Annotated in this window: 100 protein-coding genes, 2 tRNA genes and 1 riboswitch; of the genes, 55 read left to right on the top strand and 47 right to left on the bottom strand. The window is 71.2% G+C overall.

The features are described from left to right. Window positions 1-118: 118 nt before the first annotated feature. A complete protein-coding gene (locus ACZ6KY_RS06440; RefSeq protein WP_469309179.1) occupies window positions 119-661 on the bottom strand; it encodes a PPA1309 family protein in 543 nt (180 codons plus the stop codon). Between the two features lie 163 nt (window positions 662-824). On the opposite strand from ACZ6KY_RS06440, the gene ACZ6KY_RS06445 reads away from it, so the two are divergent. The 4 genes from ACZ6KY_RS06445 (at window position 825) to ACZ6KY_RS06460 (ending at window position 6,204) form a co-directional block, all read left to right on the top strand. Continuing rightward, window positions 825-3,806 carry a UPF0182 family membrane protein gene (locus tag ACZ6KY_RS06445; RefSeq protein ID WP_469309394.1) on the top strand — a complete coding sequence of 994 codons (2,982 nt, stop codon included), beginning with the start codon at window positions 825-827 and terminating at the stop codon, window positions 3,804-3,806. A gap of 43 nt (window positions 3,807-3,849) precedes the next feature. Beyond that, window positions 3,850-3,923, top strand: a tRNA-Met gene (locus ACZ6KY_RS06450). Window positions 3,924-4,152: 229 nt separating this feature from the next. After that, window positions 4,153-6,003: a TPR domain-containing protein gene (locus ACZ6KY_RS06455; RefSeq protein ID WP_469309180.1), complete on the top strand. Its 1,851-nt coding sequence runs from the start codon at window positions 4,153-4,155 to the stop codon at window positions 6,001-6,003. A 127-nt stretch (window positions 6,004-6,130) separates the two neighbouring features. Beyond that, a tRNA-Met gene (locus tag ACZ6KY_RS06460) sits at window positions 6,131-6,204 on the top strand. Between the two features lie 210 nt (window positions 6,205-6,414). Here ACZ6KY_RS06460 and ACZ6KY_RS06465 read toward each other — a convergent pair. The 3 genes from ACZ6KY_RS06465 to hisN all read right to left on the bottom strand — a co-directional run bounded on the left by ACZ6KY_RS06465 (window position 6,415) and on the right by hisN (window position 8,425). Then, window positions 6,415-6,837, bottom strand: a complete 423-nt coding sequence (locus tag ACZ6KY_RS06465) for a Fur family transcriptional regulator (protein WP_328553550.1) — start codon at window positions 6,835-6,837, stop codon at window positions 6,415-6,417. A 188-nt stretch (window positions 6,838-7,025) separates the two neighbouring features. Continuing rightward, on the bottom strand, window positions 7,026-7,418 hold the full coding sequence (locus tag ACZ6KY_RS06470; RefSeq protein WP_405916164.1) for a CBS domain-containing protein: 393 nt from the start codon (window positions 7,416-7,418) through the stop codon (window positions 7,026-7,028). Window positions 7,419-7,624: 206 nt separating this feature from the next. Beyond that, on the bottom strand, window positions 7,625-8,425 hold the full coding sequence (gene hisN / locus ACZ6KY_RS06475) for a histidinol-phosphatase (RefSeq protein WP_469309181.1): 801 nt from the start codon (window positions 8,423-8,425) through the stop codon (window positions 7,625-7,627). 205 nt (window positions 8,426-8,630) lie between these two features. Between hisN and ACZ6KY_RS06480 the strand changes: the two genes are divergently transcribed. After that, window positions 8,631-9,239, top strand: coding sequence for a TetR/AcrR family transcriptional regulator (locus tag ACZ6KY_RS06480; protein ID WP_469309182.1), 609 nt, complete (start codon window positions 8,631-8,633; stop codon window positions 9,237-9,239). Window positions 9,240-9,353: 114 nt separating this feature from the next. On the opposite strand, the gene ACZ6KY_RS06485 is transcribed toward ACZ6KY_RS06480, so the two are convergent. From ACZ6KY_RS06485 to ACZ6KY_RS06500, 4 genes are all read right to left on the bottom strand, one after another. Next, window positions 9,354-9,677: a DMT family transporter gene (locus ACZ6KY_RS06485; protein ID WP_469309183.1), complete on the bottom strand. Its 324-nt coding sequence runs from the start codon at window positions 9,675-9,677 to the stop codon at window positions 9,354-9,356. A gap of 123 nt (window positions 9,678-9,800) precedes the next feature. Further along, window positions 9,801-10,814: a ribosome small subunit-dependent GTPase A gene (gene rsgA / locus ACZ6KY_RS06490; RefSeq protein ID WP_469309184.1), complete on the bottom strand. Its 1,014-nt coding sequence runs from the start codon at window positions 10,812-10,814 to the stop codon at window positions 9,801-9,803. 16 nt (window positions 10,815-10,830) lie between these two features. Next, entirely contained in the window at window positions 10,831-12,171 is a 1,341-nt protein-coding gene (gene aroA, locus ACZ6KY_RS06495) for a 3-phosphoshikimate 1-carboxyvinyltransferase (protein WP_469309185.1), read from the bottom strand. A gap of 148 nt (window positions 12,172-12,319) precedes the next feature. Beyond that, window positions 12,320-13,051 (bottom strand): M50 family metallopeptidase, encoded by a 732-nt coding sequence (locus ACZ6KY_RS06500; protein ID WP_469309186.1) that lies wholly within the window; start codon window positions 13,049-13,051, stop codon window positions 12,320-12,322. A gap of 50 nt (window positions 13,052-13,101) precedes the next feature. Here ACZ6KY_RS06500 and ACZ6KY_RS06505 point away from each other — a divergent pair, with 50 nt between their 5' ends. The 10 genes from ACZ6KY_RS06505 to ACZ6KY_RS06550 all read left to right on the top strand — a co-directional run bounded on the left by ACZ6KY_RS06505 (window position 13,102) and on the right by ACZ6KY_RS06550 (window position 23,316). Next, a complete protein-coding gene (locus ACZ6KY_RS06505) occupies window positions 13,102-13,923 on the top strand; it encodes an SOS response-associated peptidase (protein ID WP_469309187.1) in 822 nt (273 codons plus the stop codon). A gap of 1 nt (window position 13,924) precedes the next feature. After that, window positions 13,925-14,569: an alpha/beta hydrolase family protein gene (locus tag ACZ6KY_RS06510; RefSeq protein ID WP_469309188.1), complete on the top strand. Its 645-nt coding sequence runs from the start codon at window positions 13,925-13,927 to the stop codon at window positions 14,567-14,569. A gap of 276 nt (window positions 14,570-14,845) precedes the next feature. Continuing rightward, window positions 14,846-15,538, top strand: coding sequence for an RNA polymerase sigma factor SigR (sigR, locus tag ACZ6KY_RS06515; protein ID WP_469309189.1), 693 nt, complete (start codon window positions 14,846-14,848; stop codon window positions 15,536-15,538). Then, window positions 15,535-15,837, top strand: coding sequence for a mycothiol system anti-sigma-R factor (gene rsrA, locus ACZ6KY_RS06520; protein ID WP_326785608.1), 303 nt, complete (start codon window positions 15,535-15,537; stop codon window positions 15,835-15,837). Before sigR ends, rsrA begins: the two co-directional genes overlap by 4 nt. Before the next feature lie 193 nt (window positions 15,838-16,030). Then, the gene (locus ACZ6KY_RS06525) at window positions 16,031-17,389 is read left to right on the top strand and encodes an HD-GYP domain-containing protein (protein ID WP_469309190.1); all 1,359 of its coding nucleotides are present in this window, start codon (window positions 16,031-16,033) and stop codon (window positions 17,387-17,389) included. Beyond that, a complete protein-coding gene (locus ACZ6KY_RS06530) occupies window positions 17,386-18,684 on the top strand; it encodes an HD-GYP domain-containing protein (RefSeq protein WP_469309191.1) in 1,299 nt (432 codons plus the stop codon). Before ACZ6KY_RS06525 ends, ACZ6KY_RS06530 begins: the two co-directional genes overlap by 4 nt. Before the next feature lie 153 nt (window positions 18,685-18,837). Then, window positions 18,838-19,818: a tetratricopeptide repeat protein gene (locus ACZ6KY_RS06535; protein WP_469309192.1), complete on the top strand. Its 981-nt coding sequence runs from the start codon at window positions 18,838-18,840 to the stop codon at window positions 19,816-19,818. 59 nt (window positions 19,819-19,877) lie between these two features. After that, window positions 19,878-20,528: a peptide deformylase gene (gene def / locus ACZ6KY_RS06540; protein WP_469309193.1), complete on the top strand. Its 651-nt coding sequence runs from the start codon at window positions 19,878-19,880 to the stop codon at window positions 20,526-20,528. 341 nt (window positions 20,529-20,869) lie between these two features. After that, the gene (gene cyc1 / locus ACZ6KY_RS06545; protein ID WP_469309395.1) at window positions 20,870-21,949 is read left to right on the top strand and encodes an epi-isozizaene synthase; all 1,080 of its coding nucleotides are present in this window, start codon (window positions 20,870-20,872) and stop codon (window positions 21,947-21,949) included. Further along, window positions 21,946-23,316 (top strand): bifunctional albaflavenone monooxygenase/terpene synthase, encoded by a 1,371-nt coding sequence (locus ACZ6KY_RS06550; protein ID WP_469309194.1) that lies wholly within the window; start codon window positions 21,946-21,948, stop codon window positions 23,314-23,316. Before cyc1 ends, ACZ6KY_RS06550 begins: the two co-directional genes overlap by 4 nt. Before the next feature lie 117 nt (window positions 23,317-23,433). Here ACZ6KY_RS06550 and ACZ6KY_RS06555 read toward each other — a convergent pair whose 3' ends face one another. From ACZ6KY_RS06555 to ACZ6KY_RS06590, 8 genes are all read right to left on the bottom strand, one after another. Then, on the bottom strand, window positions 23,434-23,892 hold the full coding sequence (locus tag ACZ6KY_RS06555; RefSeq protein ID WP_469309195.1) for a hypothetical protein: 459 nt from the start codon (window positions 23,890-23,892) through the stop codon (window positions 23,434-23,436). Between the two features lie 303 nt (window positions 23,893-24,195). Beyond that, window positions 24,196-26,286, bottom strand: coding sequence for a putative Ig domain-containing protein (locus ACZ6KY_RS06560; RefSeq protein ID WP_469309196.1), 2,091 nt, complete (start codon window positions 26,284-26,286; stop codon window positions 24,196-24,198). Window positions 26,287-26,676: 390 nt separating this feature from the next. Continuing rightward, the gene (locus ACZ6KY_RS06565; RefSeq protein WP_469309197.1) at window positions 26,677-27,711 is read right to left on the bottom strand and encodes a ribonucleotide-diphosphate reductase subunit beta; all 1,035 of its coding nucleotides are present in this window, start codon (window positions 27,709-27,711) and stop codon (window positions 26,677-26,679) included. Continuing rightward, window positions 27,711-30,092, bottom strand: coding sequence for a ribonucleoside-diphosphate reductase subunit alpha (locus ACZ6KY_RS06570; protein ID WP_469309198.1), 2,382 nt, complete (start codon window positions 30,090-30,092; stop codon window positions 27,711-27,713). The genes ACZ6KY_RS06565 and ACZ6KY_RS06570 overlap by 1 nt, the downstream gene beginning before the upstream one ends. 133 nt (window positions 30,093-30,225) lie before the next feature. After that, window positions 30,226-30,374, bottom strand: a riboswitch (cobalamin riboswitch). A gap of 52 nt (window positions 30,375-30,426) precedes the next feature. Then, the gene (locus ACZ6KY_RS06575; RefSeq protein WP_469309199.1) at window positions 30,427-30,549 is read right to left on the bottom strand and encodes a hypothetical protein; all 123 of its coding nucleotides are present in this window, start codon (window positions 30,547-30,549) and stop codon (window positions 30,427-30,429) included. A 106-nt stretch (window positions 30,550-30,655) separates the two neighbouring features. Then, complete coding sequence (mctP, locus tag ACZ6KY_RS06580) at window positions 30,656-32,266, bottom strand: monocarboxylate uptake permease MctP (RefSeq protein ID WP_469309200.1); 1,611 nt, start codon at window positions 32,264-32,266, stop codon at window positions 30,656-30,658. Further along, complete coding sequence (locus ACZ6KY_RS06585; RefSeq protein ID WP_469309201.1) at window positions 32,263-32,550, bottom strand: DUF3311 domain-containing protein; 288 nt, start codon at window positions 32,548-32,550, stop codon at window positions 32,263-32,265. The genes mctP and ACZ6KY_RS06585 overlap by 4 nt, the downstream gene beginning before the upstream one ends. A gap of 253 nt (window positions 32,551-32,803) precedes the next feature. Continuing rightward, entirely contained in the window at window positions 32,804-33,568 is a 765-nt protein-coding gene (locus ACZ6KY_RS06590; protein WP_469309202.1) for a GntR family transcriptional regulator, read from the bottom strand. 473 nt (window positions 33,569-34,041) lie between these two features. Here ACZ6KY_RS06590 and ACZ6KY_RS06595 point away from each other — a divergent pair, with 473 nt between their 5' ends. The 4 genes from ACZ6KY_RS06595 to ACZ6KY_RS06610 all read left to right on the top strand — a co-directional run bounded on the left by ACZ6KY_RS06595 (window position 34,042) and on the right by ACZ6KY_RS06610 (window position 39,087). Beyond that, complete coding sequence (locus tag ACZ6KY_RS06595) at window positions 34,042-35,325, top strand: extracellular solute-binding protein (protein WP_469309203.1); 1,284 nt, start codon at window positions 34,042-34,044, stop codon at window positions 35,323-35,325. 145 nt (window positions 35,326-35,470) lie between these two features. Further along, complete coding sequence (locus ACZ6KY_RS06600; protein ID WP_469309204.1) at window positions 35,471-36,457, top strand: carbohydrate ABC transporter permease; 987 nt, start codon at window positions 35,471-35,473, stop codon at window positions 36,455-36,457. After that, window positions 36,454-37,329, top strand: a complete 876-nt coding sequence (locus ACZ6KY_RS06605; protein ID WP_469309205.1) for a carbohydrate ABC transporter permease — start codon at window positions 36,454-36,456, stop codon at window positions 37,327-37,329. The genes ACZ6KY_RS06600 and ACZ6KY_RS06605 overlap by 4 nt, the downstream gene beginning before the upstream one ends. A gap of 9 nt (window positions 37,330-37,338) precedes the next feature. Beyond that, the gene (locus tag ACZ6KY_RS06610) at window positions 37,339-39,087 is read left to right on the top strand and encodes a glycoside hydrolase family 3 protein (RefSeq protein WP_469309206.1); all 1,749 of its coding nucleotides are present in this window, start codon (window positions 37,339-37,341) and stop codon (window positions 39,085-39,087) included. 118 nt (window positions 39,088-39,205) lie between these two features. On the opposite strand, the gene nagB is transcribed toward ACZ6KY_RS06610, so the two are convergent. Then, a complete protein-coding gene (nagB, locus tag ACZ6KY_RS06615; RefSeq protein WP_469309207.1) occupies window positions 39,206-39,991 on the bottom strand; it encodes a glucosamine-6-phosphate deaminase in 786 nt (261 codons plus the stop codon). 596 nt (window positions 39,992-40,587) lie between these two features. Between nagB and ACZ6KY_RS06620 the strand changes: the two genes are divergently transcribed. Next, window positions 40,588-42,054: a sensor histidine kinase gene (locus tag ACZ6KY_RS06620; RefSeq protein ID WP_469309396.1), complete on the top strand. Its 1,467-nt coding sequence runs from the start codon at window positions 40,588-40,590 to the stop codon at window positions 42,052-42,054. 253 nt (window positions 42,055-42,307) lie between these two features. Here ACZ6KY_RS06620 and ACZ6KY_RS06625 read toward each other — a convergent pair whose 3' ends face one another. Next, on the bottom strand, window positions 42,308-42,565 hold the full coding sequence (locus ACZ6KY_RS06625) for a WhiB family transcriptional regulator (protein WP_006380970.1): 258 nt from the start codon (window positions 42,563-42,565) through the stop codon (window positions 42,308-42,310). A 317-nt stretch (window positions 42,566-42,882) separates the two neighbouring features. Continuing rightward, the gene (locus tag ACZ6KY_RS06630) at window positions 42,883-43,851 is read right to left on the bottom strand and encodes a diacylglycerol/lipid kinase family protein (protein WP_469309208.1); all 969 of its coding nucleotides are present in this window, start codon (window positions 43,849-43,851) and stop codon (window positions 42,883-42,885) included. A gap of 169 nt (window positions 43,852-44,020) precedes the next feature. Between ACZ6KY_RS06630 and ACZ6KY_RS06635 the strand changes: the two genes are divergently transcribed. Next, window positions 44,021-44,473: a hypothetical protein gene (locus tag ACZ6KY_RS06635; RefSeq protein ID WP_469309209.1), complete on the top strand. Its 453-nt coding sequence runs from the start codon at window positions 44,021-44,023 to the stop codon at window positions 44,471-44,473. A 46-nt stretch (window positions 44,474-44,519) separates the two neighbouring features. On the opposite strand, the gene ACZ6KY_RS06640 is transcribed toward ACZ6KY_RS06635, so the two are convergent. The 3 genes from ACZ6KY_RS06640 to ACZ6KY_RS06650 form a co-directional block, all read right to left on the bottom strand. Next, window positions 44,520-45,635 carry an RNA polymerase sigma factor SigF gene (locus ACZ6KY_RS06640; RefSeq protein WP_469309210.1) on the bottom strand — a complete coding sequence of 372 codons (1,116 nt, stop codon included), beginning with the start codon at window positions 45,633-45,635 and terminating at the stop codon, window positions 44,520-44,522. A 17-nt stretch (window positions 45,636-45,652) separates the two neighbouring features. Further along, window positions 45,653-46,066 (bottom strand): ATP-binding protein, encoded by a 414-nt coding sequence (locus ACZ6KY_RS06645; protein ID WP_054228129.1) that lies wholly within the window; start codon window positions 46,064-46,066, stop codon window positions 45,653-45,655. Between the two features lie 308 nt (window positions 46,067-46,374). Next, window positions 46,375-46,635, bottom strand: coding sequence for a UBP-type zinc finger domain-containing protein (locus tag ACZ6KY_RS06650; protein ID WP_469309211.1), 261 nt, complete (start codon window positions 46,633-46,635; stop codon window positions 46,375-46,377). Window positions 46,636-46,697: 62 nt separating this feature from the next. Here ACZ6KY_RS06650 and ACZ6KY_RS06655 point away from each other — a divergent pair, with 62 nt between their 5' ends. Further along, window positions 46,698-48,293, top strand: coding sequence for a Na+/H+ antiporter (locus ACZ6KY_RS06655; RefSeq protein WP_469309212.1), 1,596 nt, complete (start codon window positions 46,698-46,700; stop codon window positions 48,291-48,293). On the opposite strand, the gene ACZ6KY_RS06660 is transcribed toward ACZ6KY_RS06655, so the two are convergent. From ACZ6KY_RS06660 to ACZ6KY_RS06670, 3 genes are all read right to left on the bottom strand, one after another. After that, a complete protein-coding gene (locus ACZ6KY_RS06660; protein ID WP_469309397.1) occupies window positions 48,275-49,165 on the bottom strand; it encodes a 1-aminocyclopropane-1-carboxylate deaminase/D-cysteine desulfhydrase in 891 nt (296 codons plus the stop codon). The two genes, ACZ6KY_RS06655 and ACZ6KY_RS06660, sit on opposite strands and share 19 nt — an antisense overlap. 374 nt (window positions 49,166-49,539) lie before the next feature. Next, on the bottom strand, window positions 49,540-50,130 hold the full coding sequence (locus ACZ6KY_RS06665) for an N-acetylmuramoyl-L-alanine amidase (RefSeq protein ID WP_469309213.1): 591 nt from the start codon (window positions 50,128-50,130) through the stop codon (window positions 49,540-49,542). 164 nt (window positions 50,131-50,294) lie between these two features. Then, the gene (locus tag ACZ6KY_RS06670) at window positions 50,295-50,528 is read right to left on the bottom strand and encodes a hypothetical protein (protein WP_469309214.1); all 234 of its coding nucleotides are present in this window, start codon (window positions 50,526-50,528) and stop codon (window positions 50,295-50,297) included. A gap of 212 nt (window positions 50,529-50,740) precedes the next feature. On the opposite strand from ACZ6KY_RS06670, the gene ACZ6KY_RS06675 reads away from it, so the two are divergent. From ACZ6KY_RS06675 to ACZ6KY_RS06710, 8 genes are all read left to right on the top strand, one after another. Further along, window positions 50,741-52,147, top strand: a complete 1,407-nt coding sequence (locus ACZ6KY_RS06675) for a family 2B encapsulin nanocompartment shell protein (RefSeq protein ID WP_469309215.1) — start codon at window positions 50,741-50,743, stop codon at window positions 52,145-52,147. Between the two features lie 127 nt (window positions 52,148-52,274). Further along, window positions 52,275-53,414: a family 2 encapsulin nanocompartment cargo protein polyprenyl transferase gene (locus tag ACZ6KY_RS06680; RefSeq protein WP_469309216.1), complete on the top strand. Its 1,140-nt coding sequence runs from the start codon at window positions 52,275-52,277 to the stop codon at window positions 53,412-53,414. Window positions 53,415-53,669: 255 nt separating this feature from the next. After that, window positions 53,670-54,326 carry a GNAT family N-acetyltransferase gene (locus ACZ6KY_RS06685; RefSeq protein ID WP_469309217.1) on the top strand — a complete coding sequence of 219 codons (657 nt, stop codon included), beginning with the start codon at window positions 53,670-53,672 and terminating at the stop codon, window positions 54,324-54,326. A gap of 119 nt (window positions 54,327-54,445) precedes the next feature. Next, complete coding sequence (locus ACZ6KY_RS06690; RefSeq protein WP_469309218.1) at window positions 54,446-54,712, top strand: hypothetical protein; 267 nt, start codon at window positions 54,446-54,448, stop codon at window positions 54,710-54,712. A 136-nt stretch (window positions 54,713-54,848) separates the two neighbouring features. Next, a complete protein-coding gene (locus tag ACZ6KY_RS06695; RefSeq protein WP_469309219.1) occupies window positions 54,849-55,262 on the top strand; it encodes a YciI family protein in 414 nt (137 codons plus the stop codon). Window positions 55,263-55,267: 5 nt separating this feature from the next. Further along, window positions 55,268-56,494 (top strand): RNA polymerase sigma factor, encoded by a 1,227-nt coding sequence (locus tag ACZ6KY_RS06700; protein WP_469309220.1) that lies wholly within the window; start codon window positions 55,268-55,270, stop codon window positions 56,492-56,494. A gap of 10 nt (window positions 56,495-56,504) precedes the next feature. Further along, window positions 56,505-56,852: a DUF952 domain-containing protein gene (locus ACZ6KY_RS06705; protein ID WP_469309221.1), complete on the top strand. Its 348-nt coding sequence runs from the start codon at window positions 56,505-56,507 to the stop codon at window positions 56,850-56,852. Further along, complete coding sequence (locus tag ACZ6KY_RS06710; RefSeq protein WP_469309222.1) at window positions 56,849-57,112, top strand: hypothetical protein; 264 nt, start codon at window positions 56,849-56,851, stop codon at window positions 57,110-57,112. The genes ACZ6KY_RS06705 and ACZ6KY_RS06710 overlap by 4 nt, the downstream gene beginning before the upstream one ends. Here the strand turns inward: ACZ6KY_RS06710 and ACZ6KY_RS06715 are convergent. The 5 genes from ACZ6KY_RS06715 to ACZ6KY_RS06735 all read right to left on the bottom strand — a co-directional run bounded on the left by ACZ6KY_RS06715 (window position 57,109) and on the right by ACZ6KY_RS06735 (window position 60,528). Then, complete coding sequence (locus tag ACZ6KY_RS06715) at window positions 57,109-57,864, bottom strand: VOC family protein (protein ID WP_469309223.1); 756 nt, start codon at window positions 57,862-57,864, stop codon at window positions 57,109-57,111. The two genes, ACZ6KY_RS06710 and ACZ6KY_RS06715, sit on opposite strands and share 4 nt — an antisense overlap. Then, window positions 57,861-58,733 (bottom strand): ATP-grasp domain-containing protein, encoded by an 873-nt coding sequence (locus ACZ6KY_RS06720; RefSeq protein WP_469309398.1) that lies wholly within the window; start codon window positions 58,731-58,733, stop codon window positions 57,861-57,863. Before ACZ6KY_RS06720 ends, ACZ6KY_RS06715 begins: the two co-directional genes overlap by 4 nt. Window positions 58,734-59,045: 312 nt before the next feature. Next, window positions 59,046-59,465, bottom strand: a complete 420-nt coding sequence (locus tag ACZ6KY_RS06725) for a VOC family protein (protein ID WP_469309224.1) — start codon at window positions 59,463-59,465, stop codon at window positions 59,046-59,048. A 62-nt stretch (window positions 59,466-59,527) separates the two neighbouring features. Further along, window positions 59,528-59,908, bottom strand: a complete 381-nt coding sequence (locus ACZ6KY_RS06730; protein WP_469309399.1) for a helix-turn-helix transcriptional regulator — start codon at window positions 59,906-59,908, stop codon at window positions 59,528-59,530. Window positions 59,909-60,114: 206 nt separating this feature from the next. After that, on the bottom strand, window positions 60,115-60,528 hold the full coding sequence (locus ACZ6KY_RS06735; RefSeq protein WP_469309225.1) for an SHOCT domain-containing protein: 414 nt from the start codon (window positions 60,526-60,528) through the stop codon (window positions 60,115-60,117). A gap of 253 nt (window positions 60,529-60,781) precedes the next feature. On the opposite strand from ACZ6KY_RS06735, the gene ACZ6KY_RS06740 reads away from it, so the two are divergent. Next, on the top strand, window positions 60,782-60,919 hold the full coding sequence (locus ACZ6KY_RS06740) for a hypothetical protein (protein ID WP_469309226.1): 138 nt from the start codon (window positions 60,782-60,784) through the stop codon (window positions 60,917-60,919). 221 nt (window positions 60,920-61,140) lie between these two features. Here the strand turns inward: ACZ6KY_RS06740 and ACZ6KY_RS06745 are convergent, their stop codons facing one another. Further along, a complete protein-coding gene (locus ACZ6KY_RS06745; protein WP_469309227.1) occupies window positions 61,141-62,466 on the bottom strand; it encodes a DUF2254 family protein in 1,326 nt (441 codons plus the stop codon). Window positions 62,467-62,816: 350 nt separating this feature from the next. On the opposite strand from ACZ6KY_RS06745, the gene ACZ6KY_RS06750 reads away from it, so the two are divergent. After that, the gene (locus ACZ6KY_RS06750; RefSeq protein WP_328553504.1) at window positions 62,817-63,014 is read left to right on the top strand and encodes a hypothetical protein; all 198 of its coding nucleotides are present in this window, start codon (window positions 62,817-62,819) and stop codon (window positions 63,012-63,014) included. A gap of 185 nt (window positions 63,015-63,199) precedes the next feature. Here the strand turns inward: ACZ6KY_RS06750 and sodN are convergent, their stop codons facing one another. Then, window positions 63,200-63,595 (bottom strand): superoxide dismutase, Ni, encoded by a 396-nt coding sequence (sodN, locus tag ACZ6KY_RS06755; RefSeq protein ID WP_469309228.1) that lies wholly within the window; start codon window positions 63,593-63,595, stop codon window positions 63,200-63,202. A 145-nt stretch (window positions 63,596-63,740) separates the two neighbouring features. Between sodN and sodX the strand changes: the two genes are divergently transcribed. Beyond that, window positions 63,741-64,175 carry a nickel-type superoxide dismutase maturation protease gene (sodX, locus tag ACZ6KY_RS06760; RefSeq protein ID WP_469309229.1) on the top strand — a complete coding sequence of 145 codons (435 nt, stop codon included), beginning with the start codon at window positions 63,741-63,743 and terminating at the stop codon, window positions 64,173-64,175. On the opposite strand, the gene ACZ6KY_RS06765 is transcribed toward sodX, so the two are convergent. Then, on the bottom strand, window positions 64,079-64,708 hold the full coding sequence (locus ACZ6KY_RS06765; protein WP_469309230.1) for a CGNR zinc finger domain-containing protein: 630 nt from the start codon (window positions 64,706-64,708) through the stop codon (window positions 64,079-64,081). The genes sodX and ACZ6KY_RS06765 overlap by 97 nt on opposite strands. 100 nt (window positions 64,709-64,808) lie before the next feature. Between ACZ6KY_RS06765 and ACZ6KY_RS06770 the strand changes: the two genes are divergently transcribed. Beyond that, window positions 64,809-65,567 carry a class I SAM-dependent methyltransferase gene (locus tag ACZ6KY_RS06770; RefSeq protein ID WP_469309231.1) on the top strand — a complete coding sequence of 253 codons (759 nt, stop codon included), beginning with the start codon at window positions 64,809-64,811 and terminating at the stop codon, window positions 65,565-65,567. 188 nt (window positions 65,568-65,755) lie between these two features. Here the strand turns inward: ACZ6KY_RS06770 and ACZ6KY_RS06775 are convergent, their stop codons facing one another. Genes ACZ6KY_RS06775 through ACZ6KY_RS06785 form a run of 3 tightly spaced genes read right to left on the bottom strand, consistent with a single transcriptional unit; the run spans window position 65,756 to window position 68,455 of the window. After that, the gene (locus ACZ6KY_RS06775; protein ID WP_469309232.1) at window positions 65,756-66,517 is read right to left on the bottom strand and encodes an amino acid ABC transporter ATP-binding protein; all 762 of its coding nucleotides are present in this window, start codon (window positions 66,515-66,517) and stop codon (window positions 65,756-65,758) included. Continuing rightward, window positions 66,514-67,479 (bottom strand): amino acid ABC transporter permease, encoded by a 966-nt coding sequence (locus ACZ6KY_RS06780; RefSeq protein WP_469309233.1) that lies wholly within the window; start codon window positions 67,477-67,479, stop codon window positions 66,514-66,516. Before ACZ6KY_RS06780 ends, ACZ6KY_RS06775 begins: the two co-directional genes overlap by 4 nt. Window positions 67,480-67,507: 28 nt before the next feature. Continuing rightward, window positions 67,508-68,455, bottom strand: coding sequence for an ABC transporter substrate-binding protein (locus tag ACZ6KY_RS06785; RefSeq protein ID WP_469309234.1), 948 nt, complete (start codon window positions 68,453-68,455; stop codon window positions 67,508-67,510). A 539-nt stretch (window positions 68,456-68,994) separates the two neighbouring features. Here ACZ6KY_RS06785 and ACZ6KY_RS06790 point away from each other — a divergent pair. The 4 genes from ACZ6KY_RS06790 (at window position 68,995) to ACZ6KY_RS06805 (ending at window position 72,378) form a co-directional block, all read left to right on the top strand. Then, window positions 68,995-70,218, top strand: coding sequence for an NAD(P)-dependent malic enzyme (locus tag ACZ6KY_RS06790; RefSeq protein WP_469309235.1), 1,224 nt, complete (start codon window positions 68,995-68,997; stop codon window positions 70,216-70,218). A 284-nt stretch (window positions 70,219-70,502) separates the two neighbouring features. Further along, window positions 70,503-71,468, top strand: a complete 966-nt coding sequence (locus ACZ6KY_RS06795) for a zinc-binding dehydrogenase (RefSeq protein WP_469309236.1) — start codon at window positions 70,503-70,505, stop codon at window positions 71,466-71,468. 131 nt (window positions 71,469-71,599) lie between these two features. Further along, on the top strand, window positions 71,600-71,809 hold the full coding sequence (locus ACZ6KY_RS06800) for a helix-turn-helix domain-containing protein (RefSeq protein WP_010984411.1): 210 nt from the start codon (window positions 71,600-71,602) through the stop codon (window positions 71,807-71,809). Next, window positions 71,809-72,378, top strand: a complete 570-nt coding sequence (locus ACZ6KY_RS06805) for a Clp protease N-terminal domain-containing protein (RefSeq protein ID WP_469309237.1) — start codon at window positions 71,809-71,811, stop codon at window positions 72,376-72,378. The genes ACZ6KY_RS06800 and ACZ6KY_RS06805 overlap by 1 nt, the downstream gene beginning before the upstream one ends. Window positions 72,379-72,713: 335 nt before the next feature. Here ACZ6KY_RS06805 and ACZ6KY_RS06810 read toward each other — a convergent pair whose 3' ends face one another. Beyond that, a complete protein-coding gene (locus ACZ6KY_RS06810) occupies window positions 72,714-73,793 on the bottom strand; it encodes a PadR family transcriptional regulator (protein WP_469309238.1) in 1,080 nt (359 codons plus the stop codon). 1 nt (window position 73,794) lies between these two features. Further along, window positions 73,795-74,856: a DUF4097 family beta strand repeat-containing protein gene (locus ACZ6KY_RS06815; RefSeq protein WP_469309239.1), complete on the bottom strand. Its 1,062-nt coding sequence runs from the start codon at window positions 74,854-74,856 to the stop codon at window positions 73,795-73,797. Between the two features lie 165 nt (window positions 74,857-75,021). Between ACZ6KY_RS06815 and ACZ6KY_RS06820 the strand changes: the two genes are divergently transcribed. After that, window positions 75,022-75,861 (top strand): hypothetical protein, encoded by an 840-nt coding sequence (locus tag ACZ6KY_RS06820; RefSeq protein ID WP_469309240.1) that lies wholly within the window; start codon window positions 75,022-75,024, stop codon window positions 75,859-75,861. 204 nt (window positions 75,862-76,065) lie between these two features. On the opposite strand, the gene ACZ6KY_RS06825 is transcribed toward ACZ6KY_RS06820, so the two are convergent. After that, window positions 76,066-76,251 carry a DUF6104 family protein gene (locus tag ACZ6KY_RS06825; protein ID WP_030190019.1) on the bottom strand — a complete coding sequence of 62 codons (186 nt, stop codon included), beginning with the start codon at window positions 76,249-76,251 and terminating at the stop codon, window positions 76,066-76,068. Between the two features lie 152 nt (window positions 76,252-76,403). Between ACZ6KY_RS06825 and ACZ6KY_RS06830 the strand changes: the two genes are divergently transcribed. From ACZ6KY_RS06830 to fxsT, 8 genes are all read left to right on the top strand, one after another. Then, window positions 76,404-76,850, top strand: a complete 447-nt coding sequence (locus tag ACZ6KY_RS06830) for a CU044_2847 family protein (RefSeq protein WP_469309241.1) — start codon at window positions 76,404-76,406, stop codon at window positions 76,848-76,850. Window positions 76,851-76,918: 68 nt separating this feature from the next. Next, window positions 76,919-78,970 carry a VMAP-C domain-containing protein gene (locus tag ACZ6KY_RS06835; RefSeq protein WP_469309242.1) on the top strand — a complete coding sequence of 684 codons (2,052 nt, stop codon included), beginning with the start codon at window positions 76,919-76,921 and terminating at the stop codon, window positions 78,968-78,970. Window positions 78,971-79,127: 157 nt separating this feature from the next. After that, window positions 79,128-80,156 (top strand): AAA family ATPase, encoded by a 1,029-nt coding sequence (locus ACZ6KY_RS06840; RefSeq protein ID WP_469309243.1) that lies wholly within the window; start codon window positions 79,128-79,130, stop codon window positions 80,154-80,156. Between the two features lie 7 nt (window positions 80,157-80,163). Further along, window positions 80,164-83,478 (top strand): SAV_2336 N-terminal domain-related protein, encoded by a 3,315-nt coding sequence (locus tag ACZ6KY_RS06845; protein ID WP_469309244.1) that lies wholly within the window; start codon window positions 80,164-80,166, stop codon window positions 83,476-83,478. 54 nt (window positions 83,479-83,532) lie between these two features. Then, on the top strand, window positions 83,533-83,856 hold the full coding sequence (fxsA, locus tag ACZ6KY_RS06850) for an FxSxx-COOH cyclophane-containing RiPP peptide (RefSeq protein ID WP_469309245.1): 324 nt from the start codon (window positions 83,533-83,535) through the stop codon (window positions 83,854-83,856). 324 nt (window positions 83,857-84,180) lie between these two features. Then, entirely contained in the window at window positions 84,181-85,314 is a 1,134-nt protein-coding gene (locus ACZ6KY_RS06855; protein WP_469309400.1) for an FxsB family cyclophane-forming radical SAM/SPASM peptide maturase, read from the top strand. Next, window positions 85,311-87,014, top strand: coding sequence for an aKG-HExxH-type peptide beta-hydroxylase (locus ACZ6KY_RS06860; RefSeq protein WP_469309246.1), 1,704 nt, complete (start codon window positions 85,311-85,313; stop codon window positions 87,012-87,014). Before ACZ6KY_RS06855 ends, ACZ6KY_RS06860 begins: the two co-directional genes overlap by 4 nt. Before the next feature lie 273 nt (window positions 87,015-87,287). Continuing rightward, window positions 87,288-90,299, top strand: coding sequence for an FxSxx-COOH system tetratricopeptide repeat protein (gene fxsT, locus ACZ6KY_RS06865; RefSeq protein ID WP_469309247.1), 3,012 nt, complete (start codon window positions 87,288-87,290; stop codon window positions 90,297-90,299). Between the two features lie 109 nt (window positions 90,300-90,408). Here the strand turns inward: fxsT and ACZ6KY_RS06870 are convergent, their stop codons facing one another. From ACZ6KY_RS06870 to ACZ6KY_RS06885, 4 genes are all read right to left on the bottom strand, one after another. Next, the gene (locus ACZ6KY_RS06870; RefSeq protein ID WP_469309248.1) at window positions 90,409-94,200 is read right to left on the bottom strand and encodes a multifunctional oxoglutarate decarboxylase/oxoglutarate dehydrogenase thiamine pyrophosphate-binding subunit/dihydrolipoyllysine-residue succinyltransferase subunit; all 3,792 of its coding nucleotides are present in this window, start codon (window positions 94,198-94,200) and stop codon (window positions 90,409-90,411) included. Between the two features lie 281 nt (window positions 94,201-94,481). Next, the gene (locus ACZ6KY_RS06875) at window positions 94,482-95,621 is read right to left on the bottom strand and encodes a HAMP domain-containing sensor histidine kinase (protein WP_469309249.1); all 1,140 of its coding nucleotides are present in this window, start codon (window positions 95,619-95,621) and stop codon (window positions 94,482-94,484) included. Window positions 95,622-95,683: 62 nt separating this feature from the next. Beyond that, complete coding sequence (locus ACZ6KY_RS06880; protein ID WP_037620929.1) at window positions 95,684-96,421, bottom strand: response regulator transcription factor; 738 nt, start codon at window positions 96,419-96,421, stop codon at window positions 95,684-95,686. 113 nt (window positions 96,422-96,534) lie between these two features. After that, complete coding sequence (locus ACZ6KY_RS06885; protein ID WP_469309250.1) at window positions 96,535-97,212, bottom strand: spermine/spermidine synthase domain-containing protein; 678 nt, start codon at window positions 97,210-97,212, stop codon at window positions 96,535-96,537. 596 nt (window positions 97,213-97,808) lie between these two features. On the opposite strand from ACZ6KY_RS06885, the gene ACZ6KY_RS06890 reads away from it, so the two are divergent. Continuing rightward, window positions 97,809-98,537: a rhomboid-like protein gene (locus ACZ6KY_RS06890; RefSeq protein WP_469309251.1), complete on the top strand. Its 729-nt coding sequence runs from the start codon at window positions 97,809-97,811 to the stop codon at window positions 98,535-98,537. A 441-nt stretch (window positions 98,538-98,978) separates the two neighbouring features. Here the strand turns inward: ACZ6KY_RS06890 and ACZ6KY_RS06895 are convergent, their stop codons facing one another. Beyond that, window positions 98,979-99,257, bottom strand: coding sequence for a hypothetical protein (locus tag ACZ6KY_RS06895; protein ID WP_469309252.1), 279 nt, complete (start codon window positions 99,255-99,257; stop codon window positions 98,979-98,981). Between the two features lie 317 nt (window positions 99,258-99,574). On the opposite strand from ACZ6KY_RS06895, the gene lon reads away from it, so the two are divergent. Continuing rightward, entirely contained in the window at window positions 99,575-101,989 is a 2,415-nt protein-coding gene (lon, locus tag ACZ6KY_RS06900; RefSeq protein WP_469309253.1) for an endopeptidase La, read from the top strand. A gap of 164 nt (window positions 101,990-102,153) precedes the next feature. Here lon and ACZ6KY_RS06905 read toward each other — a convergent pair whose 3' ends face one another. Then, the gene (locus ACZ6KY_RS06905) at window positions 102,154-102,972 is read right to left on the bottom strand and encodes a lysozyme (RefSeq protein ID WP_469309254.1); all 819 of its coding nucleotides are present in this window, start codon (window positions 102,970-102,972) and stop codon (window positions 102,154-102,156) included. Between the two features lie 308 nt (window positions 102,973-103,280). Here ACZ6KY_RS06905 and ACZ6KY_RS06910 point away from each other — a divergent pair, with 308 nt between their 5' ends. After that, entirely contained in the window at window positions 103,281-103,799 is a 519-nt protein-coding gene (locus ACZ6KY_RS06910; RefSeq protein ID WP_469309255.1) for a MarR family winged helix-turn-helix transcriptional regulator, read from the top strand. A 27-nt stretch (window positions 103,800-103,826) separates the two neighbouring features. Here the strand turns inward: ACZ6KY_RS06910 and ACZ6KY_RS06915 are convergent, their stop codons facing one another. Further along, a complete protein-coding gene (locus ACZ6KY_RS06915) occupies window positions 103,827-104,615 on the bottom strand; it encodes a protein phosphatase 2C domain-containing protein (protein ID WP_469309256.1) in 789 nt (262 codons plus the stop codon). A gap of 368 nt (window positions 104,616-104,983) precedes the next feature. Here ACZ6KY_RS06915 and ACZ6KY_RS06920 point away from each other — a divergent pair, with 368 nt between their 5' ends. From ACZ6KY_RS06920 to ACZ6KY_RS06940, 5 genes are read left to right on the top strand one after another with little or no spacing between them, the layout of a single operon-like run. After that, entirely contained in the window at window positions 104,984-108,289 is a 3,306-nt protein-coding gene (locus ACZ6KY_RS06920) for a sensor histidine kinase (protein ID WP_469309257.1), read from the top strand. Then, complete coding sequence (locus ACZ6KY_RS06925; RefSeq protein ID WP_467755751.1) at window positions 108,286-108,786, top strand: roadblock/LC7 domain-containing protein; 501 nt, start codon at window positions 108,286-108,288, stop codon at window positions 108,784-108,786. Before ACZ6KY_RS06920 ends, ACZ6KY_RS06925 begins: the two co-directional genes overlap by 4 nt. Further along, the gene (locus ACZ6KY_RS06930) at window positions 108,786-109,196 is read left to right on the top strand and encodes a DUF742 domain-containing protein (protein ID WP_469309258.1); all 411 of its coding nucleotides are present in this window, start codon (window positions 108,786-108,788) and stop codon (window positions 109,194-109,196) included. Before ACZ6KY_RS06925 ends, ACZ6KY_RS06930 begins: the two co-directional genes overlap by 1 nt. Beyond that, window positions 109,177-109,815, top strand: coding sequence for a GTP-binding protein (locus tag ACZ6KY_RS06935; protein WP_469309259.1), 639 nt, complete (start codon window positions 109,177-109,179; stop codon window positions 109,813-109,815). The genes ACZ6KY_RS06930 and ACZ6KY_RS06935 overlap by 20 nt, the downstream gene beginning before the upstream one ends. A gap of 31 nt (window positions 109,816-109,846) precedes the next feature. Beyond that, entirely contained in the window at window positions 109,847-111,109 is a 1,263-nt protein-coding gene (locus ACZ6KY_RS06940; RefSeq protein ID WP_469309260.1) for a styrene monooxygenase/indole monooxygenase family protein, read from the top strand. On the opposite strand, the gene ACZ6KY_RS06945 is transcribed toward ACZ6KY_RS06940, so the two are convergent. Then, entirely contained in the window at window positions 111,073-112,230 is a 1,158-nt protein-coding gene (locus tag ACZ6KY_RS06945) for a C40 family peptidase (RefSeq protein WP_469309261.1), read from the bottom strand. The two genes, ACZ6KY_RS06940 and ACZ6KY_RS06945, sit on opposite strands and share 37 nt — an antisense overlap. Window positions 112,231-112,305: the final 75 nt, after the last annotated feature.

A 112,305-nucleotide genomic window follows, 5' to 3' on the forward strand; every position in this document is an offset into this window, starting at 1 on the left:
CTCCTCCCCCCCCCCCCCACCCCCTCCCCCCCCCACCCCCTCCCCCTCCCCCCCCCCCCCCCCTCCCCCCCCCCCCCCCCCCCCCCCCCCCCCCCCCCCCCCCACGTCCGTGCGCGGATCAGTCCGCGAAGGTCGCCGACAGCGCCTCCGCGAGGCCCGGCACCAGGCCCGCCCCCGTGAGCACCTCCGTCGCCGCGTCCTTCTCGCGCAGCCGCAGCGCCGAGTCGCGGGTGCCGTCGCGCAGGACGCCGACCGTCATGCGCACCTCCTGGCGGTCCGGGTGCGCGGCCACCCACTGGGTGAGCTTCTTGCCGCTGAGACCCTCCGGGACCGACGCCTCCGCGGAGGGAGGCAGCATCAGCCGCTCCACGGTGAGCGCGCAGCCGACGACGGCGTCCGGCCAGGCGATGGTGCCGAGGAACTCGTCCAGCGGCTTGCCGGCCGGGATCTCGTCCTGCTCGATGGGGGTGAGACCGATGGTCTCCTGGTCGTTCTCCAGGCCGAGCTGAGCGGCGAGGCCGGGTTCCTGAGCACGCAGCCGTGCGGTGTCTACGAGGGCGAAGAGGCGGGCGGGCTGGTCCCAGCCGAGGCCGGAGGTGTACTCGTCGATCTCGAGTACGGCCCGGGTGAGTGGGCTCGCTGCCATGGGAGTGTTGGACATGGTCACAATCCTGCCTCGTTCGTAACCGGAATCGGGAACCGAGTAAAGCGTGAGTAAGTTGCATAGATGAGGCTCCTCGATCACGGAGCCTTGCGGACGGTCCACCGACACGGGGGCCTGACGGATCAACAGCGACTTCGAGGTGCGCACCTTGGCTTTCCAGATGCCGGACCGCGGCGGAGGCCCGACGGGGCCACGGATCACAGTGGGCCGGCCGTCCCGGCGTGTCCGGACCCTGCTCATGACACTGGGCGTCCTGGCCGTGCTGGCCATGGCGTTCGTCATGTTCGCGGGGTTCTGGACGGACTGGCTCTGGTACCGCTCGGTCCACTACTCGTCGGTCTTCACCACCACACTGTGGACCAAGATCGGGCTCTTCTTCGTCTTCGGTCTGCTGATGGCGGCCGCGGTGGGCTTCAACATCTGGCTGGCACACCGGCTGCGCCCGCCACTGAGCGCCATGTCGATGGAGCAGCAGAGCCTCGACCGGTACCGCATGGGCATCGCGCCCTACAAGCGGTGGCTGCTGCTCGCGATCACCTCCCTGGTGGGGCTGATCGCCGGCGCGTCCGCCTCGGGCCAGTGGCGCACGTGGCTGATGTGGGTGAACGGAGTGCCCTTCCACCAGAAGGACCCCCAGTTCCATCTCGACGTCTCCTTCTACGCCTTCGACCTGCCCTGGTACCGCTTCCTGCTCGGCTTCGGCTTCGCCGCGGCCGTGCTCTCGCTGATCGCCGCCGCGCTCACGCACTACCTGTACGGCGGTCTGCGGGTCACCAGCCCGGGAGCGCGTGCCACGGCCGCGGCCACCGGCCATCTCTCGGTGCTCCTCGGCGTGTTCGTCGCGCTGAAGGCGGTCGCCTACTGGCTCGACCGGTACGGGCTCGCGGTGAAGTCCAGTGACTTCAAGGCGACCGGCAACTGGACGGGCCTCAGGTACGTCGACGCGAACGCCTATCTGCCCGCCAAGACGATCCTGTTCTGCATCGCCGTCATCTGCGCGCTGCTCTTCTTCGCGACGCTGTGGCGGCGCACCTGGCAGCTGCCCGTGATCGGCTTCGGCCTGATGGTGCTCTCGGCGATCCTCATCGGCGGGCTGTACCCGGCGATCGTCCAGAAGTTCCAGGTCGAGCCCAACGAGCAGGCCAAGGAAGCTCCGTACGTCGAGAAGAACCTCAAGGCGACCCGCGAGGCGTACGGGATCGCCGGCACCGATGTGCAGGACTATCCGGGGGCGAGCGACACCAAGGACAAGACCAAGCTCCGCGACGACGCCGACACCGTCGCGAGCATCCGGCTGATGGACCCGAACGTCGTGTCGCCGACCTTCCAGCAGCTCCAGCAGGTGCGGAACTACTACGGCTTCCCGTCGAACCTGGACGTCGACCGGTACAGCAAGAACGGCAAGGAACAGGACACCGTCCTCGGTCTGCGCGAGCTGAACCTCGCGGGCATCCCGAAGAACAACTGGATCAACGACCACTTCCGTTACACCCACGGATACGGCGTCGTCGCGGCCAAGGGCACCACGGCGGACAGCGAGGGCCGCCCGGTCTTCACCGAGTACAACCTGCCGTCCACGGGCGGCCTGGGCTCGTACCAGCAGCAGATCTACTACGGCGAGAAGACCACCCAGTACTCGATCGTCGGCGGTCCCCAGAAGGAGATCGACTACTCCGACGACAGCGGTGAGCGGACCACCAGTTACCAGGGCAAGAGCGGGGTCAGCCTCGCCAGTCCGGTCAACCGGGCCGCGTACGCCGTGGCGTTCGGCGAGCCGCAGATCCTGTACTCCGGTGCGATCGGCGAGGGTTCGCGGATTCTCTACAACCGCACGCCCAAGGAGCGGGTCGAGGCGGTGGCCCCCTGGCTGACCATCGACGGTGACGCCTATCCGGCGGTCGTCGACGGGAAGATCCAGTGGATCGTCGACGCGTACACCACCACCAACGGTTATCCGTACGCCTCGCGCACCACCCTCGGCGACACCACGGCGGACTCGCTGACGGCGGCCAACAACCAGCGCGCGGTGGTGGCCCAGCAGAACCAGGTCAACTACATCCGCAACTCGGTGAAGGCGACCGTCGACGCGTACACCGGCGCGGTCAAGCTCTACCAGTGGGACACCGAGGACCCGGTCCTGAAGACCTGGATGAAGGCGTTCCCGAACACGGTGCAGGCGAAGAAGTCGATCTCGCCCGAGCTGATGGCTCATCTGCGCTATCCGCAGGACCTGTTCAAGGTCCAGCGCGAACTGCTCACCCGCTACCACGTGAAGGACGCCCAGACGTTCCTGAGCGGCAGCGAGGTGTGGCAGGTCCCGGACGACCCGACCAACAACTCGGGCAGTGCGGTGCCGCCGTACTACCTGAGCATGAAGCTGCCGGGGGACACGTCGCAGGCGTTCTCGCTGACGACGACGATGACACCGAACGGCCGCGACAACCTGAGCGCCTTCATGTCGGTCGACGCCGAGGCGGGGACGCCCGGTTACGGCAAGATCAGCATTCTGAAACTGCCGACCGGCAGAACGGTCGACGGACCCAAGCGGGTGCAGAGCCAGTTCAACTCCGAGCCGTCCATCGCCGAGTCCATCAGGCTCCTCAAAGGCGGCGACTCGGAGGTCGAGTACGGCAACCTGCTCACCGTGCCGCTCGACGGCGGGCTGCTCTACGTGGAACCGGTCTACGTCCGCGGTGGCGACCTCAAGTACCCGCTGCTGCGCAAGGTGTTGGTGACCTACGGAGGCAGCACCGCCTTCGAGCCCACGCTCGGGGAGGCGCTCAACAAGCTCTTCGGAGCGGAGAGTTCGACCGCGCCGCCGGACCAGAGCACCACGAATCCGCCCACGTCGAGCAACCCGACGGTCCAGGCCGCGCTCGGCGACGCCCAGAAGGCCTTCGACCAGGGGCAGGAAGCCCTCAAGAAGGGCGACTGGAAGGCGTACGGCGACGCGCAGAAGAACCTCCAGGACGCGCTGCAGCGGGCCGAGGACGCGCAGGCCAAGGCGGACAAGACCGGCGGCAGCTCCGGCGCAGGCAAGACGGCCGACAAGGGCGCCGACAAGAGCGGCGGTCCCAGCGGCAGCCCGAGCAGTAGTCCCAGCAGCAGCCCGACCAGCGAAAAGAGCCCCGGAAGCGGCTGATCAGGAGCCCACCCCGCGCCGTGGTACGGTTGCAACACAACGGCGCGGGGTGGAGCAGCTCGGTAGCTCGCTGGGCTCATAACCCAGAGGTCGCAGGTTCAAATCCTGTCCCCGCTACTGAAATCGAAGGCCCGGATCCAGTTCATGGATCCGGGCCTTCGACGTGTGTGGCGCCACGCCGGGGCGTACCCGGTGACCTGGCGACTCGTGTGAAGTGCCGCGACATGCGGGGGCAGTTGGGCGATCTGTGTTTGACTTGTCTCTCTGTGGGCATGTCGACAAAACGCTGAAGTGACCTAACTGGCTGCGGTATACCAGGTGTACCCAGTTTGCAGGTGGTGCGACGATGGACGTTATGGGGGACAAGGCAACTCTGTTGGATACAGGGCGGTTTGCGCGGCATGCCGACTTTGAGCAGCCTGCGGATCTCACGCAGCCTTCCGACCGGGACGAAACCGGCGAGGCTGCCGAGGAGGCGCGCCAGTGGTCGGCCGCCGAAGCCGGCGACGTCGAGGCGATGAGCGTCCTCGGGGCCATGCTGCTGCGCCGCGGCGATCTCGCCGCGGCCGAGCCCCAGTTGCGCGCGGCCACCGCCGCCGGTGACCGTGCGGCCGCCAACAACCTGGGTGTCCTCCTCTACCAGCGCGGATACGCCGACGAGGCCGCCGGATGGTGGCGGATCGCCGCCGTCGCCGGCAGCGCGGCCGCCGCTCACGCCCTCGGCCGGCACCACCGCGAGCGAGGCGACGAGCCCGCCGCCGAGTACTGGCTGCGCCAGTCCGCCGAGCAGGGTCACGCCCTGGGCGCGTACGCCCTCGCCGACCTGCTGGAGCATCGCGGCGACGTGGGTGCCGAACAGTGGATGCGGGCCGCCGCGGAGCGAGGGCACCGCGAGGCCGCGTACCGACTGGCGCGCACGCTGGACCGCAAGGCCCTGGACTCGGGCGAGGCCGTGGGCGACAACGGTGTCATCGGTGCCGCCGGGCAGGCCGCCGAGCAGTGGTACCGGCAGGCCGCCGCGCGCGGGCACCGCCGGGCCGCGCTGCATCTCGGGGCGATCCTGGAGAAGCGGGGCGACCTCAAGGAGGCCGGGCGCTGGTATCTGACGTCCGCCAAGGACGGGGAGGCGCGTGCCGCGTGCGCCCTCGGCTTCCTGCTGCGCGACGCCGGGGACCCCGAGAGCGCCGCCGTCTGGTGGCTGCGGGCCGCACAGGACGGGGACGGGAACGCCGCCAACGCGCTGGGCGCACTGCACGCCGAGCGCGGTGAGACGCAGACCGCCGAGCGGTGGTACCGGGCCGCGATGGACGCGGGCGACGTGAACGGCGCGTACAACCTCGGACTGCTCTGTGCCGAACAAGGGCGTACCGCGCAGGCCGAGCAGTGGTACCGCAGGGCCGCGTACGCCGGTCACCGGGAGGCGGCCAACGCCCTGGCGATCCTGCTGCTCCAGGTCGGCGACGCGGCCGGAGCCGAGCCGTGGTTCTCCAAGGCCGCGGAGGCCGGGAGCGTGGACGCCGCGTTCAACCTCGGCATCCTGCACGCCGGGCGCGCCACGGACAGCGAGGACGCCGCCGCGCTGCGGTGGTACGAGCGGGCGGCCGCCGCCGGACACACCGAGGCGGCCCTCCAGGTGGGCATCGCGCGACTGCGGGAGGGCGACGAGCCGGCCGCCGAGCGGCATCTGCGGTGCGCCGCGGGAGGGGGCAGCGCCGAGGCCGCCTACCGGCTCGCCGCCGTGCTCGACGCCCGGCGGCCACCGGCGCCCGCGCACGAACTCGGCGAGCCCGCCCAGGAGAAGAGCGAGTGCGAGGAGTGGTACGAGCGGGCGGCGTCCCAGGGGCACCGGCGCGCGCAGGTGCGGGTCGGGATGCTGGCCGCGGCGCGGGGTGACGTGGTGGAGGCGGCCCGCTGGTACCGCGAGGCCGCCGAGGCCGGGTCGCGCAACGGCGCGTTCAATCTCGGGCTGCTGCTGGCCCGCGAGGGGAGCGAGCCGGAGGCGGCGCTGTGGTGGACCCGCGCGGCCGACGCGGGACACGGGCGGGCGGCGCTTCGGCTGGCGCTCGTGTACGCGCGGCGCGGGGAGCTGGCGGAGGGGCAGCGGTGGGCCGACCGGGCCGTGTCGCTGGGACCGGCGGAGGTCTCCGAGCGGGCGGCGCGGCTGCGGGACGCCCTGCGCGAGGAACTGTCCGCGTGAGGAGCCGTGCCCGTGAGGAGCCGGCCGCGTGAGGGGCGGCCCGCTCCCGACTCGGCCGGCCCGCCCGGAGCGCTGGATCAAGGGATTTGCGCGGGCCGCGGAGTTGACGTACTGTTCAGTTCATCGACGCGGGGTGGAGCAGCTCGGTAGCTCGCTGGGCTCATAACCCAGAGGTCGCAGGTTCAAATCCTGTCCCCGCTACTGAAGGCCGAGGGCCGGAATCCGAAAGGGTTCCGGCCCTCGGTCGTTCCCGAATCCGGGTCCGAGAACGCTGCTGCGAACAGCGAACAGCGAACAGCGAACAGCGAACAGCGAACAGCGAACAGGCGAGTGGTGTGCGGAAGGCCCCGGCGCGCGTCGCGTGCCGGGGCCTTCCTGTACGTGCTTCTACGGCGGTGTGGCGGCGGCCTGCTAGGCCTGTACGACCGCGCAGTTCGGGCAGACGCCCCGGTAGGTCACCTCGACGTCCGAGACCGTGAAGCCGAAGCGCTCCGAGTCGGGGAGGTCGGTGAGCGGGTTGCCGAGCGGGTGGACGTCGCGGATCGCGCCGCAGCGGGCGCAGACCAGGTGGTGGTGCGGCCGGTGCGCGTTCGGGTCGTACCGCTTGGCGCGCTTGTCCGTGGCGACTTCCAGCACCTCGCCGAGCGAGACCAGTTCACCCAGGGTGTTGTAGACGGTCGCCCGGGAGATCTCGGGCAGCTTGGCCACGGCTCGGGCGTGCACCTCGTCGGCCGTCAGATGGACGTGGTCGCCGTCGAGGACCTCGGCCACGACGCGTCGCTGTGCGGTCAGCCGCCAGCCACGTCCGCGCAGTCGTTCCAACAGGTCACTCATACAGGTCAGCGTAACAGCCACTGGACCAGTTTCCGAATGGGTGTGACTTTAGAAGATGCCTCGGTTTAGACATCATCTACGACGGGATCGGATGCGGTACTGGCCGAAGGGCCGGCCCGGTGGACCGGGGTGGACCGGGTGGCCGAAGCCCCCGGGGATGCCCCTGGGAACTCCGGCCACCCGTTCGCTCAGGCAGGTACGCGCTGCCGCACGGGTGCCCAGCAGCGGATGATGTCGCGGACCGAGACGATGCCGACCGGGCCGTTGCCGTCGAGCACGATCAGGTGCCGGAAGCCGCCGTGCGACATCGCGGAGGCGGCCTCCTCCAAGGTCCAGGTGGGTGCCGCGAAGACGACGTCGGTGGTGGTGTGGGTGCAGGCGGTCTCGTGGTCCGGGTTCTGGCCGAGGGCGAGTGAGTTGAGGATGTCGCGTTCGGTGAGGATGCCGAGGCCGGAGGAGTCCTCGTCGAGGACCACCGCCGCGCCGACGTGGCGCGCGGACATCAGGCGGGCCGCCTGCCGGAGGGTGTGTGCCGGGCCGATGGTGAGGACCACCGTGCTCATGGCGTCGCGGACGAGCATGGGCTGGAGCCACCTCCTTGGTGAGCCGCGGGCCTCCCGGCTCCAGGAGGAGCGCAAAGAGAAGCGGTTCACAAGTTCACAAGTGGGGGAGCTCTCAGAGTCGCAGTTAAAGGGAGGGTCAACAAGGGGGCGCGTGCGGCGAGTTCGGGGGCGCCCGGGGGTTGCTCAGCAGCCCCGGACCGGCCGGGGCTGCTCAGGAATCGCTCTCAGTAACGCTGATTGAGGTAGCCAAGCATCTCGTCGTGGAGGAGGCCGTTCGACGCGGCCGCGTTGCCGCTGTGCGGGCCGGGGCGCCCGTCGAGGCCGGTGAAGGAACCGCCCGCCTCGGTCACGATGATCGCGTTCGCCGCCATGTCCCAGAGCGACAGCTCGGGTTCGGCGCAGATGTCCACCGACCCCTCGGCGACCATCATGTACGGCCAGAAGTCGCCGTAACCGCGGGTGCGCCAGACCGCCTTCGTGAGGTCGAGGAAACCGTCGAGGCGGCCCTGGTCCTCCCAGCCGGACAGCGACGAGTACGCGAAGGACGCGTCGGCCATCCGCGGGACGCTGGACACCCGCAGGCGGGTCGCGGAGGACAGGCTGCGGCCGCTGAAGGCGCCGTGGCTCTTCGCCGCCCACCAGCGACGGCCGAGCGCGGGGGCGGACACGACGCCGACGACCGGCTGGTAGCCGCCCTCGCCCACCTCCATCAGGGAGATCAGCGTGGCCCAGACGGGCACACCGCGGACGTAGTTCTTGGTGCCGTCGATCGGGTCGACGACCCAGCGGCGAGGGCCCGTTCCCTCGATGCCGTACTCCTCACCGAGGATCGCGTCGCGCGGCCTGGCCCGCTGGAGGTGGCCGCGGATGAGTTCCTCGGCGGCCTTGTCCGCCTCGCTCACCGGCGTCATGTCCGGCTTGGTCTCGACCTTCAGGTCGAGCGCCTTGAACCGGTCCATCGTCGCGGCGTCGGCGGCGTCCGCCAGGACATGGGCGAGGCGCAGGTCATCGCGATAGTCGGGCATGGGTGAACCGTATCTGCCCGTGTCGTGGCGGGGCTACACAGGACGGTGCCCCACCGGTGCCGTTCCCGGGACGGCCGTGGGGGCTCGTGCCCGGCCCCGGGCGCGTGCGGGTTCGGGCGTGCGCCCTTCGGGGCCGCCGCGACCCCTTGACAGTGCTTCCGCACGCGTCAAATCTGGCTGCAGAGCCGCTCGCCCCAGGGAGGCGATGATGCCCGCAGCGCGAGAGTCCCTCTTGGACGCTGCCTATACGGCGCTCGCGCGCCGGGCGTGGTCCGCGGTACGGATGGTCGATGTGGCCGCCGTGGCCGGAGTGTCACGCCAGACGCTCTACAACGAGTTCGGGAGCAAGGAAGGACTCGCGCGCGCCCTCGTACGGCGGGAGGCCGATGCCTATCTCGCCGGGGTCGACCGGGCCCTGGCCGCTCACACGGACGCCCGGGAGCGGCTGGTCGCGACCGCCGAGTGGACCGCCTCGGCGGCGCGCAGCAACGCGCTGGTGCGGGCGATGCTGACCGGATGCTGGAGCGAGCGGCTGCCCTCGCCCGCGCTGTCCGCCGTACCCTCCTCGTCGGCGGTGCCCGCGCAGCGGCGGGCCGACGGACCGTTGCCCTCGCCCGTCGACTTCGTGGCGCTGGTCCGCGACCGCGCGGTCGCCGCGCTCGCCCTGTCCAGGGCGGACACCCCCGAGGTCACCCGGGCCTGCGAACTGGTGGCCCGGCTCGCGCTGTCGTGGGTCGTCGCGCCGCCCGCCCGGGGCGGTGTCACGGAGTTGGTCAGGACCGCGCTGGCACCGTCCCAACGGCTCGGGGTCTGAACTGCCCCCGTCGCACAAGCGGTACGACCCGTGGGTGAGTGGTCGGCAGGACCCGCGGGTGCGCGGTCCGCAGGGCTCCGGGGCGCGTACGCGGGCAGGCTCCGAGGAACGTCCTTACTGTGCCGACCCCGACAGCTGGAGCCCGATGACGCCGATGATGACCAGGCTGATCGAGACGATCTTCAGGACGGAGACCAGGTCGTCGAGGAAGATCATGCCGTAGATGGTGGTGCCCGCCGCGCCGATGCCGGTCCACACCGCGTAGGCCGGACCGACGTCGAGCTTCTTCAGGGAGAGGGTCAGCAGACCGAAGCTGCCGAGGGCGAAGACGCAGAAGGCCACGGTGGGCCAGAGTCTGGTGAAGCCGTGCGAGAGCTTCAGGCAGACGGCGAAGCCGGTTTCGAGCAGTCCCGCCACAACGACCAGCAGCCACGCCATGTCTTGTCCTCCCACATCCGCACGTCGACTGCTTCGGCTGGCCCGATCCGGCTCGGTGCGATTATGCAGTCACCGGCCCGGAGAAGCCCTTACCGACGGCGGGCGCACGCAAACACGGGGACGTCAGTCGCCCTCGTGGCGCTCGCGCGTGGCCAGCAGCCGGCGCAGCGAGTACAGCCGCTGCGGATCCGCGTGGCCGTCGGCCACCCACTGGTCGAGCGCGCAGTCCGGTTCGTCGTGGCTGCACGCGCGGGGGCAGCCCTCGGTGCCGGGTTGGAGATCGGGGAAGGCGTTGATGACCCGGGACGGATCGACGTGGTTCAGGCCGAAGGAACGGACGCCCGGGGTGTCGACGAGCCAGCCTCCGGCGCTGCCGGCCAGCGGCAGGGCAAGCGCCGAGGTGGTCGTGTGCCGGCCGCGGCCCGTGACCGCGTTGACGTGTCCGGTGGTCCGGCGCTGCTCGGGCGGCACCAGCGCGTTCACCAGGGTCGTCTTACCGACGCCCGAGTGACCGACGAAAGCCGTGATCCTGCCGTCCAGTTGTTCCCGCACCAGGTCCGCGGCGGCTTCGTTCCGCAGCTCCTCGCGGCTGGTCACCACGTACGGGATGTCCAACGCGCCGTACAGCTCCAGGAACTTGTCCGGCGGGGCCAGGTCCGATTTCGTGAGCACGAGGAGCGGCGTCAGGCCACCGTCGAAGGCCGCCACCAGACAGCGGTCGATCAGGCGGGGGCGCGGCTCGGGGTCGGCGAGGGCGGTGACGATGGCGAGCTGGTCGGCGTTGGCGACGACCACGCGCTCGTACGGATCGTCGTCGTCCGCCGTACGGCGCAGCACCGAACCGCGCGGCTCGATGCGGACGATGCGGGCGAGGGTGTCCTTCTCGCCGGACAGGTCGCCGACGATGGCGACCCGGTCGCCCACCACGGCGGCCTTGCGGCCCAGTTCGCGGGCCTTCATCGCCATCACGACGCGGTCCTCGACGAGGCAGGTCAGCCGGCCGCGGTCGACCGTGAGGACCATGCCCGAGACGGCCTCCTCGTGCTTGGGGCGGATGTTCGTACGCGGACGGTTGCCCTTGCGGTTCGGGCGCTGGCGGATGTCGTCCTCGTCGGTGTTCTTGCTGTATCGGCGCATGATCCAGGTCCGCCCGTCAGTTCCCGAGCATTCCGGTCCACAGGTCGGGGAAGTCGGGCAGGGTCTTCGCCGTCGTCGCCACGTTCTCGATCTGGACGCCCTCCACCGCCAGCCCGATGATCGCGCCGGCCGTCGCCATGCGGTGGTCGTCGTACGTGTGGAAGATGCCGCCGTGCAGCCGGCGCGGCCGGATGTGCAGGCCGTCGGCCGTCTCGGTGACATCGCCGCCGAGTTCGTTGATCTCCTTGGTGAGCGCGGCCAGCCGGTCCGTCTCGTGCAGCCGCAGATGGGCCACGCCCCGGAGCGTGGAGGGGGAGTCGGCGAGCGCCGCGACCGCCGCGATGCCGGGAGTCAGCTCCCCGACCTCGCCCAGGTCCACATCGATACCGTGAATGGCACCCGAACCGGTGAACTCAAGGCCGCTCTCGGTCAGTTCGCAGGAACCACCCATCTCGGTGAAGATCTCCCGCAGCCTGTCGCCGGGCTGGGTGGTGTGCGCCGGCCAGTCGGGGACGACGACCGTGCCGCCGGTCACCAGCGCCGCCGCCAGGAACGGCTGGGCGTTCGAGAGGTCCGGCTCGATGATCAGGTCCCGGCCGAGCAGCGCGCCCGGTGTCACCCGCCAGACGTTCGGTTCGCCGCCCGACTCCGGGGTGTCCACCTGGGCGCCGACCGCGCGGAGCATGTCCACGGTCATCCGGATGTGCGGCATGGACGGGAGCGTCGAGCCGGTGTGCCGGACCTCGACGCCCTGGTTGAAGCGCGGGGCGGAGAGCAGCAGGGCGGACACGAACTGGGAGGACGACGAGGCGTCGATCTCCACCGGGCCGCCGTCCAGGGCGCCGCCGCCGTGCACCGTCAGCGGCAGCGCGCCGCGGGCGTCGTCGTCGATCCGGGCGCCGAGCAGGCGCAGCGCGTCGATCACACCGTGCAGCGGACGCTCGTACGACCGCGGGTCGCCGTCGAAACGGATGGGGCCGTCCGCGAGCGCGGCGACCGGGGGCAGGAAGCGCATCACGGTGCCCGCGTTGCCGACGTCGACCGTGGCCGGGCCGCGCAGGCCCGAGGGGATGATCCGCCAGGCCTCGCCGGAGGCATCCGGGCCGCCCGCGACCGTCGAGCTGGAGGCGACCGTCTCCTCGATGCCCACGCCCATCGCGCGGAGCGCGCCGGCCATCAGCAGGGTGTCGCGGGAGCGCAGCGGGCGGCGCAGCCAGCCCGGCTCGGAGGCCAGCGCGGCCAGGACGAGGGCGCGGTTGGTGACCGACTTGGACCCCGGCACGTGAACCGTCGCGTCGACGGCTCCGCTTGCGTGCGGGGCTGGCCAGAGGGCGGTGTGGGCGGGGTTCACGGTCATGCGCCCCACTTTAGTGGCAGGGCGCCGGACAGCCGCGGGTCCGTCACCGCCGGTGGCACCCGGACCGGGGAGCCGGGCCTCGCGTGCTCCGGGCGCCGGCCGGACGGTCGCGGCACAGCTCAGGGGTTCTCCGGGAGGCGCCCGCCGCTCACAGCCCCAGCAGCCAGCGCCCGCCGCCCATCAGCGAGCACAGCGACACGGCGTGGAAGAGGAACAGCCACAGCCCGGCCGGTACGTGCGTCAGCCGCGAGAGCTGGTCCGCGTCCGAGTCGCCCGCGCCGCCCCGCATCCGCTTTGCCTGGAGTTCGAACGCCGGGCGGACGCCGCCGAGGAGCAGGAACCACACCACGGCGTACGCGAACGCGGCCTGCACCTGGGGTCCGGCGAGCCAGGACACCACCAGGAAGGTGCCGCCGGTGAGGATCACGGTGAGCGCGCCGTACGCGTTGCGGATCATCACCAGCATGGCTATCAGCAGGGCCGTGGCCACCCACAGCAGCAGGGTGATGTGGCCCGCGCCGAGCAGCGCGGCGCCGCCGAGGCCGAGCAGCGGCGGAGCGGTGTAGCCCGCCGCCGCCGTCAGGATCATGCCGAGGCCGGTCGGCTTGCCGCGGCTGACCGTGAGGCCGCTGGTGTCGGAGTGCAGCCGGATGCCGCTGAGGCTGCGCCCGGTGAGCAGGGCGACCAGGCCGTGGCCACCCTCGTGCGCGATGGTGATGGTGTTGCGGGAGACGCGCCAGACGCCGTGCGGGACGATCGCCGCGAGCGCCGCGACCATGGTGGCGATCACCACCCACAGGTCGGGGTCCGGCTGTGTGCCGAAGACCTGGTCCCAGAGGGAGGTGAGCGAGGCCAGCGAAGAGGATGCGGTGCTGTCCATTGTCGGCGGTGGCTCCCTTTTGTGACGCGGAATCTGGCAGTGTTGCACGTATGTGCGGACGGTATGCGGCCAGTCGTGGACCCGAGGATCTCGCAGGAGTCTTTGAGATCGAGAAGTGGGACCGGGATCCCGAGGAGACCCTGGCCCCGGACTACAACGTGGCCCCGACCAAGGAGGTCTACGTCGTCCTCGACCGCCCTGTGAAGGACGCGGACAGCCCGAGGCCGGTTCGCCAGCTCCGCAGACTCAAGTGGGGACTCGTCCCGTCCTGGGCCAAGACGCCCGAGGGCGCCGCCCGGATGATCAACGCGCGCGCGGAGACGGTCCACGAGAAGCCCTCGTACCGCCGCGCCTTCGCCACCCGGCGCTGCATCGTCCCCGCCGACGGCTACTACGAGTGGGTCACCGGCAGCGCCGAACGCGATCTGGAGGTCGAGGGCAGGAAGAAGCGGCCGCGCAAGCAGCCGTACTTCGTGACGCCGGCGGACGGCTCGGTCTTCGCGATGGCGGGACTGTACGAGTTCTGGCGGGACCGGACGCTGCCGGACGAGCATCCGCTGGCCTGGTGGGCGACCTGCTCGGTCATCACGACCGAGGCGGAGACGGCGCCGCTCGCGGCGGCCCCCGCCGAGGGCCCGCAGGCGCTGGCCGACATCCACCCCCGGATGCCCCTGATGCTCACCCCCGACCGCTGGGACAGCTGGCTCGACCCGTCCCGCACGGACCCCGGCGAACTCCGTGACCTGCTCGCGCCCCCGCCGACCGGACTCATGCGCGCGTACCCCGTCTCCACCATGGTCAGCAATGTCCGCAACAACGGAGCGGAACTGCTGAGGGAACTGGAGGGGCCCGAGGAGGGCACACTCTTCTGACGTGACCGAGATCAGCAGCGCGAGCGAGACCGTCGAGACCGACGCCGGTACGGCCCGTGTCACCTGGCACCGGGCGGCGAAGGCGCGGCTCGTCCTCGCCGTGAGCCATGGCGCGGGCGGCGGCATCGAGGCCCGGGACCTGAGGGCGCTCGCCGAGGCACTGCCCCCGCACGGGGTGAGCGTCGCGCTCGTCGAACAGCCCTGGCGGGTCGCCGGGAGGAAGGTCGCCCCGGCGCCGAAGACGCTGGACGTCGGCTGGCGGGGGGTGTGGCCGGCGCTGGCCGGGCCCGGACTGCCCGTGGTCTCCGGTGGCCGCAGCGCCGGCGCCCGTGTCGCGTGCCGGACCGCGACCGAGCTCGGGGCCGTTGCCGTCCTCGCGCTGAGCTTCCCGCTGCACCCGCCGGGAAAGCCGGAGAAGTCCCGCGCCGCCGAACTGCTCGGCGCGGGGGTGCCCACGCTCGTCGTCCAGGGCGGCAACGACCCGTTCGGGAAGCCGGAGGAGTTCCCGCCGGGCTCGTACGAACTGGTCGAAGTGCCCTACGGAGATCACGGCTTCGCCGTCCCGAAGCGGGCCCCGCTCGGCCAGGAGGAGGCGCTGGAGGTCGTCACGGACGGCGTCGTACGGTGGGCCGCGTCACTCGGGTGACACCCGGGAATGCGGAGTGACGGACTTCTGTTGTGCCGAGCAGACAGCACGGAGAGTGCTGCACCGTTCGTACGAGAGGAAGTCCGCCGCATGGGTTCGATCTTCTGCCCGAGCCGCAGCAGCCGCGCTGACCTGGACTGGACGGTGCTGCACGCGGGCAAGAACGCCCCGATTCGGGCGGCGGGCGGACAAGATGTACATCCCTCCCCGACCGAAGGTCGTCTATCCTCCGATTCCAGTGGGACCGGTCTCGGTCTCGCTACGTCGCTGGAGGAGGTGGGTCCGGTCACTGGGACCGACGCAGGGACCGAAAACGGCCAGGCGGAGCAGCCCGAGGGCCAGGGCACGAGCGACGCGACGGCGGAAACGCCCGCCGATCGCACCGCGCGCTTCGAGCGGGACGCGCTCGAATTCCTCGACCAGATGTACTCGGCCGCCCTGCGCATGACGCGCAACCCGGCCGACGCCGAGGACCTGGTGCAGGAGACGTACGCCAAGGCGTACGCGTCCTTCCACCAGTTCCGCGAGGGCACCAACCTCAAGGCGTGGCTGTACCGCATTCTCACCAACACCTTCATCAACTCGTACCGCAAGAAGCAGCGCGAACCCCAGCGCAGCGCGGCCGAGGAGATCGAGGACTGGCAGCTGGCGCGCGCCGAGTCGCACATGTCGACAGGACTGCGTTCCGCCGAGTCGCAGGCGCTCGACCACCTGCCCGACTCGGACGTCAAGGAAGCGCTGCAGGCGATCCCCGAGGAATTCCGCATCGCCGTCTATCTCGCGGACGTAGAGGGCTTTGCGTACAAGGAGATCGCGGACATCATGGGGACACCCATCGGTACGGTGATGTCCCGGCTGCACCGGGGCCGTCGCCAACTGCGCGGCATGCTGGAGGACTACGCCCGTGACCGCGGGCTGGTTCCCGCCGGCGCCGGCGAGTCGAACGAAGCGAAAGGCTCGGGCTCATGAGCTGCGGAGAGCCGCACGAGACGGATTGCAGTGAGGTACTCGATCATCTCTACGAGTTCCTCGATCATGAGATGCCGGACGCGGACTGCACCAAGTTCGAGGTCCACTTCGAAGAGTGCTCCCCGTGCCTGGAGAAGTACGGCCTCGAACAGGCCGTCAAGAAGCTCGTCAAGCGCTGCTGCGGCCACGACGACGTGCCCACCGATCTGCGGGCCAAGGTCATGGGCCGCATCGATCTGATCCGCTCCGGACAGACCGTGCCCGAGCATGATGTGACCGCCACGGTTCAGGAGTCCTGACTCCCGGCATCCTGGGCACTCCCCGGCCCTCCGGCGCGAGGGCCGGGCTCCGGCGAAGACTCTCCGTCCATCACTCGAACGTGCTAATCCGCGGGCCCCGAGCCCGCGGATTCGTTCATACCCGTCCCCGCCCCCTTCCTCCCGTCCTAGGCTCCGAGCCTGAGATCAGGGGAGGTACGGGGGAGGTACGAGGATGGGTTCGGTTCCGGCGTGGGCCCGCGCGTACGTGGCCTGTGTCGTCGTCATGGCTGTCGCCTGTCTCGCCCCACCGCCGCACCTCCGGGTCTCCTGGGGGATCGTCGCGCTGCTCGCCGTGCTGTACGCGGGCTGCGAGCGCGTCACACTGCCGCTCCGGCCGCGCGCCGCCGGCGCGCCCGGCGGCGGGACCAGCCAGGGGATGGGCACCTTCCTCCCCGTACTGCTGGCCGGGGCCTTTCTGCTGCCGCCGTCCGCCGCCGCCCTCGTCGCGCTGCCCGGCGCGCTGCTCGCCCGGGTCGAACAGCGCCCCCGCGGCCCGCGCCGGATCTGGCGCGCCGCCCAGCTCGCCGTCGCCGTCTGGGCCGCCTCCCGGGTGTACGGGGCGCTCGGCGGCCGGGACGCGCTGGTCACGCCCGACTTCCCGTACGCGCTGGTGCCCGCCGGGGCCGCGGTGCTCACCTTCTGCGCCGTGCTCACCGTCCTCGACGGCGGGATCCTGGCGCTGGCCGAGCGCGCGCCGGTGCGCGGTGCCTGGCACGGCCTCTTCGCGCGCTCGCTGGCGCCCGTCGCCGTGCACGGCCTCGCCGGACTGATGATGGCGGTGCTGTGGCGCAGCCCGTACGGGCCCGTCGCCGCGCTCCTCGTCCTGCTGCCGATGTACGTGTCCTGCTGGGTCTTCGCCCAGTACCACCGCGAACGGGCCGCCCACCAGGCCACCATCCGCGCCCTCGTCCAGGCCGTCGACATCAAGGACGGCTACACCCGCGGGCACAGCGAGCGGGTCGGCCAGGCGTCCGTGATGATCGCCCGTGAGCTGGGCATGCACGACGAGCGCGTCGAGGTGCTCCGGTTCGCCGGCATCCTGCACGACGTCGGCAAACTCGGTGTCCCCACGCGGCTGCTGCGCAAGGACGGGCCGCTGACCCCCGAGGAGCGGCGGATCATCGAACTGCATCCCGAGTACGGGCACGAGATGGTCCGCGGCATCGGCTTCCTCGGCGAGGCCCGCTCGGCGATCCTGCACCACCACGAGCGGCTGGACGGGAGCGGATATCCGTACGGGCTGACCGGGGCGCAGATCCCGGAGTTCGCCCGGGTGGTGGCCGTCGCCGACGCGTTCGACGCCATGACGTCGACCCGGTCCTACCGCAGGGCCCGCCCGGTGCCGGCGGCCCTTGAGGAGCTGGCGCGGTGCGCCGGGGCCCAGTTCGACCCCCGGATGGTGCGGGCGCTGACGCGGGCGCTCGACCGGCACGGCTGGCATCCCGCGGTGACCGCGGACCTGGCTCCGGCCGCCGTACCGGGCCTGCCGCCGGCGCACCCGTCCGACACCGTCGGGCGGAAGGCGCCATGAGCACCGCCGCCCCACGGCGCGGGGTTCCCGCCCGTTCCGCCCGTCTCCCGTCGGCCGGGAGAGTCCCGGCCGCGCTCACCGCGGTGCGCGCCGTCGCCCTGCTCGTCGCAGTCCTCGCCCTCGGCGTCACCCTCTGGGACGGAATCGACGAACGCGGTACGGCGCTGGCCTTCGGCGTTCTCATCGCCGTCGGCGAACTCGCCCGGTGGAGCGGGGCCGAGGAGCGGGAGTCCGCGCCCCTCGGAGCCGCCGGAGCCCTGGCGTACGCGCTGCTCGGCGAGAACGCCGGGCACCGCACCGGCCACGGCGTCCTCCAGGTCGTCGCCGTGGTCGTGGCGGCGGCGCTGATCGGCTGCGTTCCGCACGTGGCGCAGGGACACGGGCCGACGCCCGACCACCTCGCCCGCCGTGTCCTCACCGTCGCCTTCGCCGCCGTCTGCTTCCAACCCCTGTACGACCGGGGCAGGTTGCTGGAGTGGGGCGGCCCGGCCCAGGCGCTGCTGCTCGTCGCCCTGCTGGTCCTCACCACCCTGTGCGACGCCGTGCTCGCGGCGGCGACGGCCCGCGCGCGGACCCGCTGGCCGTTCGGGCCGCTGCTGCGCGACGAACTGCGGGCCACCCTCGGGATCGGTTCGGCGGTGTGCGCGACCGGGGCCGTCATGTCGCTGGCGGTCGCGGTGGCCGGACTGTGGGCGCTGCCCGTCTTCTCGCTGCCGCTGCTGCTCACCCAGCTGTCCTTCGGGCGGTACGCGGCCGTGCGGGTCACCTACCGGCAGACGATCGCCTCGCTCGCCCGCGCGACCGAGATCGCCGGGTACACACCGGCCGGGCACGCCCGCCGGGTGGCCGCCCTCAGCCGGGCCGTGGGCCGTGAGCTGGGCCTCTCCGAGCCCGACCTCACCGTCCTCGAGTACGCGGCGCTGATGCACGACATCGGACAGCTCAGCCTGGTCGACCCGGTACCGGCCGGCGCCACCGCCGCGCTCCCGGCGGACGAGCAGCGGCGGATCGCGCTGCTCGGCGGCGCCGTCGTCCGGCAGACCGGCGTGGACGCCGAGGTCGCCGTCGTGGTGGAGCGGCAGGCGGACCCCTACCGGGAACAGCCCGTCAGCGCGCGCATCGTCCGGACCGTCAACGCATACGAGGAGATGGCCCGGGAAGCAGGGGCCACAGGGCCGCTGACCGCCCTGGAGAAGCTGCGGCTGGCCACCGCCCGCGACTATCAGCCGGAGGTCGTGGAGTCGCTGGCCCGGGTCCTGTCACGACCCGGTCTGACCCTGCCCTGGGCTGGGTAACCCATGGGTAATGAGCGGCCGTCCGAAGGTACGTGGTTGGATGCGAGGAAGAGGGTGCCAGGGGGCACGGGCCGGCCCGGGGCCGCACTGCCTTCAAGGGACTCTTCAAAGGACCGGCAGGCGGGAAACGCAAGGAACTGGCAGGCGGGAATCGTGAGGATCTTCGGCAAGGGACGACACCGGCCCTCCGCCTCATGGCGGCAGGCCACCGACCGTGCGTTCACGCTGATCGGCGACGGCCGGTACGAGGACGCGGGAGCGCTGCTCACGCGTGCCGCGGACCTGGAGCCCTGGCTGTCCGAGTCCTGGTTCAACCTGGCCCTGCTGCACAAGTTCCGGCACGACTGGGAGCAGGCGCGGGCCGCCGGTCTGCGGGCCGTCGCCCTCCTCGACCGGGAGACCGGCGCACCCGACTGGTGGAACGTCGGAATCGCCGCCACCGCCCTGCAGGACTGGCCGCTGGCCCGCCGTTCCTGGCAGGCGTACGGGCTGCGGGTGCCCGGTGGTGCCGCCGTCTCCGGTGAGCCGGTGGGCATGGACCTCGGCAGCGCGGCCGTCCGGCTGTCGCCCGAGGGCGAGGCCGAAGTGGTGTGGGGGCGCCGGCTGGACCCCGCCCGCGTCGAGGTGCTGTCGATCCCGCTGCCGTCCTCCGGACGCCGCTGGGGCGAGGTCGTCCTGCACGACGGCGTTCCGCACGGTGAGCGGACCACCGCCGCGGGGCACGCCTACCCGGTCTTCGACGAGATCGAGCTGTGGGCCCCCTCGCCGGTGCCCACCTGGGTCGTGCTGCTGGAGGCGGCCACCGAGGGCGACCGGGACGCGCTGGAGCAGCTCGCCGCCGACGCCGGGTTCGCCGCGGAGGACTGGTCGTCGTCCGTGCGGCTGCTGTGCCGGATGTGCTCCGAGTCCCGGATGCCGTCCGACGAGGGCGACGAGGAGCACCTCGACCCGCACGACCACAGCGAGCCGGGGCACCCGGGACCGCTCGGCCACCGCACCGACGGGCAGCTGTGGGTGCCCGAGCGGGAGTGCGGGCTCGCTGCGCCCGCCTCGCTGGTGCGCGGTCTGCTCGACGGCTGGGTCGCGGACAGCCCGGACTCCCGTGACTGGCGGGATCTGGAAGAGGTCTGCTGAGCGCCCCTTTAGGCTGTAGTCGCAGAAATTTCAAAGGTCTGAGGAAGGCGTACGTCGTCATGGCGCAGCAGGACACCGATCAGCAGCACGCGGGCGTGCTCCCCGTGGACGACGACGGCTTCGTCATCGACACCGAGGACACCGAGGAGCGCGAGGCGGCCTACCGCGAGCGTGGCACCTCGCGGCCGATCACGGTGGTCGGGAACCCGGTGCTGCACAAGGAGTGCAAGGACGTCACCGAGTTCGGGGACGAGCTGGACCGGCTGGTCGCCGACATGTTCGCGAGCCAGCGCACCGCCGAGGGCGTGGGCCTGGCCGCCAACCAGATCGGCGTCGACCTGAAGGTCTTCGTCTACGACTGCCAGGACGACCAGGGCGACCGGCACGTCGGTGTGGTCTGCAACCCGAAGCTGGTCGACCTGCCCGCCGACCGGCGCCAGCTGGACGAGAGCAACGAGGGCTGCCTCTCCGTGCCGACCGCCTACGCGCCGCTCGCCCGCCCCGACTACGCCGAGGTCACCGGGCAGGACGAGAAGGGCAACCCGGTCAGGGTGCGCGGTACGGGCTACTTCGCGCGCTGCCTCCAGCACGAGACGGACCACCTGTACGGCTACCTGTACATCGACCGGCTCTCCAAGCGCGACCGCAAGGACGCGCTGCGGCAGATGGCCGAGAACGAGCCCCGCTACGAGATCGTGGCGAACGGCTGAGCCGTCGCTTCGCCGGGCGCCCCGCACGCCTGTGACATAAATTGACCGGCGTGACGCGGGGTCTCTCGTGGGTCCACTCGAACGGTGCCTGGGCAGGTGATCCTCCTGACCAGGCACCGTTCGCATGTACGTCGCACGTTCGATCCCTTGTGCTCCTTCGGTGATCCAGATTCAGTCACACAAGGGGAGATTCTCGGCATGGTCGGGTAGTCAGTGGGCCAAATCCGTTCCCAGAACGGTCAGTTGTGGTGCTGAATGGGAAGTGCGGGGATACGCAGCGGCGCGCGCCCGGCACAGGTGGAGGGGTGTGACGTCAACAGGCGGCTGAGAGGGGTTTGTTCGTGCATGCTTTCTCATACGGCTCTTCATCGACAGCGCTCGCGGTACCACCGGCGCTCTCTCTTCCGGTGATCGAGTCCGAGTTTCCCCGTCAACTGCACCCGTATTGGCCCAAGCTCCAGGAGAACACCAGGACCTGGCTCCTCGAAAAACGGCTGATGCCCGCGGACAAGGTCGAGGAGTATGCCGACGGCTTGTGCTACACGGACCTCATGGCGGGCTACTACATAGGCGCCCCCGACGAGGTCATGCAGGCGATAGCGGACTACAGCGCGTGGTTCTTCGTCTGGGACGACCGACACGACCGCGATGTCATCCACGGCCGGGCGGACGCCTGGCGGAGGCTCAGGTTCCGGCTCCACGCGGCACTCGACGCCCCCAGGGACCATCTGCACCACCGGGATCCCCTGGTCGCGGGCTTCGCGGACAGCATGGTGCGGCTGTACTCGTTCCTCGGCGAGAACTGGAACAAACGGTTCGCACTTCACTTCCACGCCGTGATCGAGGCGTACGACCGGGAGTTCCGGAACCGCACCTCCGGCACCGTTCCCACGGTCGCGGAATACCTCGAACTCCGTCGGCTCACTTTTGCGCACTGGATCTGGACCGACCTTCTGGAACCGAGTGCGGGGCAGGAAATCCCCGCCACCGTACGGCTGCATCCGGCATTTCGGCGGGCGGCACTGTTCAGCCAGGAATTCGCCGCCTGGTACAACGACCTCTGTTCGCTTCCCAAAGAAATAGCGGGCGACGAGGTCCACAATCTCGGAATCAGTCTCATTCACCATCAGGGGCTGACACTCGAAGAAGCCGTCACCGAAGTGAGGCGGCGGGTGGAGGAATGCATCGAGCAATTCCTCATCGCCGAGAAGGATGTGTCGCGACTCGCCGAATTACTCGACGACGGCACGGGCCGTGGAAAAGCGACGAGCGCCGCCGTAAGGGCGTGCCTCGGGAACATGCGGAACTGGTTCAGCTCCGTGTACTGGTTCCACCACGAGTCGGGCCGGTACATGGTCGACAGCTGGGACGACCGCTCCACGCCCCCGTACGTCAACAATGAAGCGGCAGGTGAGAAATGACCGTCGACTCCGTACGACCCGAGGTGTCCAAGGCGGGCGAGCTGTCCGTCCCGCCCCTCGCCGGAGGCGGGGTGCCCGTTCTCGGGCACGGCTGGAAACTGGTCCGCGACCCGCTGGGCTTCCTCGCCCAGCTGCGCGACCACGGCGATGTCGTCCGGCTCAGGATGGGCCCCAAGACGGTGTACGCCGTCACCACCCCCGCGCTCACCGGGGCACTGGCGCTCAACCCCGACTTCGAGATCGGCGGCCCCCTGTGGGAGTCGCTCGAAGGGCTGCTGGGCAAGCAGGGTGTCGCCACGGCCAACGGGCCGCAGCACCGGCGCCAGCGGCGGACCATCCAGCCCGCGTTCCGGGCCGACATCATCCCCGAGTACGGCCCGATCATGGAGGAGGAGTCGCGGGCCTTCGCGGCGCGCTGGGAGGAGGGCGCGTCCGTCGACTGCACCTCCGAGTCGTTCCGTGTCGCCGTCCGTGTCGCCGCCCGTTGTCTGCTGCGCGGCCGGTTCATGGACGAGCGGGCCGAGCGGCTGAGCCTCGCGCTCGCCACCGTGTTCCGCGGCATGTACCGGCGCATGGTCATACCCGCCGGGCCGCTCTACAGGCTCCCGCTTCCTTCGATACGCGCATTCGACCGCGCATTGGCCGATTTGCACGCGCTCGTCGACGAGATCATCGACGAGCGACGGGCATCTGGTCAAAAGCCGGACGATTTGCTGACGGCATTGCTGGAAGCGAAGAACGACGACGGCGACCCCATAGACGAACAGGAGATCCACGACCAAGTCGTCGCGATACTCACTCCCGGCAGCGAAACCATCGCGTCCACGATCATGTGGTTGCTCCACGTGCTGACCGAACATCCGGAACAGGCGGACAAAGTGGCCGCGGAGGTCCGATCCGTCGCAGGAGACCGACCCGTCGGATTCGGCGACGTCCGGAAGCTGTCGCACACGAACAATGTCGTCGTCGAGGCGATGCGTTTACGCCCCGCCGTATGGATATTGACGCGGCGCGCGGTGGCCGAAACCGAGCTGGGCGGCTATCGCATTCCGGCCGGAGCCGACATCGTCTACAGCCCGTACGCGATCCAGCGCGACCCCCGGTCGTACCAGGAGTACCTGGATTTCGATCCCGACCGCTGGCTTCCGGAACGCTCCAAGGACATCCCGAAGTACGCGATGCGCCCCTTCAGCGTGGGCAACCGCAAGTGCCCGAGTGACCACTTCTCGATGGCGCTGCTCTCCCTGATCACCGCGACCGTGGCGTCCCGGTGGCACTTCGACCAGGTGTCCGGGTCCAACGACGCGACCCGCGTCGGCATCACCCTGCGGCCCCACGAACTGAGGCTGAAGGCCCGTCCGCGGTAGGGCTCTCGTACGGGCCGGACACCGGCCGGGCATCCGCCGCCCGGCCGGTGTCCGGCCCGTACGTGCACCGGCGCACGGTTCAGGCCGCCCTCGGGCCCCTGAACGTGCGCCGCGGTCTCACGCCTTCGGCACGACCACGGTGACCGTCCACTCCTGAAGGCCGTCGCAGGAGACCCGGGCCGGATCGCTCGGACACAGCGGGCGGGACGAGGTCAGCCGGACCGTTCCCGCCGAGACCGCCCGGTAGACGGCGGACGCGTCGCCCGGCTGGAGGACGATCCCGCTGTTGGTGGCCTCCAGCCCGCTTCCGGCGGTCTTCACGGGTGCCCAGGGCCGGCGGCTCGTGCCGTCCAGGGAGACACGGATCGTCTCGCCCGGCGCCAGGCAGTACGTGTGGCCGGTGTCGGCGGCGCCCAGTTCCCCCTTCGCCGTGGCGCAGTTCGGGTGGGACGGGGTGGGGGACGGCGACACGGTGCCGCTGCCGCCCGCGTCACCTCCGCTCCGCGTACCGCAGCCCGCGAGGAGCAGGGTCAGAGCGGCGAGGGCGATGGTCCGGGTGTGAGTCGTTCGACGCATGGGGTGGCCTCCTTGCGGGTTGGACGTGCCACCGGTGGATCAGGATCCATCCCCGCGCGGGGGGGGGGGGGGGGGGGGGGGGGGGGGAGGGGGGGTGGGGTGGGGGGGGGGGGGGGGGGGGGGGGGGGGGGGGGGGGGGGGGAGGGGGGGGGGGGGGTGGGTGGTTTCTTTGCCTCCTTGCTCACCACCACCCCCCCCCCCCCCCCCCCCCCCCCCCCCCCCCCCCCCCCCCCCCCCCCCCCCCCCCCCCCCCCCCCCCCCCCCCCGGGTCCGGCCGCCGCGGCGGCCGGACCCAGACGCGGATCAGCTGGTCGTCAGGGCGGTGTCGTCCACGACGAAGCTGGTCTGGAGCGAGGAGTCCTCGACGCCGCTGAACTTCAGCGTGACGGTCGAACCGGCGAAGGAGGACAGGTCGAAGGTCTTCTGGGCGTACCCGGTGGCCTTGTTGAGGTTGGAGTAGGTCGCCAGCGTGGTGGAGCCCGCGGTGACGGTGAGCTTGTCGTAGGCCGAGGTGGTGCTGGTCTCGGCCGTGTCGACGTGGAGGTAGAAGGTGAAGGAGGCCTTGCAGCCGGACGGGATCGTCACCGACTGGGACAGCGTGTCGGTGTGGGTCGAGCCGTAGCCGTCGAGCCAGGCGTCGTACGAGCCGCCGTGCGTCGCCTCGCCGGTGTCATTGGTGATGACACCGCTCGTCTCGCTCCACACGGTGGCGCCCGACTCGAAGCCCTGGTTGCCGAGGAGCTGCGCCGAGGTGCAGGTGCCGCCGCCCGAGGTGCTGACGGTCCAGGTGAAGGAGGCCGAACCGGAGGCGGCCGTGCTGTCCTTCGCCGTGACGGTGACCGAGTAGGTGCCGGCGGTGCTCGCGGTGCCGGAGATCAGCCCGGTCGAGCTGCTGATCGACAGCCCGGTCGGCAGCCCGGTCGCGCTGTACGTGAGGGTCGCGCCCGCGCTGTCGCTCGCCGAGATCTGGAGGCTCGCCGAGCCGCCGGTGGCCGTGGACTGGCTGCCCGGGTTGGTGACGGTCACGGTGTTGCCGGTGCTGGTGCCCGAGGTGAAGGCGGCCGTGCCGTTGGGGGTGCCCCAGCCGGTCGGGCCGTCGTAGCCGGTGGCCGCGGTGCAGAAGTACGACGGGGAGCAGGAGCCGTTGCTGCCGCTGGTCACGTCGTACAGGTTCGAGGTGTGGGAGTAGGGGTACTTCGCCGGGTAGTCACTGGAACCCGGGGTGCCGGCCAGCGCGTACACGCCCGCGATGATGGGCGAGGAGGCGCTGGTGCCGCCGTAGACCGCCCAGCCGGAGCCGCCGTAGGTGTCGTAGACGGCCACGCCGGTGGCGGGGTCGGCGACCGCGGAGACGTCGGCCTCCATGCGCTTGGTGCAGCCGGTGTCGGTCTGCCAGGTGGGCTTGGAGTCGTAGGCGGAGCAGCCGGAGCCGGTGCCCTCGGTGCTGCTGGTCTTCCAGACCGACTCGGTCCAGCCGCGGGTGCTGGAGGAGGTGCTCAGCGCGGTGCCGCCGACGGCGGTCACGTACTGGGAGGTCGCCGGGTACTCGGCGCCGTAGGCCTCGTCACCCGAGGAGACCGTGATGGCGACACCCGGGTGCTTGAAGTACGAGGTGTCCTCGCTGGTCTGCGAGGAGGACTCGGAGCCGCCCCAGCTGTTGGAGACGAACTTCGCGCCCAGCGTGACCGCTTCGTTCTCGGCGATACCGAGGTCGGAGTCGTTCGCGGAGCTCGCCTCGACGAGGATGATGTTGCAGTTGGGACAGACGGCGCTGACCATGTCGATGTCGAGCGCCTCCTCACCCGCCCAGCCGGTGTCGTTCGTCGGCAGTGAGGTGGTCGAACCGGTCTGGCTGACCTGCTTGAAGCAGCCGCTGGCCGCTGTGCAGGCGGACAGACCGAACTGCGAGCGGTAGGTGGCCAGGTCGGCGGCGGCGTTGGGGTCGTTGTAGGCGTCGACCACGGCGACCGTCAGACCGGAACCGCCGGTCGAGGGCAGGTTGTAGGCGCTGTGCAGGTTGGCCGGGCTGAGGCCGGACACCGCGGCGGCGGCGTCGGGAGAGACCTTCGCCGCGAGCTTCTGCGCGATGTCGGTGCGGCGCTGCGCGAAACACGACATCTGACCGGGCTTCGCCGCCTCGGCGCACAGGTGCTTGGTCGCGACCTTCTGGCCGGCCCGGCCGGTCGAGTGGACCGTCTGCCGGGCGGGGTCGGTGAGGGCCCCGGCGTTCTGGGTGGCCCGGGAGACGTGGGGGGTCGGTGCGGGCTGTGCGTCGGCGGGAGGGGCCGCGGCGAACCCGGCGAGGCCGAGGGCCAGGGCGGGGAGGGCGGCGGTGAGGAGTCTTCGCAGGCTCCGGACGGGTCTGCCGGAGGGTATCGGGCGCTGGGAACGCATGGGGGTGTCGCCTCCATCGGTTCGAGGCCGGTGCCGCTCGGGCCGGGGTAGGGCCGTTCGCGGCACCACAGCCGGAAGTGGGGGGTTCTCGGCGCTCTGAAGGGACGGGCCCGTGACGCGCGTAGCGTGACCACGGGGAGGTGGCACGAAATACGTCATGGGCATGCCAATTCAGTCGTCCTGACGTGCCGTGGTGCGCGGCATGACGGGACGGCCAGAACCTAGCCGGGGTGAACGACGCGCGAACAGGCGTGCCGGAAGAACTTTGCCGCTCCATGGACGGGGATTGGCACGGCGATTGGAGGCGCGGGGGCAGTACGTGACGAAAGCCGGGCCCCAAGGGGCGGCCCGGCTTTCGTCGGTGACGAACGGTCAGATCATGCGGACCGGTCAGAAGTCCTCGTCGAAGTCGACCGTGCCCTCCACCGCCACCTGGTACGCCGACGGCCGGCGCTCGAAGAAGTTGGTCAGCTCCTGGACCCCCTGCAACTCCATGAAGGAGAAGGGGTTTTCGGAGCCGTACACCGGCGCGAAGCCCAGCCGCTGAAGGCGCTGATCGGCGACACACTCCAGGTACTGCCGCATCGAGTCGGTGTTCATGCCCGGCAGGCCCTCGCCGCACAGGTCGCGCCCGAACTGAAGCTCGGCCTCGACGGCCTCGCGCAGCATGTCGGTCACCTGCTCCTGGAGCCGGTCGTCGAAGAGCTCCGGCTCCTCCTTGCGGACGGTGTCGACGACCTCGAAGGCGAAGCTCATGTGCATCGTCTCGTCGCGGAACACCCAGTTGGTGCCGGTCGCCAGGCCGTGCAGCAGGCCCCGGCTGCGGAACCAGTAGACGTACGCGAAGGCCCCGTAGAAGAAGAGCCCCTCGATGCACGCCGCGAAGCAGATGAGGTTCAGCAGGAAGCGGCGGCGGTCGGCCTGGGTCTCCAGCCGGTCCAGCTTCTCGACCGAGTCCATCCACTTGAAGCAGAACTGCGCCTTCTCGCGGATGGAGGGGATGCTCTCGACCGCCGCGAAGGCCGCCGTGCGGTCCTCCGGGTCGGGCAGATAGGTGTCGAGCAGCGTCAGATAGAACTGGACGTGCACGGCCTCCTCGAAGAGCTGACGGCTCAAGTAGAGCCGCGCCTCAGGGGAGTTGATGTGCTTGTACAGCGTCAGCACCAGGTTGTTCGACACGATCGAGTCGCCCGTCGCGAAGAACGCGACCAGCCGGCCGATCATGTGCTGCTCACCCGGCGTCAGCTTCGCGAGGTCGGTGACGTCCGAGTGGAGGTCGACCTCCTCGACGGTCCACGTGTTCTTGATCGCGTCCCGGTAGCGCTCGTAGAAGTCCGGGTAGCGCATGGGACGCAGGGTCAGTTCGAAGCCCGGGTCGAGGAGGTTTTTCTCGGACGCGGCCTTCTCGGTGGTGGTGTCGCTCATTACTGGCAGGCCTCGCAGGACTCGGGGTTCTCAAGGGAGCAGGCGACGGCGTCGGGGTCGGCCACCTGCTGCACGGGGATGGTCTTCTCGGGCTGCGCCTGGGCCTGGGCCGCGCGGGCGATGCGCGTCGCGGGACGGGAACGCAGGTAGTACGTCGTCTTCAGACCCGACTTCCAGGCGTAGGAGTACATCGAGGAGAGCTTGCCGATGGTCGGCGTCTCCAGGAACAGGTTCAGCGACTGCGCCTGGTCCAGGAACGGGGTCCGGGCGGCGGCCATGTCGATCAGGCCGCGCTGCGGGATCTCCCACGCCGTGCGGTACAGGTCGCGCACGTCCTGCGGCACCCAGGTGAAGCCCTGCACCGAGCCGCTGGACTCGCGCAGCGCCTCACGGGTCTGCGCGTCCCACACGCCGAGCTTCTTCAGCTCGGCCACCAGGTAGGAGTTGACCTGGAGGAACTCGCCGGAGAGCGTCTCGCGCTTGAACAGGTTCGACACCTGCGGCTCGATGCACTCGTACACGCCCGCGATGGACGCGATGGTGGCGGTGGGCGCGATGGCGAGGAGCAGCGAGTTGCGCATGCCGACCTCGGCGATCCGCTGCCGCAGGGCGGCCCAGCGCTCCGGCCAGTTCAGCTCGACCTCGAAGTGGTCCGGGTGCAGCACGCCACGGGCGGTACGGGTCTTCTCCCAGGCCGGGAGCGGGCCGTTGCGCTCGGCGAGGTCCGCGGAGGCCTCGTAGGAGGCGAGCATGATGCGCTCGGCGATCCGGGTGGACAGCGCGCGGGCCTCGGGCGAGTCGAAGGGGATGCGCAGCTTGAAGAAGACGTCCTGGAGGCCCATCGCGCCGAGGCCGACCGGACGCCACTTGGCGTTGGAGCGGCCCGCCTGCTCGGTCGGGTAGAAGTTGATGTCCACGACGCGGTCGAGGAAGGTCACCGCGGTGCGCACGGTCTCGTCGAGCCGCTCCCAGTCGATGTCCTGACCGACCACGAACGCGCCCAGGTTGACCGAGCCCAGGTTGCAGACCGCCGTCTCCCCGTCGTCCGTGACCTCCAGGATCTCGGTGCACAGGTTCGAGGAGTGGACGGTGTGGCCCGGCTCCGCCGTCTGGTTGGCGGTGCGGTTGGCGGCGTCCTTGAAGGTCATCCAGCCGTTGCCGGTCTGCGCGAGGGTGCGCATCATGCGGCCGTACAGGTCGCGGGCCGGGATGGTCTTCTTGGCGAGGCCCGCCTCCTCGGCCTTGCGGTACGCGGCGTCGAACGCGTCGCCCCACAGGTCGACCAGCTCGGGCACGTCGGAGGGGGAGAAGAGCGACCAGACGCCGTCCTCGTTCACCCGGCGCATGAACTCGTCCGGGATCCAGTGCGCGAGGTTCAGGTTGTGCGTACGCCGGGCGTCCTCACCGGTGTTGTCGCGCAGCTCCAGGAACTCCTCGATGTCGGAGTGCCAGGTCTCCAGATAGACCGCCGCCGCGCCCTTGCGCCGGCCGCCCTGGTTCACCGCGGCGACCGAGGCGTCGAGCGTCTTGAGGAACGGGACGATGCCGTTGGAGTGCCCGTTGGTGCCGCGGATCAGCGAACCGCGCGACCGGATACGGGAGTACGAAAGGCCGATGCCGCCCGCGTGCTTCGACAGGCGTGCCACCTGGTGGTAGCGGTCGTAGATGGAGTCCAGCTCGTCCAGCGGGGAGTCGAGGAGGTAGCAGGACGACATCTGGGGGTGCCGCGTACCGGAGTTGAAGAGCGTGGGGGAGGAGGGGAGGTAGTCGAGGCGGCTCATGAGCCGGTAGAGCGCGGCGACTTCGTCCACGGAGCGGGCCGTGTCGTCCTCGGCGAGGCCGGACGCCACCCGGAGCATGAAGTGCTGGGGCGTCTCGACGACCTTGCGGGTGATCGGGTGCCGGAGCAGATACCGGCTGTGCAGCGTGCGCAGCCCGAAGTAGCCGAAGCGGTCGTCGCCTTCGGTGTCGATGAGTGCGTCGAGGCGGGCCGTGTGCAGCCGGACGAACGCGGCCGTGCGGTCGGCGATCAGGCCCTCGCGGTGGCCGACGGCGACCGACTCGGAGAAGGTCGTGACGCCCTGGGAGGCGGCCTCCGCGGCGATGCTGATCGTGAGCAGGCGGGCGGCCAGCCGGGAGTAGGCGGGGTCCTCGGAGATGAGCCCCGCGGCCGCCTCCGTGGCCAGTTCGCGCAGCTCGGCCTCGTCGGCGCGGGCGGACCGGCCGCGCAGCGCCGCGGCGGCGACCCGGCCGGGGTCGGCGTCGGTGAGGTCGGCGGTGAGATCGGTCAGGGTCCGCAGCAGCGCGGTTCCGGGACCGTCGGTCTCCACCCGGGCCTGCTGCGCGGTCACTGGAGCCGGATCGGCTGGCGCGATGGTCACGTGGGAATCTCCCTCGCTCGGCACGGGGCCTGGCGGCGAGGAGCGGGGCACACGGGAGCGCTTCTGGGCAGCACGCACCGCGTCCACCGGCCCATTCCGCGAGGCCCGGACGTCGTCGGCACCCGGGCCGGACGGCCGGGGCGCGCTGTCGGCAGGTCCTCGGACTGACGCGAGCGCGGGCACGCGAAGACGCGAACACGCACAGGTACACCGTTGCGGGACAGTTCCGGATTCGCACCGGATTCCCCTGCGGCGACAGCGACCATGAGCATACATCTTGTGCCGGGCTCCGGGAGTGCCCCCACATGTTGTGTCGGGTCGGTGTCCGCGAGCGCTACGGAGCGTGTTGGACCGTCAACTCGTAGGTGAGCGGCCCGTCCCCGAGACGGGCGCGCGCGGCGATCTCACTGACGGTGGGGTACTCCTCGGGCCGCGCCGGCCTGACGACGATGTCCATGCGGGCGAGTGTGCCCGACCGGCACGGCGACGGGCCGCCGGGTTTCGTCCGGCGGCCCGTCGTACGGCGCTGTCGTGTCGGTCGTGCCCGACAGCCAGGACAGGTCCTAGTGGCTCGCGTCCGCCGTGGCCGGCGGGAGCTCCGTCTCGACCCCCGCGTCTCCCGCGTCGGCCGTGTAGTCGGCGGGCGAGGTCTCGTCGATGCCGTCGGGGGCCTTGAACGCCCTGAGGGCGAAGGTGAGGACGACGGCCACCACCACGTTCAGGACGAACGCCGTCAGGCCGAGGTAGCCGATCTCGCCGATGCCGGGGATGTCCTTCGAGCTGCCGCCGAAGTGCTTCTGGGTCGGCGAGGCCACCCCGTAGGCGGCGATCGTGCCGTAGAGCATGCCGACCGCCCAGCCGCCCAGCAGCGCCCAGCGGTGGAACCAGCGGGTGAACAGCCCGCCGACCAGCGACGGGAAGGTCTGCAGGATCCAGATGCCGCCCAGCAGCTGGAAGTTGATCGCGACGGTCTTGTCCATGGTCAGGACGAAGACCAGCGCGCCCAGTTTCACGAACAGCGAGACCAGCTTGGAGACCCTGGTCTCCTGCCGCGGGGTCGCGGCCGGGTTGATGAAGTCCTTGTAGATGTTGCGGGTGAAGAGATTCGCGGCCGCGATCGACATGATGGCCGCCGGGACGAGCGCGCCGATGCCGATGGCCGCGAAGGCCACCCCCGCGAACCAGTCGGGGAACATGTTCTCGAAGAGCTGGGGGATGGCGAGCTGGCCGTTGGTTACCTTCACGCCGGCCGCGATCGCCATGAACCCGAGCAGGGCGAGCAGGCCCAGCATCAGCGAGTACAGCGGCAGGATCGTGGTGTTGCGGCGGATCACCTCCCGGCTGCGGCCGGACAGCGTCGCGGTGACCGAGTGCGGATACATGAACAGCGCCAGCGCCGAGCCGAGCGCGAGGGTGGCGTACGTCCACTGGCCGGCCTCGGCGGGGACGAGTCCGCCGGCGCCCGCGGCCGTGTACTTGGCGCCCGCCGCCTTGAAGATCTCGTCGAAGCCGCCCAGCTTGATCGGGATGTAGATGATGGCCACCGCGATCACGATGTAGATCAGGGTGTCCTTCACGAACGCGATCAGGGCGGGGGCCCGCAGACCCGAGGAGTAGGTGTACGCGGCCAGCACGCCGAAGGCGATGAGGAGCGGCAGGTCCTTGACGAACCAGTTGGTGCTGTCGCCGCCGCCCACCCCCATCACGTCGAGGACGGCCTGGATGCCGACCAGTTGGAGCGCGATGTACGGCATGGTGGCCAGGATGCCGGTGACGGCCACGGCGAGGGACAGGCTCTTGGAGCCGAAGCGGCCGCGCACGAAGTCCGAGGTCGTCACATAGCCGTGCTTGTGGGAGACCGACCACAGGCGGGGCAGGAACGTGAAGATCAGCGGGTAGACCAGGATCGTGTACGGCACGGCGAAGAAGCCGGCCGCGCCCGCCGCGTAGACCGCCGCGGGTACGGCGACGAAGGTGTACGCCGTGTAGAGGTCGCCGCCGAGCAGGAACCAGGTCACCCAGGTGCCGAAGGACCGTCCGCCCAGGCCCCATTCGTCGAGGCTGTGCTCGTCGGCCGCTCTGCGCCAGCGCGCCGCCAGGAAGCCCATGACCGTGACGGCCAGGAAGAGGAAGACGAAGACGCCGAGGGCGACGCCGTTCACACCGTTGTTCACGCGCCGTCACCTCCCTTCGCGGAGACGGAGGCGGAAGCGGAGGTGGAGGTGCGGCCCCGCTGGTCGTGCCGCCACAGCAGGTACGCGGTCACGGTCAGCACCGTGGACAGGGGCACCCACATCAACTGGTACCAGTAGAAGAACGGGATGCCGATGAACGCCGGGCCGGTCTTCGTGTAGGAGCCGACCCACAGCATCGCCACGAAGGGCGCGAGCAGGCAGAGGGCGATCACCACACGTACCGGTGTCACCACCGGTGGTTTCACTTCGGGCAGGTCTGACATAGGGCGACTCCGTCCCCTCATCGATCACCTGGGTAACGCGCAGGCAATCTAGGGGACGGTTCCGCTTTAGGGAACACCCCATCCCGGACGGCGGGTGTGGAGGGTTCGTGTCGGTGCGCACGACGCCCTCAGCAGGAGCGGAACCCCCGGAGCCGGTACGGCGCCTGACGGGGCGTCCGGGCCCGTCCGGCGGAGCGGCGCGGCGCGTGAGTACGGGGGAGTGTGCCCGTACCCACGCGTTACTCCGTACGGGTCAGTCCTGCGGGCGCTTGAGGCGGGCGACGAACTTGTACCGGTCGCCCCGGTACACCGAGCGCACCCATTCCACCGGCTCGCCCTGCCGGTCGATCGAGTGGCGGGAGAGCATCAGCATGGGCAGGCCCACGTCGGTGCCGAGCAGTCCGGCCTCGCGCGGGGTCGCCAGCGAGGTCTCGATGGTCTCCTCGGCCTCGCCGAGGTGGACGTCGTACACCTCGGCCAGCGCGGTGTAGAGAGAGGTGTACTTGACGAGCGACCTGCGCAGGGCGGGGAAGCGCTTGGCGGAGAGGTGGGTCGTCTCGATGGCCATCGGCTCGCCGCTCGCGAGGCGCAGCCGCTCGATGCGCAGCACCCGGCCGCCGGCCGAGATGTCGAGCAGGCCGGCGAGGGTCTCGTCCGCCGTGATGTAGCCGATGTCCAGCAGCTGCGAGGTGGGTTCGAGGCCCTGGGCACGCATGTCCTCGGTGTACGAGGTCAGTTGGAGCGCCTGGGAGACCTTCGGCTTGGCGACGAAGGTGCCCTTGCCCTGGATGCGTTCGAGACGGCCCTCGACGACCAGCTCCTGAAGGGCCTGCCGCACCGTGGTGCGCGAGGTGTCGAACTCGGCGGCGAGGGTCCGCTCCGGCGGTACCGGCGTACCGGGCGGCAGTGTCTCCGTCATGTCGAGCAGGTGCTTCTTGAGGCGGTAGTACTTGGGCACGCGCGCGGTACGGATGGGCGCCCCACCCTCGTTCTCCGCACTGCTGACGTCGGTGCTCATGCTCTGCCTTCCCGGCTCCGGATGCCGAAGCGACCGACATATCGACGGTCACGGCTCACATCGTGGCACGGCTTTCCGCGCGAGTGTCCCCCGCACGCTCCGTGATCCCCTCTATATACCGTCGGCGTACCTGTTGGTCTAGTCCATCACGCGCAGGCGGTGGTACCGACCGGCGGCGGAGACGGTCGCGCGGACGGGCCGGGGATGGTTCGTCCGCAGGCCAGGGATGGTTCCCTCCGCAGGCGGTGAACGGGCCTGCCATTTATGCCGCTTGCCTACTTAAAGGTCCTTGCATATGTAGGTCCCATAACGGACGACTGGACGGGCTTACGCACCCTTGACACCCCCCTAGGTCTAGGCCAAGCTCCCCGTACTGGTCTACACCATTGGTCCAGTCCCGGCCCCACGGGCGGTACACGGCGTTTGTCACCGCGGGGAGCAGGGGGGTTTGTGGCATCCCTGAGGAGGGTGGCGTGAAGCGCAAGCTGATAGCCGCGATCGGTATCGCGGGCATGATGTTCTCCATCGCGGCGTGCGGGAACGACAAGGGGTCCGGGGGGTCGGACAAGGGTGCGGACGCCAAGGAGCTGACGGTCTGGCTCACGGTCGACGCGCAGAACAACTGGCCCGAGCTGGTCAAGGCGGCCGACGCGGCGATCAAGGCGAAGCACCCCGGCGTCAAGATCAACCACGAGTACTACGGCTGGCCGGACAAGAACACCAAGCTCGACGCGGTCCTCGCCACCGACAAGGCGCCGGACGTGGTCGAGATGGGCAACACCGAGATGCTCGGCTACATGGTCAAGGGTGCCTTCGCTCCCCTCGACACCTCCAAGTTCGAGAACTCGGACGCCTGGCTGGACGGCCTCAAGGCCTCCGTGACCTACGACGGCAAGACCTACGGCGTGCCGTACTACGCCGGTGGCCGCGTCGGCAACTGGCGCAAGGACCTCGCCGCCTCGGTCGGCGTGAAGACCCCGCCGAAGACGTACCAGGAGCTCACCTCCGCTCTGGACAAGATCCAGAAGAAGGAGGGCAGCAAGTTCAGCGCCTGGTACCAGCCCACCCGTGACTGGTACGCGGCCATGTCCTTCGTCTACGACGCCGGCGGCTCCATCGCGAAGGAGGAGGGCGGCCAGTGGAAGGCCAACCTCTCCTCGCCCGAGTCGCAGAAGGGCCTCACCGAGTTCAAGAACGTCGTCGACAAGTACATGCACGGCGACAAGACCAAGGACGAGTCCGACCGTTACATCGTCTACGGCCAGGGCAAGTCCGGCATGATCTTCGGTGCCGCCTGGGAGGGCGCGACCGCCGAGGACCCGAAGAGCGACAAGACCGGCAAGCTCAAGGGCAACCTCGAGAACTTCGTGATGCCCGGCCCGTCCGGCAAGAACCTCCCGGTCTTCCTGGGCGGCTCCGACCTCGCCGTCCCGGTGAAGTCGAAGGCGCAGGCCCTCGCCGCCGAGTGGATCAACGCCTTCACCGGCGCCAAGGGCCAGAAGGGCCTGATGGCCAAGGGCAACCTGCCCAACGACAAGACCGACCTCGCCACCCTGAAGAACGACCCGGCGACGGTCGTCCCGGCCACCGCGGCCGAGTCCAACTGGTTCGTCCCGATGGCGCCGGGCTGGGGCCAGGTCGAGAAGGCCCAGGTCCTGCAGACCATGCTGCAGAACATCGGCACCGGCAAGAAGTCGGTGGCGGACGCCGCGAAGGAAGCGGACGCCGCGATCGACAAGGTCATCAACGTCAAGTGACCTGAGAGCAGGGCCCCGTCGGTCCTCCTTCACGGAGGGGCGGGGCCCTGCCTCCCGTACGGCCCGGCCAGGGGCTCGCCCCCGCAGTGCCCGGCCGTGCGGGCTTCGCCTTCGTACGACCTGAGGGACCGCTGAGGAGCGCGTGATGAGTGCCGCAGACACGACCACCCCCGCCAAGGTGCCGCCACCGCGGCAGGCGCCGCCACCGGCCGTCGCCGAGGCGCCACGCGCCAAGCGGACCCCGGGCGCGGCGGCGACCCCCTGGGCCCTGCTCGCCCCGTGCCTGCTGATCCTCGCGCTGGTCCTCGGCTATCCGCTGGTGCGCCTGGTCACGCTCTCCTTCCAGAAGTTCGGGCAGTCCCAGCTCTGGGGCTTCCAGCCGGCCGAGTCGGTCGGCTTCGACAACTTCGCCAACGTGTTCTCGGACAGCGAGTTCTGGGCGGTGGTCGTCCGGACGATCCTCTTCGCCGGCGGGGCCGTCGTCTTCACGATGGTCGTCGGCATGCTGATCGCGCTGCTCCTCCAGCGGGTCTCCGGCTGGGTGAAGACCCTCATCAACATCGTGCTGGTGGCGAGCTGGGGCATGCCCATCATCGTGGCCACCACGGTCTTCAAGTGGCTCTTCGACTCCGACTACGGCGTCTTCAACGCGCTGCTCAGCAGGCTTCCCGGCGTCGACATGATCGGCCACAACTGGTTCGCGAGCGGTACGCAGGGCCTGAGCGTGATCATGCTCCTGGTCGTGTGGGGCGCGGTGCCGTTCGTCGTCATCACGCTCAGCGCGGGACTCACCCAGGTGCCCGCCGAGCTGGAGGAGGCGGCGCGGCTCGACGGCGCGGGCGCCTGGGGCGTCTTCCGCCATGTCACGCTGCCGATCCTCAAGCCGATCATCGTGATGCTCACGACCCTCTCCGTCATCTGGGACATGGGCGTCTTCCCGCAGGTCTTCGTCATGCGGGGCGGGCACCCGGAGGCGGAGTTCCAGCTGCTCACCACGTACTCGTACGACCGCGCCTTCGTCGTCAACGACTACGCGCAGGGGTCGGCGATCGCCGTGCTGACCGTGCTGCTCCTGCTGGGCGTGGTGGCCGTGTACATGCGTCAGATGCTGCAGATCGGAGAGGTCGAATGAGTGCCGTCGCCACGTCCGGGCGTACGTCCGCCACGGCGCGGAAGTCCTCAGGGCCCCGCAAGTCCAAGCTCGGCTGGAACGTCCTCGGCCTGCTCGTCTTCGTCGTCGCGGGCTTCCCCGTCTACTGGATGCTCAACACGGCCATCAAGCCGGCCAAGGACGCCATCGACAGCGATCCGAGCCTGTTCCCCACGGGGTTCACGCTCGACAACTTCCGCCGCGCGCTGGACATCGCCGACTTCTGGGGCCCGGTCGGCCGCAGCCTGATCGTGTCGCTCTCGGTGGTCGTGATCGGCATCGTGGTGGGGATGCTGGCCGCGCTGGCCATCTCCCGCTTCGCCTTCCGCGGCCGCAAGGCCGTGATCGTCGGCATCCTCGCGGTCCAGATGGTCCCGCTGGTCGCCATGATCATCCCGGTCTTCCTGCTGCTGAACGACCTCGGGCAGTACGACAAGCTCTCCGGTCTGGTCCTCACGTATCTGACGTTCATCCTCCCCTTCACGGTGTGGACGCTGCGCGGCTTCATCGTCAACATCCCGAAGGAGCTGGAGGAGGCGGCGATGGTCGACGGATGCAGCCGCACGGGCGCCTTCATCCGCGTGGTCTTCCCGCTGCTGGCCCCCGGCATGGTCGCGACGTCCGTCTACGCCTTCATCCAGGCGTGGAACGAATACCTCTACGCCCTCATGCTGCTGAGCCAGCAGAATCAGACCGCCACCGTCTGGCTCGGCAACTTCACCACCAAGCACGGCACCGAGTACGCCCCGATGATGGCCGGATCCACCATGATGGCCGTGCCGATCGTCGTCCTGTTCCTCCTCGTCCAGCGCAAGATGGCCGCGGGTCTGACCGCGGGCGCCGTGAAGGGATAACGCCTCCCGATGACGACATTCGCCAGTGGTACCACTGCGTCCAATTCAAAGGATGGCCTGACGCGCGACGCCCTGACCGTGCTCCAGCCCGGCTTCACCGGGACCACGGCTCCGGACTGGCTGCTGCGCCGTCTCGGTGAAGGGCTCGCCTCCGTCGGCCTGTTCGGCCGCAACATCGCCTCGCCCGATCAACTGGCCGCCCTGACCGCCCAGTTGCGTGTCGAACGTGACGACGTCCTCGTCGCCATCGACGAGGAGGGCGGTGACGTCACCCGCCTTGAGGTGCGCACCGGGTCGTCCTTCCCGGGCAACCACGCGCTGGGCGCCGTCGACGACGTGGCGCTCACCGAGGCCGTCGCCCTCGAACTCGGCCGCCGGCTGGCCGCGTGCGGAGTGAACCTCAACTGGGCGCCGTCCGCCGACGTGAACTCCAACCCGGCCAACCCGGTCATCGGCGTACGGTCCTTCGGTGCCGACACCGGCCTGGTGGCCCGGCACACGGCCGCCTACGTCACCGGCCTCCAGGCCGCCGGCGTCGCCGCCTGCACCAAGCACTTCCCGGGCCACGGGGACACCGCGGTGGACTCCCACCACGCCCTGCCCCGCATCGACGCGGACCTGTCGGTCCTCCAGTCCCGCGAACTCGTCCCCTTCCGGGCCGCGATCGCCGCGGGCAGCCGTGCCGTGATGAGCGCGCACATCCTCGTCCCGGCGCTGGACCCGGACCGCCCGGCCACCCTCTCCCGCCGCATCCTCACCGGCCTGCTGCGCGAGGAACTCGGCTACGACGGCCTGATCGTCACCGACGGCATGGAGATGCGGGCCATCGCGGCCACGTACGGCATCGAGCGGGGCAGCGTGCTGGCCATCGCGGCCGGCGCGGACGCCATCTGCGTCGGCGGCGGACTGGCGGACGACGACACCGTGCGCCGCCTCCGCGACGCCCTGGTCTCCGCCGTCCGCGCCGGCGAACTCCCCGAGGAACGCCTCGCGGACGCGGCGAACCGGGTGCGGGCACTGGCCGAGTGGACGACCGCGGCCTCCGCCACCCCGAAGACCTCCCCGGCCGGCTCCGCCCCGGCCGTCATCTCCCGCACGAATGGCTTGAACGGCTCGAACGCTTCGAACAGCTCGGGCGGTACAGAGGGTGCGAGCGGTACGGGTGGCGTGAACGGTGCGGGCGGTACGGCTGGTACGGACGATGTGAACGGTACGGGTGGTACGGGCAGCCCGGACGGTACAAGCGGCTCGAACAGCTCGAACAGCTCGAACAGCTCGGGCGGCACGAGTGTGGCGGGCGGTACGGGCGGAGCCTCCGATGTCGGCCTGATCGCCGCCCGGCGCGCGCTCACCGTGACCCGCTCCGCGTCGTACGCCCCTCTCACCGAGGCTCCCTACGTCGCCGCGCTCACCCCGGTCGCGAACATCGCCGTCGGTGACGAGACCCCCTGGGGCGTGGCGGCGGAGCTGGCCCGGCTGCTTCCCGGCACCGAGACCGGCAGTTTCAGCGGCGAGGACGCGGGTTCCTCGGCGCTCGCCGCCGCGGGCGCGCGGCCCCTCGTGGCGGTCGTCCGCGACGAACACCGTCACCCCTGGATGGCGGCCGCCCTCGACGCGCTGCTCGCCTCGCGCCCGGACACCGTCGTGGTCGAGATGGGCGTCCCCCAGTCGGCGCCCCGGGGCGCCCTGCACATCGCCACCCACGGCGCGGCGCGGGTGTGCGGCCAGGCGGCGGCGGAGGTCATCGCGGGGGAGTAGCGGACCGGCCCCCGGGCCACAACGCACAGGTGCCGGGCCCTCCCGAGGGAGCGCCCGGCACCTGTGCGTCTGCCGCCGCCGGGCGGCGCGCGTTCGCCGCGCCGGCCCCGGGCCGCCGCTAGATGCCCTGCCAGTCCGGCTTGGCGGCGAACGTGTGCCGGAAGTAGTCCGCGAGCTTCAGCTTGGACGCGGCGGCGTCGTCCACGACCACCGTCGCGTGCGGGTGGAGCTGGAGCGCCGACGCCGGGCAGACCGCCGCGACCGGTCCCTCGACCGTCGCCGCCACGGCGTCCGCCTTCCCCTCGCCGGTCGCGAGCAGCACCAGGTGCCGCGCCTCCAGGATCGTGCCGATGCCCTGCGTGATGACGTGGTGCGGCACCTGCCCGATGTCGCCGTCGAAGAACCGCGCGTTGTCCACCCGGGTCTGCTCGGTCAGCGTCTTGATCCGGGTCCGCGAGGCGAGCGAGGAGCACGGCTCGTTGAACCCGATGTGCCCGTCCGTCCCGATCCCCAGGAGCTGGAGGTCGACCCCGCCGGCCGCGGCCAGCGCCTTGTCGTACGCCTCGCACGCGGCCTGGACGTCCGCCGCGGTGCCGTCGGGCCCCATGAACGCGTCCATGCCGAGGCCCAGCGGCTCCAGCACCTCGCGCCGCAGCACGGAACGGTAGGACTCGGGGTGCTCGGCCGGCAGCCCCACGTACTCGTCGAGCTGCGCGACGCGCGCACCCGAGGCGTCCACGGCACCGGAACCCGCTCGGGCCGCCAGCGCCGCGTAGATGGGCAGCGGCGTCGAGCCGGTGGCCACGCCGAGCAGGGCGTCGGGCTTGTGCCTGAGCAGTTCCGCCATGGCCTCGGCGATCAGCTCGCCGCCCGCCTTGGCGTCCGGGACGATGACAACTTCCACGCTGGGCCTGCCGATCTGGTGAGGGGACTCGGGAACGCGACCGAATCCGAAGGGGGACACATGTGGTATAGACCAATCTAGCAGAGCGTCACCCTTCCGTCGCCCCGGAACGCGCCGTATCCCGGGGCCGCCGCCCGGACCCGCCCGGCTCCGCTCATCCGGCAACCGCTCCCGTTCATGAACCGAAGCGGGATAGTCTGATGGGCGCTCCTGGTGTTGGATAAGCGGACAACAGAGAACATCCGCAGGCGCACGGGCTGCGGACACATGGACGCAGGACCATGGTCTAGTCCACAATGCTTTGAGAAACTGAACGAGCCTCCGTCTTCCCCGCACAGGAAGACGGACCGAGGAACCGGCGCTCTCTGCCCTGACTGCTCCGGCTCCTCTCTTCGGCCGACCGGGACCGCACACCCCACGGCCGTTGTTGCTCCGGGCTGCGGTGCCGGGAGGGTCGAGGGTCCCTCCCAGGCGCCGCGGCCCGCGGGTGTTTCCGGGGCCCCGCGACGCTCCCGGGACGCCGCTGGGAGCCCCGTGCGGGTGGCCGATTTCGGGACCTGTCGGATCCGCCGGGTACGCTCGCACTCGTGCCCTCCATGAACGACCTCGTACGCCAGCACACCGCTCTCGGTGACTCCGATCTCGAGTGGCTGCATCTGCTGGTCTCGGAGTGGCAGTTGCTCTCCGACCTCTCCTTCGCCGACCTCGTGCTGTGGGTTCCCACGCGCGACGGCACCCGCTACGTCTCGGTCGCCCAGATGCGCCCCAACACGGGGCCCACCTCGTACCAGGACGACATGGTCGGCCATCTGGTCCCGCGCGGCCGCCGCCCCCTGCTGGACGCGGCGCTCGACGAGGGCCGGATCGTGCGCGAGGGCGATCCCGAATGGCGCGAGGAGGTGCCGGTCCGGGTCGAGTCCATTCCCGTACGACGTGAGGGCCGCGTCCTCGGCGTGATCGCCCGCAACACCAACCTGCTCACCGTGCGTACCCCGAGCCGCCTCGAACTGACGTATCTGCAGAGCGCCTCCGACCTCGCGCAGATGATCGCGGCGGGCACCTTCCCGTTCCCCGACCAGCAGGTCGACATGGACGCCTCGCCGCGGGTCGGCGACGGACTGATCCGCCTCGACGCGGACGGCGTCGTCCAGTACGCGTCACCGAACGCGCTCTCCGCGTACCACCGCCTCGGCCTGGCCGCCGACCTGGTGGGCTGCGAACTCGGCTCCACGACCGCCGAACTCGCCCCGTCCCGGGGCCCGGTGGACGAGGCGCTGTCCAAGGTCGCCAGCGGCTGGGCGCCCCGCGAGTTCGAGATCGAGAGCGCCGAGGGGGTGATCCAGCTCCGGGCGATCCCGCTCAAGCCCAAGGGCACCCGCGTCGGTTCCCTGGTCCTGCTCCGCGATGTCACCGAACTGCGCCGCCGCGAGCGTGAATTGATCACCAAGGACGCCACCATCCGGGAGATCCATCACCGGGTGAAGAACAACCTCCAGACGGTGGCGGCCCTCCTGCGGTTGCAGGCCCGCCGCATCGAGTCCGACCGCGGCAGGGAAGCCCTGGAGGAGGCCGTGCGCCGGGTCGGTTCGATCGCCATCGTGCACGAGACGCTCTCCCAGAACCTGGACGAGCGGGTGGAGTTCGACGAGATCGCCGACCGGGTGCTCGCCATGGTCGCCGAGATCTCACCCGGCAAGGTCACCTGCCGGCGCACCGGACGCTTCGGCATCCTGGACGCCGAGGTCGCGACCCCGCTCTCCATGGTTCTCACCGAGATCCTGCAGAACGCGCTGGAACACGGCTTCCGCGAGGGCGACCGGGGCACCGTCGAGGTCTCCGCGGTGCGCGGCGGCACCTCCAAGGACGCCCGGCTGCTGGTCACCGTGACGGACGACGGGGTCGGACTGCCCGAGGGCTTCGACCCGCACCGCTCGGGCAACCTCGGCCTGCAGATCGTACGGACGCTGGTGGAGGGCGAGTTGGGCGGCACCTTCGACATGGTGGCCGCTCCGGAGCGCGGCACCCAGGTGCTGCTGGACATTCCGGTGATCGTCCCCAAGTAGCCGGCCCGTTCACGATGGGCGTACGGCTCGCACAACTGGCCTATGGGCGGGGCGAGTCGGTGCTCACGGGAGACCGTCACTCACTGTGACCGATCCCGGACGCGAACAGCAATGAGCCCCGGACCACCAGGTGGTCCGGGGCTGAAAGCTCGTTGCATCAAGCGCATCGGGGTACTGCGCGCTGCGGCTCGGGGGCGGGAGTTGCGTACTCGCTGTACGCGCCGCCAAGCTCAGGCTCGTGCGGGGTGGAACGTCAGGCGGTGGCCTGACGAGCTCGGTTGCGGGCGGCACGGCGCTTCATTGCGCGGCGCTCGTCCTCGCTGAGGCCACCCCAGACGCCGGAGTCCTGGCCGGACTCGAGCGCCCACTGCAAGCACTGCTCCATGACGGGGCAGCGGCGGCAGACGGCCTTGGCTTCCTCGATCTGCAGCAGCGCAGGACCGGTGTTGCCGATGGGGAAGAAGAGCTCGGGGTCTTCCTCGCGGCAAACGGCGTTGTGACGCCAGTCCATGGCTGCTACCTCTCCTTGGTATTACATGCACGTTGCTTGTGAATGTGAACGCTTTCACGAATCCCTCAACAAGTGAAGGGCCGACAACCAGACGGGCTGGTGTGGTCCTGTGATTTGAGGAGGGGTTCCGGTGCTCTGGGGGCCGATGGTGCGGGCCGTCCCGAGCGCCACGTAGAGACTCGCAAACCTCAGCGGCGGATACAACCCCTTCTGAAAAGTTTTTTTTGATTCCTCGGTGTCGGCTGAGTCACAGCCGTACTTCCATGGGGTGGACCCTGGTCTAAACGTTCGAGTGAAAGGAGTTTGGCCCCTTCCGCTCACACAATCACACGCAGTGCACGGCGTACGCCTGTGAACGTCACGCTTGTACGCAGTCCCAGATGGTCGCCGTCCATCTGAAGGGGCAGTGGAACCTTCGAATGCAAGGTGAAGTCCGTCAGGTCATGCAGAGTGACGGCGTGCTTGCCCTGCGGTCCACGCTCGGGGGACGAAGTGAGCAACTGAGTGGCATACCGGGCGGCCGAGGCCGTCGACATGCGGCTGAGGGCGAGTACGTCGAGTCCGGTATCGAACGAGGCCTTAGGCGTCGCGTACACCGGACGATTGCCGAGAAACGTCCACGGCGAGGTGTTGCAGATGATGGACAGGACCAGATCGGTGACCGGGTCCGCGCCGGGGCGCTCCAGCGTGATCATTCCGTGCCGGCGGTGAGGTTCGTCCCAAAACTGACGTGCCACTTGGCGGAGATACAGCGCATGAGTGGAGCGCCGGCCGAGCTCGCGCTGCTGCTCGACCCGGCCCACCACCCCCGCGTCGAAGCCGAGGCCGGCGCAGAAGGTGAACCAGCGGGAGGGCACGGACTCGTCCTCGGTGCCGGGGGTCCCCGCGGCCAGACCGAGGCCGACCGTGCGCTCGCGCTCCTCGCGCAGCGCGTCCAGCAGGGCGCCGGTCGCCTCCACGGCGTCGTTCGGCAGGCCGAGGGCGCGGGCGAAGACGTTGGTGGAGCCGCCGGGGACCACGGCGAGGCGGGGGAGACGCTGCGGGTCGGGGCCCCGGTGCAGAAGACCGTTCACGACCTCGTTGACCGTGCCGTCCCCGCCGAGGGCCACGACCAGGTCTATGTCGTCGCTGTCCGCGGCCTGCCGGCCGAGGTCCCTGGCGTGCCCGCGGTACTCGGTCGTGACCACTTCGAGCTTCATCTCACTGGCCAACGCGTGGATCAAGACGTCACGCGTACGCGCACTTGTGGTGGTTGCCGCCGGATTGACCACGAGAAGTGCACGCATGCGATGCAGCGTACCTACTGGGTGGTACTCGTCCCAGACCGAGGTAGGGATCCAGTAAGAGTCCGGGGTGCGCCGGGGGTGCGGCGACGGACCGGTGCGAGCCCCGGAACGGAGCGGTGACCGGCCCCGGGGCGCTGGGCGGGCCGGGGCCGACGGCTACTCTTCGGGGGTGAGCCGTGAGCAGAATCCCACCCCCGACGCCCCCCTCTCCGAACCCCGCCCCGGGCGGCTGACCGCCGCGGCGGCGCTGGCCGCGCTGGAAGGCGCCGCCCTGGTGGCGGGCGGCGTGTGCATCCTCGTGCTCGGTCTCACGGGCGACCCCGACAGCCGGCAGCAGGCCGTCACCGGCGGCGTCACGCTGATCGTGCTCGCGCTGCTGCCGCTCCTGGCCGCGCGCGGCCTGCTGCTGCGCCGCGGTTGGAGCCGGGGCCCGGCCCTCATCACCCAGATCCTGGCGCTGCCTCTCGCCTACACCCTGCTCCAGGCCGACAGCGTCGCGATCCCCGCAGGCATCGCCCTCGCGGTCGTCGCGGTGGCGGCCCTGGTGCTGCTGGTGAACCCGGCAACGACTCGGGCCCTCGGAATCCGAGGGCCCGGCGGCGACGTACGGGACGAGAAGTAGGCGGGGCCCACTTCTCGAGCTCACTCCTCGGGCCCGCTCCGCGAACTCACTCCTCGACGAGGAGCTTCTCCCGGAGCTGGGCCAGGGTGCGGGCCAGCAGCCGCGAGACGTGCATCTGCGAGATGCCGACCTCCTGCGCGATCTGCGACTGCGTCATGTTGCCGAAGAAGCGAAGGAGCAGGATCCGCTTCTCCCGCGGCGGCAGGTCCTCGAGCAGCGGCTTCAGCGACTCCCGGTACTCGACGCCCTCCAGCGCCTCGTCCTCGGCGCCCAGGGTGTCCGCGACAGCCGGGGACTCGTCGTCGGTGTCGGGGACGTCCAGGGACAGCGTGGAGTACGCGTTGGCGGACTCCAGGCCCTCCAGGACCTCCTCCTCCGAGATGGCCAGCTTCTCGGCCAGCTCGTGGACCGTCGGGGAGCGGCCGTGCAGCTGGGAGAGCTCGGCCGTCGCCGTGGTCAGCGCGAGGCGCAGCTCCTGGAGGCGGCGCGGGACGCGCACCGCCCAGCCCTTGTCGCGGAAGTGCCGCTTGATCTCGCCGACCACCGTCGGGGTCGCGTACGTCGAGAACTCGACGCCGCGCTCCGGGTCGAAGCGGTCGACCGACTTGATCAGCCCGATCGTCGCGACCTGGGTGAGGTCGTCCAGCGGCTCACCGCGGTTGCGGAAGCGGCGCGCGAGGTGCTCGACGAGCGGCAGATGCATGCGGACCAGCTGGTTGCGCAGCTCCGCGTACTCGGCGCTGCCGTCCTGCAGCTTGCGCAGCTCGATGAACATCGCCCGCGCCCCGCTGCGGTCCTGCGGTTGGTGGTGGATGTGCTGGGCGCTGGGCCCGTGCTGGATGTGCTGGGCGCTCGGCCCGTGCTGCGCGCCCTGCACGTTCTGCTCCGCGTTTCGCTCGTGCTCGCTCATAGTCCCGCCCGTCACCATTCCCCGAGCTCGCGGCTCTTCCCCCGTGTCCTCGGCCGCGGTCGAACCGGGGGGACCTCCCCGGACGGGGAAGACCACCGGCTGCGCCGCCGCTGCCGAGGAGACGCCGATCTCCGGATGCGGCCGGGCCTGTTCGGGGATGCCGTCGACGCCGTCCGCCGTGTGCCGCGGCCCGTCCGGGCCGTCGGCGCGCTCCGCGGGAGGCTCCCGTGTGCCGCGCTCTTCGTCCCGCACCGGCCCGTCCCCGTTCCTCACGCCGGCCCGGGTCCCGCGCCGCGCTGTTTGTAGAGGCTGATCGAAACGGTCTTGTCCTCGGCGACGGTGGAGTCGACCTTGCCCGCGAGAGCCGACAGCACGGTCCACGCGAAGGTGTCACGTGACGGAGCGTGACCGTCGGTGGTCGGAGCGGAGACCGTGACCTCCAGTGAGTCGTCGATCAGCCGGAAGACACAGCTGAGCACCGAACCGGGGACGGCCTGCTGCAGCAGGATCGCGCAGGCCTCGTCCACCGCGATGCGCAGATCCTCGATCTCGTCGAGGGTGAAGTCCAAACGGGCCGCCAGCCCGGCCGTGGCCGTGCGCAGTACCGACAGGTAGGCACCCGCGGCCGGCAGCCGGACTTCCACGAAGTCCTTCGTCGCGGGCTCGCCTGCGATCTGGGACACCCTCACCTCCATGGTGGTACAAGCTCATTCGAGCTCTTTCGGGGGCCGAGGGTCGCCCCCCGGGGTAACGCGCTACGTCGTTCAGCGGTGACGCTACCGCGCTCCAGACTTTCCTGTCCTGGGGACCCCGCCCCTTGCTGTCACTCATAGTAAGCCCATGAGTACGGACAGTGGCTAGAGGTCTGCGGCCCCAAATAGGAAGAGCGCGCGCCGGGTTGACGTACCCAGACGTCAGACGGTCGAACCGTCCGGATCGTGAGTCACGCGCGTACGTGATCCACGGCTCGGACGAGTCCGGGGTCCCTGGCTCAGACGAGTACGTGGTCCACGAAACACCAACGCCAGTTCTCCCCCTGCTCGAACGTGCGCATGATCGGATGTCCGGTGTCCTTGTGGTGCTCCGACGCGTGCCGCAGCGGTGAGGAGTCACAACAGGCGAGATGCCCGCACTCAAGACACAGCCGAAGCTGCACCGGGTGGGTACCGGCGGCCACGCACTCCAGGCAGGTCTCGCTCCCGGGGCCGGGTTCGGGCTGCGGCAGCGCGTCGGCGTGCGTGCACTGTTTCATGATTGCCAGGTTACGTCGGGCGTGCGGTGTGCCGCGCGGAAAACGAGGGTGGGCGGAAGACGATGGATGTGCTGCCACTGCTGTTGCTGGTCGCGGGGAGCGCGGCGGTGGCCGGGGCCGCCCGCCGCACCCCGGTCCCGGCACCCCTGCTGATCGTCGCCGTGGCCCTGATGGTCTCGTACGTCCCCGGGGTGCCCGCGTACGAACTCGACCCCGACATCGTGCTCCCGCTGGTGCTGCCCCCGCTGCTGTACACGGCGGCCACCGACAGCTCCTACCTCGACCTGAGGGCCCATCTGAGGCCTGTCGCGCTCCTGTCGGTCGGGTACGTCCTCTTCGCGACCCTCGTGGTCGGCTGGGCCGCCTATCTGCTCGTACCCGGCCTGCCGCTGCCCGCGGCGCTGGTCCTCGGCGCCGTGGTGGCGCCGCCGGACGCGGTGGCCGCGACGGCCGTGGCGCGCCGGGTGGGACTGCCCTCACGGATCACCACGATCCTGCAGGGCGAGTCCCTGGTGAACGACGCGACCGCGATCACCGCCTACAAGGTGGCGCTCGCCGCGGCGGTCGGTGAGGGCGCGACCTGGGCCGGCGGCATCCGCGAGTTCCTGCTCGCGGCGGTCGGCGGGGTGGTCGTCGGGCTCGTTCTGATGATCCCCATCCACTGGCTGCGCACCCACATGAACGAAGCGCTCCTCCAGAACACCCTCTCCCTGCTGATCCCCTTCGTCGCCTACGGCATCGCCGAGCAGTTCAACGCCTCCGGAGTGCTCGCGGTGGTCGTCGTCGCGCTCTACCTCGGACACCGCTCCTGGGAGGTGGATTTCGCGACCCGGCTCCAGGAGGAGGCGGTGTGGAAGATGGTCGCGTTCGTCCTGGAGTCCGCGGTGTTCGCGCTGATCGGACTCCAACTGCCGGTCGTCCTGAAGGGCCTCGGTGCCAACGAGGGCACGAGCGCCGCCTGGTACGCCCTCGCCCTCTTCTTCATCGTCGTCGCGACCCGCCTCGTGTGGGTGTACCCCGCCACCTTCCTGCCCCGGATCCTGTCGGCGCGTATCCGCGAACGCGAGGACAACCCCACCTGGAAGGGGCCGTTCGTCATCGGCTGGGCCGGCATGCGCGGTGTCGTCTCGCTCGCCGTCGCCTTCTCCATCCCGCTCACCGTGCACGGCGGCGGCGCCTTCCCCGACCGCAACATGATCCTCTTCCTGACCTTCACCACCGTCATCGGCACCCTGGTCGTACAGGGCCTGACGCTGCCCCCGCTGATCCGGCTGCTGAAACTGCCCGGGCGCGACACCCAGGCCGAGACGCTCGCCGAGGCCAACGCCCAGGCGCAGGCCTCCCGCGCCGCCGAGGAGCGCCTCGACGAACTCCTCGCCGACGAGCGCAACGCCCTGCCCCCGCCGCTCGCCGAGCGCCTGCGCACGGTCATGGAGCGGCGCCGCAACGCCGTCTGGGAGCGGCTCGGCGCGGTCAACCCGGTCACCGGCGAGACCGCGGACGACACCTACCGCCGTCTCTCCCGCGAGATGATCGGCACCGAGCGCGATGTCTTCGTCAAGCTGCGAGACCACCGCTACATCGACGACGAGATGCTGCGCACGCTGCTGCGCCGGCTGGACCTGGAGGAGGCGGCGGCCTACCGGGAGGCGGCCTGAGGCCAGGCCCGCCCGGCGGGGAACGGTGCTCCGGTGATCACCGCCGCGACCGTCGTGCCGCGCGGGAACGCGCCCTCCTCGGCGAGGGCGACAAGTCCGTAGAGCATCTTGGCGACATAGAGACGTTCGACCGGCAGCCCGTGACGCTGCTCGAAGTCCTCGGCGAAGGCGTCGAGTTCGGGAGTGGTGCGGGCGTAGCCGCCGAAGTGGAAGCGGTCGTCGAGGGACCAGGTTCCGCGCCGGGCGCCGAACGCGGCCGTCTGGAGGGCCGTCGTCTCCGCGTCGAGGAAGCCGCCCCGCAGGACCGGGATGCCGAGAGCGCGCTGACCGGGGGCGAGGCCCGCGGCCATCCCGGCGAGGGTGCCGCCGGTGCCGCAGGCGAGGGCGGCCACGTCGATGCCGTCGCGGCCGCGCAGTTCCTCGCCGAGCGCCCGGCAGCCGCGTACGGCGAGGGCGTTGCTGCCGCCCTCGGGCACCACGTACGCGTCCTCGGTGCCCGTCGCGCGCAGGATCCCGGCCAGCGTCCGTGGCTCCGACTTGCGTCGGTACGTCGATCTGTCGACGAAGTGAAGACGCATGCCGTCGGCGGCGCATTGGGCCAGTGAGGGGTTGAGGGGGCGGTCGGCCAGTTCGTGGCCGCGGACCACGCCGAGGGTGGGCAGGCCCAGGAGGCGGCCGGCGGCGGCGGTGGCACGCAGATGGTTCGAATACGCCCCGCCGAAGGTGACCAGGATGCGGCCCGCCGCGGCTTCGAGGTTCGGCGTCAGCTTGCGCCACTTGTTGCCGATCAGCTCCGGATGGATCAGATCATCCCGCTTCAGCACCAGCCGCACCCCGAACCGCTCGAACCGCCCGTCCGCGACCTCCCACAGCGGCGACGGGACACAGGGCCGGAGGCCGAACGAAGCGCGCGGGCCCCTCGACCCGACCGTGCCCCTCCGCCCGACCGGGTCAGTGGGGCCGACCGGCGTCAGCGGGCTGGCGGGAGCGGCCGGACTTTCCGGGGTGGCCGGGTCGGCGGGATCGGCCGAGCTGTCCGGAGCGGCCGGGTCGGCCGGGGTGGCCAGGTCGGCGGCGTCGACCGGGCCGGGGGCTCCGGGGGTGCCCGGTGTGCCGGGAGGGGGTGTGGTGGCACGGTCCGGGGTGGCGGGGCTGGTCACTTCCTCATTGTCGGACACCTGTCCGGGGACGGCCGGACGCGGGGGCCGCGACGCCGGCCGTCCCCGCCGGCCCTCGGCGCCTCAGCTCACTTCAGCAGCTCGCGGACGCGCCCCCGCAGGAAGTTCATCGTGAAGCCTCGCGGGTCCACCTTCCCCGGCTGCCATTCCAGGTGGCCGATGACCGAGCGCTCCGTCCAGCCGTGGAACCGGCAGATCGCGGCGGAAACCCTGGTGATGGCGTCCAGCTGGACCTCGGGCCACGGGTCCTTGCCGTCGCCGAGGTTCTCGCACTCGAAGCCGTAGAAGTGGCGGTTGCCGTCGGTGTTCGCCTCGTTGTCGTGCGGCAGCGCCTTCTCGGCGATCACCGCGCGCAGCACGTCGTCGTCGCCGAGGCCCGCGTGGTTGGCCCGGCCGTAGCCGACCAGGTGGAGGACGCCGTCCTTGGTGATGACACCGTGGCACAGCGGTCCGGGCAGGTCCTCGCGGCCCTCGCGGCAGAGCCCGACCGTGAGTTCGGTGCCCGAGGTCACCGTGTGGTGGATCATCACCCCGTGCACCGGGCCCCAGGGGCCTTTGTGATTGCGGTTGTGATGCTCCCAGTCGCCGACCTCGACGACACGGACGCCTTCCTCCCTGATCCGGTCCAGGAAGCTGCCCGCGGACATGGGCGATGCCATGGCCGACTCCTTCGCGCTGTACGTCGGCCACCTGTCGTGGCCGTCTGGTACCGCGCTTCTATAGCCGACCGGGCTGCCGGACCCACTCGTTCGCACAGCGTGCGAGCCGATCCGGACAGACACGGAGTAAGCGTTCGTAATCGGTCGAGGCCGGTCGATACAGGTCAGGATCGAAGGAAAGCGTCCCCGTGGGCGGCGATGTGGCTCTCCAGCGCCTGAAGCGCCTGCCGGGTCGCCTCGGGGGAGCCGCTGCCGCGCCGCTCCGCGTAGTAGGCGGAGCCGAGTCTCTTCAGGAGATCTCCACCCGCCCGCTGCGCCTGCACGTCGTCCAGCTTCTGCTTGCCCTGCGTGAGGCCGCGCTGCGCCTGTTCTTTCGCGCGGTCCAGGAAGCCTGTCACTGCTGTCTCCCGTCGTTGTCCGTCGGGGGAGCGAACGGATGGCCGGATCTTGGAGTTCCCCTGGCCGAAGGGTGGCGGGTTCCTGGCGAAATGGCCCTCTCTGCCCAGGTCCAGGCTGATCCATTCCCCCTCATTCGTGTAATAGCACCAGCACGCTCCGTGATGGAAGGCTTGCTCCCGAAGATCAGTGCACGACCGGGAGGGCAATTTTCATGTCGGTAGGCGAAGAGGTCCGCGCGGAGCAGAACCGTCCGCAGCAGAGTCTCGGCACATCCGCCGCGCGGAACCTGGCCACCACCACCAAGTCCGCGCCACAGATGCAGGAAATCAGCTCACGGTGGCTGCTGCGCATGCTTCCGTGGGTGAACGTGCAGGGTGGCACGTACCGCGTGAACCGGCGGCTCAGCTACTCCGTGGGCGACGGCCGCGTGACGTTCGTCAAGACCGGGGACCGGGTCCAGGTCATCCCCGCGGAACTCGGGGAACTGTCCGTACTGCGGTCGTACGAGGATCACGAGGTGCTGGGCGAGCTGGCCCAGCGGTGCCAGCAGCGGGAGTTCGCGCCGGGGGAGGTGCTGGCCTCGTTCGGCAACCGGGCCGAAGAGGTGTTCCTGCTGGCACACGGCAAGGTCGAGAAGATCGGCACCGGTCCCTACGGGGGCGACGCGGTGCTCGGTGTCCTCGCCGACGGCGCGTACTTCGGGGAGCAGGCGCTCATCGACCCGGAGGCCATCTGGGAGTACACGGCCCGCGCGGTGACGGCGGTGACCGTGCTCGCGCTGCCCCGCCAGGACCTCGAACAGGTGGCGGAGCGCTCCGAGTCCCTGAGCGCCCATCTCCAGGAACTGCGCGCGATTCCGTCGCAGCGCACCAACAAGTACGGCGAGAAGGAGATCGACCTCGCGGCCGGCCACACCGGGGAGCAGGACATCCCGGGCACCTTCGTGGACTACGAGGCCACCCCGCGCGAGTACGAACTGAGCATCGCCCAGACGGTCCTGCGCCTGCACACGCGCGTGGCCGACCTCTACAACCAGCCGATGAACCAGACCGAGCAGCAGTTGCGGCTCACCGTGGAGGCGTTGAAGGAGCGCCAGGAGCACGAGCTCATCAACAACCGCGAGTTCGGCATGCTCAACAACTGCGAGTACGACCAGCGGCTCCAGCCGCACGACGGCGTACCGAGCCCGGACGACATGGACGAACTGCTCAGCCGCCGGCGCGGCACCAAGCTGTTCCTCGCCCACCCGCGCGCGATCTCCGCGTTCGGCCGCGAGCTGAACAAGCGCGGACTCGTCCCCGAGAGCATCGAGATGGCCGGCAACCGCATCCCGACCTGGCGCGGGGTGCCGATCTTCCCGTGCAACAAGATCCCGGTCAGCGACGCCCGTACGACCTCGATCATCGCCATGCGCACCGGCGAGGCCGAACAGGGAGTGGTCGGGCTCCAGCAGGCCGGCCTCCCGGACGAGATCGAGCCGAGCCTGTCGGTGCGCTTCATGGGCATCAACGAGCAGGCGATCATCTCCTACCTGGTGACGGCGTACTACTCGGCCGCGGTGCTCGTGCCGGACGCGCTCGGCATCCTGGAGAACGTCGAGATCGGCCGCTGGCGGTGACGATCCGCGAAGCGGAGCCCGTCGTGGTCCCGCCTCTCGGGGCGGGACCACGACGGGGGTGCGCGCCCGGCGGCCGCTTCGGCGCCGCCGTCGGCCGAGGCTCCGGGGCGATCGCGCGGGTGACCGCATGACGACGGAGACGCGGCAGGGTCCTGCCGGAATTCCTGACAGACGGCGCCCGGCCGGGACCCCGGACCGGCGAGGTCCCGGCGGGAGACCCGTGGAAAGACAGGGCGTGCCGAGCCCGGTCGAGGCGCAGGAGGCCGCGGTCATCCTGGAGCGGGCACGGGCGTCCGTCGACCCCGAACTGCGCCGGGCCATCGACTCGCTGCCGGGCTCGATGCGCCGCATCGCGCTCTACCACTTCGGGTGGGAGCAGGCCGACGGCACCCCGGCGGCGGGGAACGCGGGCAAGGCCATCCGGCCCGCGCTCGTGCTGACCGCGGTCCAGGCGCTCGGCGGACAGCAGGCGACGGCGGTACGGGCGGCCGCCGCGGTGGAGCTGATCCACAACTTCACCCTGCTGCACGACGACGTGATGGACCGGGACACCACCCGCAGACATCGCCCCACCGCGTGGACCGTGTTCGGCGACGCCGACGCGATCCTCGCGGGGGACGCCCTCCAGGCGCTGGCCCAGCGGCTGCTCGCCGAGGATCCGCACCCCGCGTCCTCGGCGGCCGCCGCGCGGCTCGCGGGCTGTGTCGTCGAACTGTGCGCCGGACAGCACACGGACACGGCCATGGAGAAGCTCGGCCCGGACGAGGTCACCCTCGACGAGTGCCTCGCCATGGCCGAGGCGAAGACGGGCGCTCTGCTCGGCAGCGCCTGCGCCATCGGGGGGCTGTACGCGCGGGCGGACGCCGAGGACGTCGAGGCACTCGACGCGTTCGGCCGTGAGGCGGGGCTCGCCTTCCAGCTGATCGACGACGTGATCGGGATCTGGGGGGACCCGGGCCGCACCGGCAAACCGGCCGGGGCGGACCTCGCGGCCCGCAAGAAGTCGCTGCCCGTGGTCGCCGCGCTCACCTCGGGCACCCCGGCGGCCGCCGAACTGGCCGAGTTGTACGCGGCGCCGTACCGGGAAGGGGAGTTGGAGCGTACGGTGCTGGCCGTCGAGCGGGCCGGCGGGCGCGACTGGGCACAGGTCCAGGCGGCCGACCGGATGTCCCGGGCGATGCACGAACTGTCCCGCGCGGTACCCGACCCCGAGGCGGCGGGCGGCCTTCTCGCGCTGGCCGAGTTCGTCACCCGGCGCAGCAACTGACCGGCCCTTCCGGCCGGTCGACGACCCCGGATCCCGTGGCACCGTACGGCACCTGACATCCGTACGGTGTCCGGCTCCGGAGGGCGGGCCCCGCGCATCCCCACGGCGTGCGGGGCCCGCGCCCTTGAACCCGTCCCTCGAACCCGTCCCTGGGACGTCCCGGGAGAGGCCCGGGTGAGGCCCGTCGACTTCCGGGCGTAATAGGCTCAACCGCCGTACGGTCAAGGGTGGTTGGGGCGAAGGGCGGGACTGGTCATGGGTGTGGCGATCCGGGTGGCGGGCGAGGCGGACCGGGAGCTGGTCGTCCGGCTGCTGGACGAGGCGTTCCAGGACGATCCGGTGAGCAACTGGGTCTTCCCGGATCCGGCACACCGCCGCGCGACGCACCCCAAGCTCATGGCGGCGTTCGCCGATGCCGTGTTCGCCGAGGGGCGTATCGATCTGACCGAGGACGGTTCGGCGTGCGCCCTGTGGCTGTCCGTCCCCGCCGGGGACCACGAGAGCGACGGGGAGGGCGGGGACGGCGGTGCGGACGAGGGCGGTCCCGCGGAGCTGCGCGCGGCGGTCGACCCGGACAACGAACGGGTCGAGCTGATCGGCCGGCTGACGGCGGACGTCCATCCCGAAGGGCGCGCCCACGCGTACCTGTGGATGATCGGGGTGGCGCCGGAGCGCCAGGGCGAGGGGCTCGGAGGCGCGCTGATCGAGTCGGTCCTCGACCGCTGCGACCGCGAGGGCCTGGCCGCCTATCTGGAGGCGAGCAACGCCCGCAGCCGCGCACTGTACGAACGGCTCGGCTTCGTGCTCACGGGCCGTCCCCTCGACCTGCCGGACGGCCCGCGGATGTGGCCGATGTGGCGCGAGCCGCGACCGGGGCGGCAGACCGAGCCGGAGGTCCAGTCCGAGGACTAGGACGGGGACTGGGACCAGGCCGAGTCGAAGACCGGGGCCGAGTCGGAGGGCTGCCGGGCCCAGGCCTGGTCCGGGACGTACAACAGGAAGCGCCGAGGCCGCCGCCCTACCCTGAAGGCATGGGCACCGATGAGCATGTATGTCCCGAATGCGGGCAACCGGTCGCCACGGTGGTGCACCGGTACAAGACCCTGGGCGCCTGGGTACCCAAATGGGGCCCCGGGCCCTGCCGGAACCCGAAGTGCGCGGCCTACGCCGACGAGCCCGGACGCGGACAGCGGCACGGGCAGCGGCAGGCACACGAGCAGGGGCAAGGGCACGAGCAAGGGCACGAGCAGAGGCAGGGACACGATCTGCCGGAGGAGCCCGCCGCCGAGAAGTCCTGACGCACCGGGCTCCACCGTGCGGAGACGTGCGGCGACGCGCGGAGACGTGTAGAGAATCGCGGGCCGGCTCCGACGTCCCCTGTGAGAGCCGCCCGCCACGGGTGGTCCGAGCCGAGGAAGCCGAAGGAGCGGACTCATGAAGTACCTGGTGATGGTGCAGGGCACACAGGCCGACTACGAGGGCATGCGGGGCAAGGCCTCCGCAAAGGTGCCCGCCTGGAACGAGGAGCAACTGCAGGCCATGTACGCCTACATGGGCGCGATCAGCGACGACCTCTCCGAATCCGGCGAACTGGTCGACGCCCAGGGGCTGGTGGAACCCGCGCAGACCCGCCTGGTGACCCGGAGCCCGGACGGCAAGGCCGTGATCACCGACGGCCCGTACAGCGAGACCAAGGAGCTGATGGCCGGCTACTGGGTGGTCGACTGCGCGAGCCTGGAACGGGTCACCGAGATCGCCGAGCGGGTCACCCGCTGCCCGGGTCCCGACGGCCTCACCGAGTATCCGGTCGTCATCCGGCGCATCCAGGACGGTGCCGGGGACATCTGAGCGGGATGAGAGGCACGACCGAGGCCGAGGACCTGCTGCGCCGCCACGCGCCGCAGGTTCTCGGCGCGCTCGTTCGCCGCTACGGGCACTTCGACGCGGCCGAGGACGCCACACAGGAGGCGCTGTTCGCGGCCGCCGGGCAGTGGCCCGCTAAAGGCGTGCCGGACAACCCGCGCGGCTGGCTGATCAAGGTCGCCTCTCGGCGGCTCGTGGACACCCTGCGGGCGGAGGAGGCGCGGCGGCTGCGGGAGGAGAAGGCGGCGGCGCTGACGCCGCGGGACGCGTTCACGGCGCCGCCCCCGGGCGCGGACCGCGCCCCGTCCGAGGACGACACGCTCTCCCTCCTCTTCCTGTGCTGCCATCCCGGTCTGACCCCGGCCGCGCAGATCGCGCTCACCCTGCGCGCGGTGGGCGGTCTGACGACGGCGGAGATCGCGCGGGCGTATCTCGTGCCCGAGGCGACCATGGCGCAGCGGATCAGCCGGGCCAAGCAGCGGGTGCGAGGCGTCGGATTCGGCCGCCCCGACCACTGGGAGGAACGGCTCCCCGCCGTCCTGCACATCCTCTACCTGATCTTCAACGAGGGCTACACGGCGACCTCGGGCACGGCACTCCAGCGAGCCGAACTCGCCCATGAGGCGATCCGGTTGACCCGCACGGTCCGGCAACTGCTGCCCGAGGACGGCGAGGTGACCGGGCTGCTCGCCCTGATGCTGCTGACGGACGCCCGGCGCGCCGCGCGGACCGGGCAGCACGGGGAACTCGTACCTCTCGACGAACAGGACCGCACGCGCTGGGACAGGGCGGCCATCGAGGAGGGCGTGGCCCTGGTGACCGAGGCGCTTGGGCGGGGGCCGGCGGGCCCCTACGGGCTCCGGGCCGCGATCGCCGCGGTCCACGACGAGGCGGCCTCACCCGAGGCGACGGACTGGGCCGAGATCCTCGGCCTCTACGACGTCCTCGTCCACCGGGTCCCCGGTCCCGTCGAACGCCTCAACCGCGCGGTCGCCGTGGCCATGGTGTACGGGCCGCGGGCCGGCCTCGACGAACTCGACCGGCTGGAGGGCGAGTCGGCCGCCGGGCACCGGCTGGACGCGGTGCGCGGTCATCTGCTGGAGCGCGCCGGTGACCCGGCCGGAGCGCGCGGCGCCTACGAGTCGGCGGCGGCCAAGACCCTCAGCCTTCCCGAACGGCGCTATTTGGAGGCGCGGGCGGCCCGGCTGACGTCGTAGCGTTGTCCGTATGTCCGAACCTCTGTTGCATCTGACCGAGCGCTCCCTGTGGGACGCGGCCCGCGCGTCCGGCACCTACGAGATGTCCACCCGCGGCCGGACCCTCCAGGAGGAGGGCTTCATCCACTGCTCGCTGCGCCACCAACTCCCCGCCGTGGCGGCCATGGTGTACGGCTCCTACGCCGGACCCGGCGAACTCGTGGTCCTAGTCGTCGACGCCGAACGGCTCACCGTGCCCGTCCGCTTCGAGGCGATGGAGCCCGGCGGCGAGGAATTCCCGCACGTCTACGGGCCGATCCCGGTGGACGCCGTCGTGGACACGGAGGTCTGGGACCAGGGCGGGGCGGCCTCGGCGTGAGCGCGGCGGAGGGGCGACGCCGGGTCTGGCGCGGGGTCCTGGTGGTGTGGGCGGTCACCGTCGTCGGCGCCGGCGCCCTCACGCTCTGGCTCCAGGCGTCTTCGGAGCCGGCACCGCTCACCGGCTGGTACACCTCCGACGAAGACGGCCGCCACGCCCCGGCACCCCTGCCCTCCCCCCACGCCTCGGCGTTCTCCTGTCCGCACGGGAAGGACGGGAAGCGCGTCCTCTGTGTGGTCGCCACCCGGCCCCGGCCCTAGGGCAGGCTGCCCGTCGCGGGATCGCGGCCGGTCAGACAGTAGACGCCGCCGACGGGGTCCCGCATGACCGTCCAGCGCGCACCCCGGCCGACCACCGTCGCCCCGAGGGCTTCGTGGTGTGCCCGGACCGCATCGACGTCCGAACAGGCGAGGTCCGGATGGGCGGAGGTGGGGCGTTCGGTGCCGAGGCGTTGCAGCAGGACGCGCAGCGGCAGCCCGGCGGGCGGTCTGATCAGGTGGAACTCCGGGAGCGCGCCCGGGTGGGACTCCCACCCGGTGAGCTCGCTCCAGAAGGCGATCTCGGTCTCGTACACGCCCGGCGCGAGGTCGATGCTCACCTGGTCGAGCCGGCTCGTCGTACCGCCCGGTCCCTCGGCCACCGGCGGCCGTACGGACTCCCCGTGCCAGGGCACCGCGCAGAACAACTGCCCGCCGGGGGAGCGCAGCACGGCCCACCCCTCGTGCCCCGCGACGACCTCGGCGCCCAGCCGCAGCGCCGACTCCACCAACGCGGGTACGTCTTCCACGGACAGGTCGAGATGGGCGCCCCCGGCTCCGCCCCCGACGCCCTGCGCCTTCACGCACGCGTCGCCCTCGCCGGGCAGCAGCGTCAGGAACTCGCCCTGGTCGCCGCGTGGTTCGGACGCCTCCGTGCCGGTGGCCGCCGTCCAGAAGCCGAGAGCCGGTCCGAGATCCGCGGCGGGCCGGTCGACGAATACGTGGGTCCAGCGGATGACCGGTCGCGCGTTCACCGGGACTCTCCCGCCCGGCCGGCCGGTACGGCTCGTACCGGCTCGTGGGCGATCAGGGCGCGCAACGACGTCTTCATCCGCGCGACGAAGGCGTCCCTGGCCTCGGGGGAGAGGACGTCCAGGGAGAGATACGGGTTGAGGTCCTCCAGTTCGACGAGGAGCAGCTCACCGCCGGGGGCCCGGCAGGCGTCCACGCGCTGGATGCCGTACGCGATGTCGTTCCACTCGACGAACCGCTGCGCGAACTCCCGGTCCTCGTCGGTCGGTTCGTACGGCTCCAGGGCCCACCGCCGCTCCGGGTCGGGCGCGTACAGGGCGTACTGGAAGGTGTGGTCGACGAAGTAGAACGACACCTCGTAGCGGAAGTCGATCCGCGGCTGGACGAGGATGTCACCGAACGGCAGCCCGGCGAGCTCCTCGCGCGACACGAACTCCAGGCCGATGGAGTCCGCCCCCTGCTTCGGCTTCACCACATACATGTCGGCCTCGGGCAGCAGGTCCAGGTCGGGTGCGCGGTCGACGGTCGGGATGACCGGGAACCCGGCGGCGGTCAGCTCCAGCAGATACCCCTTGCCGGCCATGTCCCCCTTGCCCGACAGCTGGTTGTAGACCCGGACACCCTCCGCGAGCGCCCGCTCCCGGAACGCGTCGTACGCGGCCTGGTAGTGCAGGACCGGCCCGCTGTTGCGTACGACCACGGCGTCGAAGCCGGTCATCAGCTCGGCCGCGTCCAGCGGGTGGCACACGGCGAGGTCGAACTCCTCGCGCAGCCGCGAGGTCAGGGCGATGTCCTCGTCGCAGTACCGCCGCCCCTTGGCCGGATAGGCCAGGTCGCTGACGAACAGGACGCGGGGGCGGGCGGACGGCACGGGTGACTCCTCGAAGCGTTCGGAGGTTCGTTCCTCGGGCGGACCGTGCCCGCGGAACACGGACCCAGTGTCTCCTCCGCGGGACTCCGGCCTCCCGTCGCCCCGGCCGACGCCCGCGAACACCCGACAACGACGGCCGGTGCCGCGCGTCCGGCGGGGGAGCGGGCCGAGCGTCGCCCGGGTGGGCGGCTGCGGCGCCCGCCCGGCGGGTGCGGCCCGGGTCAGTCGGGTGTGGCCCGGGTCAGCCAAGTGTTGTGCCGGGCGGGTCGCGCGTCGGCCGCTGCGGCGCGCGCCCGGCGGGTGCGGCCCGGGTCAGCCGGTGCCGCGCTTCTCCGCGAAGCGCAGGAGGTTGCCCGCCGGGTCGCGGAAGGCGCAGTCCCGCAGGCCGTACGGCTGGTCCGCGGGCTCCTGGAGGACCTCGGCGCCCGAGGCGCGGACACGCTCGAAGAGCTCGTCGCAGTCGGTCGTCGAGAAGATGACACCGCGCAGCATCCCCTTGGCCAGCAGCTCGGCCATGGCCTGCTTGTCCGCGGGCGAGGCGTCCGGGTCCGCCGCCGGGGGCTCCAGGACGATCTCCACGTCCGGCTGGAGCGGCGAACCGACGGTGACCCACCGCATTCCCTCGAACCCGACGTCACCCCGGACCTCCAGGCCCAGCACGTCGCGGTAGAAGGCGAGCGCCTTGTCGTGGTCGTCGACGGAGATGAAGCACTGGGAGAGTTTCAGATCCATGCGTCCAACCTAGGGCTTGTCCGGCGCCTCACGCGTCCGTCGCGTGCCCCGAACGGCAGCCGCTAAAGGCGCGTGCCAGGTTCCGCCTCCGGGTTGCGGTGGCGGGCCGGGCGGGTCAGCCGACGGGCCACGCAGGACGGAATGGGGGCGCCGTGGTCGTGCGGCCGGGCCCGGTACGCGCTGGGGGTCTCGCCCACCAGCTCCGTGAACCGCGAGCTGAACGAACCCAGCGAGGCGCAGCCCACCGCGAAGCACACCTCGGTCACCGTCAGGTCGCCGCGCCGCAGCAGCGCCTTCGCGCGCTCGATCCGGCGCGTCATCAGATAGGTGTACGGCGTCTCGCCGAACGCCTCCCTGAAGCTCCGCTGGAAGTGCCCGGGCGACATCAGCGCGGTGCGCGCGAGCGTGGCCATGTCCCACGGCTCCGCGTACTCGCGGTTCATCCGGTCGCGCGCCTGCCGCAACCGGACCAGGTCTTCGAGCGGTCTGGGATTTCCCACATCCCCAGAATGGCACGCGCCACCGACAACGGGGCCCCGGACTTCCGCGGCCCCCAGGCTCCAGCGGGGGAACGCGGCCGGCCGTCCCCCGGGGGATCACTGGCCCGGGGGACGGCGGCGGTCATTCGTGCGCGGGGGTGTCCGTGCCGTCAGGCGGCGAGGACCTTGGCCTTGGCCTGTTCGAACTCCTCGGCCGTGATGTGGCCGTGGTTCTTGAGGTCCGCGAGCTTCGCCAGTTCGTCGGCCTTGCCGGTGGTCCCGGCGGTCTCACGGATGTACGAGTTCATGTCCTCCTGGCTCCGCTGGATGCGCTTCATCTCGCGCTCACCCATGCCGCGGCCCCGCGCGATCAGGTACACGAAGATGCCCAGGAAGGGCAGGATGACGACGAAGACGCACCAGCCCGCCTTGCCCCAGCCGCTCAGCGCGTCGTCGCGGAAGATGTCCCCGATGACGCGGAAGAGCAGCATGAACCAGAGGATCCAGAGGAAGAACCACATCGTGGTCCAGAAGACGTTCAGCAGGGGGTAGTCCGCTGCCAGATTGAGCGTCGAGCCGTTCATGGTCGAACTCCTGTCGGTTGTGCGACATCTCCGCGAGCGTTGCCTTGGTGTCGGGCGGATCGAACTGTCGCCGGGCGCCGGGTCGCGATCTCGGGGATTCCGCCCAGGCCCGTCCAGCGGGGGGTTGCGGCCGGTCAGCAGGGCCTGGCGGGTCGGTGCGCGGTGGTGGGGCGGACGGTACGACGGTGTCCGCCGGCGGACAGATGCTCGAAGGCGGGGGGCGAGCGGGGCCCCCGAACACACGGGGCGTGCCGTGACGACGTCGTCCGGTGTGATCGGCGTGCTCGGTGCGCCGTCCGGGGGCTGCGGCGGCCGCGTCGACGGCGTGCGCCGCGGGGACCCCGAGGGCCACGGCGTCGCGAAGGACCGTTCGGGGTCCTTCGGGCCGTGACGGACGGGCCCGGGGCACGGCATGCCCGGCACGGGCCGGATCTGCCGCTGGATGCAGGCCATGAGCGGTGCCCTCTCTGACGCGTGACGTCTTTCTTCGGCTCCAGAGTGCGGTCACCCACCGCCCCGACGGATCACCCTCCGCGGGTGAGCTCGCGGATCCGCCGCCACGGGCTCCCGGGCGAGGGACCGGGTCCGGCCCCCGGGCCGCTCGGAGACCGTTCATCCGTCGTCCGGCAGCTCTTCATGCCCCTCATGCCCCTCATGCCCCTCGCGTTCCTCGTGCTCCTCCCGCTCCTCCCGCTCCTCCGCGAGGGCGTCCCGCAGCCGGGGGAAACGGGCGTCGAGCTCCTCGTCCACCCAGGCCAGCCGCCTGGTGAGCGGCGCGTCGGCGTGGCCGTGGCCCGCCCCGCGCAGGTCCTCCAGGAGCGTCCGGAGGCGGATCAGGACCATCGGGGAGTTCCGGGCGGCCGGGATCACGTCGTCGAGAGCGGTGCGCAGGAAGTCCTCCCACCCCGGCAGCGGGACCACGACGCGCAGGACGCCCCCGCGGTCCGCGACCTCACGCGGCCGGGCCCGCGCCGGGAGCGGCCTGCGCAGCAGATCCTCCATGGCGTCCAGCGCCTGCACCGCCGTGGCGGGGTCGTTGACCGCCGGGGACAGCGCCCTGAGCGCGATGTCGGCGAGCAGCCGGAAGGCGAGCCCGGGGTCCTGGTCGAAGACCCGCTCGGCGCCGGTCTCCAGGCCGCGCAGGACGGCGGAGGCGGGCATCTCGCCGCCGTACACGTCGGCGACGGTGGTGCCGCACTGCAAGGTGGTGCCGGGGGTCACCCGCAGGACGACGACCGCGTTCGCCGCCCGTGCCGCGCCCGCCAGCACGCCCACGTCCACGCGTTGCAGCACGGCGCCGGCCTTCGGCCAGCGGACGGTCGACCGCGGACCGTCCGGACCGGGCGGGTCTCCCGGGTCTCCCGCGCCGCTGGTGAAGCCGCTCGCGTAGAGGACGTCGAGGTTGTGCCGGCCCCGTTCGGAGATGGAACCGAGCACCGGGGCCAGCTGGATCGCGGCGACGGCTTGCAGCAGCAGGTTGCGCAGCAGCGTCAGCAGAAGGAGCAGCAGGACGCCCGCGCTGATCGGCAGGACCACCGAGACCTTGTCCCGGCTGGCGATGGTCAGGGCCGCGGTGGCACAGAAGACGGTCGTCCCGACGGCGAAGGCGAACGTCCGCCACACGATCGGCGCGTCCCGGAACAGGGTGAGCCGTGGTGTGAAGGTGGTGGCCGCCCACTGCACCACCAGGAACAGCACGGAGAAGATGACGGTGGCCGCGCCGAGCACCCCGAAGCCGGTCGCGAGCAGCATCTCGGCCACCTGGCGGGACGGCAGCACGGGTCCCCGGGCGAACTCCGGGACGAGGAGACCGAGGCCCAGTCCGACCGCGATGAAGACCAGTTGGAGGAGGCCCGCGCGCAACCGCCGCCTGCGGCGGAACGCGGCGCGGCCGGTGCGGACGGCGGCGCCCCGGCCGACTGCCGCGAGAACGTTCATCGGACATCCTCCGAGGCGGTCCCGGGGCCGGCGGAACGCGGACCCGCCCCTCAAGGTTCGCCGCCCGCGCGATCACCCGCATCACCCGCCGAAGGTGAGCACCCCGCGCCGGGCGCGCCGCCCGCTCACCCTTTTCGGCCTATTTCCCCGCCCGATGCGCGGAGCGCCGGGGCACGGGGTGGAAGAGGGCCGGTGCATGGGTGGAAGGTGGAGTGGCGAGGGTGCGAGCGGGAGCGTTTTGAGCTGGGCGGAGGTCGCCCGCACCGGGGGATGCCACATCGGTGCGCGGGACCGACGATGGCAGGGGATCGCAGCGGACCCCGCGCCCCGGCCCCGAGGGAAGTGCTCGTATGCGCTACGAATTCCGCATCGCCGGCCTTGTTTCGGACACGCTCGCCACGGCCTTCGCCGAACTCGACAGGGTGCGTACGAAGGAGCAGACCCTGTTCTTCGGAACCGTGATCGACGACGCCCATCTGTATGGACTGCTCACCCGGTTCCAGGCACTGGGCCTGCGTGTGATCGAGATGCGCCAACTGCCCGTGTGATCGAGATGTGTCAGCTGTCCGGCTGATCGAGAGGTGCCGACCGCCCCCAGGAAAGCACGACCGCCCCCAGGAAAGCAGTACGCACCCGGACCGTCGGGACGCCGAGAACGGCGGCCCGCGGACCGGGTGCGGACAGCTGGGCGACGCGATCCGCGAGAACGCGGGTCGGACGGCCCGGACGAAGGTCAGGCCTTCTTGGTCTCCCAGAAGATCTTGTCGATCTGGGCGATGTGGTCCAGCGCCTTCTGGCCCGTCGCCGGGTCGGTGGACGCCTTCGCGGCCGAGAGGGCCTTGAGGGTGTCGTTGACCAGCTGGTGCAGCTCCGGGTACTTCTCGAAGTGCGGGGGCTTGAAGTAGTCGCTCCAGAGCACCGACACGTGGTGCTTGGCGAGCTCGGCGCGCTGCTCCTTGATGACGGTGGCGCGAGCCTGGAAGTGCGGGTCGTCGTTGCCGGCCATCTTGTCCTGGACGGCCTTGACCGACTCCGCCTCGATGCGGGCCTGGGCCGGGTCGTACACGCCGCAGGGCAGGTCGCAGTGCGCGCTGACCTTGACCTTGGGGGCAAACAGGCGGGAGAGCATTGAGCTGTCCTTCCTCGTGATCGTCTTCTCAGGTGGGACATTACTCCGTAGGAGACCTGTTTTCGCGAGTGCCCCCATGGGCTGAGGACAAAAGTCCAGGGTGAAACTGGGACTGGTGGAGGATAGGACCGGGGAGGTGCCGGTGATGCCGGAGCTGTCGCAGGAGACCGCGCGGGGGAAGGCCCTGCTGCCGTTCGGGGCGGCGGAGGTGACGGGCCCCTCGATGGTGCCCACACTCCAGCACGGGGATCGGCTCGTCGTTCAGTGGGGGGCGCGGGTGGGGCCGGGCGATGTCGTCGTCCTGCGGCATCCGTTCCAGCAGGACCTGCTCGTCGTGAAGCGGATCGCGGAGCGCCGTGAGGGCGGCTGGTGGGTGCTCGGGGACAACACGTTCGCGGGCGGGGACAGCACCGACTACGGAACCGTTCCCGAGGAACTCGTCCTCGGGAAGGTGCGGTTCCGGTTCCGGCCGCCGAAGGCGGGTCAGCGTTCGCCGTTCGCCGTCGTCCGCTGGGTGCTGGTGGCCGCCAGGCCGGTGCTTCCCGTGCGGTCCGCCTCCAGGCGCTTGCGGGCGCGGTAGGCCGCGACGTTCGCGCGGGTCGCGCAGCGGTCCGAGCAGTAGCGCCGGGAGCGGTTGGTCGAGGTGTCCAGGTAGGCGTTGCGGCACGGCGCTGCCTCGCACAGGCCGAGGCGGTCCACGCCGTACTCGGTCAGATGGAAGGCGAGGCCCATCGCCGCGATGGCCGCGTAGCCCGCGGTCGCGTTGGACGGGTGGTCCGCCAGATGCATGTGCCACAGCGGGCGGTCGTCGTCGTCGCGGTGGTCGTGCCCCGAGATCTGCGGGCTCACCGGGAATTCGAGGAGCAGGGAGTTCAGCAGGTCCACCGCGAGGGTCTCCTCGCCGGTGTCCGCCGCCTCGAAGACCGCGCGCAGCCGCGCCCGTACCGAACGGAAGCGGGTGACGTCCGCCTCCGCGGCGCGACGGGCCGCCGAGGCGTTGCCCCCGAACAGGTCACGGACGGCCTCGACCGAGGTCAGCGCGTCCTTGCCCCGGGCCGGTTCCTCGGTGTTGACGAGACGGACGGCGTAATCCGAGTAATAGGCCAGTTCCACTTGTAGTCCTTACGGAGGCACTCTATCGTCGTGACGGCGGTCAGGTAACAGACGATCGCGCTTACAGGGTATTACGTGGCCGTCTGGATGAGGGGCTTTCATGGCCATCGGCACCGGAACCGACTGGAACGCCTGGCAGCGGAGCTGGGACCGGCAGCAGGAGTGGTACCTGCCGGACCGCGAGGACCGCTTCCGGGTGATGCTCGACATGACCGAGGCGCTCGTCGGACCCGCGCCCCGCGTCCTCGACCTCGCCTGCGGCACCGGCACCATCACCGCCCGGCTGCTCGCCCGCCTCCCCGGAGCCACCAGCACCGGCGTCGACCTCGACCCCGCCCTCCTCGCCATCGCCGAGGGCACCTTCGCCGGCGACGACCGCGTCTCCCTCGTCACCGCCGACCTCCTGGACCCGCGGTGGCGCGCCTCGCTGCCGTACGACACGTACGACGCCGTGCTGACGGCCACGGCCCTGCACTGGCTGCACAGCGAACCCCTCGCCGCCCTCTACGGCCAGCTCGCCGAACTCGTCCGCGACGGCGGCGTGTTCATGAACGCCGACCACATGCCCGACGAGACGACACCCCGGATCGACGCGGCCGAGCGCGCCCAGCGGCACGCCCGTATGGACCAGGCCAAGAAGGACGGCGCCCTCGACTGGGCCGAATGGTGGGAGGTGGCCGCCCAGGACCCCGTCCTCGCCGGACCCACCGCCCGCCGCTTCGAGATCTACGGCGAGCACGCCGACGGCGACACCCCCTCCGCCGACTGGCACGCGCGCGTGCTGCGCGAACAGGGCTTCGGGGAGGCGCGGCCGGTGTGGCGCTCCCCCTCGGACGCGCTGGTGCTCGCGGTCAAGTAGGCCGACCGCGAGCTGTGCGTCCGCTCTGGGGGCGGGAGTTCGGCGCCGTCCTGGAACGCAAGCACGGCAGGGCTCTTTGCGTGCGGGACAGCACTGGTTCTCAGGGCAGGCGGGGCCATGGGGAAGGGGCGGTACGGGAGACCCGTACCGCCCCTTGTTCCCTGCGCTCAGGAGTGTCGACGTCCCGGTCAGAGGACCTTCGACAGGAACGACTTCGTGCGCTCGTGCTGCGGGTCCGTCAGGACGTCGCGCGGGTTGCCGGACTCGACCACCACACCGCCGTCCATGAAGACCAGGCTGTCGCCGACCTCGCGGGCGAAGCCCATCTCGTGCGTGACGACGACCATCGTCATACCGGACTCGGCGAGATCGCGCATGACGTCGAGGACGTCACCGACCAGCTCCGGGTCCAGGGCCGAGGTCGGCTCGTCGAAGAGCATCAGCTTCGGTTCCATCGCCAGCGCGCGGGCGATCGCCACGCGCTGCTGCTGGCCGCCGGACAGCTGCGAGGGGTAGTTCTTCGCCTTGTCGGACAGGCCGACGCGATCGAGCAGTTCCATCGCGCGGTCCCGGGCGTCCGACTTCTTCGTGCCCTTCACCTGGATCGGCGCTTCCATGACGTTCTCGACGGCCGTCATGTGCGGGAACAGGTTGAAGCGCTGGAAGACCATGCCGATGTCCCGGCGCTTCAGGGCGACTTCGCTGTCCTTGAGCTCGTAGAGCTTGTCGCCCTTCTGGCGGTAGCCGACCAGGTCGCCGTCGACGTACAGCCGGCCGGCGCTGATCTTCTCCAGGTGGTTGATGCACCGGAGGAAGGTCGACTTGCCGGAGCCGGACGGGCCGATCAGGCAGAACACCTCACCGGTGTTCACCTCGAGGTTGATGCCCTTGAGGACCTCCACCGGGCCGAAGGACTTGTGTACGCCCTCCGACTTCACCATCGCGGTCATGCCTTGCCCCTTCCACTGCCGAGCCCAAGCATGTTCGCCTTGATCTTATGGAAGACGGTCGGCGGCAGGCTGCGGCTGGAACCGCGTGCGTAGTAGCGCTCCAGGTAGTACTGGAAGACGCTGAACACACTGGTCATGGCCAGATACCAGATGGAGGCGACGAACAGCATCTCCATCACGGCGTACGACGTGGAGCCGATCGCCGAGGTGGAACGCAGCAGCTCGTTGTACGTGACCGCGTACACCAGCGACGAGGTCTTCAGCATGTTGATGAACTCGTTGCCGGTCGGCGGCACGATCACGCGCATCGCCTGCGGGATCACGATCCGCGCCAGCGTCTTGGTGTGGCTCATGCCCAGGGCCTGCGCGGCCTCCGTCTGACCCTCGTCGACGGCCATCAGGCCGGCGCGGCAGATCTCGGCCATGTACGCGGCCTCGTTCAGGCCGAGGCCCAGCAGGGCGCACATGAACGGAGTCATGACGTCCGTCATGTTGTTCTTGTAGATCGGCCCGAGATTCAGGACGGGGAAGATCAGCGCCAGGTTGAACCACAGCAGCAGCTGGACATAGACCGGCGTGCCGCGGAAGAACCAGATGTACAGCCACGCGACCGTGCTGGTCACCGGGTTCTTCGAGAGCCGCATCACCGCGAGGACGACGCCCAGCACCACACCCACGATCATGGCGAGGATGCTGATCAGCAGCGTGCGGCCGGCGCCCTGGACGACGCTGGACACGAAGAGCTGGCTGCCGACCGTGTGCCACTGGATGTTGCCCTGCGAGAACGCCACGCCGAGCGCCACCAGCAGCGCGACGACGATGACGCCGCTGACCCACCGGCCGTAGTGCCGGACGGGGATCGCCTTGATGGTCTCCGGGGCGGGCCCGGAGGTTCCGCTCTGGGACACCGTGTCGCCCGGAGGCGGGGTGTCCGAGGCGGACTTGTCGAGATTGTCAGTCACGTGACTGCCCTTCAGTGGTGCGCTCGGCTTACTTGCCGCCGTTGATCGCGGACTGCTCGATCGCGCCGGACTGGGCGCCCCACTTGTCCAGCACCTTCTTGTACGAGCCGTCCTTGATGATCGCGTCGACGGCGTCCTTCAGCGCGTCACGGAGCTGCGTGTTGTTCTTGTTCAGGATGATGCCGAACGGGCCGGCGTCGTACTGCTTGTTGATGACCTCGAAGGCCTTGCCGCCGTCGGCCTTGTTGGACAGGTCGACCGCCACCGGGTAGTCGTTGATGCCGGCCACAGCGCCGCCGGACTTCACACGGGTCTGGGCCTCGGTGTCGTTCTGGAACGACTCGATGTCGATGGCCTTCTTGCCGGCGTCCGTGCACTTCTTGGACTGGTCCTTCAGGGCCGTCTCGTACGTCGTGCCCTGCTGCACGGCGGCCGTCTTGCCACAGAGGTCCTCGATGCCCTTGATGCCCTCGGGGTTGCCCTTCTTCACGTAGATGGCCGTACCGGCCGTGAAGTAGTCGACGAAGTCGACGCCCTCGCCGAGCTTCTTGCCCTTGTCGTCCAGGCCCTCCTGGCGCTGCTTGTTGTCCGTGATGGACGACATGCCGATGTCGTAGCGGCCGGAGTTGACGGCGGTGATCAGGCCGTCGAAGGAGCCCGAGGTGAACTCGAACTTCACACCGAGCTGCTTGGCCAGCGCGTCGGCCAGGTCCGGGTCGACGCCGACGATCTTGCTGCCCTCGGTCGACTCCATGGGGGCGTACTCGGCGTTCGTGCCGACCTTGATGACGCCCGCGTCCTGGATCTTCTTGGGCAGCTTGGAGAAGAGGGGAGCGCTGTTGGCCTTGGCGGTGCCGTTGCTTTTCGTCTGGTCACCGCAACCGGTGAGGATGAGGGCGCCGGCGACCGCGATCGCACCGACCGCTGCTATCCGGGACGACGCGGCCGTGGTACGACGGGTGGTGCGTGCGGTCATGAGGGTTCCTCCGGCGGATCTGGGAGTAGCCGATAGGTCGACGGAAACACACACCATCGAGTGTCGCGACCTCGTGTAATGACGGCATCTTGCCATTCGGATTGCGCGATTCAGGGTGCCCGCTATGTCAAAATCGGATAACGGGTGACCCCCGAACCGTTACGGGCCGGTAGGGCACGGCCGGATCTTGTGCGGGAATCCCACCTTCCGGCCGGAAGATCTGCGGTGCATCGTGCCGTGCGGACGACCGCTACGCGGCACTCGTGGCCGAACAAGGACATGTCGGGAAGTGTCAATGGATCCGGGGATGAGTCATCTCACCGACGTGTGATCTTGGCTCTATCCACTCGTCCTCGACACCGTCCGTCCGGTAAGAAGGTTCTTTACACCCCTCATCCGGGGCTCAGGGCGCGTGTGCGGCGCGCCCGTCGCGCAGCGGCCCGTACGCAACCACGGCGGCAGGGCCTGCGCGGTGCCCGCCCACCCCTCAACCAGGAGTGGTCACCCTCAAATAATAAAGACTTAAGGGGTAAAACAAAGTGGCAGCGGAGATCGTCAATCCTCGCAGCGACAGCACTACGGATCACGAAGGCGGGGCCGAGCCCCTCGATGCCTTCGACCCGGCTTTCGCGCTGCACCGCGGCGGCAAAATGGCTGTGCAAGCCACTGTGCCCATCCGCGACAAGGACGACCTGTCCCTGGCTTACACGCCCGGCGTCGCGAAGGTGTGCAGCGCGATCGCCGAGCAGCCGGAACTCGTCCACGACTACACGTGGAAGTCGTCCGTGGTCGCTGTGGTGACCGACGGCACGGCAGTGCTCGGGCTCGGTGACATCGGCCCCGAGGCCTCGCTCCCCGTCATGGAGGGCAAGGCCATCCTGTTCAAGCAGTTCGGCGGTGTGGACGCGGTGCCGATCGCGCTCGCCTGCACCGGCGTCGACGAGATCGTCGAGACGGTGGTCCGGCTCGCTCCCTCCTTCGGCGGCGTCAATCTGGAGGACATCTCGGCGCCGCGGTGCTTCGAGATCGAGCGCAAGCTCCAGGAGCGGCTGGACATTCCCGTCTTCCACGACGACCAGCACGGGACGGCGGTCGTCACCCTCGCGGCCCTGCGGAACGCCGCCAGGCTCACCGGGCGCTCGCTCGGCGAGCTGCGCGCGGTGATCTCCGGCGCGGGCGCGGCCGGCGTCGCCATCGCCAAGTTCCTGCTGGAGGCGGGCCTCGGCGATGTCGCGGTCACCGACCGCAAGGGCGTCGTGTCGCGCGACCGGACCGATCTGACGGACGTCAAGCGGGAACTGGCGGAGATCACCAACAAGGCGGGGATCTCCGGTTCGCTGGAGGCGGCGCTCTCGGGCGCCGACGTCTTCATCGGGGTCTCCGGCGGTACGGTGCCGGAGCCGGCGGTCGCCTCCATGGCGGAGGGTGCCTTCGTCTTCGCGATGGCCAACCCGACCCCCGAGGTGCACCCCGACATCGCCCACAAGTACGCGGCCGTCGTCGCGACCGGGCGGTCGGACTTCCCGAACCAGATCAACAACGTGCTGGCCTTCCCGGGGATCTTCGCCGGCGCGCTCCAGGTCCGGGCCTCCCGGATCACCGAGGGCATGAAGATCGCCGCCGCCGACGCGCTGGCCGCGGTCGTCGGGGACGACCTCGCCGCGGACTACGTCATCCCCTCGCCGTTCGACGAGCGGGTGGCTCCGGCGGTGACGGCCGCGGTGGCCGCGGCCGCCCGTGCGGAGGGCGTCGCCCGCCGCTGACGTGGTGTGCGGTACTTGGCCCCGCCGGGATCCTTCCGGCGGGGCCGGCTTTTTTGCCTGCGGGGAGAGTCCGGGCGGGTGGTTCTCGCCCCCTCCGCCCCTGCCCGTCCCGTACCGGGGGCGCTGCCCCCGGACCCCCGCTCCTCGAACGCCGGAGGGGCCGAGTTTCCCGTCCGGCACTTGAGGGCGAGGGCAGCCTGTGCCGGGGGCCACTCGGTCGGTGGGGGACGTGTCACAGCGGGAGGCGGTTCCCCCGGCCGGGGGCGGAGCCTATCGTCAAGGTCATGTTCGCTGCCTATGCCGCCCGAATCGACCGTGACCAGCCGCTGAACGGCCTGGAGTTGGGGGAGCGTCCGGCCCCCGAACAGAGGCCGGGCTGGACGACCGTGAACGTACGGGCCGCCTCCCTCAACCACCACGATCTGTGGTCGCTGCGCGGGGTCGGCCTCGCCGAGGACAAGCTGCCGATGATCCTCGGCTGCGACGCCGCCGGAATCGACGAGGACGGCAACGAGGTCGTCCTGCACTCCGTCATCGGCCAGAGCGGGCACGGGGTCGGCCCCGAGGAGCCCCGGTCCATCCTCACCGAGCGCTACCAGGGCACCTTCGCCGAGCAGGTCTCCGTACCGGCGTGGAACGTTCTGCCGAAGCCCAGGGAGCTGTCCTTCGAGGAGGCCGCCTGTCTGCCGACCGCCTGGCTGACGGCGTACCGCATGCTGTTCACCAACGCCGGGGTGCGGCCCGGTGACTCCGTGCTCGTGCAGGGTGCGGGCGGAGGTGTGGCCACCGCCGCGATCGTGCTCGGGAAGGCCGCCGGGCTACGGGTCTTCGCGACCAGCCGGGACGAGGCCAAACGGAAGCGGGCGATCGAACTCGGCGCCGTCGAGGCGCTGGAGTCCGGGGCGCGGCTGCCGCAGCGGGTGGACGCCGTCATCGAGACGGTCGGCGCCGCCACCTGGTCGCACTCGGTCAAGTCGCTGCGTCCCGGCGGCACCGTCGTCATCTCGGGTGCCACCAGCGGTGACCGGCCCTCGCACGCCGAGCTGACGCGGATCTTCTTCCTGGAGCTCAAGGTGGTCGGCTCCACCATGGGGACGAAGGACGAGCTGGAGGATCTGCTGGCCTTCTGCGCGGCCACCGGTGTGCGGCCCGTCATCGACGAGGTGCTGCCGCTCGACCGGGCCCGCGAGGGGTTCGAACGGCTGGAGTCCGGCGACCTGTTCGGCAAGATCGTACTGACAACGGGCTGATGCCCGGCCGGGGTTGCGGGGGCACACGAGACGGCGGGTCCGGGTTTCCGGGCCCGCCGTCTCGCGTGCCGGGGCGGGCGAGGATGTCAATGCTGGTTGACACGAGAGGCATGTCAACGTAGGTTGACGTCATGACCGAAGCAACGGATCTTGCCGAGCGCGCGGGTGATCGCGATCCGCGGATCGGGCTGCGGGCGGTCTCCGCGCTGCGGAGGCTGCTGGAGCAGCTGGAAGCGGTACAGGTGCGCAGTGCGCGCAATCAGGGCTGGTCGTGGCAGGAGATCGCCGCGGAACTCGGAGTGAGCAGGCAGGCCGTGCACAAGAAGTACGGGAGGCAGTGATGTTCGAACGCTTCACGAAGGATGCGCGTGCCGTCGTCGAGGGCGCGGTGTCGCATTCCGAGCGGGTGGGGGCCGGGACCGTCGAGGAGGAGCACATGCTGCTGGCCCTCCTCGACCGGGAGGGCAGCCGGGGTTCCTTCGTCCTGACGTCGCTCGGGGCGGCCGGGTTCCGGGAGTCGCTGGAGCGGGACCTCGCCGAGGCGCGCCGCCGGGGCGGGCTGTCGCGCGCCGACGCGGACGCCCTCTCCGGGCTCGGTATCGACCTCACCGAGATCGTCTCCCGGATCGAGGAGGCGCACGGGGAGGGGGCGTTGGAGTCGGGAAAGCGGGCCGGTAACGGCAGACGGACCTCGCGTCGGCCCTTCGGGCAGAGCGCGAAGGAAACGCTGACGCGATCTCTGCGGGTCGCCGTCGCCCGACGGGACCGTCACATCGGGGACGAGCACCTGCTGCTGGCGATCACCCTGCGAGGCGGGGTCGCCGGAGAGGTACTGGCCGATCACGGAATCACGTACCGGTCGGTGACCCGGGTGCTGTACGGGGAGGACGGCGTGGCGGAGGCGGGGTGAGCGGCCTGAGGTGAGGTGAACGACGGAAGCGGGTCGGCCGTGGCGAGGAGGAGCCGTGGCCAGGGGGAGGCGGGCCGACGTGATCCGTGCGGGCCGGTGGTCGTGCAGGTCGGCGGGAGTCGGCGGAGGCCGGTGAGGGCTGGTGGGAGCCGGTGAGGCTCGGTGGGCGAGCTCACCGCCGACGTGATCCGTCGGGTGGGTGGCCGTGCGGGGTCGGCGGAGGCCGTGAGAGCCGGTGGGGGCCGACGAGGCCGGTGGGCGAGCTCACCGCCGACGGGGCCGTGTGTACGGTCCCGCCGGCTTGGGCGGCCCCCGGGGTGAAGGGCCCGGGGAAGCTACAGCCGCTTGCTCCGCAACGTCGATCCGATGTGGGCCGCCGCTGCCGACAAGTGGCTGCGGATATCCCGGAGTTGATCCTCCGTGACGCCGTGGTCGCGGGACGCGTCGCGGATGTCGTCGCGGAAGCGGTCCAGCAGGCGGTCCAGGTCGCGGCCGGGGTTGCCGGTGGGGTCCTCGTGGGCCCAGGCGGGTTCGTACTCCGCGGGGAAGTCCTCCGGGGTGGCCGAGTACTCCGGCTCCGGCGGCGCTCCGGAGGGCGTACGGCCGAAGCCGAACTCCTTGCCGAAGTCCTTCCCCAGGTCCTTGCCGAAGTTCTTCCCGAAGTCGCCGAACTCCTTGGCCAGTTCGGTCAGTCCCTCGCGGACGCCCGTCGGCCAGTCGCCGCGCGCGAAGTGGTCCTGGACCTGGTCCTGGACGTGCTTGGCCATGCGCTGCATCTCCTCCTGAGCCTGTGCGCGGGCTTTCTCCTGCGCCTCCTTGGCCTGACGGCGGGCACGCTGCGCCTCGTCGCGGGCGCGGCGGCTCTCGTCCTTCGCGCGGCGGGCCTGCTCCTTCCACTCCTGCCGGACACGCCGCATCTCCTCCTTCGCCGCCCGCCACGACTCCTTGTCCTGGAAGTCGTCGGCGCCGCCGACTCCACCCGGCGCGGCGTCCTGCTGCTTCGCCCGGGCGCCACCCGCGGAGCCGTACCGCGCCTCCGTGGCCGCCGCCAGCATCTCGCGGCGCAGGTCACCGGCCGCGCCCCGTACGTCCGCGCGGATCTCCGCCGCGAGCTCCGCGACCGACTCGCGGATCTCCAGCTCCAGATCGGCCAGCTCGCCGCTGCGGTCGGCCAGTTCGGCGCGGCCCGCGTCGGTGATCGCGTACACCTTGCGGCCGCCCTCGGAGGTGTGCGTGACGAGTCCTTCGGCCTCCAGCTTCGCCAGCCGGGGGTAGACGGTGCCCGCCGAGGGCGCGTACAGGCCCTGGAAGCGTTCCTCCAGGAGGCGGATCACCTCGTACCCGTGGCGCGGCGCCTCGTCCAGCAGCTTGAGGAGGTACAGGCGCAGTCGGCCGTGGGCGAAGACGGGAGCCATGTCAGAGCACCTTCTTGTCGGTCGCGGTGCCGTCGGTCGCGGGGCCATCGGTTACGGGGTCATCGGTTACGGGGCCATCGGTTGTGGCGCCGTCGGTCGCGGTGCCGGCCTGCCGGCTCTCGGCGGCACCGTTGCCCGCCGTGTCATCCGCCGTGCCGTCCGCCGACCCGTGTGCCGTGCCGTCCGCCGTGTTCTCCGGGACGGCCGGCGTGGCCGTGTCCCGGGGCTTCGGGGCGTCCTCGTAGGGCTCGTCCTCCGTGGGGGGCCTGCGCAGCAGGGCGATGGAGCCCGAGACGGTCATCGCCTTCAGCCTGCCGTTGCCCGCGCCGAGCCGGCCGGTGATCTTCTTGGCGCCCCACTGGCCGCTGACCCGCAGGTCCTCGAAGGCGCTGGAGACGCTGCCGCTCGCGGTGTTGGCCTCGACCTCGGCGTCCCCCGGGTGCGGGAGCCGGATCGCGATCTCGCCCGAGACGTTCGACAACTGGACGTCGGTGGGCGCGCCCGCGGCGTCGAGGTCCACGATCATGGAACCGCTCACCGATTCGGCCCGCACCGAGGAGCCGGAGCCCTCGACGACGGTCAGGTCGCCGGAGACCGAGTTGAAGCGGAGGTCGCCGGTGACGGCCTGGGCCTCCAGGTTCCCGGAGACGGTCTCCACGCGCACGGGGCCGGCCACGCGGACGAGCGTGGTGTCGCCGGTGACGCCCTTCACCCGCACCCTCCCGTCCGTCCCGGAGACCACGGCGGCGGCGCCGACCACGCCCACCTCGACGTGGGTGCCGGTCGGGACGGCCAGTGAGACCACCGCCGCACGGCGCCAGCCCTTGCGGTCGAGCCACTTGAGGAAGCCCTTCCAGGGCAGGTCCTCGTAGGCCACCGTGAGCGTGCCGTTCTCCTGGGTCACCTGGAGCGGGGGGCCGTCCAGTTCGGAGACCTCCAGCCGGGCGGAACCCTCGTCGGTCCCCACGACGTTCACTGTTCCGTTGACGATGCGTACGTGCAGCGTCTGCACGGGGCCGTCGAAGGAGAGCTTCTTCGGCTCTGTCACGGACCACTCGGACATGGTGCAGACCTCCTCGACCGGACCGGACCCCGATACGAGTCCGAGCTCGACGCGCCATATCGCGTCTTCCGTTATTCACGATATATCGCGGATGTGGAAAGTCAAGACACCCGTTCTGGGGATCACCGGAGCGTTGTACTGGGCAAATCGCCCTAAAGTGGTGCTATGTCGACTGCCTCCGGTGCGTCCCGGGACGATCACCCGGTCCAGGCCCCCGGGGCCGTGCTGCTGTGCCGGGCCCGTCCCGATTCGGTCGGTCCCGCCGCCCAGTTGCTGCGCGAGCGGATGCTGCTCGCCGGGGCGGGACCCGAGTGGAGCGTGCTGGTTCCCGAGGGCAGGCCCTGGCAGGACGGCGCGGAACCCGTCGACCGGGTGCTCACCGGCTGGGCCGCGGCGCTCGCCGTCGGCGCCCCCTGGCCCGTCCTCGCCCTGTGGTGGGACACCGACCGCAGCGGCTTCACCCTCGCCTCGGGCTTCCGTCGCACCGTGGGCTACGAATGGCTGGCGAACGGCACCCCGGTCGGCCAGGACGAGGCGATGCGCACCTTCGCCGGTCGCCTCGGTCTCGACCCGGTGCTCGACATGCAGGCCCTGGAACCGCTGACGCGGCCCGATCCGGCGGCCGACGCCCACGCGCGCGTGACGGGGCTGCTCGCCGTCCTCGCGCGCGCGGGAGTGCTGCTTCCGGCCGGACTCGATCCCGGCGAACCCATGGACCGGCTCCGTGACGCGGTCCGGGTCCGGCCGGACGCCGAACAGATCGAGTGGACCGGCTGGCGGGCCGCCGTGGGCGCCGAACTCGACGTCGTGGAGAGCGGCGGTCTCGGGCCCTGGCTGCGCGGCCCGAGGGCGCGCACCCTCGCCGTGGCCCAGCTGGCCGTCGGCCTCCCGCTCACCGCGTGGGGAGTGCGGCGCCACAGCGGCGGCTGGACCGTCGTCGGCGCGGTCCTGACGCTCCGCGGCGCCCTCGCGCTCGCGTACGACCACCTGCGCGCCTACGACTGACGGGCTCGCCGCCCCTCGGGAGCGGACCCGCTCCAGCCGGGGTCGAGCCGGGCCGCCGCGTTCCGGAGAACCGGTCGCCCTGCCGTGAAGGACGTGAGGGACTGGACGCCCTCGCGCGGAGAGGACCGGCACCCCGTCGGGAGGAGAGCCACCCCGTCGGAGGGAGAGCCCCCCACGGGACAAGAAGAGTGCCGGAGGGGCGGGTTACTCCTCGTCCTCGTCCTCGTCGTCCAGTCGGGCCAGCCAGGTCGCCAGCCGTTCCACCGGTACCTCGAAGTCCGGGTTGAGGTCGACGAACGTACGCAACTGCTCGGCGAGCCACTCGAAGGTGACCTCTTCCTCGCCGCGCCGCTTCTCAAGTTCCTCGATGCCGCGGTCGGTGAAGTACATGGATGGTGCTCCGTGGGTGAAAGGGAAGTGGAACGCTGGGAAAAGGATAGGCGGGGGCGCGGGGCCCATGGAGGGCCTCTGTCGTGGGCGACCCCCTGCGGCTAGCCTGCAAGGTCGGCCGCACCACGGGGGCGTGGGGAACGGGGGATGCCATGAGTGACGCGGTGACTCGCATCGCACGGATCGAGATGCCGGACGGAACACCGGTGTGGGCCCGGATCTCGGGGGCCGACGAGCTGGAGGAGCCGGGCGGCGAGCTGTCGCTGACGGACGTCGGCTTCGGGGAGCGCGTCGAGGCGCAGGTCGAGAGCCTGCACTCGGTGATCACCAGTGTCGCGCGCTCGCTCGCCGCGCCCCTGCGCGCGGTGCGGCCCGACGAGGTCAGCGTCGAGTTCGGCATCGAGCTGACGGCGAAGGCCGGCAAGGTGGTCGGGCTGCTCGCGGACGGCGAGGCCAAGGCGGGCATCACCGTGACGCTGACCTGGAACGGCGGTCCGCCGGACCTGGAGGAGACCGGGGCAGCCCCGCACGCGGGCGCGTCTCCCGGCGCCCCGGCGCACGGCGGCGCCACCGACACCTCCGGCGGGGGCGGAGCATGACGGACGGGCGCGCCCCGGGCGCACCGGGCGGCCCCGGGAACGCTCACCGTGCGCTGCGTGATCTCGTCATGGCCGCCACCGTGCGCATCCATCGCGCTGACCCCGGGTATGCCCTCGACGAACCCGGCACGTTCCTCGGGAGCGGTTTCTTCATCGCTCCGAACTGGGTGCTGACCTGCGCGCATGTGGTCCGGAGCGGGAAGGGGGACAAGGTGACGGTGGTGTACGAGACAGGGCCGGGCCGCGGCACGTCCGCCGTCGCCGGCGAGATCGCGACGACCCTCCCGGACCATGTCGGGCTTCCGGTGCGGGGCACCTGGCCGTCCCCCGACCTCGCCCTCGTGCGGCTGCGCGAGCCGGTGGACCACGACTGCGCCTATGTCACCGAACGCCCGGCCGCGTACTACGAGGAGGCGGTCGTCCTCTACTCCGGCTGGTCCGTGGTGGGCGGGGAACTGCGCAGGCTGAGCGGCACCTGCACGGTGCAGGGCACGCTCGGCGGCTGGTCCGACGACGAGCAGATCCGGCTGGGCGGCGATGTGCTGCCGCCCGGCGTCTCGGGCGGCCCGGTCGTCGACCCCGTACGCGGTGAGGTCGTCGGTGTCCTGAAGTCGCGCACGGACCGGGGGCTCGGCGGCACCTGCACGGGGGTGGAGCAGTTACGGTCCCTGCCGGTGCCGGCCGAGGAGATCCGGGCCGAGCACGACGACAGCTACCACGCCGTCTTCCACGCCCACGACCGCTACCACCGGGACCGCCAGCGGCATCCCGACACCGATCGCAGCACCTGGGCCGACGTCCAGAACCAGCTCGGCGCCCGGCCCGGCCGCGCGCTCAGCCCCGAGGAGCGGACCCAGCTGCTCGGCAGGCTCGCCGATCTGCCGCCGCCGGTCAGCACCCGCGCCCTGCTCGGCCTGCTCGAATCCCTGCTCGGGGACCAGACCGCGATCCCGCATCCGGCGCCGCGCGGCTGGCGCGACGGCCTCGGGGCGCTGTACGAGAGCTCGCGACAGGACGCCGCCCTGGACCTCGTCCTCGACTACGCGATGCGGGCCATGTCCGCCGAACGCCCTTTCGTCACGCCCGGCACGCAGGCCGCCGAGCGGGCACTGTGGGAGTGGGTGCGGCAGACCGCCGAGGGCAGGCCGGGCCCGGCGTACCGGCGTCGCCTCGGCCAACAGTGGATCGAGCGGCTCCAGTTGGCGCCTCGTGGTCCGTCGGCGGCGGAAGCAGAGGCGGCGCACGGCACCGCGCACAGCGCCGACCGTGCGCCCCGCCTCTTCGTTCTGCTCGAACTGGAGCAGCTGGGCTGGGAGCCGGGCCGCTGCGACTGGCACGTCTCGGTGGGCCGGCCGACCGGCGAGGTGGTGCGACTGCGCGACGGCGAGCGCACCCCGCTGGAGGACCTGCCTGCCGTTCTCGGGCCACCCCTGTCGGAGGCCTTCCGCCAGTGCGACGAACCCGGGAGGCCCGCCGACCTCCAGGTAGCGCTGCCCCATCTGCTGCTCGGACTCGACGTCGACGCCTGGCAGTCCGGGCCAGGCGAGCCGCCGCTCGGCGCGCACCGGCCCGTCGTCGTGCGCTGCGCGGACCGGGAGCAGCTGCCCGAGCCGGCCGACCCGGCGGCCCCGGCCGGAAAGCAGCTCCCCGCCGACGAGGAGCGGCACGAGCGGGAGGCCCGCTGGCGGTGGATCCACGCGCACGGCGCCCAGGCCGAAGTCCTCGACTGCGAGGACGGGTTGCGGGTACCCGTACCGGCGGCGGAGTCGTTGCGCGGGCTGCCGCACAAGACCGTCCCGGTGCTCTGCCGCTACGGCGACCACCGTTTCGAGGACGACCCGGTGGCGCTCGTACGGATCGTGCACGGCGGGTACGGCGTCGCGCTGTGGCGGCGCTGGCGCGGACAGTCCGACGCGGTCTGCGGCGAGTTCCACCGAAGAGCCGGCGACACGGTGGCGGGCGCGGGCCGCGCGGACCGGCTCCCCGAACTGGTGCACGCCCTGCGGGCCGGGCTGCGCGAGGGCCGCCCGGAGACCTACTGGGCCGACGGGATCGCCCTGTTCTACGACGACCCGCGCCGGCCCCTGCCCGGGACCGGGGACCTGCTGGAGGCGCCATGACCGCATCCGTGGACCCACTGTCGCGCGACGCTCGAACCAGGCCGAAGTGGGCTGCTATGAGCCCCTCTTGGGACCTTACGGGGCCCTCGGGGGGTCGATACGGTGAGGCGACGATCGACGGCTGCCGTGGTGGACGAGTGACGACGAGGACTGGGCAATGACCGAATCCAGCGAGTGGCTCATCTACCGAGGCGCCGGCGAACCCCACGACGGCCTGGACCGCCTTCCCGCCCCGCCGCCGTGGCGCGACTTCGCGAGCCGGGACGCCGCCGGATCCGACGGCGACGGCTCCGAGGACCGCAGGCTCGGCGCCCACCGGCATCTGGCCGAACTGCACCGGCCCGGCGCCGAGGAGCTGGAGATGATCAACGCGGCGCTCTATCTGCGCCGCCCGCTGCTGGTCACCGGCAGCCCCGGCGCGGGCAAGAGCACGCTCGCGCACTCGGTGGCGTACGAACTTGGTCTGGGCAACGTCCTGCGCTGGCCGATCGTCAGCCGGTCCACGCTGCAGGACGGGCTCTACCACTACGACGCGATCGCCCGGCTCCAGGACGTGCAGATCGCCGCGCCGCAGGGCGCCGACCCGGCCGCGCCCGGCGCCCCCGGCTCCGTCCAGGGCATCGGCAGCTATATCCGGCTCGGCCCGCTCGGCACCGCGCTGCTGCCCTCCGAGACCCCCCGCGTGCTGCTCATCGACGAGCTGGACAAGAGTGACATCGACCTGCCCAACGACCTCCTGAACGTCCTGGAGGAGGGCGAGTTCGCGATACCCGAGCTGGAGCGCGTCGCCGACCGGCTGCCCGGCGGCGAGGCCGAGGTGCTCACCGCCGACGGCACCAAGGCGCGGGTGCGCGACGGCCGGGTGCGCTGCCGCGCCTTCCCCTTCGTGGTGCTCACCAGCAACGGCGAGCGCGACTTCCCCGCCCCGCTGATGCGCCGCTGCATCCACCTCGAACTGGGCCGCCCGGACCACAAGCGGCTCGCCACCTTCGTACGCGCCCACCTGGGCGACGAGGCGGCGCGGGCCGGGGACGATCTGATCACCCACTTCCTGGAGCGCTCGCGCAGCGAACTCGTCGCCGCCGACCAGCTGTTGAACGCCATCTACCTCACGGACGCGGCCGCCCCGCCGAGCCGTGACCGGCTCGCGGACCTGCTCATCCAGCGACTCGACCGCCCGAGGTGACGCGCTGATGCCCGGCGGCGACCCGATCGCCGAACTCATCGCCCGGATGCGGCGGACCGGGCTGGACCCCGACGCCCGGCAACTGGCCGACGCGCTGTGGCTGGCGCGCTTCTCACGCCGGACGGACGCGGTCGGGAGCGATCCGGGGAGCGCGCCGCCGTCCGGCCGGGCGACGGCGGGCGACGGCCCCGTTCCGGGGCGCCCGGACCCGCGGGGCGCCGAACGGCCGCCACCCCGCGACCGGCCCGAGCGCGCCTGGCCGGACGCGGAGGAGGACCGGCGCGTCGCGCTGTACCCGGTGCCGCGGGACGGCGCGCCGCGCGGATACGGGCAGGGCCGGTCGGCGGTGCTGCCGGTCGGCGTACCCGCCGCGCCCGCGTTCCCCGCCCCGCTCGAACTCCAGCGCGCGTTACGCCCGTTGCAGGGCTACCGGACCGCGGCGCCACCGCTGCGTACCGTCCTCGACGAGACCGCGACCGCCGAACTGAGCGCTCGGGCGGGCGGATTGGTCCTGCCGGTGTTCCGCGGGGTGACCCGGGCCGACGCCGCGCTCCAACTGGTGATGGACGCCTCGTCGTCGATGCGCGTGTGGGACCGGATGTTCGCCGAACTGGAGCAGATATTCGGCCGGTTGGGCGCCTTCTGGGACATCCAGGTCAGCCATCTCCACCAAGGCCCCGACGGGGAGCCCGCCGTCAGCCGCAGCCCCGAGCCCGGCGCGGCCCCGCTGCACTCCGCCGACCGGCTGAGCGACCCCACGGGCCGCCGCGTCACCCTCCTCGTCAGCGACTGCGCGGGCCCCCTGTGGCACAGCGGCCACGCCCACCGGCTGCTGTACCGCCTGTCCCGGCTCGGCCCCGCCGCCGTCCTCCAGCCACTGCCGCAGCGCATGTGGAACCGCACCCGGCTTCCGGTGTCGTACGGCGAACTCACGCGCGGCGAGGCCCTCGCGGGCGCCGCCACGCTCAAGGTCCGGCTGCCCGCCGGTACCCCGCCGGAGGCCCGCGACGGCGCGCTCCCGGTGCCCGTCCTGCCGCCCGAGCCCGCCGCGCTCGGCGCCTGGGCACGGCTGCTGTCCGGGGCCGGCGCGGGACCCGTGGCAGGTGCCGTCGGCTGGGTGCGCCACGACCACGAGCCCGCCCGGAGCGCCCGCCCCGGACGCCGGATGTCCGGGCTCGAACTGGTGAGCCGGTTCCGGTCCAACGCCTCCAAGGCCGCCGGGCGGCTCGCCGGCTATCTGGCCGCGGCCCCGCTCAGCCTTCCCGTGATGCAGCTCGTCCAGCGCACCATGCTCCCCGACTCCGGGCCCTCCGAACTGGCCGAAGTCCTGCTCAGCGGCCTGGTCTCGCGCGCCGAGGCGGAGGAGTACGGCGCGGACGGCACCCAGTGGTACGAGTTCGCGCCCGGCGCGCGGGAAGCCCTCCTGTCACCACTGGGCCTCGACGAGGCCATGCTCGTGCTCAAGCACTGCTCCGAGTACATCGAGTACCGCTTCGGCAAGGGCGGCCCCAACTTCCCCGCCCTGGCGCTCGCGCAGCTCGGAGAGGGCGGCTCCGGACGGCCGTACACACCCGGTGCCGGATACCCGGGTGAGAACGGCGACAACGGCGGCGCCACCCTCGTCCCGCAGCCCTTCGCCGAGGTCGCCGCACGAGTACTGGAGCGTTTCATGCCGCTGCCGGAACACTTCGCGATCTACGTGCCGGCCCACGGCGGCGACGACCTGCCCGACGAGCGGCCGACCCACCCCGCCGTGATCCGCGCCCGCTCGCTGGCCCGCCAGTTCGGCAGCGACGGCATGGTGCAGGACCTCATCGACGCCGTACAGCTGCTGCGCGGCGCCACCGAACACGAGCTGATCCCCGGCGCCGACCCGGAACTGTGGGCCGAGTACGCCAACTGCGTGCTGCTGCTGTGGGAGGTGCAGGGCGGCGCGGAGCTGCTGCGCGAGGCGGAGGCGGCCGCGGAGCGCGCCGTCGCGCACCCCCGGGCCCTGCGCGAACGGGCCGTCCTGGCCCGGGTGCTGCACGCCGCCGCCACCGACCGCAGGCGGCGCGGAGACCGGCGCGGCGCGCTCGACCTGCTGCAACGCGCCGACCGCGAGTACGCGGTGGCCTGCGCCGCGCCCGACCTGGACGCCACCGAGGCCCTGCGGCTCACGCTGGAGCGGGTACGGGCGCTGGAGGCACAGTGGCGCCTGGGCGACGACAGCGCGCTCCTCCAGGGCGCGGTCGGCATGCTGGAGGCGTTCGCCGACGCCTGGCCCGACCGGCGCAGCCGCCCGCCCGAACTCCCGCTCGCCCACGGCCGTGTCCTGCTGCGCCTGTCGGGCGCCACGGCCGACGACGAACAGGCCAGGCTGTACGCGGAACAGGGCGCGCGCTCCCTGCGCGCCGCCCTGGAGACCGGCCCCGAGGACGCGCCCACCGTCGCCGGCGAGTCCTCACGGGTCCGTATCCTCCTCGACCTCGTCGACGCGCTCCTGAGGTCCGGCGGCGAGCTGGACGAGGCCCAGGCCCATGTCGACGAGGCGCTGGGCCTGACCCGCGAACAGGGGCTGCGTTCCGCCCTGTTGGTGCGCGCCGGGCGCATCCGCATGGCCCGGTACGCGGACTCGGGCGACCCGCGCGAACTCCAGGACGCCGCCGCGCGGTTCGAGCAGGCGTCCCGCGGCGTGCCCAGGGACGCCCCCGCGCACGCGGACGTCCTCGCCGAATGGGGCGAGGCCCTGCTGCGGCGCGCCGTGCTGGACGACGGACCCGCCCCGCGCGAGTCGCTGTCCCGGGCCATCCGGGTGCTGCGGGACTGCCGTACCGAAACCCCGGCGGGCAGCGCCGAACTCGCCCACCGCCTGCTGCTGCTGGGCCGCGCGCTGATGCTGCGCTACGGCGCCCGCGGCGACCGGGTGGACCTGCGGGAGGCCGAGCACCTCTTCGGGCTCGCGGCGCTGGAGGAAGGCCCACCGCTGATCACCGCCCGCTGCTGGCTGGAGCTCGGACAGGCGCAGTTCGAGGCGTACCAGAGCCTCGGCCGCAAGGCCCGGCTCGACGAGGCCATCGACGCCTTCCGGGCCGCGGCCGAGTCGGCGCGCGAGGCCGAGGAGGAGGCGGAGACGGATCGCGCGCGCCAGGAGGCCGTGGAACTGGGTGCTCGGGCGCAGCACTGGCGGGGTATGTCCTACGAGGCGGCGGCGCGTCCGCGTGCCGCGCGCGAGGCCTACCGGGCCGCCCGGACCGAGTGGTCCAGGCTGCCGGACGGTGTCGTGAGCACGGGCGAGCCGACGGCCCGGCAGACGGCACAGCGGCTGGCCGAACTGGAGTGAGGAGCGCCCGCCGGCGGCCGCCGGGGCGGAGTCAGCGAAGGTGAGGGGGAAGACATGGGCGTACGGGACGACGCACACAACGACGCACACAACGACGCACGGGACAACGCGTGGGAGCGCGATGTCGCGGGGGAGCGGCTGCCGTGGCTGCCGGGCCCGTCGGCGAACCCGGACCCGTCGCGGGCACCGGAGCTCGAAGGGGAGGGGGACGGTCTGACGGAGGCGTCCGATCCGGCGGAGCTCCCCGATCTGCTGGACCTGGACCTGGCGGAGCTGCGGACCGTCCAACACCCGGTGCTGGCAGAGGTGCTGGCCGATCTGCGGGCGCGGTCCGGACAGCCGAGCGAGATCCTGTGGGGGTTCAACAACGCTTTCTGAGCGGCGGAATGAGCGATGGTCCGGTCAACCGTCGCTCATCAGCGGCCAGTTCCAGTCCACCCTTGTGACTGAACCGGACAACTTGGGAGGGGCGGCGTTTGTGTCCTGCCCGCGTCCGGGAATGCCGCCCGGTACGGGCAGGGGGCCGTGGAGCGGTTCGCGGCGTGGGATCGCGCGGCCGTACGTCATGGGGGTGCCGGAGTGTCTGCAGAGGTGACCTCCCCGATCCCGTCCCCCGTGACCTCCGTGCCGCACCCCGAACGGCCTTCGTCCGAACCGGCCTCCCCCGAACCGCCTTTTCCCTTCCGGCAGTTCATCGTCAAGATGCACGGCCGCTGCAACCTCGCCTGCCGCTACTGCTACCTCTACGAGGGCCCCGACCACACCTGGCGCACCCGCCCCGCCGCCGCCTCTCCCGGCGTCCTGGATCGGACCGCGCTCAGGGTCGGCGAACACGCCCGCACCCACGGCATGACAGCGCTGTCCCTGGTCCTGCACGGCGGCGAACCGCTGCTCGCGGGCGTGGACACCCTTGCCCGGTTCACCGGCCTCGTACGCGAACGGGTCCCTGACGGCTGCACCGTGCATGCCACCGTCCAGACCAACGCCACCCTGCTCACCGAGCGGCGGCTCGCCGTCCTGGCCCGGCACGCCATCCGCGTCGGCATCAGCCTGGACGGCGGCCTGCCCGAGCACAACACACTGCGCGTCGACCGCGCCGGACGACCGTCCTGGCCCGCCGCCGCGCGCGGCGCCCGGCTGATCGCCGAACGCCATCCGGAGGCGTACGCCGGGATCCTCACCGTCGTGGACCCCACCACGGACCCGGTCGAGCTCTACGAGTCACTGCTCGCGCTGCGACCGCCCGCCCTCGACCTGCTGCTCCCGCACGGCAACTGGTCCACGCGGCCACCGCACCTGGGCGACGCGGGGACTCCCTACGGCGACTGGCTGTGCGCCGTCTTCGACCGCTGGTGGCGGGCCGGGCGGCGGGAGACGCGGGTGCGGCTCTTCGAGGAGTGCGTCGCGCTGCTCCTCGGGCTGCCCGCCGCCACCGAGTCGCTCGGCCTCGCGCCCTTCGACGCCGTCGTCGTGGAGACGGACGGCTCGATCGAGCAGGTCGACTCCCTCAAGTCCTGTTACGAGGGGGCGGCCAGGACCGGCCTCGACGTCTTCCGGAACGGTTTCGACGAGGCCCTGCGCCACCCCGGCGTCGCGGCCCGGCAGGCGGGCGCCGCCGCGCTGTCCGCGCGGTGCCGGGCCTGCCCGCTGCTGTCCGTCTGCGGCGGCGGACACTACGCGCATCGATACCGGGCCGGACACGGCTTCGCCAACCCGTCCGTGTACTGCGCCGACCTCCAGCGCTTCATCCGCCATGTCGCCCGGAAGCTGGCCGGGGCCGCCGCCGTCGTCCCCGTCCCCGCCGTCCCCGCCGCTTCCGAAGGAGGCGTCCCGTGATCCTGCCGGCGGTCCCGGAACGGGCCCTGGACGAACTCGGCCGCACCGAAGGCGGCCCCGAGACCCTCGGGCTCCTCGTCCGCGACCAGCACACCCGACGGCTGCTCCTGCTCCGCGCGGTCCTCGACGCGGCCGAGTCGGCCGACCCGGACGTCTGCCCCACCGCCGTCCTGACCCGGCTGCGCGAGGACTGGGCCCTGCTGGAGGAGGCCGAACGGCTGGAGCCGTCCGCCCGCCTCAAGGGGCGGCCCCACGAAGGTGGTCGGGGGTCCGGGCGGCCGGGTGGACCGGTGTCCGGGGGGCCGGACGGTTCCGCGCCGGGACACGGCCGCCCAGGGGTTCACCCACCGGCGTCCGTGGGGCCGTACGGTTCCGGACCGGTGTTCGCCGGGCCGGGTGGTTCTCCGCCGGGATCCGGCCGGACAGGTGGCTCCGCTCCGACGTCCGGGAGCCAAGGTGGTTCCGCGCCGGTGTCCGAGGGGGACGCGGTGTCCGGGAACCGGCCTCCGGTGTCCGCTGTCCGGGGTCTCCTCCTCCACCCGTTCATCGGCCCCTGGGCCCGGGACGCCCTGCGCGCGCTCGGGGCCGGTGCGGGCCCGGGTGCCGACCGGGACCTCCGCGAACCGGCGCGCGCGCTCGCCCACTTCGGGTCGCTCGCCGCCGTGGCCGCCGTCCGTTCCGGGGTGCCCTACGCGGTACGGCTGACCGCCCGCGACGGCATCCTGACGCTGCCCTCGCTCGGCGCGCTGCGGACGGGCGGTTCCGGTTCCGGGGACACGGAGGTGGGCGTCGTGCACCGGCGGGGGCGGCTGACGCTCCGGCGGCCGGGCGAGGCGGACGTGGTCGTTCACCCGCAGAGCGGCGCCGGCGCCTGGTCGGAGGCCGCGGCCTGGACGTCGGCGTACACGCTGCCCGGTCTGGTGCCGGGCTCCGCCGCCGTACCACTGGACGACCTCGACCCGTATCGGACCGCACGCCGCGGACCCCGCCCGGACACCCTGAGCGGCCCGGTCGCCCTCGACGACGCCGACCGCAAGCACTGGCTGCACACCTGGTCGGGCACCGCGGCGGCGCTCGGTCTCGGCGGTGAGCGGCGGCTCGCGGAAGCGGTGACCCTGCTGCGCTGTCTGGTCCCGCTGTCCGCGCCACCCGGCTCGGTGCCGGGCGGCGCGGGCGGCAGTTGCAGCGGCACCCGGCGCGAGGCCTTCGGCGCGGTCCTCAGCAGCGCGCCGGCGACGGCGACCGCGTTCGCGGCCACCCTCGTCCACGAGATCCAGCACGCCAAACTCGCCGCGCTCGGTGACATGGTGACACTCCATCACGCGGGCCCGGCGGCACGTCACTTCGCGCCCTGGCGGCCCGATCCCCGCCCGTACGACGGCCTGTTGCAGGGCGCCTACTCCCATCTCGCGCTCGCGGACTTCTTCCAGCGCGGCGCCCTCGCCGCCACGTTCCCGGCCCGCCGGGACGCCGCCTGGGCGCAGCACGCCCGGTACCAGGAGCAGGTCGGGGCCGTCCTGCCGGCGCTCGTCGGATCGGGTGATCTCACCGTGCGGGGACGCCGGTTCGTCGACCGCATGGTCGAGGTGCACGAACGGCTCGCCGAGCGGCCGCCACCGCGTGGACACGCGGCGCGCGCGACGGCGTACGTCCAGGCCGCCCGTACGCTGTGGGCCCGGCGCCACGCACCGGGCGAATGAACCGCACGACCCGAGGGGGGCGCGTCGCGGGCCGGTCGAATCGAACCGGGTCCGCCGAACGCGCCTCGCGCGCCCGTCGAACGCGCCATGCGTCGTTTCGATTGAGCCATCCTCGCCGAAAGCGGCCGGTTCCCGGACGCGGGACGGCCGGTGCGCCAAGATCGTCGCTGAACACGTTGGAAAAGGAACCGTGGAGCAAGCGACTGGCGTGCGTCGGCGCCCTATCGCCGACCCTCGCGGCCGTTCTAAAATCACGCGCGGGGAGGCCGCTGCATGTCTGGAGCTCGTACGCCGGTCGGGCCATCCGAGAGGGGGTCCGCGAAGCAGACCGTCACCATCAGCTTCGCCGGTTTCAACCGGGCCTGGGCGGCCTGGATCGGGGACCGTCTGGAGCGGCGTGGCCATCGTGTGGTGTACCAGCGCTGGGACGCCCCGGCCGAGGTGCCCCTCGTCGACCTGCTGCGCGACCTGACACTGGCCCAGGGCCGGATCCTGATCGTCGTCAGTGAGTGGTACTTCCAGCTCGGCCCGCGCACCTACGAGGAGTGGAACGCCGCGCTGCGCGAAGTCGTCGCGCCCGACCCGTCCCGCTTCGCGGCCGTCTCCGTCACCAACAGCACGGTGCCGACGGCCACCACCGTGCTCGGCGCGGTCGACCTGAACAACATGGGCGCCGACGAGGCAGAGCGCCGCGTGCTCGACCGCCTCGACCTGCCCTCCGAACCCCTCCCGGAGTCCGTCGAGGGCGCCCGGCGCGGCCCCCGCTTCCCGGCCGCCATGCCCGAGGTCTGGGGCGGCGTACCGCGCCGCAACACCCGCTTCACCGGCCGCGAGCCGCTCCTGAACGACGCCTACCACCTGCTCCAGGGCGCCGAGGCGGGCGCGGGCGTGGTCACCCTGCACGGCATGTCCGGCGTCGGCAAGACCCAGCTCGCCGCCGAGTACGTCTACCGGTTCGGCTCCGAGTACGACGTGGTGTGGTGGGTCAACGCCGAGAAGCGCGTCACCTACCGGCGCCGACTGGCCGAACTGGCGCCGCAGTTGGGGCTCTCGACCGGCGCCGAGTACGGCGAACGGCTGCGTGCCGTGCGCGACTCGCTGCGCCGGGGCGACCCGTACGCGCGCTGGCTGCTGATCCTGGACGGCGCGGACGAGCCCGACCAGATCTACGACCTCGTCCCCACCGGGCCCGGCCACGTCCTGATCACCTCGCGCAACCCCGAGTGGAGCGAGCACAACAGCAAGCTGCTGGAGGTGCCGGTCTACGCCCGCGACGAGTCCGTCGCCTTCATCCGCCGCCGCGCACCCCGCCTCACCGAACCCGAGGCCGACCAACTCGCCGACGCGCTGGAGGACTTGCCCCTCCTGCTGGACCAGACAGCCGGCTGGCTCAACGACTCGGACCTGTCCGTCCAGGAGTACATCGCCCTCCTGGACGGCGGCATCGACCAGGACGTCGTCAAGATCTCCGCCGACTTCCCCGTCGCCTTCCAGACCGCCTGGTCGATACTGCTGAACAAACTCCGCGACACCGTCCCGGAGTCCGTCGACCTGCTCCGCCTGTGCACCTTCTTCGCGCCGGGCTTCATCCCCGTACGCCTTCTGAAGGAGATGCCGCACGACCAACTGCCCGAACAGATCGCCGGTCTGCTCAACGACCCGCTGCTGTGGAACAGGGCGATCAACCAGCTCCGCCAGTACTCCGTCGTCCGTCTTGAGTCCCACGAGGCGGCCGGTGACGAGGCGGCGTCCTCCGGCGAGTCCCTGTACCTGCACCGCATGGTCCACCAGATCGTCCACAAGGACATGCCCGACGAGGACCGCCGCGAGTTCATCGACGTGGTCCGGCGCGCACTGGCCGCGGCGGACCCCCGGCGCCCCACGGACACCCGGCTGTGGCCCGCGTACGCGGAGATCGTGCCCCACCTGAAGTACGCGGACGTGCTGCGGAGCAAGGACTCGGCCGTACAGACACTGGTCTTCAACTGCCTTCGCTACATGTACATCTCGGGCGAGTACCAGTCGGGCATCACGCTCGGCCGACGAGCCCTCGACGCCTGGCGGGAGATCCTCGGGGAGAACCACCCGAGGATCTGGGAGCTCACCCACCACTACGCCAACCTGCTGCGGGCGGTCGGCGACTACGAGAGCACCGAGACGATCGAGCGCGCCGCCGTCGACCATCTGCGCGAGCAGCGCGGCGAACAGGACCTCGACCACCTGCGCGCGGTCAGCGGCCTCGGCGCGGACCTGCGCGGCCTGGCCCGCTACGACGAGTCCCTGCACCTCTCGCAGAGACTCGTGCTGACCTACCGCGACCTCCTGGGCGAACAGGACTCACGGACCCTCGGCGCACAGAACAACCTGGCGGTGTCCCTGCGCCTGCTCGGCCACTACGAAGCGGCCCTGGACATCGACCGGAAGACGCTGGAGGCACGCCGGCAGCTGCTGCGGGCCCGGCACCCGTGGGCGCTGTCCTCCGAACTCCACTACGCCGTCGACCTCCGCCTGCTGGGCCGCTACACCGAGGCCGAGTCGATCCAGAGCAAGAACGTGCGCGAGTACCGTCTCGTCATGGGGTCCGACGCGCCGCAGACCCTTGAGGCGGAACACAACCTCGCCCTGTGCCACTACCGCACCGGGGACCGCGCCGCGGCGGGCACCCTGCTCACCCGGGTACTGGAGCGCTGCGAGCGCGCCCTCGGCGAGACCGATCCGCAGACGCTGAGATTCGCCGCCTCCACCAGCTGTTTCACCCGCGAGCACGGTGACATCGACCAGGCGCGGGAACTCGGCGAGTCCGTCGTCGCCCGGTACGAGGTGATGCTCGCCGAGGGGCACCCGTACATCGCCGGTGTCCGCGCCAACCACGCCCTGGTCCTGCGCAGCGTCGGCGAACGGGACCAGGCCCATGTCGTCGTCGAGCAGGCACTGGCCGACATGACCGCGGCCGTGGGGGAGAGCCACCCCTGGACGCTGGGCTGCGCCCTCAACGCCTCCGCCCTGCGCAACCTGGTCGGCGACCCGGAACGGGCCGCCGCGCTCAGCCGGCAGGCGGTCACCCGGGCCACCGAGACCCTCGGCCGCACCCACCCGCTGACCCTCTCCGCCCGTATCGCCCTCGCCGCCGACCTACGAGCCCTGCGGGACGGCCGCCAGGCCGAGAAGACGGAACAGGAAGCCCTCGCCGACCTGGACGCCACGCTGGGCCCCCGGCACGTCCACACCATCTCCGCCCGCTCCCGCAACCGCCCCTTCTGGGACTTCGAACCGCAGGAGACGTGAGGTTCGTGCCGGGGCCGTCGGCTCCGGCACCGCCCGGCACGCCGAAGGGCCCGGCCCCGAGTTCGGACGAACTCGGGGCCGGGCCCTTTCGCAGTGCCGTGCCGGAGGCCTAGGCCTCGAACACCTCACGCACCAGCTGCTCCTGCTCCGCCTGGTGCCGCTTCGCGGAACCGACGGCGGGGGAGGAGGAGTGCGGACGCGAGATGCGGCGCAGACGCTCGGCGCCCGGGACGTCGGCGCCGACCGCCAGGTCGAGGTGGTCGATCAGGTTGAGCGCGATGAACGGCCAGGCACCCTGGTTCGCCGGCTCCTCCTGCGCCCACAGGTACTTCTCGGCGTTCGGGTACTTGGCGATCTCCGCCTGGAGCTCGGCACCCGGCAGCGGGTACAGGCGCTCGATACGGATGATCGCCGTGTCCGTGCTGCCGAGCTTCTTCCGCTCGGCCTCCAGGTCGTAGTACAGCTTGCCGGCGCAGAACACGACCTTGCGCACGGCGGACGCCTCGACCGAGTCGTCACCGATGACCGGGCGGAACTGACCCGACGTGAACTCCTCCGCCTTCGAGGACGCCGCCTTCAGGCGCAGCATCGACTTCGGGGTGAAGACCACCAGCGGCTTGTGGTGCGGGTTGTGCACCTGCCACCGCAGGAGGTGGAAGTAGTTCGACGGGAGCGTCGGCTGGGCGACCGTCATGTTGTTCTGCGCGCACAGCTGGAGGAAGCGCTCGATGCGGGCCGAGGAGTGGTCCGGGCCCTGGCCCTCGTAGCCGTGCGGGAGCAGCAGGGTGACGCCGGACGTCTGGCCCCACTTCTGCTCGGCGGCCGAGATGTACTCGTCGACGACCGTCTGCGCGCCGTTGACGAAGTCACCGAACTGCGCCTCCCACATGACCAGCGCGTCCGCGCGGGCCAGCGAGTAGCCGTACTCGAAGCCCATGACCGCGTACTCGGAGAGCAGCGAGTCGTAGACGTTCAGGCGGGCCTGGTCGTCCGAGAGGTACTGGAGCGGGGTGTAGTCCTCGCCCGTGACCCGGTCGATCAGCACCGCGTGACGCGTGCCGAAGGTGCCGCGGCGCGAGTCCTGGCCGGACAGCCGGACCGGCGTGCCCTCCAGGAGCAGCGAACCGATGGCGAGGGTCTCGCCCATGCCCCAGTCGATCGTGCCGTCCTCGATCATCGCCGCCCGGCGCTGGAGCTGCGGGAGCAGCCGCGGGTGCACGGTGACGTTGTCGGGGATGTTGACCTGGGACTCGGCGATCCGCTTCACGATCTCCTGGGAGACCGCGGTGGACACGGCGACCGGGAACTCGGCCTGGACGTCCGGGATGTGAGCCTCGGGCACCTGCGCGACGGCCTCGCGGACCTCGGTGAAGACCTTCTCCAGCTGGCCCTGGAAGTCCTGCAGCGCCTGCTCGGCCTCTTCGAGGGTGATGTCGCCGCGACCGATCAGGGACTCGGTGTAGAGCTTGCGCACCGAGCGCTTCTTGTCGATCAGGTCGTACATCAGCGGCTGCGTGAACGCCGGGTTGTCGGACTCGTTGTGCCCGCGGCGGCGGTAGCAGATGAGGTCGATCACGACGTCCTTGTTGAACGCCTGGCGGAACTCGAACGCCAGCCGCGCGACACGGACGACGGCCTCGGGGTCGTCACCGTTCACGTGGAAGATCGGCGCCTCGATCATGCGGGCCACGTCGGTGGCGTACATGGACGAGCGCGACGACTCCGGGGCGGCGGTGAAGCCGACCTGGTTGTTGATGACGATGTGGACCGTGCCGCCCGTGCGGTAGCCGCGCAGCTGCGACATGTTGAGCGTCTCGGCGACCACACCCTGGCCGGCGAAGGCCGCGTCACCGTGCAGGGCGACGGGCAGGACCGTGAAGTCCGTGCCGCCCTTGTTGATGATGTCCTGCTTGGCGCGGACGATGCCCTCGATGACCGGGTCGACCGTCTCCAGGTGGGACGGGTTGGCGGCCAGCGAGACCTTGATCTGCTCACCGTCCAGACCGGTGAAGGTGCCCCGGGCGCCCAGGTGGTACTTCACGTCGCCGGAGCCGTGCATCGACTTCGGGTCGAGGTTGCCCTCGAACTCGCGGAAGATCTGCGCGTACGACTTGCCGACGATGTTCGCGAGGACGTTCAGCCGGCCGCGGTGGGCCATGCCGATGACGACCTCGTCCAGGCGGGACTCCGCGGCGCTGTCGATGACGGCGTCGAGGAGCGGGATGACGGACTCGCCGCCCTCCAGGGAGAAGCGCTTCTGGCCGACGTACTTCGTCTGCAGGAAGGTCTCGAAGGCCTCCGCCGCGTTCAGCCGGCGCAGGATGCGCAGCTGCTCCTCGCGCTCCGGCTTGGTGTGCGGGCGCTCGATGCGGTCCTGGATCCACTTGCGCTGCTTCGGGTCCTGGATGTGCATGAACTCGATGCCGGTGGTGCGGCAGTACGAGTCGCGCAGCACACCGAGGATGTCGCGCAGCCTCATCAGGGACTTGCCCGCGAAGCCGCCGACGGCGAACTCGCGCTCCAGGTCCCAGAGGGTGAGGCCGTGCTCGGTGATGTCGAGGTCGGGGTGCTTGCGCTGCTTGTACTCCAGCGGGTCGGTGTCGGCCATGACGTGACCGCGGACCCGGTAGGAGTGGATCAGCTCGAAGACACGGGCGGCCTTCGTGACGTCGTCGTCGTGCGAGGCGTCGATGTCCTTGAGCCAGCGGACCGGCTCGTAGGGAATCCGCAGCGACTCGAAGACCTCGTCGTAGAAGCCGGTCTCGCCGAGCAGGGAGTTCGCCACGACGCGCAGGAACTCGCCGGAGGCGGCGCCCTGGATGACCCGGTGGTCGTAGGTCGACGTGAGCGTCATGACCTTCGCGATGCCGAGCTTGTTCAGGGTGTCCTGGGAGGTGCCCTGGAACTCCGCCGGGTAGTCCATCGAGCCGACGCCCATGATGACCGACTGTCCGGGCATCAGACGCGGGACCGAGTGGACGGTGCCGAGGCCGCCGGGGTTGGTCAGGGAGACCGTGACACCGGTGAAGTCGTCCATCGTCAGCTTGCCGTCACGGGCGCGGCGGACGATGTCCTCGTAGGCCTGCCAGAACTCGAAGAAGTTCAGCGTCTCGGCCTTCTTGATGCCCGCGACGACCAGCTGGCGGTCACCGTTGGGCTTCACCAGGTCGATGGCGAGGCCGAAGTTGACGTGCGGCGGCTTGACGAGGGTGGGCTTCCCGTCCTTCTCCGCGTAGTGCCAGTTCATCGACGGCATGGCCTTGATGGCCTGCACCATCGCGTACCCGATGAGGTGGGTGAAGGAGATCTTCCCGCCCCGGGCGCGCTTCAGATGGTTGTTGATGACGATGCGGTTGTCGAAGAGCAGCTTCACCGGGACAGCGCGCACGGACGTGGCCGTGGGCAGCTCCAGCGAGGCGTTCATGTTCTTCGCGACGGCACCGGCGGGACCGCGCAGGGTGACGTACTCCGGACCCTCGGGCGCCTCGGCGGCCGGAGCGGCCTTCGGCTTCGCGGCGGCCGGTGCGGCCTTCGCGGGGGCCGGGGCGGCCGCAGCGGGCTGCGGAGCCGCGGGAGCGGCGGCCGGGGCCGGCGCGGCCGGGGCCGGCTGGGGGGGAGCCTGGCGCGCCGCGGGCGGCGCGGGGGCGGCCGGAGCGGCCGGGGTGGTCCCTGCGGCCCCCGCGGCCGCAGTACCCGCCGGAGCCGAGGCGGCTGGCGCCCCGGGCTTGTAATCGGCGAAGAAGTCCCACCAGGCTCGGTCTACCGAATTCGGGTCCTGGAGGTACTGCTGATAGATCTCGTCGACGAGCCACTCGTTGGCACCGAAGGCGGCCGCGGGGTTCTTCCCGGCGGCTTGGTCATCGGTCGAGAGACTCGAGTTACTGGGGGACTGTGGCGACACGGCGGCAACCGCCCTCTTCCGCTTCACAAGGTGATGGACAGCGGGAATAAAGGCTACGCCTCCCTGGCCGAGAAGGTCAGGCCGGGCCCGTCCAACGTCGCGTAAGTCACATCGGAATCCGTGTTTCGTCCATGGAAATGGCGGGAAACAAGCGGGGTTCCGCTTCGGAATGGGTACGACGATCGAGGGCCGCGGCACCCGTCACACGGTCCTGTGCCTGATCACACGTGTACGCGCACGGCGACAGCGATGGATCTTGCGGCTCCGGTTCGAACTTTACGTCAACTTGGCAGAGAAGGGAGTCCCGGAAGGATGACCTGGATCCGGCAACCCCGCTGAGATTCGGCCACACCGATCCGTCCGCCGTGCAGATCGACCGCCCAGCGGGCGATGGCCAGGCCCAGACCCGTACCGCCGTCGCTGCCCGGACCGTGCGGCGCGGGCACCCCGCCGCGGTTGAACCGCTCGAACACGCGGTGCCACTCCGACTTCGGGATGCCGGGCCCCTCGTCCAGGACCTCCAGGGCCAGCGACTCGGGATGGTCGCCCCGCCGCGCCCGCACCGTCACCCGGCCGTGCGGCGGGCTGTGCTTGACCGCGTTGTCGATGAGATTCGCCACGACCTGGTGGATCCGCTCGGGGTCCGCGTGCGCGGTCAGCTCCGGCGGGGACACGTCGAGGTGCAGATGGACGTCCGTACGGGTGTGGCCACCGCCGGAGCCCGAGCTGAGGTCCGCGCGCGCGGAGGCGACCATGTTGGCCTCCTTCAGCACGCCGGACAGATACGGCCACACCTCGAAGCGGCGCCTGCGCAGCGGTACGACGCCGTTGTCCAGCCGGGACAGGTCGAGGAGCGTCTCCACCAGCCGCCCGAGGCGCTCCGTCTGCTTCAGCGCGGTGCGCATCGTCTCGGGGTCGGCGGCCGAGACGCCGTCCACGACGTTCTCCAGGACCGCGCGCAGACCCGCGATGGGGGTCCGCAGCTCGTGCGAGACGTTCGCCACGAGCTCCTTGCGCTGACGGTCCTGGGCCTCCAGCTCGTCGGCCATGAGGTTGATCGTCTGCGCCAGGTCGCCCAGCTCGTCCCGCCGGTCGTCACGCACCCGGCGGGTGTAGTCGCCGTGCGAGATGGAGCGGGCCACCGCGTTCATCTCGTCCAGCGGCGCGGTGAGCGAGTGCGCCACGAACTGCGTGATCAGCAAGGTGGCGATCATGGAGAAGACCGTGATGAAGCGGAGCTCCGTCTTGGTGTGCACCGCGATCATCGACAGACCGGTGGTGATGAGCACGGCGATGACGACCAGCGCGCCCAGCTTGGTCTTGATCGAGAAGGGCCGCACCTCGCCCCAGGAGCCCGCGCTCCTGCGCTCCCCGGACGCGCGCTCGCCGAGCCCGCGTCCTCGCTCTCCGAGTCCGCTCATCACATCAGCCCCTCACGTGGGTCCCGATCACGCGGGTCCCGACGTTCCGAAGGAGGTCCGGCTCAGGGAGTCGGGGTCTCCAGTGCGTAGCCGACGCCGTGCACCGTACGGATCCGCTCGGCACCGATCTTGCGACGCAGCGCCTTGATGTGACTGTCGACGGTCCGGGTGCCGGAGGCGTCCGCCCAGTCCCACACCTCGGCGAGCAGCTGTTCGCGCGAGAGTACGGCACGCGGGGTGTTCGCGAGGCAGACGAGGAGGTCGAACTCGGTGGGAGTGAGGTGGACGTCCTCGCTGCGGACCCGCACCCGGCGCTGCGCGTGGTCGATCTCCAGCTCGCCGAGGCGCAGGATGCCGCTGCGCGGAGTGGAGGCCGCGACGACCGCGCGCTCGACCCTGCGGAGCAGGACGTGCACCCGGGCTGCCAGTTCACGCATCGAGAACGGCTTGGTCATGTAGTCGTCGGCGCCGACTCCGAGCCCGACCAGCATGTCGGTCTCGTCGTCGCGCGCGGTGAGCATGAGCACCGGCACCGGCCGGGCGGCCTGCACACGGCGGCAGACCTCCAGACCGTCGAAGCCGGGCAGCATGATGTCGAGGATCAGCAGATCGGGCTGCCATGCCTCGGCCGTGTCGACGGCGGCCGGACCGTCGCCCGCGGTTTGCACGAGGAATCCCTCGGCTCGCAGGCGGGCCGCGATGGCGTCGACGATCGTCGGGTCGTCCTCGACGACCAAGACCCGGCGCTGAGCGCCGGGGGTGGCCGCCGTACCGTTCTGGGAGGTGTGTGTCTGCTCCATCGCCCGCCCCTGAAGTGTGCTTTCCGGAATCCGTGGGGTGATCCCATGACTGCGCTTGACGCTTGAATGATCTGCGTCAGGCAAGCAGGGTACGGGCAGTCGCCGTGCCTCGGCTATCCAGGCCTTACCGCGAGGTACACGAGGTCGGGAACGCCCCGGGCAACGGGGATCTCTTCGGTACGAACCCGATGGAATCCGGCATTCCGCAAGGATTCTTCAAATTCCGGAGACGGCTGGGCCGACCATACGGCGAGCACGCCGCCCGGCCTCAACGCCCTTGCGCAGCTTGCCAGTCCGGCCTTCCCGTACAGTCCCGCGTTGCCCTCGGTGACCGTCCAGCCGGGTCCGTTGTCGATGTCGAGACACAGCGCGTCGAACGTGTCGGAGATCTCATTGACGTAGTCGACGAGATCGGCTTCGACGATGTCCGTGCGCGGGTCGGCGAGCGCCTGGACCGAGAGTCCGGCGAGGGGTCCGTCCCGGTGCCACTCGATGACCGCCCGTTCGCGCTCGACAACCGTGATGCGCCCCCAGCGGTCGTCCGCGGCGGCGTGCGCGAGCGAGAACCCGACGCCGAGCCCGCCGATCAGCACACTCGGCTCCGGGCGCCCGTCGAGGGCGTCGCGGGCCGCGTCCACGAGCAGCCGCTCGGAACGCCCGTCGGACGTGTCCATCAGAAAGCACCCGTTGGCGATGATCTGCAGCAGAGCGCCGTGCCGCCGCAGCACGACCTCGCCGTACGGGCCCTGACGGCGGTCGATGACAACTGGCGTGTCGTACGAGGCGGTCATGGCCGCCATCCTGGCAGTTCACCGGTACGGGGGGGCCGGAATTATGAGGAGCCGAGCCTCCGCGGTCCCGGCGCGCGGGCCGGACGCCGCGTGGCGCGGGGCTGTGCGGGGCGGCCCGTGCGGGGCGTGATCAGGAGGGTTCCGCGATTCCGGGGTGACGGAGGACCGTGCGAGGTTGACGCGGTGGCGGGCCGGGGATCTCAAGGGGAGGCGCGACCTCTGGGTCCCTTCCTTGTTTCTTGAGGAGTTGCTGAGAATCGTTGCTGTACGTGGCGCCGGTCATAGACAGCGATACGGGGGACGCGAAGGGTGGGACGCGACGGAAGGAGCGCCGCACCGTGGACCTGAGCACCACCCCGCGAGCCGATGCGCCCACCGGCCGAGGCGAAGCGCCCACAGGGCCGGCGCCGGCCACACCTCCCCTGAACCCCCTCCCCGGGATGCCCCAACAGCGCGCCCCCGCCACACCGCCACCGGCCCCGGGGGCCACGCTTACGGCCACATCAGCGGCCAGGTCCACGATCACATCAGCAGCCATGCCCACGGCCACGCCCTTGCCTGGGGCGCCGGGCCTGCCCGGGCCGTCGGGTACGCCCGTGCCCGGCCCGGCAGCCGTACAGGCCCTCGCGGCCGACTCCGACCCTGACTCCGGCTCCGCCGCTCGTACCCTCCCCGGCCGGCTCGGCGGGCTCCCTGTCCGGCGGCTTCTGCCCACCCCGCTGGGTACGCCCTTCACCTTCGGGTACGGCGTTGTCCTCGCCGCCACCTCCTACCTCGCCGGCCACACGCACCCCGCGTTCGTCCACGCCCTGCACCAGGCGTCCAGTACGGACTTCGCGCACCTCGCCCGGCATCCCGTGCTCGTACTGATCGCGAGCGCGCTGTGGATCGTCGGCGGGATCACCTCGCCGTACGCGGCCGGCTTCCTGCTCGTGCTGACCGCGCTGGAGCGCCGTACGGGCACGGCGCTCGCGGCCGGTGTCTTCCTGCTCGGGCATGTGGTGGCCACGCTGGCCACCGAGCTGCCGGTCGGAGCGGCGGTGCTGGCGGGCGTCCTGCCCGTCGGCTCACTGCACCGGCTCGACTACGGCATCAGCTTCGGCGTCGCCGCGAGCGTCGGCTCACTCGCGGGACTCCTTTCTCCCTGGCTGCGCTGGCCGCTCCTGATCGGCTTCGGCTCGGTCCTCACCCAGGACCTGATCCTCCTCGCCGACCCCGTGACGGACGGGGGACACCTGATCGCGCTGGCGATCGGCGTCGCGACCTGGCCACTCGTACGCGGGCGGCACCGGCACCGATTCCCCGGGCCGGCCGCGCGGTCCTGAGGCGTGGCCTTCCCGCTCGGGATCCGCTCCGATGGGCGCAGGTGTGCCGCCTGCCTTCTCCCGCGGACGGGAGGGAACCCGTTTCCCGCGGATGGGAGCGGATAAGAGGGGACCCGTTGAGCCGTTGGGGGACGGCGACCCCCCTTGGCCCGGGAACGCCGTGCGTGACCCGACCGCACCTGGTGTGCTCGCGCGGGTGCTCCCACACCGGTGCGGGCCACCGCGCGGCCGGTCCCCGGGCCCTTTCGGGGGCGTGAGGACAGCGCCCTGCGCCAGAAGTCCGAAGTCGATTCCACCGGCGCCGGTGGAACCCTTCCGGCGACGGCGACGGCGACGGCGACGGCGACGGCGACGGCGACGGTAGCGCGCCCGGCCGACGGGCGAAGCCCCGTGTCGACGCCGCCCGACGACCGCCGACGGATCTCCGGTGCGGGACGGCCCTCAGCGGGTGAGCGTCCCGTTCTGGGCGTCGGACGCGGACTGCCAGGCCTGTACGCCCGCCAGGGACGCCTCCTTGGCCTGCCGCCACTTCATGGCGGCCTGCTGGGCCGGAGGCACATCCATGGCGCGGATCATGCGCCGGCCCGCGGAGAACACGGCGACGGCCGCGATGGCCATGCCGCTGAATGCCACCAAGGCGCCGGCCGCGGTGAGCACGGCACCGGTCGTGACGAGCCGGCGGTCGATGTCGAGCGTGGGCTGGGAGTGGTGATGGTTCATGACTCCACCATCCAACGGCAGGTGGCCACCCCGCATCCCGAGCAACGCCTCAAGAAGCCCATCCCCGCCCGAGTCGCGGCCAGGGCGGCCGGGCGGCCTGGTGGCAGGCGGTGGTGATCCGCGGCCGAGCCGGATGCTCCGGCGACGACAGCCCGCCCGGCGGGACTCGGTCCCGCGTACGGCGGCTGACCAGCGGCGATCCGTACAGCGCCGGGAGACCAGAAGTGATCGCTCACAGCGAACAGCCCCCGGGGAACATTGCGGGGTCCCCGCGCATTGAGTCGACATAGCTCAACTTGACTGCCGAAGGGGCGATCATGGCTTCGACGTCCGCATCACTCACCCTGCCCGTGCTGCCGCTCGACGACGAGGTCGTGCTGCCCGGAATGGTGGTTCCGCTGGATCTGAACGACACCGATGTCCGTGCCGCGGTGGAGGCCGCTCAGGCCGCCGCCCGTTCAACGCCCGGCAAGCCTCAGGTACTCCTGGTGCCACGCATCGACGGGACCTACGCGAGCACCGGAGTGCTCGGCACGGTCGAACAGGTCGGCCGGCTGGCCGACGGCGACCCGGGCGCGCTCATCCGAGGGCGAGGGCGCGTGAAGGTCGGCGCGGGGACCACGGGTCCCGGTGCCGCACTCTGGGTCGAGGGCACCCGGGTCGAGGAGACCGTGCCCGACCCGCTGCCCGGCCGGGTCACCGACCTGGTGAAGGAATACAAGGCGCTGGCCACCAGCTGGCTGCGCAAGCGCGCCGCCTGGCAGGTCGTCGACCGGGTGCAGCAGATCGACGATGTCTCCGCCCTTGCCGACAATTCCGGTTACTCACCGTTCCTCTCCGTCGAACAGAAGGTCGAGCTGCTGGAGACCGCCGACCCGGTGGCCCGGCTGAAGCTCGCCACCGAACAGCTCCGCGAGCACCTCGCCGAGCAGGATGTCGCCGAGTCCATCGCCAAGGACGTCCAGGAGGGCGTCGACAAGCAGCAGCGCGAGTTCCTGCTGCGCCGCCAGCTCGAAGCCGTACGCAAGGAGCTGCGCGACCTCAAGGGCGAGGACGGCGAGGACGAGTCCGACGACTACCGTGCCCGCGTCGAGGCCGCCGACCTTCCCGAGAGAGTCCGCGAGGCCGCCCTCAAGGAAGTCGAGAAGCTGGAGCGGTCCAGTGACCAGTCGCCCGAGGGCAGCTGGATCCGGACCTGGCTCGACACCGTCCTGGAGCTGCCGTGGAACGAGCGGACCGAGGACGCGTACGACATCGGGGGCGCCCAGTCCGTGCTCGACGCCGAGCACGCCGGTCTGGAGGACGTGAAGGAGCGCATCACCGAGTACCTCGCCGTGCGCAAGCGGCGTGCCGAGCGCGGTCTCGGGGTCGTCGGCGGTCGCCGCGGTGGTGCCGTGCTCGCGCTCGTCGGCCCGCCCGGCGTCGGCAAGACCTCGCTCGGCGAGTCCGTCGCGCACGCCATGGGCCGCAAGTTCGTCCGCGTCGCCCTCGGCGGCGTACGGGACGAGGCCGAGATCCGCGGACACCGCCGTACGTACGTCGGCGCGCTGCCCGGCCGGATCGTCCGCGCCATCAAGGAGGCCGGGTCGATGAACCCGGTGGTCCTGCTCGACGAGATCGACAAGGTCGGTTCCGACTACCGGGGCGACCCGGCGGCGGCGCTGCTCGAAGTCCTCGACCCGGCGCAGAACCACACCTTCCGCGACCACTACCTGGAGGTCGAACTCGACCTCTCCGACGTGGTGTTCCTGGCCACGGCCAACGTCCTCGAAGCCATCCCGGAGGCCCTGCTCGACCGCATGGAGCTGGTCCGCCTCGACGGCTACACCGAGGACGAGAAGGTCGTCATCGCCCGGGACCACCTGCTGCCGCGCCAACTGGAGCGGGCGGGACTGGAGAAGGACGAGGTCGTCCTCGACGAGAGCGCGCTGCGCAGGCTCGCCGGGGAGTACACGCGGGAAGCGGGCGTACGGAACCTGGAGCGGGGCATCGCCCGGCTGCTGCGCAAGGTCGCGGCCCAGCACGAACTGGGCCGCAGGGAGCTGCCGTTCACGGTGAACGACACCGACCTGCGTGACCTCATCGGGCGCCCGCACCACGTGCCCGAGTCCGCCCAGGACCCGGCCGAGCGCCGCACGGCGGTGCCCGGTGTCGCCACGGGTCTGGCCGTCACGGGCGCGGGCGGTGACGTCCTCTATGTCGAGGCGTCGCTGGCCGACCCGGAGACGGGTGCCGCCGGTCTGACCCTCACCGGTCAACTGGGCGACGTGATGAAGGAGTCGGCGCAGATCGCGCTCTCCTTCCTGCGCTCGCACGGCGCGGAGCTCGAACTGCCCGTCGGCGACCTGAAGGACCGGGGTGTGCACATCCACTTCCCGGCGGGCGCCGTCCCCAAGGACGGCCCGAGCGCGGGCGTCACGATGACGACCGCCCTGGCGTCGCTGCTGTCCGGCCGGCTGGTCCGTACGGACGTGGCCATGACCGGTGAGGTCTCGCTGACCGGCCGGGTGCTGCCGATCGGCGGCGTGAAGCAGAAGCTGCTCGCCGCGCACCGGGCGGGTGTCACGACCGTGATCATCCCGAAGCGCAACGAGGCCGATCTGGACGATGTCCCGGCCGAGGTCCTGGAGAAGCTCGACGTCCACGCCGTCACGGACGTCCGCCAGGTCCTGGAGCTGGCACTGGCGCCTGCGACGAACGGCGCCGTGCCGGAGGTTCCGGTAGCCGCGTGACGGAGGTTGCCGGAAGGGAAGGCCCGGGTCCCGTGAGGGAGGCCCGGGCCTTCGCCGTACCTCAGCCGCCGCCGTACGTCATGGCCGAACACCTCTGGCCGTAAGGCGGTTGGGCACATCACCGGCGTACGACACCGCCGTACGGCAGCGAGGTGTGCCGGACGTCAGCCGGTGGCGAGCGCCTGGACGCGGTCCAGGGCGCCGTTGAACTTGTCGTGGTCCCCGACCGTCGTCCCGGACGACGTGTACTGCCAGATCGTGTAGTACCCCCAGCCCGCCGGGAGCGTCCCGGGATCGGAGGCGTAGCGCGCGATCCACAGCGGGCTGGCGGAGGCGAAGCCGCTGTAGTCGCCGGTGCACTGGGTCCACCAGCTGGCGGCCGTGTAGATCACCGCGTCACGGCCGGTACGGGCCCTGTACTGGGTGAGGAAGCTGCTGATCCAGCTGACCATCGCGCTCTGTGTCTTGCCGTAGCAGGCGGCGCCGTACGGGTTCCACTCGATGTCGAGGGTGCCGGGCAGCGTCTTGCCGTCGCCCGACCAGCCGCCGCCGTGGTCGACGAAGTAGTTGGCCTGGGTGGCACCGGTCGTGGTGTCCGGGGTCGCGAAGTGGTACGAGCCGCGGATCATCCCGATGTTGTACGCGCCGTTGTACTGCTGGGCGAAGTACGGGTTCGTGTAGTACGTCCCCTCGGTCGCCTTGGTGTAGGCCCACCTGACCCCGCTGCTCCACAGCGTCGACCAGGCGACGTTGCCCTGGTAGCCGGAGACGTCCACGCCTTCGGTCTGGGTGGCGTCACCGGTGGACGGCGTGCCGTCCTGGCCGTCGTGGGCGATGACCCCCATGCCCATCCGGGCGGAGCCCCGGGCGGGGGTGTCGGCGGCGGAGGAGGGGAGGGCGGAGAGGAGGGAGAAGGCGGCGAGCAGGGTTCCTACCGCGAGCGCTCGCAGGCGGTGGGCCGTTCCGGATCCGTGCACGGGCATGTGCGTGCCTCCGAAGGGCGAAGGAGCTCCGGGAGCCCGGAAGAGCTCGGTGGAGCTCGGTGGAGCTCGGTGGGGGGAAAGCGCGGGCACGCGTGCCATGGGGGGGATCAGGTCGTCCTTGACCTGGGGTGGCGTGCGCATGCCAGGAAATAAGTGTCTGATAAAGAAGCTACGCACGTAGACGACGACGTGGAAGAGGGGCCGGAGGCTGCCGTTGGTCTACGCCTGCGAAATACTGTCGGAGCTGCGGCAACGGCGAGTTCTGGCAGAAACTTTCAGGATCGGGAAACCGGGTCAGGGGTGCTGACGTGCACGAGGGCGGAAACGACGGCAGACGTCCGGTCGAATCCGGCGTGTCGGGAAATGGTGTGGACCGGCCCGCGGCGCACGGCGGCGCGGAGCGCGAGTTCCTCTCCCTGGAACGCGAGTTGACCGTGTTCCTGCGCCGCGCCCGCGCCAGCCAGGGGGAGATGGCCCGCGAGGTCCATCCGGACCTGGAGTCCGCCGCGTACGGACTCCTCGTCCGTCTGGAGGAGTGCGGGCGCCAGCGCGCCACGGAACTCGCGGCCTACGTCGGCGTCGGCAAGGCCACCATGTCCCGGCAGCTGCGCGCCCTGGAGGAGTTGGGCCTGGTCGCGCGCGAACCCGACCCCGCCGACGGCCGTGCCTGGCTCGTCCACCTCACCGAGGAGGGCCGGGGCCGCGTCAGCAGCGTCCGAGAGGCCCGCCGCGCCCGCTACGTCCGCCAACTCGCCCACTGGGACCAGGACGAGGTCGCGGAACTCGCCCGGCTGCTGCACCAACTGAACCGCGGCATGGAGAAGTAGGCCCGGCCCGCGACCGCCCCCGCCTGTTCAAAGCTCCACGAACACCACCGTCGCGTCGTCGTGCGTCTTGCCCCGCCGGGGACGCGACCGCTCCAGCGCGTCCGCGCGCTCCAGTGCCCGTACGCGTTCGACGAGCGAGGCGGAGCCCTCCTCGCGTACGAGGGCGAACAGGTCGGCCCAGTCGCCCGCGTGGAACCTCTCCACCCAGCGGGTGGCGCCGTCCGTGAGAGCCGTCAGGGCGCGGACGGCGGAGCGCGGGAGTGTGCCCGTCACCGCGCGCGAGGCCACCGAGGGATCCGCGGCCGCCGTGAAGAAGCCGCCCTCCCTGTTGCGGACGGTGGCGTCCGCGACGGCGTCCGTGCTGAGGGCGGCGCGGGGGACGCGGGAGAGACGGTCGTCCAGCAGGGCGGTGACCTCGCCGGAGGGCGATTCCACCAGCAGGGCCGAGTCCGAGAGGACCAGGTACTCGACCTCCGACGCTGACCACCGCGCGAGGACCACGGTTGCCTGGGGAGTGCGCGGGTGAGAAAGGTCACAGGTGGCGGCGTGTGTGCCGGCGACACGGCGAATCGCCTGCGACAGGACCTCGGACAGGGGTGAATCCCCCCGCGAAACAGACAGTTCGGTCAGTGCCCCGCCGAGCCGCGTGGAGAACCAGGAGACCGAATGCAAACAGCCGTAGTCGCCCCGAGGGGGTGTCACCCCGTCGAGCGCGACCAGTGAACCGCCCTGTCCTGAAGCGGGAAGTCCGACCGATGCGAAGTCCTCATTGGGGCGGTCCGGGTCTCCGGGCTCCGACACGAGTTCAGTGCGCATTCCGCCAGTCTGCACGAGCCCTTCACAAGGGCCCCGGAAGGTCGGCGAGGAACGCCCGGCACGCGGCCCGGCAGCTCAGGCGCCAGGTTTGGCATGGAATGATCGACTCCGGCAACGCGTGGCGGCGAATACTGCCAAAGCACGTCCCGGACGTCCAACCGGCGCGGCGCGGGGGCCCGTCGCGAGCGGTCCGGGACTTGCCCGCCAACTCCCCTCCGATGTTCACTCCTTCGGGTGGCGGGTCAGATGATGCGGGACCACTGCCCACCGGCACTGGGAGGGTCGGGAGCCGTACCGGGCGGACGCCGCGATTGACGGGACGTCACCCGGGCCCCAGATGGGTACACGAGTCAGGAATGCGAGCACCGGTGCAGAAGACGCGGCCGAGGCGCACAGGCAAGAAGACGGCCTCCAACTCCACAGAGGGTGGCGCCGTCGGCGACGCCACCGACTCCACAGGCCGGGGCAGGACCGCCCACGTACGCAACCGGCTGATCGTGGCCGTGGCGGTCGTCGCGGCCGCCATCGCCGGAGCCGGCGCGCCCACGGTGCTGTCCGCCTCGCAACAACTGAACGACTCCCAGAACCTGGTGACGCTCGCCCAGCGCACCCAGCAGGCGCTGACCCTCGCGCACTCGCTGGCCGACGAGCGCGACGACGTCACCTCGTACGTCGCCGGGGGCAGGCCCAAGGCCAAGGCGCCCTCCGAGCAGCGCAGCGCCCTGGTCGACCGGCAGGTCGACGAGCTGCGCGCGGACGCGGACACCCCCGCCGCCCTGCTCAAGGACCTCGACGGCATCGGGGCCCTCCGCAGAGCGGCGCTCACCGGGAAGAGCACGGCTCTCGAAGCGCACCAGGCGTACTCCGACGCCATCGTCGAACTCCACGCCCTCGCCGAGGACCTGGCCGACCGGATGCCGCCGCGCGCGGGCTCCGGCGCGCACTCCCTCGCCGAGCTGGACACCGCCGTCCAGCAGTCCGCCGCCGCCCGCGGACTGCTCCTGGCGGCCCTCGGCATCCCGCGCACCACCCAGACCGTCTACAACCCGGTCACCGGTCTGATGACCACCACGAGCACGTCGTCGGACGCCGACACCAAACAGCGCGACGCGCTGAGCGCCGCCGCCCAGCAGGCCCGCGTCCGCTCCGACGCGGCCGTCGCCGACTTCCGCGAGACCGCGCCCAAGAAGGCCGTGGCGTCCTACGACTCCACGGTCACCGGCCCCGACGTCGGCTCCGCCGACCGGTACCTGGTGAACCTCACGGGCCAGCCGAAACTCTCCGACTCCGCGCTCGGCACCAGCGTCAAGAAACTGGACGCGGCCCTGTCGGCCCGGATCGACCTGATGCGCGGCGTGGAGTCCTCCCTCAACGACCACCGCACCAAGGACCTCGAACAGCTGCGGGACGACGACGTCAACGCGCTGGAGATCCGCGTCACGCTCCTCGGCGTACTGATGCTCGTCGCGGCCGGCGTCACCATGGCCATGGCCCGCACCCTGACCCGGCCGCTCGCCGTCCTGCGCCTCGGCTCGGCCCGGCTCGCCGCCGACCCGGGTTCCCAGGAGCCGGTCAAGTTCACCGGCCGCAACGACGAGTTCGCCCAGGTCGTCCGCTCCGTCAACGCGCTGCACGCGCACGCCGCCGCGCTGCACGAGCGGATCGCCCCCCTCGAAGGCGACCGCAAGCACCTCATCGGCCAGCGCCAGCTGATGGCCGACGAGCGCGACCAGCTGCGCGGCGAACTCGCCGAATCCGTGGCCCACTTGGAGCAGGTGCGCGGCACGATCCACAGCACCTTCGTCAACCTCGCGCTGCGCACCCTCGGCCTCGTCGAGCGCCAGCTCGGCGTCATCGAGGGCCTGGAGGAGCGCGAGCAGGACCCGGACCGCCTCTCCACCCTCTTCAAGCTCGACCACTTCGCCACCGTCATGCGGCGGCACAGCGAGAACCTCCTCGTCCTCGCGGGCGCCGAGCACGTCCAGCACCACGCGGGCCCGGTCCCGCTCGTCGACGTCGTACGGGCCTCGGTCAGCGAGATCGAGCGGTACGAGCGGGTGCGGATCGCCGCGCTGCCCCCGCACGCGCACATCGCCGGGTTCGCCGCCGACGACATCAGCCACCTGGTGGCCGAACTCCTGGAGAACGCCACCTCGTTCTCGCCGCCCGACGTGCCCGTCGAGGTCTCCGGCTGGCTGCTGGAGAGCGGCGACGTGATGCTCTCCGTGCAGGACGAGGGCATCGGCATGACCGACGAGCGGATGCGCCATCTCAACGTCCGCCTCTCCGAGTTCGACCCGGAGGACACGTACGACCAGGAGAGCGGCGAGGGACTCGGGCTCGGCCTGTACGTGGTGGCCCGGCTCGCCCACCGGCACGGTGTACGGGTGAAGCTGCGCGAGCAGAAGCAGGGCGGGGTGGCCGCCGTGGTCGTCCTCCCGAAGGCACTGCTCGCCGCCGCGCCCTCGTCCACCGTCCCCGCCGCCACCCGGCACGTCGGCGGAGCCCCCGCGGTGGCCCTGCCCGGCGCCGACGCCGAGGCCAACTCCAATGTCCTGCGCGGCCGTTCGATCCGCAGGTCCCCGGCATCCGCCTTGGCCGACGACGAGGACCCGCTGATCGCGGCGGCCAAGGCGGCCGTACGAGAAGCCGCTCCCGAGCTGGAAACGGCGCCCGAGCAGGCGCCGGTCCCCGCGCCCGAGCCGGCCGCGCAGACCCCGGTCATCCCGGCCCCCCGCGGGCCGGAACCGGAACTCCCGTCCGAGACGACGATGGAGCTGCTGCTCCCGGAGCTCACTCCGGACACCCCCGGACCGGAAGCCCCCGCGTCAGGCGACTTCGAACTGGCGGCCCCCGCACCGGCGGCCGCCGCCCAGGGATCCCCCGCACCGGACTTCGCCGAGGCGCCGTCAGGCTCCCCGCGAACGATCACCGCACCCACCTTCGGGTCCCCTGAGTCGGCTCCCGCCTTCGGGTCCGTCGAGCCCGCCCCGGTTTCCCCCGAGGCGCCCGGATCCCTCGCCGAGCCGGCTCCCGGCCTCGACGGGGTGTCAACTCCCGGCGCAGACGGGACGATCCTTCCCGCAGACGAGACAACCCCCCGCGCCGACGGGACGGCCCCCCACACGGTGGGGACGGCTCCCCGTACGCTCGGGACGGCCCCCGGTGTCACCGAGGCCGCTTCACGCACCGGCGCACCGGCCACGGGGCCCGCTCCGACGGGGGACCTGCCCGCGGGTCAGGCCACCGAGGCGCCCGCAGGTCAGGCCACCGGCGTGCCCGCAGGTCCGGTCACCCCGGTCGCCGACCCTTACGCCATCGGCCCCGACAGCCACGAGCGGGCCCCCGATGAGCACCCCCGGCTCACCGACAAGGGTCTGCCCAAGCGGACGCCGAAGATCTCCGCCCCCGCCGCCGCCCCGCGGCCGCGCGTGGGCGGTGTGGACGCCGAGGCCCTGCGCCGCAGGCTCGGCGGATTCCACCGGGGAGCGGTCGAGGGCCGTCGCGACGTGGAGGCGGAGATCGCCGACCGGACGGCGGAGACCCCCACGCCCGAAGGACAGACCGCGTCGGTACCCGCACACGCGCCCGCAGGACCCGCGCCCAGCGCGCACCAGATCGACGCACAGGACGTAGAAGCATCGGGGGGCACAGCCGAGGAGGCAAGCAGTTGACCGCGACCAGTACCTTCGGCCTGAGCAGTGAAGCTCGTAACCTGCACTGGCTGCTGACCAATCTCGTCGAGGAGGTGCCCGGCCTCCTGTCGGTCGCGGTCGTCTCCTCCGACGGGCTGCTGCTGCTCTCCTCCGACCCCGGCCGCAACGCCGAGGCGAGGACGGCCGACAGCACCAAGCCGACCGGCCCCAAGGGCTCCGCGGCCGACCTCGCCACCATCGTCTCCGGCATCGGCAGCCTCACCATCGGCGCCGCGAAGCTGATGGACGGCGGCGGCGTCAAGCAGACCATGGTCGCGATGGACGAGGGCAGCCTCTTCGTCATGGCGATCAGCGACGGTTCGCTGCTCGGAGTGCACGGCTCCCCGGACTGCGACATGAGCGTGGTGGCGTACCACATGGCGCTCTTCGTCGGCCGGGCAGGACACGTCCTGACCCCCGAGCTGCGCATCGAGCTCCGAAAATCCCTCGAGGCCGACGCTCTCGGGAGCGCCTGATGACCGTAGCGAACGGCGTCCAGAAGCTCCCGGTCCGCGGCGGCGACCGCAAGCCCGCCCGCGTACGCCCCTACTCGCTCACCGGCGGACGTACGCGCTTCGGCCACGTCCTGCTGGTGGAGACCTTCGTGGCCGCGCTGGAGGCCCCGGAGGCGCGCAAGGAGCTGACCAACGGCTCGCTCACCACCCGGGTCATGCCCGAGATGCGGGCGATCGTCGAACTCTGCCGCCGGATGCGTACGGTGGCCGAGATCGCCGCCCTCCTCAGGATGCCGCTCGGAGTGGTCCGAGTGCTCTTGAGCGACCTGGCGGACCAGGGAAAGATCCGCGTGTACGGAACAGGTCACGGCCCGGGACAGCCGGACCGCGCTCTGCTGGAAAGGGTGTTGAGTGGACTCCGTCGTCTCTGACGCCGAACCTGGCGTCGCCCCCCTCCTCGACGAAGAGGAGAATCTGCAGGCCTGGCAGACGGACCGCACGCGCGCGCCGATCGCCACGAAGATCGTGGTGGCGGGCGGCTTCGGCGCCGGCAAGACCACCCTCGTCACGGCCGTCTCGGAGATCACGCCTCTCCAGACGGAGGCGCTGATGACCCAGGCCAGCGAGGAAACCGACGACCTCACGGGTACGCCGGACAAGCTGACCACCACCGTCGCCATGGACTTCGGCCGCATCACGCTCGACGACGACCTGGTGCTCTACCTCTTCGGTACGCCGGGCCAGCAGCGGTTCTGGTTCATGTGGGACGACCTGGTGCGCGGCGCGATCGGCGCGGTGGTCCTCGCCGACACCCGCCGCCTCTCGGACTGCTTCCCGGCGCTCGACTACTTCGAGAGCTGCGGACTGCCGTACGTCGTCGCCGTCAACCACTTCGACGGCAGCGACGCGTTCGAGCCGGACGATGTGCGCGAGGCCCTCACGGTTCCCGCGCATATACCTGTCATGATCATGGACGCGCGCCGCCGGATCTCGGTCGTCGAGACCCTGCTCGCCCTCGTCGGCCACGCGCTCGAAGTCAGCCCCGAATAGGGACGCCTCAGTCCTAGGAGAAGCAACCCGCATGCGGAAGATACTCGTCGTCGGAGCCGGCCAGGCCGGACTCCAGCTCGCCCTCGGACTCCAGTCGCAGGGGTACGAGGTCACCCTGATGTCGAACCGGACGGCGGACGAGATCCGTTCCGGCCGGGTCATGTCGACGCAGTGCATGTTCGACACGGCGCTCCAGCACGAGCGCGATCTCCAGCTGAACTTCTGGGAGTCCCAGGCGCCGAAGATCGAAGGGCTCGGCGTCTCGGTCGCGGCCCCCGGCTCCTTCGACCCGGGTCCCTCGCAGCGCGTCATCGACTGGGTCGGCAAGCTCGACGGGTACGCGCAGTCGGTGGACCAGCGGGTCAAGATGGCGGGCTGGATGGAGACGTTCGCGCAGCGCGGCGGCCAACTGGTCATCCACGGCGCGGCGGTCTCCGACCTCGACTACTTCTCCCGCGCGTACGACCTGGTCCTCGTCTCGGCGGGCAAGGGCGAACTCGTCTCGATGTTCGGCCGTGACGCCGCCCGTTCCCCGTACACCGAGCCGCAGCGCGCCCTCGCCGTGTCGTACGTCCACGGTCTGGGCCCGCGCCCGGAGCACCCGGACTACGACGCGGTCCGCTGCAACCTGGTCCCCGGCGTCGGCGAGCTGTTCATCATGCCGACCCTCACCACCTCGGGTCGCGCCGACATCCTCTTCTGGGAGGGCATTCCCGGCGGCCCGCTCGACGTCTTCAACGGCGTCAAGGATCCCGCCGAGCACCTCTCCCTCACCCTGGAACTCATGGAGCGGTTCACGCCCTGGGAGTACGCGCGCGCCACCAACGTCGAACTGACCGACGCGGGCGGCACGTTGTCCGGGCGGTACGCCCCCACCGTCCGCAACCCGATCGGCCGCCTCCCCGGCGGCGGGCTGGTCCTCGGCGTCGCCGACGTCGTCGTGGCCAACGACCCGATCACCGGACAGGGCTCCAACTCGGCCTCCAAGTGCGCCGCCGCCTACCTCGCCTCGATCGTCGAGCAGGGCGACAAGCCCTTCGACGAGGAGTGGATGCAGGCGACGTTCGACCGCTACTGGGACACCGCGCAGCACGTCACCAAGTGGACCAACGCGATGCTGGGCGTCCCGCCGGAGCACGTGCTCAACCTGATCGGAGCGGCGGGCCAACTCCCGCCCGTGGCCGACCGGTTCGCCAACGGCTTCAACAACCCGGCCGACTTCGAGAGCTTCTTCTTCGAGCCGGAGAAGACGGCCGCCTATCTGGCGTCGGTCACCGGTGCGACGGAGGCGTAGCCCTCGTCGGTTCCTTCGGTGGCGTGCTCGGGGAGCTTCGGTGGCGTGTAGCGCCGCAGGGGCTCCCCGTCCGGATCCGGGCGCACCGCGCCGAGGAGCGGGTTCGCCGCGATGGGGGACACCTTGATCTTCGCCCCGGGCCGCGGCGCCTGCACGACCATCCCGTCGCCCAGGTAGATGGCGACGTGCGTGGCCTCGGGGAAGTAGATCACCAGATCGCCGGGACGCAGCTTGCTCAGCGGGATTCTCGGGAGCTGGGCCCACTGCTCCTGGCTGGTGCGGGGGATGGGACGGCCGGCCCGCTGCCAGGCCTGTGACGTCAGCCCCGAGCAGTCGTAGGCCGCCGGACCCTCCGCGCCCCACTCGTACGGCTTCCCGATCTGCCCGACGGCGTAGCTCAACGCCTCCTCGCCCTCCTGCGACGGCGGCCGCACGCTGCTGAGCGCGCCGGAGGCCATGACCTTCTTCTGCGCCGTGGCCGTCCCCGACTTCTCGAACCTGTCCAGTTCGGCGATCTGCTCGGCGGACAGCGAGGCGAGCAACCGCTGGACGTCGTCGAGCCGCTCGCGCACCGCGTCCCGGTCCTTCTTCTGCCGTTCGGCGAGCGAGAGCTGACCGTCCAGTGCCTTGCGGGCCGCGCGCGCGAGCACATCGGTGTGCTTCTCGCCGCCCGCGACCCGCCGTACCGTCTCGGCCCGCTCCAGCGACAACTGTCCGATCAGGTGCCCCTGGTCGAGGGCGTGCTGCGGATCCCGGGCGAGCAGGAGCTTCACGTACGTGGAGAGGTCGTCGCTGCTCTGGTACTGCTGCCGGGCCAGCCGTCCCGCGGCCCCGCGACTGTCCTCCAGCGAGAGGCGGGCCCTGGCGAGGCCGGCGTCGAGCCTGGCGACCTCCGCGCGCTGCTTCTTCAGCTTCTCGGCGGTGCCGTTGTACGTCTCGGTGGCGCGTTCGGCGTCCCGGTAGACCCGCTGAAGATCCGTCAGCAACGAGGCCACGGACCGCTGGGCGTCGTCCCCGGAACCCTGGCCGGGCTCCGGGGCGGCCGCGGCGGGTGTGGGCGAGAGCAGCGCCCCGGCCGCCACCGCTCCCGTACACAGCAGACGCAGAAGCCTTCCTGACACGTCATCACCTCCGGTACCGGGGTGGTCGGTCGACCACCCGTCTCGCACCGGCAGGATCGGCCCGAGGCGTCTCTC

This window comes from Streptomyces sp. NPDC042002, assembly GCF_055588305.1.

Excerpts from the sequence above, each read along its gene's own strand:
- ACZ6KY_RS06440 (WP_469309179.1), bottom strand. The coding sequence starts at position 661 with ATGTCCAACACTCCCATGGCAGCGAGCCCACTCACCCGGGCCGTACTC.
- ACZ6KY_RS06445 (WP_469309394.1), top strand. The coding sequence starts at position 825 with ATGCCGGACCGCGGCGGAGGCCCGACGGGGCCACGGATCACAGTGGGC.
- ACZ6KY_RS06455 (WP_469309180.1), top strand. The coding sequence starts at position 4,153 with ATGGACGTTATGGGGGACAAGGCAACTCTGTTGGATACAGGGCGGTTT.
- ACZ6KY_RS06465 (WP_328553550.1), bottom strand. The coding sequence starts at position 6,837 with ATGAGTGACCTGTTGGAACGACTGCGCGGACGTGGCTGGCGGCTGACC.
- ACZ6KY_RS06470 (WP_405916164.1), bottom strand. The coding sequence starts at position 7,418 with ATGCTCGTCCGCGACGCCATGAGCACGGTGGTCCTCACCATCGGCCCG.
- hisN (WP_469309181.1), bottom strand. The coding sequence starts at position 8,425 with ATGCCCGACTATCGCGATGACCTGCGCCTCGCCCATGTCCTGGCGGAC.
- ACZ6KY_RS06480 (WP_469309182.1), top strand. The coding sequence starts at position 8,631 with ATGATGCCCGCAGCGCGAGAGTCCCTCTTGGACGCTGCCTATACGGCG.
- ACZ6KY_RS06485 (WP_469309183.1), bottom strand. The coding sequence starts at position 9,677 with ATGGCGTGGCTGCTGGTCGTTGTGGCGGGACTGCTCGAAACCGGCTTC.
- rsgA (WP_469309184.1), bottom strand. The coding sequence starts at position 10,814 with ATGCGCCGATACAGCAAGAACACCGACGAGGACGACATCCGCCAGCGC.
- aroA (WP_469309185.1), bottom strand. The coding sequence starts at position 12,171 with ATGACCGTGAACCCCGCCCACACCGCCCTCTGGCCAGCCCCGCACGCA.
- ACZ6KY_RS06500 (WP_469309186.1), bottom strand. The coding sequence starts at position 13,051 with ATGGACAGCACCGCATCCTCTTCGCTGGCCTCGCTCACCTCCCTCTGG.
- ACZ6KY_RS06505 (WP_469309187.1), top strand. The coding sequence starts at position 13,102 with ATGTGCGGACGGTATGCGGCCAGTCGTGGACCCGAGGATCTCGCAGGA.
- rsrA (WP_326785608.1), top strand. The coding sequence starts at position 15,535 with ATGAGCTGCGGAGAGCCGCACGAGACGGATTGCAGTGAGGTACTCGAT.
- ACZ6KY_RS06525 (WP_469309190.1), top strand. The coding sequence starts at position 16,031 with ATGGGTTCGGTTCCGGCGTGGGCCCGCGCGTACGTGGCCTGTGTCGTC.
- ACZ6KY_RS06530 (WP_469309191.1), top strand. The coding sequence starts at position 17,386 with ATGAGCACCGCCGCCCCACGGCGCGGGGTTCCCGCCCGTTCCGCCCGT.
- def (WP_469309193.1), top strand. The coding sequence starts at position 19,878 with ATGGCGCAGCAGGACACCGATCAGCAGCACGCGGGCGTGCTCCCCGTG.
- ACZ6KY_RS06550 (WP_469309194.1), top strand. The coding sequence starts at position 21,946 with ATGACCGTCGACTCCGTACGACCCGAGGTGTCCAAGGCGGGCGAGCTG.
- ACZ6KY_RS06555 (WP_469309195.1), bottom strand. The coding sequence starts at position 23,892 with ATGCGTCGAACGACTCACACCCGGACCATCGCCCTCGCCGCTCTGACC.
- ACZ6KY_RS06560 (WP_469309196.1), bottom strand. The coding sequence starts at position 26,286 with ATGCGTTCCCAGCGCCCGATACCCTCCGGCAGACCCGTCCGGAGCCTG.
- ACZ6KY_RS06565 (WP_469309197.1), bottom strand. The coding sequence starts at position 27,711 with ATGAGCGACACCACCACCGAGAAGGCCGCGTCCGAGAAAAACCTCCTC.
- ACZ6KY_RS06575 (WP_469309199.1), bottom strand. The coding sequence starts at position 30,549 with ATGGACATCGTCGTCAGGCCGGCGCGGCCCGAGGAGTACCCCACCGTC.
- ACZ6KY_RS06585 (WP_469309201.1), bottom strand. The coding sequence starts at position 32,550 with ATGTCAGACCTGCCCGAAGTGAAACCACCGGTGGTGACACCGGTACGT.
- ACZ6KY_RS06590 (WP_469309202.1), bottom strand. The coding sequence starts at position 33,568 with ATGAGCACCGACGTCAGCAGTGCGGAGAACGAGGGTGGGGCGCCCATC.
- ACZ6KY_RS06600 (WP_469309204.1), top strand. The coding sequence starts at position 35,471 with ATGAGTGCCGCAGACACGACCACCCCCGCCAAGGTGCCGCCACCGCGG.
- ACZ6KY_RS06605 (WP_469309205.1), top strand. The coding sequence starts at position 36,454 with ATGAGTGCCGTCGCCACGTCCGGGCGTACGTCCGCCACGGCGCGGAAG.
- ACZ6KY_RS06610 (WP_469309206.1), top strand. The coding sequence starts at position 37,339 with ATGACGACATTCGCCAGTGGTACCACTGCGTCCAATTCAAAGGATGGC.
- ACZ6KY_RS06620 (WP_469309396.1), top strand. The coding sequence starts at position 40,588 with ATGAACGACCTCGTACGCCAGCACACCGCTCTCGGTGACTCCGATCTC.
- ACZ6KY_RS06625 (WP_006380970.1), bottom strand. The coding sequence starts at position 42,565 with ATGGACTGGCGTCACAACGCCGTTTGCCGCGAGGAAGACCCCGAGCTC.
- ACZ6KY_RS06630 (WP_469309208.1), bottom strand. The coding sequence starts at position 43,851 with ATGCGTGCACTTCTCGTGGTCAATCCGGCGGCAACCACCACAAGTGCG.
- ACZ6KY_RS06650 (WP_469309211.1), bottom strand. The coding sequence starts at position 46,635 with ATGAAACAGTGCACGCACGCCGACGCGCTGCCGCAGCCCGAACCCGGC.
- ACZ6KY_RS06655 (WP_469309212.1), top strand. The coding sequence starts at position 46,698 with ATGGATGTGCTGCCACTGCTGTTGCTGGTCGCGGGGAGCGCGGCGGTG.
- ACZ6KY_RS06665 (WP_469309213.1), bottom strand. The coding sequence starts at position 50,130 with ATGGCATCGCCCATGTCCGCGGGCAGCTTCCTGGACCGGATCAGGGAG.
- ACZ6KY_RS06675 (WP_469309215.1), top strand. The coding sequence starts at position 50,741 with ATGTCGGTAGGCGAAGAGGTCCGCGCGGAGCAGAACCGTCCGCAGCAG.
- ACZ6KY_RS06680 (WP_469309216.1), top strand. The coding sequence starts at position 52,275 with ATGACGACGGAGACGCGGCAGGGTCCTGCCGGAATTCCTGACAGACGG.
- ACZ6KY_RS06685 (WP_469309217.1), top strand. The coding sequence starts at position 53,670 with ATGGGTGTGGCGATCCGGGTGGCGGGCGAGGCGGACCGGGAGCTGGTC.
- ACZ6KY_RS06690 (WP_469309218.1), top strand. The coding sequence starts at position 54,446 with ATGGGCACCGATGAGCATGTATGTCCCGAATGCGGGCAACCGGTCGCC.
- ACZ6KY_RS06695 (WP_469309219.1), top strand. The coding sequence starts at position 54,849 with ATGAAGTACCTGGTGATGGTGCAGGGCACACAGGCCGACTACGAGGGC.
- ACZ6KY_RS06700 (WP_469309220.1), top strand. The coding sequence starts at position 55,268 with ATGAGAGGCACGACCGAGGCCGAGGACCTGCTGCGCCGCCACGCGCCG.
- ACZ6KY_RS06705 (WP_469309221.1), top strand. The coding sequence starts at position 56,505 with ATGTCCGAACCTCTGTTGCATCTGACCGAGCGCTCCCTGTGGGACGCG.
- ACZ6KY_RS06725 (WP_469309224.1), bottom strand. The coding sequence starts at position 59,465 with ATGGATCTGAAACTCTCCCAGTGCTTCATCTCCGTCGACGACCACGAC.
- ACZ6KY_RS06730 (WP_469309399.1), bottom strand. The coding sequence starts at position 59,908 with ATGAACCGCGAGTACGCGGAGCCGTGGGACATGGCCACGCTCGCGCGC.
- ACZ6KY_RS06735 (WP_469309225.1), bottom strand. The coding sequence starts at position 60,528 with ATGAACGGCTCGACGCTCAATCTGGCAGCGGACTACCCCCTGCTGAAC.
- ACZ6KY_RS06745 (WP_469309227.1), bottom strand. The coding sequence starts at position 62,466 with ATGAACGTTCTCGCGGCAGTCGGCCGGGGCGCCGCCGTCCGCACCGGC.
- ACZ6KY_RS06750 (WP_328553504.1), top strand. The coding sequence starts at position 62,817 with ATGCGCTACGAATTCCGCATCGCCGGCCTTGTTTCGGACACGCTCGCC.
- sodN (WP_469309228.1), bottom strand. The coding sequence starts at position 63,595 with ATGCTCTCCCGCCTGTTTGCCCCCAAGGTCAAGGTCAGCGCGCACTGC.
- sodX (WP_469309229.1), top strand. The coding sequence starts at position 63,741 with ATGCCGGAGCTGTCGCAGGAGACCGCGCGGGGGAAGGCCCTGCTGCCG.
- ACZ6KY_RS06770 (WP_469309231.1), top strand. The coding sequence starts at position 64,809 with ATGGCCATCGGCACCGGAACCGACTGGAACGCCTGGCAGCGGAGCTGG.
- ACZ6KY_RS06775 (WP_469309232.1), bottom strand. The coding sequence starts at position 66,517 with ATGACCGCGATGGTGAAGTCGGAGGGCGTACACAAGTCCTTCGGCCCG.
- ACZ6KY_RS06785 (WP_469309234.1), bottom strand. The coding sequence starts at position 68,455 with ATGACCGCACGCACCACCCGTCGTACCACGGCCGCGTCGTCCCGGATA.
- ACZ6KY_RS06795 (WP_469309236.1), top strand. The coding sequence starts at position 70,503 with ATGTTCGCTGCCTATGCCGCCCGAATCGACCGTGACCAGCCGCTGAAC.
- ACZ6KY_RS06800 (WP_010984411.1), top strand. The coding sequence starts at position 71,600 with ATGACCGAAGCAACGGATCTTGCCGAGCGCGCGGGTGATCGCGATCCG.
- ACZ6KY_RS06805 (WP_469309237.1), top strand. The coding sequence starts at position 71,809 with ATGTTCGAACGCTTCACGAAGGATGCGCGTGCCGTCGTCGAGGGCGCG.
- ACZ6KY_RS06810 (WP_469309238.1), bottom strand. The coding sequence starts at position 73,793 with ATGGCTCCCGTCTTCGCCCACGGCCGACTGCGCCTGTACCTCCTCAAG.
- ACZ6KY_RS06815 (WP_469309239.1), bottom strand. The coding sequence starts at position 74,856 with ATGTCCGAGTGGTCCGTGACAGAGCCGAAGAAGCTCTCCTTCGACGGC.
- ACZ6KY_RS06820 (WP_469309240.1), top strand. The coding sequence starts at position 75,022 with ATGTCGACTGCCTCCGGTGCGTCCCGGGACGATCACCCGGTCCAGGCC.
- ACZ6KY_RS06825 (WP_030190019.1), bottom strand. The coding sequence starts at position 76,251 with ATGTACTTCACCGACCGCGGCATCGAGGAACTTGAGAAGCGGCGCGGC.
- ACZ6KY_RS06830 (WP_469309241.1), top strand. The coding sequence starts at position 76,404 with ATGAGTGACGCGGTGACTCGCATCGCACGGATCGAGATGCCGGACGGA.
- ACZ6KY_RS06835 (WP_469309242.1), top strand. The coding sequence starts at position 76,919 with ATGGCCGCCACCGTGCGCATCCATCGCGCTGACCCCGGGTATGCCCTC.
- ACZ6KY_RS06840 (WP_469309243.1), top strand. The coding sequence starts at position 79,128 with ATGACCGAATCCAGCGAGTGGCTCATCTACCGAGGCGCCGGCGAACCC.
- ACZ6KY_RS06845 (WP_469309244.1), top strand. The coding sequence starts at position 80,164 with ATGCCCGGCGGCGACCCGATCGCCGAACTCATCGCCCGGATGCGGCGG.
- fxsA (WP_469309245.1), top strand. The coding sequence starts at position 83,533 with ATGGGCGTACGGGACGACGCACACAACGACGCACACAACGACGCACGG.
- ACZ6KY_RS06855 (WP_469309400.1), top strand. The coding sequence starts at position 84,181 with ATGCACGGCCGCTGCAACCTCGCCTGCCGCTACTGCTACCTCTACGAG.
- fxsT (WP_469309247.1), top strand. The coding sequence starts at position 87,288 with ATGTCTGGAGCTCGTACGCCGGTCGGGCCATCCGAGAGGGGGTCCGCG.
- ACZ6KY_RS06875 (WP_469309249.1), bottom strand. The coding sequence starts at position 95,621 with ATGAGCGGACTCGGAGAGCGAGGACGCGGGCTCGGCGAGCGCGCGTCC.
- ACZ6KY_RS06880 (WP_037620929.1), bottom strand. The coding sequence starts at position 96,421 with ATGGAGCAGACACACACCTCCCAGAACGGTACGGCGGCCACCCCCGGC.
- ACZ6KY_RS06885 (WP_469309250.1), bottom strand. The coding sequence starts at position 97,212 with ATGACCGCCTCGTACGACACGCCAGTTGTCATCGACCGCCGTCAGGGC.
- ACZ6KY_RS06895 (WP_469309252.1), bottom strand. The coding sequence starts at position 99,257 with ATGAACCATCACCACTCCCAGCCCACGCTCGACATCGACCGCCGGCTC.
- lon (WP_469309253.1), top strand. The coding sequence starts at position 99,575 with ATGGCTTCGACGTCCGCATCACTCACCCTGCCCGTGCTGCCGCTCGAC.
- ACZ6KY_RS06905 (WP_469309254.1), bottom strand. The coding sequence starts at position 102,972 with ATGCCCGTGCACGGATCCGGAACGGCCCACCGCCTGCGAGCGCTCGCG.
- ACZ6KY_RS06915 (WP_469309256.1), bottom strand. The coding sequence starts at position 104,615 with ATGCGCACTGAACTCGTGTCGGAGCCCGGAGACCCGGACCGCCCCAAT.
- ACZ6KY_RS06930 (WP_469309258.1), top strand. The coding sequence starts at position 108,786 with ATGACCGTAGCGAACGGCGTCCAGAAGCTCCCGGTCCGCGGCGGCGAC.
- ACZ6KY_RS06940 (WP_469309260.1), top strand. The coding sequence starts at position 109,847 with ATGCGGAAGATACTCGTCGTCGGAGCCGGCCAGGCCGGACTCCAGCTC.